General features: G+C 47.4%; 80 protein-coding genes, 1 tRNA gene, 3 rRNA genes, 1 other RNA gene, 1 pseudogene and 1 riboswitch (2 of these 87 cut by a window edge). Of the genes and pseudogenes, 21 read left to right on the top strand and 65 right to left on the bottom strand.

All coding sequences use genetic code 11. The features are described 5' to 3' along the window. The 14 genes from ACYCSE_RS10040 to rpoE form a co-directional block, all read right to left on the bottom strand. A protein-coding gene (locus ACYCSE_RS10040) for a pro-sigmaK processing inhibitor BofA family protein (protein ID WP_061831803.1) crosses the window boundary here: on the bottom strand, window positions 1–241 show its 5' portion. 35 nt of this gene lie to the left of the window's left edge; only the first 241 of its 276 coding nucleotides appear in the window; the start codon lies at window positions 239–241; the stop codon falls past the left edge of the window. Then, window positions 238–549, bottom strand: coding sequence for a DUF2508 family protein (locus ACYCSE_RS10035; protein ID WP_025676300.1), 312 nt, complete (start codon window positions 547–549; stop codon window positions 238–240). The genes ACYCSE_RS10040 and ACYCSE_RS10035 overlap by 4 nt, the downstream gene beginning before the upstream one ends. Before the next feature lie 214 nt (window positions 550–763). Further along, a complete protein-coding gene (gene recR / locus ACYCSE_RS10030; protein ID WP_103050204.1) occupies window positions 764–1,363 on the bottom strand; it encodes a recombination mediator RecR in 600 nt (199 codons plus the stop codon). Between the two features lie 27 nt (window positions 1,364–1,390). Further along, a complete protein-coding gene (locus tag ACYCSE_RS10025; protein WP_013308226.1) occupies window positions 1,391–1,702 on the bottom strand; it encodes a YbaB/EbfC family nucleoid-associated protein in 312 nt (103 codons plus the stop codon). Window positions 1,703–1,745: 43 nt separating this feature from the next. Continuing rightward, on the bottom strand, window positions 1,746–3,497 hold the full coding sequence (gene dnaX, locus ACYCSE_RS10020) for a DNA polymerase III subunit gamma/tau (RefSeq protein WP_459702159.1): 1,752 nt from the start codon (window positions 3,495–3,497) through the stop codon (window positions 1,746–1,748). Window positions 3,498–3,655: 158 nt separating this feature from the next. Further along, an RNA gene (ffs, locus tag ACYCSE_RS10015) (signal recognition particle sRNA large type) lies at window positions 3,656–3,922 on the bottom strand. A 110-nt stretch (window positions 3,923–4,032) separates the two neighbouring features. Beyond that, window positions 4,033–4,230 (bottom strand): 50S ribosomal protein L31, encoded by a 198-nt coding sequence (gene rpmE / locus ACYCSE_RS10010; RefSeq protein WP_071639069.1) that lies wholly within the window; start codon window positions 4,228–4,230, stop codon window positions 4,033–4,035. Between the two features lie 157 nt (window positions 4,231–4,387). Continuing rightward, a complete protein-coding gene (locus ACYCSE_RS10005) occupies window positions 4,388–5,659 on the bottom strand; it encodes a radical SAM protein (protein WP_459702158.1) in 1,272 nt (423 codons plus the stop codon). Window positions 5,660–5,755: 96 nt separating this feature from the next. Then, window positions 5,756–7,093 (bottom strand): transcription termination factor Rho, encoded by a 1,338-nt coding sequence (gene rho / locus ACYCSE_RS10000; protein ID WP_069290792.1) that lies wholly within the window; start codon window positions 7,091–7,093, stop codon window positions 5,756–5,758. 259 nt (window positions 7,094–7,352) lie between these two features. Continuing rightward, on the bottom strand, window positions 7,353–8,606 hold the full coding sequence (locus tag ACYCSE_RS09995) for a UDP-N-acetylglucosamine 1-carboxyvinyltransferase (protein ID WP_013308220.1): 1,254 nt from the start codon (window positions 8,604–8,606) through the stop codon (window positions 7,353–7,355). Between the two features lie 227 nt (window positions 8,607–8,833). After that, entirely contained in the window at window positions 8,834–9,688 is an 855-nt protein-coding gene (gene fba / locus ACYCSE_RS09990) for a class II fructose-1,6-bisphosphate aldolase (RefSeq protein WP_013308219.1), read from the bottom strand. A gap of 246 nt (window positions 9,689–9,934) precedes the next feature. Beyond that, window positions 9,935–10,303, bottom strand: a complete 369-nt coding sequence (locus tag ACYCSE_RS09985) for a response regulator (RefSeq protein WP_013308218.1) — start codon at window positions 10,301–10,303, stop codon at window positions 9,935–9,937. Window positions 10,304–10,516: 213 nt separating this feature from the next. Beyond that, the gene (locus ACYCSE_RS09980) at window positions 10,517–12,118 is read right to left on the bottom strand and encodes a CTP synthase (protein WP_013368772.1); all 1,602 of its coding nucleotides are present in this window, start codon (window positions 12,116–12,118) and stop codon (window positions 10,517–10,519) included. 402 nt (window positions 12,119–12,520) lie between these two features. Beyond that, complete coding sequence (gene rpoE / locus ACYCSE_RS09975) at window positions 12,521–13,072, bottom strand: DNA-directed RNA polymerase subunit delta (RefSeq protein ID WP_013308216.1); 552 nt, start codon at window positions 13,070–13,072, stop codon at window positions 12,521–12,523. 404 nt (window positions 13,073–13,476) lie between these two features. Here rpoE and ACYCSE_RS09970 point away from each other — a divergent pair, with 404 nt between their 5' ends. Beyond that, window positions 13,477–14,637, top strand: a complete 1,161-nt coding sequence (locus ACYCSE_RS09970; RefSeq protein WP_459702157.1) for a S8 family peptidase — start codon at window positions 13,477–13,479, stop codon at window positions 14,635–14,637. A 14-nt stretch (window positions 14,638–14,651) separates the two neighbouring features. Here ACYCSE_RS09970 and ACYCSE_RS09965 read toward each other — a convergent pair whose 3' ends face one another. Genes ACYCSE_RS09965 through ACYCSE_RS09950 form a run of 4 tightly spaced genes read right to left on the bottom strand, consistent with a single transcriptional unit; the run spans window position 14,652 to window position 19,798 of the window. Beyond that, window positions 14,652–16,037 carry an MBL fold metallo-hydrolase gene (locus ACYCSE_RS09965; protein ID WP_459702156.1) on the bottom strand — a complete coding sequence of 462 codons (1,386 nt, stop codon included), beginning with the start codon at window positions 16,035–16,037 and terminating at the stop codon, window positions 14,652–14,654. Beyond that, window positions 16,034–17,704 (bottom strand): ABC transporter permease, encoded by a 1,671-nt coding sequence (locus tag ACYCSE_RS09960; RefSeq protein WP_459702155.1) that lies wholly within the window; start codon window positions 17,702–17,704, stop codon window positions 16,034–16,036. The genes ACYCSE_RS09965 and ACYCSE_RS09960 overlap by 4 nt, the downstream gene beginning before the upstream one ends. A gap of 4 nt (window positions 17,705–17,708) precedes the next feature. Further along, entirely contained in the window at window positions 17,709–18,779 is a 1,071-nt protein-coding gene (locus ACYCSE_RS09955) for an ABC transporter substrate-binding protein (RefSeq protein WP_459702154.1), read from the bottom strand. Window positions 18,780–18,799: 20 nt separating this feature from the next. Next, the gene (locus ACYCSE_RS09950; protein ID WP_459702153.1) at window positions 18,800–19,798 is read right to left on the bottom strand and encodes an ABC transporter ATP-binding protein; all 999 of its coding nucleotides are present in this window, start codon (window positions 19,796–19,798) and stop codon (window positions 18,800–18,802) included. A gap of 201 nt (window positions 19,799–19,999) precedes the next feature. Here ACYCSE_RS09950 and ACYCSE_RS09945 point away from each other — a divergent pair, with 201 nt between their 5' ends. Together ACYCSE_RS09945 and ACYCSE_RS09940 are read left to right on the top strand one after the other, a co-directional pair. Beyond that, the gene (locus ACYCSE_RS09945; RefSeq protein ID WP_459702152.1) at window positions 20,000–20,893 is read left to right on the top strand and encodes a LysR family transcriptional regulator; all 894 of its coding nucleotides are present in this window, start codon (window positions 20,000–20,002) and stop codon (window positions 20,891–20,893) included. Window positions 20,894–21,019: 126 nt separating this feature from the next. Further along, window positions 21,020–21,880 (top strand): hypothetical protein, encoded by an 861-nt coding sequence (locus ACYCSE_RS09940; protein ID WP_459702151.1) that lies wholly within the window; start codon window positions 21,020–21,022, stop codon window positions 21,878–21,880. 111 nt (window positions 21,881–21,991) lie between these two features. Here the strand turns inward: ACYCSE_RS09940 and argS are convergent, their stop codons facing one another. From argS to ACYCSE_RS09925, 3 genes are all read right to left on the bottom strand, one after another. Continuing rightward, a complete protein-coding gene (argS, locus tag ACYCSE_RS09935; RefSeq protein WP_028542578.1) occupies window positions 21,992–23,671 on the bottom strand; it encodes an arginine--tRNA ligase in 1,680 nt (559 codons plus the stop codon). A 2-nt stretch (window positions 23,672–23,673) separates the two neighbouring features. Continuing rightward, the gene (locus tag ACYCSE_RS09930; protein ID WP_459702150.1) at window positions 23,674–24,108 is read right to left on the bottom strand and encodes a YwiB family protein; all 435 of its coding nucleotides are present in this window, start codon (window positions 24,106–24,108) and stop codon (window positions 23,674–23,676) included. A 92-nt stretch (window positions 24,109–24,200) separates the two neighbouring features. Beyond that, window positions 24,201–25,091 carry a LysR family transcriptional regulator gene (locus ACYCSE_RS09925; RefSeq protein ID WP_459702500.1) on the bottom strand — a complete coding sequence of 297 codons (891 nt, stop codon included), beginning with the start codon at window positions 25,089–25,091 and terminating at the stop codon, window positions 24,201–24,203. 153 nt (window positions 25,092–25,244) lie between these two features. On the opposite strand from ACYCSE_RS09925, the gene ACYCSE_RS09920 reads away from it, so the two are divergent. Both ACYCSE_RS09920 and ACYCSE_RS09915 read left to right on the top strand, forming a co-directional pair. After that, complete coding sequence (locus ACYCSE_RS09920) at window positions 25,245–26,999, top strand: ABC transporter ATP-binding protein (protein ID WP_459702149.1); 1,755 nt, start codon at window positions 25,245–25,247, stop codon at window positions 26,997–26,999. Next, a complete protein-coding gene (locus ACYCSE_RS09915; protein WP_459702148.1) occupies window positions 26,996–28,735 on the top strand; it encodes an ABC transporter ATP-binding protein in 1,740 nt (579 codons plus the stop codon). The genes ACYCSE_RS09920 and ACYCSE_RS09915 overlap by 4 nt, the downstream gene beginning before the upstream one ends. 190 nt (window positions 28,736–28,925) lie before the next feature. Here ACYCSE_RS09915 and ACYCSE_RS09910 read toward each other — a convergent pair whose 3' ends face one another. Then, window positions 28,926–30,218 (bottom strand): MFS transporter, encoded by a 1,293-nt coding sequence (locus ACYCSE_RS09910; protein WP_459702147.1) that lies wholly within the window; start codon window positions 30,216–30,218, stop codon window positions 28,926–28,928. Window positions 30,219–30,487: 269 nt separating this feature from the next. After that, window positions 30,488–31,315, bottom strand: a complete 828-nt coding sequence (gene speE / locus ACYCSE_RS09905) for a polyamine aminopropyltransferase (protein ID WP_459702499.1) — start codon at window positions 31,313–31,315, stop codon at window positions 30,488–30,490. 282 nt (window positions 31,316–31,597) lie between these two features. On the opposite strand from speE, the gene ACYCSE_RS09900 reads away from it, so the two are divergent. Further along, the gene (locus ACYCSE_RS09900; protein WP_459702498.1) at window positions 31,598–33,655 is read left to right on the top strand and encodes a transglycosylase domain-containing protein; all 2,058 of its coding nucleotides are present in this window, start codon (window positions 31,598–31,600) and stop codon (window positions 33,653–33,655) included. 146 nt (window positions 33,656–33,801) lie between these two features. On the opposite strand, the gene ACYCSE_RS09895 is transcribed toward ACYCSE_RS09900, so the two are convergent. Both ACYCSE_RS09895 and ACYCSE_RS09890 read right to left on the bottom strand, forming a co-directional pair. Further along, window positions 33,802–34,266 carry a hypothetical protein gene (locus tag ACYCSE_RS09895; protein ID WP_061831806.1) on the bottom strand — a complete coding sequence of 155 codons (465 nt, stop codon included), beginning with the start codon at window positions 34,264–34,266 and terminating at the stop codon, window positions 33,802–33,804. Between the two features lie 135 nt (window positions 34,267–34,401). Next, window positions 34,402–35,451 (bottom strand): hypothetical protein, encoded by a 1,050-nt coding sequence (locus ACYCSE_RS09890; RefSeq protein WP_459702146.1) that lies wholly within the window; start codon window positions 35,449–35,451, stop codon window positions 34,402–34,404. 119 nt (window positions 35,452–35,570) lie between these two features. On the opposite strand from ACYCSE_RS09890, the gene ACYCSE_RS09885 reads away from it, so the two are divergent. From ACYCSE_RS09885 to ACYCSE_RS09875, 3 genes are all read left to right on the top strand, one after another. Beyond that, the gene (locus tag ACYCSE_RS09885) at window positions 35,571–35,963 is read left to right on the top strand and encodes a VOC family protein (RefSeq protein ID WP_013308197.1); all 393 of its coding nucleotides are present in this window, start codon (window positions 35,571–35,573) and stop codon (window positions 35,961–35,963) included. Between the two features lie 118 nt (window positions 35,964–36,081). Further along, window positions 36,082–36,894: a pentapeptide repeat-containing protein gene (locus tag ACYCSE_RS09880; RefSeq protein WP_459702145.1), complete on the top strand. Its 813-nt coding sequence runs from the start codon at window positions 36,082–36,084 to the stop codon at window positions 36,892–36,894. A gap of 71 nt (window positions 36,895–36,965) precedes the next feature. Further along, a complete protein-coding gene (locus tag ACYCSE_RS09875) occupies window positions 36,966–37,022 on the top strand; it encodes a putative holin-like toxin (protein ID WP_219727882.1) in 57 nt (18 codons plus the stop codon). Window positions 37,023–37,291: 269 nt separating this feature from the next. Here ACYCSE_RS09875 and ACYCSE_RS09870 read toward each other — a convergent pair whose 3' ends face one another. Continuing rightward, window positions 37,292–37,648, bottom strand: a complete 357-nt coding sequence (locus ACYCSE_RS09870) for a YunG family protein (protein WP_416145809.1) — start codon at window positions 37,646–37,648, stop codon at window positions 37,292–37,294. 54 nt (window positions 37,649–37,702) lie between these two features. Next, window positions 37,703–38,248 carry a histidine phosphatase family protein gene (locus tag ACYCSE_RS09865; RefSeq protein WP_069290786.1) on the bottom strand — a complete coding sequence of 182 codons (546 nt, stop codon included), beginning with the start codon at window positions 38,246–38,248 and terminating at the stop codon, window positions 37,703–37,705. 141 nt (window positions 38,249–38,389) lie between these two features. On the opposite strand from ACYCSE_RS09865, the gene ACYCSE_RS09860 reads away from it, so the two are divergent. Then, on the top strand, window positions 38,390–39,139 hold the full coding sequence (locus tag ACYCSE_RS09860; protein ID WP_459702144.1) for an MBL fold metallo-hydrolase: 750 nt from the start codon (window positions 38,390–38,392) through the stop codon (window positions 39,137–39,139). Window positions 39,140–39,238: 99 nt separating this feature from the next. Here ACYCSE_RS09860 and ACYCSE_RS09855 read toward each other — a convergent pair whose 3' ends face one another. After that, the gene (locus ACYCSE_RS09855) at window positions 39,239–39,745 is read right to left on the bottom strand and encodes a PTS sugar transporter subunit IIA (protein ID WP_459702143.1); all 507 of its coding nucleotides are present in this window, start codon (window positions 39,743–39,745) and stop codon (window positions 39,239–39,241) included. A gap of 217 nt (window positions 39,746–39,962) precedes the next feature. Here ACYCSE_RS09855 and ACYCSE_RS09850 point away from each other — a divergent pair, with 217 nt between their 5' ends. Then, window positions 39,963–40,052 (top strand): putative holin-like toxin, encoded by a 90-nt coding sequence (locus ACYCSE_RS09850; protein ID WP_440723579.1) that lies wholly within the window; start codon window positions 39,963–39,965, stop codon window positions 40,050–40,052. Between the two features lie 409 nt (window positions 40,053–40,461). Here the strand turns inward: ACYCSE_RS09850 and ACYCSE_RS09845 are convergent, their stop codons facing one another. Beyond that, window positions 40,462–40,968 (bottom strand): YwhD family protein, encoded by a 507-nt coding sequence (locus tag ACYCSE_RS09845; RefSeq protein WP_010346553.1) that lies wholly within the window; start codon window positions 40,966–40,968, stop codon window positions 40,462–40,464. A gap of 124 nt (window positions 40,969–41,092) precedes the next feature. Here ACYCSE_RS09845 and ACYCSE_RS09840 point away from each other — a divergent pair, with 124 nt between their 5' ends. The 4 genes from ACYCSE_RS09840 to ACYCSE_RS09825 all read left to right on the top strand — a co-directional run bounded on the left by ACYCSE_RS09840 (window position 41,093) and on the right by ACYCSE_RS09825 (window position 45,677). After that, the gene (locus ACYCSE_RS09840) at window positions 41,093–43,105 is read left to right on the top strand and encodes a M1 family metallopeptidase (RefSeq protein WP_459702141.1); all 2,013 of its coding nucleotides are present in this window, start codon (window positions 41,093–41,095) and stop codon (window positions 43,103–43,105) included. Between the two features lie 11 nt (window positions 43,106–43,116). Beyond that, complete coding sequence (locus tag ACYCSE_RS09835) at window positions 43,117–43,944, top strand: hypothetical protein (RefSeq protein ID WP_235306874.1); 828 nt, start codon at window positions 43,117–43,119, stop codon at window positions 43,942–43,944. A gap of 277 nt (window positions 43,945–44,221) precedes the next feature. Further along, a riboswitch (cyclic di-AMP (ydaO/yuaA leader) is annotated at window positions 44,222–44,359 on the top strand. A 5-nt stretch (window positions 44,360–44,364) separates the two neighbouring features. Continuing rightward, window positions 44,365–44,865 carry a C40 family peptidase gene (locus tag ACYCSE_RS09830; protein ID WP_061831815.1) on the top strand — a complete coding sequence of 167 codons (501 nt, stop codon included), beginning with the start codon at window positions 44,365–44,367 and terminating at the stop codon, window positions 44,863–44,865. 305 nt (window positions 44,866–45,170) lie between these two features. Then, window positions 45,171–45,677 (top strand): GNAT family N-acetyltransferase, encoded by a 507-nt coding sequence (locus ACYCSE_RS09825; protein ID WP_459702140.1) that lies wholly within the window; start codon window positions 45,171–45,173, stop codon window positions 45,675–45,677. Between the two features lie 78 nt (window positions 45,678–45,755). Here the strand turns inward: ACYCSE_RS09825 and ACYCSE_RS09820 are convergent, their stop codons facing one another. Together ACYCSE_RS09820 and ACYCSE_RS09815 are read right to left on the bottom strand one after the other, a co-directional pair. Beyond that, window positions 45,756–46,055 (bottom strand): 4a-hydroxytetrahydrobiopterin dehydratase, encoded by a 300-nt coding sequence (locus tag ACYCSE_RS09820; protein WP_007428083.1) that lies wholly within the window; start codon window positions 46,053–46,055, stop codon window positions 45,756–45,758. Window positions 46,056–46,172: 117 nt separating this feature from the next. Continuing rightward, window positions 46,173–46,466: a hypothetical protein gene (locus ACYCSE_RS09815; RefSeq protein WP_061831817.1), complete on the bottom strand. Its 294-nt coding sequence runs from the start codon at window positions 46,464–46,466 to the stop codon at window positions 46,173–46,175. Between the two features lie 187 nt (window positions 46,467–46,653). Here ACYCSE_RS09815 and motA point away from each other — a divergent pair, with 187 nt between their 5' ends. Both motA and motB read left to right on the top strand, forming a co-directional pair. Continuing rightward, window positions 46,654–47,448 carry a flagellar motor stator protein MotA gene (motA, locus tag ACYCSE_RS09810; RefSeq protein ID WP_028542601.1) on the top strand — a complete coding sequence of 265 codons (795 nt, stop codon included), beginning with the start codon at window positions 46,654–46,656 and terminating at the stop codon, window positions 47,446–47,448. After that, complete coding sequence (motB, locus tag ACYCSE_RS09805; RefSeq protein ID WP_414126664.1) at window positions 47,441–48,268, top strand: flagellar motor protein MotB; 828 nt, start codon at window positions 47,441–47,443, stop codon at window positions 48,266–48,268. Before motA ends, motB begins: the two co-directional genes overlap by 8 nt. A gap of 135 nt (window positions 48,269–48,403) precedes the next feature. Here motB and rluF read toward each other — a convergent pair whose 3' ends face one another. Both rluF and ACYCSE_RS09795 read right to left on the bottom strand, forming a co-directional pair. Next, on the bottom strand, window positions 48,404–49,105 hold the full coding sequence (gene rluF, locus ACYCSE_RS09800) for a 23S rRNA pseudouridine(2604) synthase RluF (RefSeq protein ID WP_069290781.1): 702 nt from the start codon (window positions 49,103–49,105) through the stop codon (window positions 48,404–48,406). A 50-nt stretch (window positions 49,106–49,155) separates the two neighbouring features. Further along, window positions 49,156–51,432, bottom strand: coding sequence for a PAS domain S-box protein (locus ACYCSE_RS09795; protein ID WP_250259951.1), 2,277 nt, complete (start codon window positions 51,430–51,432; stop codon window positions 49,156–49,158). Window positions 51,433–51,760: 328 nt separating this feature from the next. On the opposite strand from ACYCSE_RS09795, the gene tadA reads away from it, so the two are divergent. Further along, window positions 51,761–52,261, top strand: coding sequence for a tRNA adenosine(34) deaminase TadA (gene tadA / locus ACYCSE_RS09790; protein ID WP_254351835.1), 501 nt, complete (start codon window positions 51,761–51,763; stop codon window positions 52,259–52,261). Window positions 52,262–52,321: 60 nt separating this feature from the next. Next, window positions 52,322–52,888, top strand: coding sequence for a GNAT family N-acetyltransferase (locus tag ACYCSE_RS09785; RefSeq protein WP_459702139.1), 567 nt, complete (start codon window positions 52,322–52,324; stop codon window positions 52,886–52,888). Between the two features lie 115 nt (window positions 52,889–53,003). Here ACYCSE_RS09785 and ACYCSE_RS09780 read toward each other — a convergent pair whose 3' ends face one another. The 6 genes and pseudogenes from ACYCSE_RS09780 to ACYCSE_RS09755 all read right to left on the bottom strand — a co-directional run. After that, window positions 53,004–54,080, bottom strand: coding sequence for a hypothetical protein (locus ACYCSE_RS09780; RefSeq protein WP_061831824.1), 1,077 nt, complete (start codon window positions 54,078–54,080; stop codon window positions 53,004–53,006). Between the two features lie 198 nt (window positions 54,081–54,278). Continuing rightward, entirely contained in the window at window positions 54,279–54,434 is a 156-nt protein-coding gene (locus ACYCSE_RS09775; RefSeq protein WP_029514956.1) for a small acid-soluble spore protein P, read from the bottom strand. Window positions 54,435–54,506: 72 nt separating this feature from the next. Then, complete coding sequence (locus ACYCSE_RS09770; protein WP_007428073.1) at window positions 54,507–54,677, bottom strand: hypothetical protein; 171 nt, start codon at window positions 54,675–54,677, stop codon at window positions 54,507–54,509. Window positions 54,678–54,705: 28 nt separating this feature from the next. Further along, window positions 54,706–55,047 (bottom strand): hypothetical protein, encoded by a 342-nt coding sequence (locus ACYCSE_RS09765; RefSeq protein ID WP_061831825.1) that lies wholly within the window; start codon window positions 55,045–55,047, stop codon window positions 54,706–54,708. Between the two features lie 377 nt (window positions 55,048–55,424). Continuing rightward, complete coding sequence (locus ACYCSE_RS09760) at window positions 55,425–56,372, bottom strand: NAD(P)-dependent oxidoreductase (protein ID WP_459702138.1); 948 nt, start codon at window positions 56,370–56,372, stop codon at window positions 55,425–55,427. A 63-nt stretch (window positions 56,373–56,435) separates the two neighbouring features. Then, window positions 56,436–56,622, bottom strand: a pseudogene (locus tag ACYCSE_RS09755) (phosphate acyltransferase); the annotation flags it as partial. A gap of 125 nt (window positions 56,623–56,747) precedes the next feature. Between ACYCSE_RS09755 and ACYCSE_RS09750 the strand changes: the two are divergent. Next, the gene (locus ACYCSE_RS09750; protein WP_459702136.1) at window positions 56,748–57,632 is read left to right on the top strand and encodes a LysR family transcriptional regulator; all 885 of its coding nucleotides are present in this window, start codon (window positions 56,748–56,750) and stop codon (window positions 57,630–57,632) included. On the opposite strand, the gene ACYCSE_RS09745 is transcribed toward ACYCSE_RS09750, so the two are convergent. From ACYCSE_RS09745 to ACYCSE_RS09700, 10 genes are all read right to left on the bottom strand, one after another. Then, window positions 57,573–57,893 (bottom strand): hypothetical protein, encoded by a 321-nt coding sequence (locus ACYCSE_RS09745; protein WP_459702135.1) that lies wholly within the window; start codon window positions 57,891–57,893, stop codon window positions 57,573–57,575. The genes ACYCSE_RS09750 and ACYCSE_RS09745 overlap by 60 nt on opposite strands. Window positions 57,894–58,029: 136 nt before the next feature. After that, window positions 58,030–58,115 (bottom strand) — tRNA-Ser (locus ACYCSE_RS09740). A gap of 89 nt (window positions 58,116–58,204) precedes the next feature. Further along, entirely contained in the window at window positions 58,205–59,488 is a 1,284-nt protein-coding gene (serS, locus tag ACYCSE_RS09735; protein WP_013308176.1) for a serine--tRNA ligase, read from the bottom strand. Window positions 59,489–59,523: 35 nt separating this feature from the next. Next, complete coding sequence (gene pdxT, locus ACYCSE_RS09730) at window positions 59,524–60,090, bottom strand: pyridoxal 5'-phosphate synthase glutaminase subunit PdxT (protein WP_459702134.1); 567 nt, start codon at window positions 60,088–60,090, stop codon at window positions 59,524–59,526. Between the two features lie 16 nt (window positions 60,091–60,106). Then, on the bottom strand, window positions 60,107–60,988 hold the full coding sequence (gene pdxS, locus ACYCSE_RS09725) for a pyridoxal 5'-phosphate synthase lyase subunit PdxS (protein ID WP_061831829.1): 882 nt from the start codon (window positions 60,986–60,988) through the stop codon (window positions 60,107–60,109). Window positions 60,989–61,119: 131 nt separating this feature from the next. After that, complete coding sequence (locus ACYCSE_RS09720) at window positions 61,120–62,508, bottom strand: D-alanyl-D-alanine carboxypeptidase family protein (RefSeq protein WP_459702133.1); 1,389 nt, start codon at window positions 62,506–62,508, stop codon at window positions 61,120–61,122. A gap of 328 nt (window positions 62,509–62,836) precedes the next feature. Then, window positions 62,837–64,294, bottom strand: coding sequence for an IMP dehydrogenase (gene guaB / locus ACYCSE_RS09715; RefSeq protein WP_013308172.1), 1,458 nt, complete (start codon window positions 64,292–64,294; stop codon window positions 62,837–62,839). 346 nt (window positions 64,295–64,640) lie between these two features. Next, window positions 64,641–64,757: ribosomal RNA gene (gene rrf, locus ACYCSE_RS09710) — 5S ribosomal RNA — on the bottom strand. Between the two features lie 77 nt (window positions 64,758–64,834). Then, window positions 64,835–67,759, bottom strand: a 23S ribosomal RNA gene (locus ACYCSE_RS09705). Window positions 67,760–68,067: 308 nt separating this feature from the next. Continuing rightward, window positions 68,068–69,623, bottom strand: a 16S ribosomal RNA gene (locus ACYCSE_RS09700). The 16S, 23S and 5S rRNA genes sit together here, the layout of an rRNA operon. 608 nt (window positions 69,624–70,231) lie before the next feature. Here ACYCSE_RS09700 and ACYCSE_RS09695 point away from each other — a divergent pair. Next, window positions 70,232–71,266 carry an alpha/beta hydrolase gene (locus ACYCSE_RS09695; protein ID WP_459702132.1) on the top strand — a complete coding sequence of 345 codons (1,035 nt, stop codon included), beginning with the start codon at window positions 70,232–70,234 and terminating at the stop codon, window positions 71,264–71,266. 110 nt (window positions 71,267–71,376) lie between these two features. Here the strand turns inward: ACYCSE_RS09695 and ACYCSE_RS09690 are convergent, their stop codons facing one another. From ACYCSE_RS09690 to folP, 16 genes are all read right to left on the bottom strand, one after another. Continuing rightward, the gene (locus ACYCSE_RS09690; protein ID WP_459702131.1) at window positions 71,377–95,103 is read right to left on the bottom strand and encodes a non-ribosomal peptide synthase/polyketide synthase; all 23,727 of its coding nucleotides are present in this window, start codon (window positions 95,101–95,103) and stop codon (window positions 71,377–71,379) included. 93 nt (window positions 95,104–95,196) lie between these two features. Further along, a complete protein-coding gene (locus tag ACYCSE_RS09685) occupies window positions 95,197–95,604 on the bottom strand; it encodes a 3-hydroxyacyl-ACP dehydratase FabZ family protein (protein ID WP_025721676.1) in 408 nt (135 codons plus the stop codon). 4 nt (window positions 95,605–95,608) lie between these two features. Further along, a complete protein-coding gene (fabF, locus tag ACYCSE_RS09680; protein WP_013308168.1) occupies window positions 95,609–96,850 on the bottom strand; it encodes a beta-ketoacyl-ACP synthase II in 1,242 nt (413 codons plus the stop codon). Between the two features lie 23 nt (window positions 96,851–96,873). Beyond that, window positions 96,874–98,574 (bottom strand): thiamine pyrophosphate-binding protein, encoded by a 1,701-nt coding sequence (locus ACYCSE_RS09675; RefSeq protein ID WP_459702129.1) that lies wholly within the window; start codon window positions 98,572–98,574, stop codon window positions 96,874–96,876. Beyond that, complete coding sequence (locus ACYCSE_RS09670; protein WP_459702127.1) at window positions 98,571–99,794, bottom strand: aldehyde dehydrogenase family protein; 1,224 nt, start codon at window positions 99,792–99,794, stop codon at window positions 98,571–98,573. The genes ACYCSE_RS09675 and ACYCSE_RS09670 overlap by 4 nt, the downstream gene beginning before the upstream one ends. A gap of 44 nt (window positions 99,795–99,838) precedes the next feature. Next, on the bottom strand, window positions 99,839–101,299 hold the full coding sequence (locus tag ACYCSE_RS09665; RefSeq protein ID WP_459702126.1) for a class I adenylate-forming enzyme family protein: 1,461 nt from the start codon (window positions 101,297–101,299) through the stop codon (window positions 99,839–99,841). 12 nt (window positions 101,300–101,311) lie between these two features. After that, window positions 101,312–102,082, bottom strand: coding sequence for an enoyl-ACP reductase FabI (gene fabI, locus ACYCSE_RS09660; protein ID WP_013308164.1), 771 nt, complete (start codon window positions 102,080–102,082; stop codon window positions 101,312–101,314). 460 nt (window positions 102,083–102,542) lie between these two features. Beyond that, on the bottom strand, window positions 102,543–103,076 hold the full coding sequence (locus ACYCSE_RS09655; RefSeq protein WP_250267120.1) for a hypothetical protein: 534 nt from the start codon (window positions 103,074–103,076) through the stop codon (window positions 102,543–102,545). A 293-nt stretch (window positions 103,077–103,369) separates the two neighbouring features. Further along, complete coding sequence (locus ACYCSE_RS09650) at window positions 103,370–104,707, bottom strand: TrkH family potassium uptake protein (protein WP_459702125.1); 1,338 nt, start codon at window positions 104,705–104,707, stop codon at window positions 103,370–103,372. Window positions 104,708–104,797: 90 nt separating this feature from the next. Further along, on the bottom strand, window positions 104,798–106,318 hold the full coding sequence (lysS, locus tag ACYCSE_RS09645) for a lysine--tRNA ligase (protein ID WP_061831234.1): 1,521 nt from the start codon (window positions 106,316–106,318) through the stop codon (window positions 104,798–104,800). Between the two features lie 110 nt (window positions 106,319–106,428). Then, window positions 106,429–106,905 (bottom strand): transcription elongation factor GreA, encoded by a 477-nt coding sequence (gene greA / locus ACYCSE_RS09640; protein WP_013308160.1) that lies wholly within the window; start codon window positions 106,903–106,905, stop codon window positions 106,429–106,431. Window positions 106,906–107,119: 214 nt separating this feature from the next. Next, window positions 107,120–108,148 carry a tRNA dihydrouridine synthase DusB gene (dusB, locus tag ACYCSE_RS09635; protein WP_250259961.1) on the bottom strand — a complete coding sequence of 343 codons (1,029 nt, stop codon included), beginning with the start codon at window positions 108,146–108,148 and terminating at the stop codon, window positions 107,120–107,122. 44 nt (window positions 108,149–108,192) lie between these two features. Beyond that, on the bottom strand, window positions 108,193–108,393 hold the full coding sequence (locus ACYCSE_RS09630; protein WP_025719314.1) for a helix-turn-helix domain-containing protein: 201 nt from the start codon (window positions 108,391–108,393) through the stop codon (window positions 108,193–108,195). After that, window positions 108,345–108,893 carry a 2-amino-4-hydroxy-6-hydroxymethyldihydropteridine diphosphokinase gene (folK, locus tag ACYCSE_RS09625; protein WP_069290765.1) on the bottom strand — a complete coding sequence of 183 codons (549 nt, stop codon included), beginning with the start codon at window positions 108,891–108,893 and terminating at the stop codon, window positions 108,345–108,347. The genes ACYCSE_RS09630 and folK overlap by 49 nt, the downstream gene beginning before the upstream one ends. A 9-nt stretch (window positions 108,894–108,902) precedes the next feature. Next, window positions 108,903–109,265 (bottom strand): dihydroneopterin aldolase, encoded by a 363-nt coding sequence (gene folB, locus ACYCSE_RS09620; protein ID WP_023986457.1) that lies wholly within the window; start codon window positions 109,263–109,265, stop codon window positions 108,903–108,905. 167 nt (window positions 109,266–109,432) lie between these two features. Continuing rightward, a protein-coding gene (folP, locus tag ACYCSE_RS09615) for a dihydropteroate synthase (RefSeq protein ID WP_459702124.1) crosses the window boundary here: on the bottom strand, window positions 109,433–109,829 show its 3' end. Its footprint extends 470 nt past the window's final position; the window shows 397 of its 867 coding nt (coding positions 471–867); the start codon falls outside the window, past its right edge; it ends in the stop codon at window positions 109,433–109,435.

Genomic DNA, 109,829 nt, shown 5'->3' with positions numbered 1-109,829 from the left:
CCAGTAAAAGGACAATCCCAGGCAAGCCTAATATCGTTACCGCCCCCATTGTCACTGGATTGATCGGGATGTACACCTGCGTAATCCACCCTGAATAATTGATAACATACAATGCGATGGCTGCCAGGCCCATATGTGCCCCGAATACTACAAGCCAGCTGATACCCAAACGTTTTTTTAAGATTAGAAATAGTAACATCCCGACACAGGCAATCAAAACAAGCCAGACCGCCCCTTTCATTCAGCTCTCCGCTTGTGAACACGATCCGTATCATTGGCATACCCCGGTTCATCTGCAGGCAGATGGAAACGATGCAGGCCTTGCTGTTTCGCACTTTTTAAATGTATCTGATATTTACGTTCTGCAGCTTCTAGAACAAATATAGCGTAGTCGATCTCATCTTTACCCGTTGCTTCATGAAATAAACGATGCGCTCTTAACCATTCCGCATGCGAAGCCCGAATCTGGGCAAACAACTCCTGCCGATACTCCGCTTCTGATTTGCCATTCTCCTGACGACGGAAATTTTGTTTCATCCGTTCCCACATCCGTTCATCCTCCTCACAAGCTGAATTATGTGCACAGTCTGCAAGATTACCTTATTCATACTTATTGAACAAAGGACAAACTTAGAACCAGGAACGATCTATACTGCCATCTATCACCGCAAATAAAAAAGGAGCCATAGCGGCTCCCCCAAGTGAGTCGAGAATACCCTAAGGACATTCCAGACTCCCTATTTATAACGTATAAATACACCTATTAATTGAGCTCTCTACGGCCTTCCAACGCTTTGGACAGGGTAACCTCGTCAGCATACTCCAAATCTCCACCCACTGGCAATCCGTGAGCAATACGAGTAACCTTGATTTCAAAAGGACGCACTAGCCGAGAAATGTACATGGCCGTGGCCTCTCCTTCAATGTTCGGGTTCGTAGCTAAAATCAGCTCCTTGACGCGTTCATCACTGAGTCTATTCAGCAATTCCTTGAGTTTGATATCCTCAGGACCAATTCCCTCCATAGGAGATATCGCCCCGTGAAGCACATGGTAAAAGCCATTAAACTCCTTGGTACGCTCCATAGCCACCAAATCCTTGGAATCCTGAACAACACAAATGACGGAAGCATCCCTCGTCTTATCCTGACAGATCCGACAAGGGTCCGTATCCGTAATGTTGCCGCAGACTGAACAGAAGTGCAGATTGCGTTTTACATTGACTAGCGCTTTGGCAAAGTCAATCACATCATCTTCCTTCATTTTCAGTACGTGAAAGGCCAACCGGGCAGCCGTCTTCGGCCCTACTCCTGGCAGGCGCGTAAAAGCATCAATTAGCTTTGCAATCGGCTCCGGATAATACAATAGCGTGTTTCTCCTTTATGCAGCAGACTAGAACAAGCCCGGAATTTTCATGCCGCCTGTAAATTTACCCATATCATCATTAGCCAGTTCATCTGCTTTGGACAAAGCATCATTGACTGCAGTCAGTACAAGATCTTGCAGCATTTCTACATCATCAGGATCTACGGCTTCCGGTTTGATCGTGATGGACAACACTTTTTTATGTCCATTTACCTCCACCGTCACAACACCGCCGCCAGAAGTACCTTCGATTACTTTTCCGCCAAGTTCCTCTTGGGCTTTCAGCATTTGTTCCTGCATTTTTTTCACTTGCTTCATCATTTGGTTCATATTGTTCATTTCAATCATCTCCTTTAATGAAGTATACATCTAGACACTTGATTTAATCTTTAATGACTACCAGATCTTCCCCGAAAAGTTGAATAGCTTCATCAATCCAGGGCTCCTTAGAATTTCCCGGCGTATCATGCTCCGGCTCCAGTTGCAATTCTTCGGCAGGCTGGTCGGAAACTCCTTCAATCGCAGCATTCCAATCCTTTTGCATCATCGTTACTAAACGATAAGGATGGCCCAACTGCTCATGCAATACTTTCTCGATGACCTGCTTATTGGCAGGCTTTTCGGTAGTTTCACGATGAATATTGTTCTTAAATGCGACCAGTACACTGTCCTCTAACACAGAAACTGGCTCACCGTCCATAAACCAGGCATGAACCGTAACTTTCGCCTCTTTTACCCCTTGTAAAATCTGACTCCACTTACGCCCCGCTGCTGCGAATGCTTCGCTCGACTTCTCAGCGATATAGCGATCCAACTGAGAAGGGAGTTTGGCCGGCGCTGAAATCCGCGGAGCAGGGGCACGACCCCCGGAAGCCTGACGGCCGCCCGACGACGCTTCCTGTCCAGCTCCAGCGCCCAATCCACCTTGCAGCGCGCGCTCCAGTTTCTTTTCCAACTCAGCAAGCTGGCGCTTCAACATTACCACATCTTCCTGCTCAGCTACAGCACCAGAGCGCTGTGCGGTCGGCTGAACAACAGCTCCTGCTCCCCCTGGAATACTGCATAGTTTCAACAGAGCTACCTCAAACAAAGTTTGAGGCTGAACGGCATATTTCATCTCGCTCTGATAACGATTAAGGGTATCAATCATCGCAAAGAGTTGCTCCTTGGTAAAAGCATCTGCCACTTCCTTAAATCGCTCTGGATCTAGCACTCGCTCCGTCATTTTGGTTGCCTGAGGCACCATCTTGATCATTAGCAGGTCTCGGAAATAGTACAGAAGATTCTCCATGCACTTATCCGCACTTTTACCTTCCTGCATAAAGTTCTCGATCATTTGGAGCACCGTGCCCACATCTTCTTTCAGCAACGCCAAGGCAAGCTTACCGAATTGCTCGGACGCAATACCCCCCGTCATATCCAGCACCTGCTGATAAGTAACCCGACCATCTGTAAACGAGGATATCTGGTCCAAAACGCTAACTGCATCTCGCATCCCGCCATCTGAAAGACGCGCAATGTACTGCAGTGCATCTGAATCAGCCTGTATGTTCTCCTGTTGACATATCAGGTCAAGCCGCTCCGTCTGTTCTTCCAGCGATACCCGCCGGAAGTCAAACCGCTGGCAACGCGAAATAATTGTCGCCGGAATCCGATGTGGCTCAGTCGTAGCCAATATGAACATCACGTGTGGCGGCGGCTCTTCTAGTGTCTTGAGCAGCGCATTGAACGCTTCCGTCGTCAGCATGTGCACTTCATCAATGATATAAACCTTGTGCCGCACTTCTGTGGGCGCATATTTGACTTTATCGCGCAAATCACGAATCTCTTCAACGCCCCGGTTGGAGGCTGCATCAATCTCCTGTACATCCATGACCGCTCCGGCCGTGATCCGTTTACAGGCTTCGCATTCGTTGCAAGGTTCCGGCGCAGGTCCATGCTCACAGTTGATAGCCTTGGCCAAAATTTTGGCCGCACTCGTCTTACCTGTTCCTCGTGGACCGCTGAACAGGTAGGCATGGGACGTGCGATTTTCGCGGATGGCATTCTGCAATGTCTGGATAATATGCTGTTGTCCTACCATGTCCTTGAAAGCCTGCGGCCGCCAAGCACGGTACAACGCTATATGTTCCAATGCGCGTTACCCTCTTTCCCATTCACTTTCATGACCATTCATGGTCACTTCATTATACTATACTCCCGTCCGAATCTAAACCAGACACCTTCCAATTTATAAAACACAAAAAAACATCTTCGCAATGATTGCCAAGATGTTCTAATCACTAATATATACCGTGCACCTGTTATTGATCGTTGTGATCCGAGCGGCAATCCTGAACAACAACTCGGGCTAGGCAACCCTCCGGCACAAGAGTGGGCTTGCTTATGGCTGCTTCCTTCCGGACCTGACCAGGTTCACAAGTACTCATTGCGGAGGACCCAGCCGTCAACATTGTGCGCAGGGACCAGCCTCACATCAACAACACCTCTAACAGGAATTCAACCTCGCTATAGCGGATTGCGAGTTACAGGGCACCGCTACCTCCCCATCTAGCACGGTGAAAATAAGTATATCTTAAGGCCGCATAAAAAGCAAATACACATTATTACAAAAAGAGCCCTCTGCAGTTGCAGAAGGCTCTAATAACTTTATAACCTGCGGTAATCCATTAGATACCGTATTTCTTTTTGAAACGATCTACGCGTCCACCAGCATCAATAAATTTCTGCTTGCCTGTGAAGAATGGATGGCAGGCTGAGCAAATCTCCACACGCAGAGATCCTTTCACAGAACCAGTTTCAAACGAATTTCCGCAAGCACAAGTGACATTAGTTACGTTAAATTTTGGTTGAATAGCTTGTTGCATTGAACTTTCACCTCTTTCCGCCCTGAACGTCCTATCAGTCCAGAGTTGTATGAACACATGTTCACATTATAGCACTTGAATATGAGCGTTTCAACAACTCTTTTCCGCATTCAAAGATGACGTAAAATAGGTGAGTTTCAAGTTGCTATTGACCGTTTTAGGCCTTGGCAAATTTGGGACGTGCCAGCCCTTGTGGCGGTACATGAGTGTAAGAACCGATGACTACATCAGGCAGTTCCTCACGATAAATCTCAAGCATTTGCTTCATGCCAAGAATCTCACCTTGAGCAGGCGGAATCAACTCCAGATAGCTTTCAGGATCGATATTCAAGTTACGCATTTGAATCAGCTTGAGCTTAGTACGTTTGGCAAATTCAATCATTGCCTCAATTTCTTCCTCTCGGTCTGCTACACCCGGAAAAATCAAATAGTTAATCGACGTATATACTCCCTGCTCAGAAGCATAGCGAAGTGATTTTTCCACATTAGCCAACGTGTAGCCGCGCGGCTTGTAATACGCATTGTAGTGATCGTCCAGTGCACTAATGGTACTAACGCGCATCAGATCAAGACCCGCATCCACGATTCCCCGGATATGATCGCTCAATCCCGCATTCGTATTGATATTGATGTATCCCATATCGGTAATGGAGCGCACCTCTTTGATCGAATCAATAATCAGTTTGGCTTGTGTGGAAGGCTCACCTTCGCAACCTTGGCCAAAACTGATGATGGACTCCGGTGTCTTCAAATGTTCCAGCATAACTTCTACAATTTCTTCGACACGGGGACGGAAGTTCATTCTTGTCTGCGGAGATACAAAGCCACTGTCATCCGGCTGTTCAGATATACAGCCAAAGCAACCCGCATTACAAGAATAAGATACCGGAACTCCCCCTTCCCAGCGATTCAGGAATGTGTTCGAGGAAGTAAGACATTCGTAGCCCAGCGCACAGTTAGACAAATGTTGGTACAGCCGATTTTCGGGATATTGCTCCGTCATTCGCTGCACACCCAGTTTAACTTGATGACGGTCACAGTTTTCCGGATTCCACTTGGATGGACTGTCACTCTGCTCTGCCGTTACATAAAATGCCCCGTCTTTCCAGACTACAGCCGAATAACCGAACAAGGGAAGTTTGTACTCCTTATCGGTCTTCACATACCCCGGTAGGCACAAACGTGTAAAACCTTGCGGCAATAAAGCCCCTACTGCTTGCATATCTCCGGGAAGAGAAACCATTTCCCCTGTTTCAGGGTTCATACCGACCGGGCGAGTGCTGGGCAGGCTTACCAATGTAGCTCCTTCCGGTAACGGAATAAGCTCATCCTCCATGATCTCAACAATCATGTCTGCACTACGGGCAAGCCCATACAAAGAAGCATGATCATATACATTGCCTTTTTCGTCGGCATACACCAAATACATTATGGAGCTCCTTTCGCTCCGTTAAGCCTACGCCATTAACAAAATGAATGGTAACGACTGTGTACTTACGGAACAGATAAAATACATGAATGGGTTTTAGTTGGTTGTGGCCGGGACTGACGCTGTGGTAGAACGCGCAGTTCTCCGTTGTTGCCCACCAGAACTGCTTTGGGAGCTACTGGAAGAAGGTGCCGTCAAATCAAACGAAGCCAAAAACTCAGCATTAGTTTTGCTATTACGCAGCTTTTTGAGGAAGCCTTCCACAAAATCATGGCTTTCCGTCATGTTTTTACGAATAGCCCAGATGGTATCCAATTCTTCCTTGTTCAACAACACTTCCTCACGGCGTGTGCCGGAACGACGAATATCAATCGCAGGAAAGATACGACGTTCTGCCAGCTTGCGGTCCAAATGCAACTCCATGTTGCCTGTACCTTTAAACTCTTCATAAATGATATCGTCCATGCGTGATCCTGTATCAATCAGCGCTGTAGCAAGAATCGTCAAGCTACCGCCTTCCTCCACATTCCGAGCCGCACCAAAAAAGCGTTTTGGACGGTGAAATGCTGCCGGATCAATACCCCCGCTCAAAGTACGACCAGAAGGAGGGATAACGAGATTGTACGCACGAGCCAAACGTGTGATGCTATCCAACAGGATGACAACATCCTTTTTATGTTCTACGAGACGCAGCGCACGCTCCAACACGAGTTCTGCCACTTTAATGTGATTTTCAGGAAGTTCGTCAAATGTAGAGGCCACAACTTCACCTTTAACAGAACGCTGCATGTCGGTCACTTCTTCGGGGCGTTCATCAATCAACAAGACAAAAAGCTCGATCTCGGGATTGTTAGTAGAAATGCTATTGGCAATTTCTTTGAGGAGAAGCGTCTTCCCAGCTTTGGGAGGTGCCACAATGAGTCCGCGCTGTCCAAGTCCGACAGGGGCCAGTACATCCATAATTCTCGTAGACAAATGGTTGGGGGAAGTTTCAAGGACTAATTTGGTTTGCGGATACAGTGGAGTCAGTGCAGGAAAATGTAGCCGCTCAGCAGCTTGCTCAGGACTTCTTCCATTGACGGCGTTAACTTGAAGCAATCCAAAATATCGTTCATTCTCTTTTGGCGTTCGGCATTTACCAGAAACAAGATCGCCTGTTCTCAAGTCAAACTTGCGGATTTGTGAAGCAGAGATGTAAATATCTTCGGTACTCGGGAGATAATTAATCGGCCTCAGAAAGCCGTAACCTTCGGGAAGGATTTCCAGAACCCCCTGCATAAACATCAATCCGCTCTTCTCAGCTTGTGCGCGCAGGATCGCGAATATTAATTCTTTCTTTTTGAGCGTTCCGTAGTACGGGATCTGGTATTGCTTGGCCAGCTTGTACAGGTCGGTCAGCTTCATTTCTTCCAGATCGGAAATTTGCAGATCCATATAATAACCACCTATTCAATTATTAAGTCCATTCATACATCTAAATGATAGACAATGATATCATAAACACCATTAACATAATTTTAACCAAAACAAATAAAGTTATGCAGCCATCTGCCTGAATTATACCGAATTATTCCGGTTTTCCGATAAAAGATTGTTAGGTATGAACCACAATCTTGTATCAAGCAGCGGCTGCATAGGTGTTGCCCGTTCTATCGCTTTCGTTCCGGGAGTTCGAAAAAATGGCATGGTCTAACTATTCAGTCTGCCGCCATACATCCGCGCCCAAAAGACGCAGGTTGGAAACAAGGTGATCATAACCACGGTCAATGTACTCGACACCCGTCACCTCAGTTACACCTTCGCTTACTGTAAGTCCAGCAATGACAAGGGCCGCTCCGGCGCGCAGATCTGCCGCTTTTACTTTAGCTGCATTCAGTTGACCACCCTCTATAATGGCAGACCGACCCTCTACGCGAATTTTAGCCCCCATACGCACCAGCTCAGGGACGTGCTTAAAACGATTGCTGTACACAAAATCGCTCAATACACTGACACCCTGCGCTTGGGTAAGCAAGCTGGTCATGGGAGATTGTAAATCTGTAGCGAATCCGGGGTATATCAAGGCTTTAACGTCGACATGTTCATAGGAAGGTGCACCCAGTACACGAATACTTTCATCATATTCCTCGATGCCGATGCCCATTTCCTGCATTTTTGCAGTGAGAGCCTCCATATGTTTGGGGATTACATTGTCAATCAATACATTTCCACGGGTTGCCGCAGCAGCAATCATATATGTGCCCGCTTGTATACGGTCAGGTATGATGGAATGACGGCAGCCATGCAGCTCCGACACACCTTCAATTCGAATCGTTTCCGTACCGGCACCTTTAATAATAGCCCCCATCGAGTTTAAAAGAGTTGCTACATCTATAATCTCAGGCTCTTTAGCCGCATTTTCGATAATTGTGGCGCCTTTGGCACGTGCAGCCGCCAGCATAATATTAATGGTAGCGCCTACGCTGCTAACATCCAAATAAATCTTAGTTCCGCGCAGTTCTTTGGCGTGCAAATGAATAGCGCCGTGCTCGTTCGTAACCGTGGCACCCAGCGCTTCGAAACCTTTGATATGCTGATCAATGGGCCGGGGTTCGAAATTGCACCCTCCTGGCAAACCGATGATCGCTTCCTTGAATCTGCCCAGCATGGCTCCCATCATATAATAAGAGGCTCGTAATTTCTTAACAGGCCCATTCGGCATAGGAATGGATTTAATGGAGGAAGGATCTATTTTCATCTGGCTACCTTCCCAGGTAACCGTTGCACCAAGTTCCTCCAGTATTTCGGAATACACCGCCACATCACTCAACAGTGGCAAATTGTCCAAAATGACTTCCGACTCTGCCAGAATGGCTGCGGGAATCAAGGCGATGGCACTGTTTTTGGCACCGCTGATGGAAACTGTACCTTGAAGCGGCCGTCCACCGGTGATCATCAATTTTTCCATAAGCTTGAGGGTCCCCCTACGTGTTTTGCAGTCGGTCAAACAATAATCTCAAATCATAAACTTTTAACTTTTTTAGTGGTGAAAATGGAAAGACACCGGCTAAGCGGTGTGCTTTCCATACCAAACTATTCAACTGTACAGATTTAAATATTTTGTGCAGCAGAACTACAGCTACAACTAAGAAATACATCTAGCCTGTGCAGACGCACGACCAGTTTGATTCATTATTACGCTTTGTTGTTGGAACCGAACTCACGAATTTTACCGATAACGGTTTGTTTAATCGCTTCACGACCTGGAGCGATGAATGTACGTGGGTCATAAGCATCCGGTTTCTCAGCAAGCACTTCACGAACCACTTTCGCAAATACGATTTGGTTCTCAGTGTTTACATTGATTTTGGAAGTTCCCAAAGAGATTGCTTTTTTAATGTCATGTGTTGGGATACCAGTACCACCGTGCAGAACGAGTGGAAGTTTGATTGCATTGCAGATCTCTTCCATTTCTTTGAATCCGAGGTTTGGCTCGCCTTTGTAAGGTCCGTGTACGGAACCCAGTGCAGGTGCCAGTGTATCGATACCTGTTTCGTTAACGATACGCAGACAGTCGTCCAGCTTAGCGTACATTACGTCGCCGACAACATCATCCTCTTGACCGCCAACCATTCCAACTTCAGCTTCAACAGAAACGCCTTTGGAATGAGCATATTCAACCACTTTTTTCGTTGTAGCAATGTTTGTGTCGATCGGGCTGTGGGAATCGTCAATCATAACGGATGTGAAACCAGCGTCGATAGCTTCTTTACATTTTTCAAAGCTGGAACCGTGGTCCAAATGGATCGCAACTGGAACGGTGATTTTCATGTCATGAATAAGACCTTCTACCATTTTAACAACAGTGTAGAATCCGCCCATGTGACGTGCTGCGCCTTCAGAAACGCCCAAGATTACTGGGGATTTTTCTTCTTCAGCAGCGCCCAAAATAGCTTGAGTCCACTCCAGGTTATTAATGTTGTATTGACCTACTGCATATTTTCCTTCGAGTGCTTTGTTCAACATGTCTTTCATAGATACCAATGGCATGGTTACAGTCCTCCTAAAGGTGTTTGGGTTTGTCTATATTTTAGCCGACATCACATACGGGCTTATTATACCACAACCCATGTTAAATACTAAACAAGCTTTTGCATATCAACACATACAAAAATCACGTTAGGACGCCGTTTTTTCATAGAATTGTATAAGGAGAGGATTTACTTTCAGTATTTCCCATAATCACAAACAAAAAACCCTGTTGTGTTAACAGAGTTCTCAACCATAGTGACTCACCTAATCACCTCTGAGTTGTTTGTTCACAGCGATCCGCATTTCGTCAATATCAAAGGGCTTGGTAAAATGCATTAGCGCACCTAGCTCCGTCGCCTCTTTAATCATGTCCAGTTCTCCATATGCTGTCATCATAATAACCTTGATATCAGGATTCATGGTTTTTAGATGCTTCAGAATTTCGAGTCCGTCCATACCTGGAATTTTCATATCGAGCAGAACCAGATCAGGTGGTTCCTTCTCAACAATTTCAAGTGCAATTTTCCCGTTCGCCGCCTGAAAGGTCTCATAACCTTCACTTCCGAACACTTCCATCAGTAAAATCCGTATTCCATTCTGGTCATCGACGATTAATACTTTCTTCTTTTCCAATGTTTTAACCTCCTAAGATCTTAAAACGAGGATCATGCAGCTATTGCCATAACAGCGTCCGATGACGTACAATATCCGTCCCATACCTAAAACTATATTCGCTCCTGCAAAAAGAAAATCCTGCTCTTATACATAATTGTGGAATATTCTTTCATAATCAGGAAGCATGGGATAAAAAAAGACCTCCCTGAGGAGGTCTTACAAGCCATAGCATTAACCTTGAAGCTGCAATGCTGCCTTTACAAATTCACGGAACAAAGGCTGTGGACGATTCGGACGGGAAGTAAATTCTGGATGGAATTGTACCGCCAGGAACCACGGATGCTCAGGGAGCTCCACAATTTCCACCAAGCGTCCATCCGGTGAAGTACCGGAAATACGAAGACCCGCTTTTTCAATAACTTCACGATATTCGTTATTGAATTCGTACCGATGACGGTGTCTTTCGTACACCAGCTCGTCGTTGTAGCAAGCCGAAGCCAGGGAACCTTCCACCAGTTTGCATGGATACAAGCCAAGACGCATCGTACCGCCCAAATCTTCGATGTCTTTTTGGTCAGGAAGCAAATCGATGACAGGATAATCAGTAGCCGGGTTAATTTCCGAGCTGTTGGCTCCTTCGAGACCAGCCAGGGAACGGGCAACCTCAATGACAGATACCTGCATACCCAGACAAATGCCGAAGAACGGAATTTTTTGCTCCCGTGCATAACGAATGGTACTAATTTTGCCTTCAATTCCGCGATCGCCGAAGCCACCCGGTACGAGAATGCCGCCAATGCCGCCCAGCATGTCAGCTACGTTCTCGTCCGTCACTTCTTCAGCGTTCACCCAACGAATTTTTACGTCTGCATTCGCATCAAATCCAGCGTGGGAAAGCGATTCAACCACACTTAAGTACGCATCATGTAACGCAACATATTTACCAACAATGGCAATCTCAACCGTTTTATCCAGCTTGCTGATTCGATCAACTAACCCTTCCCATTCGGTCATATCTGGTGCAGGTGTTGTCAGCTTGAGGTGGTTAACTACGATTTCGTCCAAGCCTTCTTCACGCAGGTTCAACGGAACCTCATAGAGGGTTGAAGCATCGCGGCATTCTACCACTGCATTCGCATCAATATCGCAGAACAATGCAATTTTAGCCTTCATATCGGAGGACAGTTCATGCTCTGTACGGCAAACAATGACATTCGGTTGGATACCGATGCTGCGCAGTTCTTTTACACTGTGCTGAGTTGGTTTGGTTTTAACCTCACCAGCAGCTTTAATATAAGGAATGAGTGTTACGTGAATGTACATCACATTCTCGCGCCCAACTTCGCTTTTGAGCTGACGAATAGCTTCCAAAAATGGCAAGCTTTCAATATCGCCCACAGTACCGCCGATTTCTGTAATAATTACGTCCGAACCTGCTTCACGGCCTGCACGATACACGCGTTCCTTGATTTCGTTCGTAATATGAGGGATAACCTGCACCGTACCGCCCAAATATTCTCCGCGACGCTCTTTGCTGATTACGCTGGAATATACCTTGCCTGTTGTGACATTGCTGTTCTTGGACAGATTAATATCAATAAAGCGCTCATAGTGTCCCAAGTCAAGGTCCGTTTCCGCACCATCATCCGTTACAAATACTTCACCGTGCTGGTAAGGACTCATCGTACCCGGATCGACATTCAGGTAAGGATCAAATTTTTGGATCGTTACCTTCAGTCCCCTGTTCTTCAAAAGCCTCCCCAGTGAAGCTGCCGTAATCCCTTTGCCCAAGGAAGACACAACCCCGCCTGTCACAAAAATATACTTTGTCACTGTTCAAAACCCTCCTAGATAAGATGCAAAATTCAGGCGACATTATGATGTTATCGTAACCCGTTTGCACGGATTATCATCCATGAAGAAGGCAGCGGAATCATTTTCCATGTCCGCCGCCCTTAGCCCTCTTTCATGAGTGAAAACACCCCTATAAAAAACAAAAAAGCACTCCCGTAGTACGGGGCACTTTTATACAAAAAGCAAACATATAAGTGAATCAATCATAAGCCCAAGCAATAGTTTACCCCGTGTCCAATCCGCTGTCAAGGAAGTTATCCGTGTTAATTTGTCCATTGAACCAGATTGGAGAGAATCCACCTGAAAGCTTTAAATCAGAAGAGGTTTTCAAGAAAACGGTCATGAAAAAGGGGAGAACGCATCTCCCCTTGCAGCCTGTTCCTAACGAAGCGAATCGTCGTCTTCCGTCGACTCATCGTCGTTTTCATCTTCTGAATCTTCCTCATCACTGAGGTCTTCATCGTCTATAACTACGTCTTCATCACTATCATCATCATCTTCTTCTCCGTCGAACAGCTCATCTTCGCCATCCTCGTCTTCGCTATCTGCATCGAAGTCGTCATCAGAGTTGTATGTTTCTTCTTCCTCATGATAGTCATCTTCGTCGTCATCGTCTTCGTCGTTAATAATACGAGGACGCTTGGCGCCTGTCAGGGCATCTTCGGATTTATCTACCGGATACCAACGTTTCAAGCCCCACAGATTCGTACCGACACAGGCAAAACGCCCGTCAATGTTGATTTCAGTATATAGCTGAGCAATAACGTCATTAATTTCTTCGTCGGAAAAGCCACGCAATTTGGCGACTTCCTTCATCAGGTCACGGTAATAATACGGAGTATTGGCTGCTTTCAATACCATAAATGCCAAATCCACCATTGGAGTCTCGTGGACTTTCTCCGGGTCAATCTTCAAGTTGAGTGGGGTACTCACCTAGGGACACTTCCTCTCACACGTAATTCACAAGAACATGTTTCAGAGCATACACGATACATGCAATACTAACATATCCATTATCAAAACTAAGTAAAACCTATTTGGAAGCAAATTGCAAGTTAAAGATGGGTATCGTCATAATTTCCAGGAATATCCCTCTAAACAAGACGGCATACATAAAAAGACGGGGTCCCCCCCGTCTTCGACTGTACCCGCTCCGGGAGAACCCCCCAAAGTTGTTGCACAAGAGCTTATGCCCTCCATGTATCGTATGTGTCCACGGCCACTTTGACACGACAAGCAGGCCTATTTCCATAAAAAAGGGGCAGGTTTCCCATGCCGCAGTTGACGCTTGCTCATACAATACCTCAGCATGGCTCATCGGAGGGGGACCGTCTCAAATGGACTATCCGGATTTTTTGCAGCGTCTGCATGAGGGTATTTCGGAGCCGTCCGGCAGTGGACGGAACAAACAGATCATCACGTTCGATAAGCCTCACCAATACCGGGAATGCCTGTCCTATCTCAGGAAGCTGAAACCCGAGCTTGCGGGATTACGGCAAGTACAACCGGCCCGACTAATCCGTGCTTTAATCGCTCCGCTTTCAGGGGGAGACAGGCTGGGCAAATATCACAACGGTGTCACCGTTGAAGAAGATACCCGCATGAAGGTCCACGCTGAAACTGCTCATATACCAAAAGCAGAAAAGAACCTTTCCATGCCATGGGGAGTCAAACAGGTACGTGCATACAAGGCTTGGCCTTCCTCGACAGGGAATCGGGTCAGAATCGGTGTGATCGACACAGGAGCGGATTTTCAACATCCTGATCTTCGTCATTCTCTCGCCAGAGGTATTAATTTGCTTAACCGAACCATGCTACCCTATGACGATAACGGCCATGGTACTCATATTGCTGGAACTATCGCGGCGTCCAACTATGACGAAGGTAGGGTCGGCGTAGCACCACGGGCTTTAATTCATCCCGTAAAAGCTTTTGATCATAATGGAGCCGCCTACGTCTCCGATATCATCCTTGGTATCGACTGGTGTGTATTAAATCGTATCGATATCATCAATATGAGCTTTGGTATGAAGTCGCGCAGCAAGGCACTACTTGATATGGTGAATAAAGCATATCATAACGGCATTGTGATTGTAGCGTCCTCGGGAAATGAGGGTAAGCGCCGAAGTATTGACTATCCAGCCCGCTATTCTCAGACGATTTCAGTGGGGGCTACCGACAAATACAGACGCATCGCGCCTTTCAGCAACCGGGGGCAATTTGTAGACGTGTACGCACCTGGCGAAAAGATCACATCCTCCTGGATCCATGGCAAGCATCACGAAATGAGCGGTACCTCTATGGCTACTTCCCATGTGACCGGAAGCATCGCACTTCTCCTTTCACTGAGGCCGGAACTGGGGCCTGGAGAAATCAAGGCGTTGCTTAAGCGTACCGCCACACCGCTCCGTCTGCGTAAAAGCGCCGGACGGAGCTCTATCTCGACCAAACTTGGAGAAGTCGATGCCTTCCGATTGATGCAGGAGGGCACAAAGTGAATGATATTGTGATGCTAAACCTCTAGTGTAGCGCCCGGCTCCAGAGAGTGAACTTTTCTGGCAGGACCTTCACATCCACTATTTCCTTCTCTTATCAACTCATCTCGTACCAGGTCGGTCTGCAGCTTTGGCGCATGAACGAGTACAACCTGTTTGCTAGGCAGCTCCTTCAGCATTTGCCGCACATCTGATAGTCCCTGATGCACCTTATAAATCAAATGCCGAGCTACACAGCTGTCATTTTCATTTGCACGTTCCAACAGATGTTTGCCAAAAGAACCCTGTGGAGCATGCCCGGTCAATATAACACTGTTGCTAATGCTTTCTCCGCTATCTTCACCCTCCCCCATGTTGCGGTTATCCGATAGAAACTGATAGTACCAGCGCGCCTGTGGGGAATCCATCATGCCGTCTCTTGTTATGATAATAGCCGTTGGGTTCTGTTCCAGCAGACTCACTCGTTCCGCAGCATCACGTGGCACGAAGACCCTGTCACTGTTTAGCACATGTTTTATTCGCGCTGGGGCTTCCGGACGTAGCCATTCTTTCCAGCGGTTTAACTGTTTCAATCCCTGCCATATGTCGTGCTCTACAATCATTGCCTGTTCAGGGAATTGCTCGCTAGCCCATACGATCATGTCCTGTCCTCTGCCAAAGGCAGGCACCGGCAACAACACATGACCACCAGACCATAATATCCGCTCCATCTCGACCCTCAGCCGCTCCAGCTTAACAGGCTGCGGGTCTATATCCATGCCATAGGCATTGTCCATAATGGATATGTCCGCTAGATTGGGCTCTGACTTCCATTCAGGTAGGTCATGCAGCCCCTCCCCAACACCCAAGTCTGGCGCATCGGCAGCAAGAAGTTCAGATTCGCGGCTGTAATCTCCAGAAAAAAACAACCGCTTCCCTTCCATTTCTACCACATACCACACTGCACCAGCCAAATGTCCACTGCGTCCCCACATGATTCTCACACCCGGACAAGCCTCAAGCCATTCTCCTGCTGGCGCTTCATCTTCTAGATAGCGATAAGCAATGGATTGGATATCCTGTTCGTCGTATGGCAAGTCGGCTCCTCTCGATTCAACATAAGTATGCCAGGAGCGAAAATAGGAGCCTAACTGCTCAGCGGTGGCCTTGGTCGTCCAGACCTCCCCCTGGTATCCATACTTGTACAGCAAGGGGAGCGCCATGGAATGATCCTCATGTGCATGAGACAGCAATACAGTGGTCAGTCTCTCCGCATTTTGCGGCGGAAAAACCGGATATTGTCCGGTTCCTTCCTTTTTCACGCCACAATCCAGCATGACGCGATGCTGCGTTCCTTCAAAAACATAGCAGGAGCGGCCATGTTCGCCCGCTCCTCCCCAAATCCTAAGCTTGGTCATGATCATTTCCACTTTCTTTGCGAGTTTAAGCTTTCGATTAAGATCAGCAGCAGTGTGGTCATTCCGACCGATATTACGGCCATCGCCATCCCAAGTGACACCTGTCCCTGCTCAAATTGTGCAAATATGTAGGTTGCAGACGTCTGAACGGATGGCGGCAAAATCAGCAACGATCCTACCAGCTCGCGTGAAGCGATCGTAAATGTCATCATCCAACCAGCGAGCATTCCCGGTACAATCAGCGGCAGTACAATCCGGCGGAATATGTAAGACGGTCGTCCGCCAAATACCTGTCCCGCCTGAAAAAGACCCGTGTCCACCTGTGTAAAGGCGCTTTTGACATACTGCACCGTATAAGGAACAAACAAGATAACATACGTCAGAATGACCATGCCGTATGTGTTATACAAAGGGATCGGCATCCACGGCGAGTTCCACCACAAAATCAGGCCGACCACCATGACAATTCCCGGAACCGTATTCGGAAGCAAGCTGAATGCATCAACTGTCCGTTGGATTCTCGTGCGTGAGCCGCCAATGACAAGCGCAAACCAAGTGCCCAGTACCACAGCAAGCGTCGAAGCGCCCAAAGAGAGAAATACGCTGTTCAGGAGCGCCTCCATGCTCTCTGATCCCCAAGACAGCAGTTCCTTGTAAGAGTCGAGCGTCAAATTATCCCAGGCAAGGCCCATTCCCCTCAGCTTCATCGTCGAGGCTGAAAGAATTGAAAAATAAGGAATGCCAATGGACGCAATGAGCAACAATAGAATAAATGCAACACTCAGTCCCGTAGTCCAGCCGGATATACGAAGACGGGACGGACGCGAACCTTTACCACCTACCAGCCTGTACGTAAACTTTCGGTTGATCACCGACTGTGCATACCACATGAGCAGGCAGGCGGTTAACAGCACCGAGGCCATTGACGTCGCTTTGCCAAAATCTATGGGCCAGCTGGAGATATATTTGTGAATTTCCGAAGTCATGACCTCATACCCGATACGTCGCCCAAAGGTAGCGGGGGTACCAAACTCGGCAATCGTTTTAACGAAAATGAGCAACGCGCCCATTCCGTAAGCTGATAGCAGTAGCGGTAAAATAATTCGACGGAATCTGTATAGAAAGCTACCGCCCATTACGGCACCCGCCTCTTCCAGGCTCCCGCCTATCCTCACCAGCGCCCCGCGCAGCAGCAGGTACAGGAATGGAAACAGATGCAGACTCATAATCATCACCATGCCACCAAGACTAAAGAAGGACGGCGTTAAGAAATGCAGGTTCGGGAACAACTGCTCCAGATATCCGTTTTTTTGCATAAACAGAATCCAGCCCATGGACCCGATATAGGGCGGGGTCATAAACGGAATCAGCAGCACGACATCCAACCAGCGCCAGTGTGCAAGACGAGTGTTGGACATGATCCAGGCTAGCGGAAGTGCGAGTACCGTCGTTCCTGCAATCACGCAGATGCCAAGCCAAATTGAACTGAATAGCACGCCTGCAAATGGTGAAGCAGCTAACGTTCGAAAAGGCGCATCCCATTGGAATTTTCCATCAACATATACACTTTGGATAAAGATTTGCAGCAACGGCATCACAATCAGGAAAAGAAGCGCGATCAGAGCCAGCGTCAGACACCACGCTCTGATGTGTTTAACGGATAAGCCTCCCATCGGCTTACTTGAACATTTGCGTGAACTTCTCCGTCACGTCTGATCCGTGCTCGCCCATCCATTCCCAATTGGTCTTCAGCAATGGGATCTCGTCCAGGTTGGCACGCTTGTCAGCTTTGATATCCGTGCGGCCCGGGAGTAAGGAGGCATCTGCTACTAGTTTCTGTGCCTCGTCCGACAACAGATAGTCAATGAATGCCTTCGCATTCTGCTCATGCTGCGTTGACTTGAGAATTGCGGCAGGACGTGGGCTGATGACTGTCCCCTCTGTCGGATAGACGATATCAATCGGCTCACCTTTGGCTTTAGCCTTGTAGGTCATGTAATCGACCGCAGCGACGACTACACCTTTAGCTCCGGTAATCACGGGGTCCAGCGCTTCCTGATTGGCACCAGCCATAGCAACACCGTTAGCCTTGTACTGCTCGAACAACGTCCAGCCTCCATCGCCCTTGGCGCTCAGATAGCCAGTCATAAAATCCAACGCTGAGCCGGACAAGGATGGATCGGGAATATTAACCTGATCCTTGTACTCAGGCTTCGCCAAATCGGCCCATGAAGTTGGTGGTGTTTTCACCAGCTTCGTATTATACGCAATGCCCAGAGCAGAAGCACTGGTACTGAAGTAGTTGCCTTCCTTATCGGACCAGTCTGGATTTAGCTTGTCTGCGTTCTTGGCATCCGGGTAAGGCAGCGTGAGTCCTTCCTTTTTCAAGCCTTGTACAGACGGAAGCGATGCCAGCACAACCACGTCCGCTACCGGATTCGCCTTCTCTGCTTCCATGCGGGCCAAAATTTTCCCTGTCGTTCCCTGGAACAACTCTACCTTAACTCCGCTCTGCGCCTCATACCCTGCTACCAACTTTTTCGCCAGTCCATCCGGGCCTGCGCTGTAGACCACCAGCTTCTGATCGGTGGATGCCGCCTCCGCTTGTCCTGCTGATCCATTAGCTGGCGCCCCATCCTTAGAGGGCGTTGCTGTTCCGCAACCCGCCACAGTGAGTCCAAAAGTCAAGGTTAATGCGAGCATCGTCCCTTTTTTCCATCCTGTACGAAAAATATGCCTATTCATCATCTTGTAAATACCCCTTTTCCCTATGCTTCAAGTTGGTGGATGTGTTGCGGTGATACCCAAATGTGCATTTGTTGACCTATGGGCAAGCGGATGGAATGATATGCAGTCCATTGCTCGCCGTTCTCGGCTAGTATACGAATTTCATAACGATCACCGACATAGCTGACATGCAGGATCTCTACTGTAAAAGCATGCTGATCTGCTTGCTCCTGTTCCCAACGGACATGTTCAGGACGAAATAGTGTCCGTTCCGGCTCCAGCCAGTTGGATTTGCCAATAAACTTCGCCACCTCTGGATGAGCTGGGCAACCGTAGATCACCTCTGGTGTTCCGGTCTGCAAAATATGTCCACTTTTCATAACAACCACTTCATCAGACATGGACATGGCCTCAATCTGATCATGGGTGACATATAGGGCGGTCAGCCCCAGATCGCGCACAAGCGATATCATCTCAATGCGCATCTCCTCCCGTAGCACCGCATCCAGCGCACTGAGTGGCTCGTCGAACAACACAAGTCGAGGCCGGATAGCAACCGCTCTTGCAAAGGCAACCCGCTGCTGCTGGCCACCGGACAGCTGATGAGGATACCGATCCTCCATCCCTGACAATCTGACCATATCGAGCGCCTCCAGCACCACTGTCCGCAGTTCCTTGTCTCGAGCGCTGGCGAACCCTTTCCCCCGCTTGCCCGCACGCAGGCCGAAGGCCACATTTTCAAACACCGTCATATGCGGCCATAACGCGAAATCCTGAAAGACCATGCCAAAGTGGCGGAGATGGGCGGGAATATCCTTTTTGCGTTCTGCCGAAAAAAGGATTTCCTCTCCCAACGTGATTGTGCCGGTATCCGGTGTCTCCAGACCAGCAATCAAGCGCAAGAGCGTTGTTTTCCCACAGCCGGACGGTCCGAGCAGTGTTGTGAATTTGCCCCGTCGTACTACCAGATTCGTCTCATGCAGCGCGGTTATTTGGCTGAAGGTTTTACTTAATCCGTGAATATATAGATCCTGATTCATCGCATTACCTGCCTGTTCTTCTGACTGACCCCAGTGTAAAACTTGAATTCGCAACCTGTGTTATTGGAAAGTTAAAACAAAATTAATTATTTCAATGAATTGTGTTAACACTCATAGATTTAATCTATATAGAGGGGATTGATGCTGCTACCCATAGTAATAAGGTGATTGTTCGATTAACCTGAAAGCGAGGCATTCTAAGTGAACTTAAGTCTTCTAAAGTTACATATTGTAGAGCTGCTGAATAAGCACCATAAAATTACCACGGTCGCCGAGCTTCTTGGCCTGAAGCAACCCACCGTTACTTTTCATATGAAAAATCTGGAGCGTGAATTCGGAGTAAAGCTGTTTGACACACGTATGGGCAAAATCATCCTGACGGATGCCGGAAATGCACTGCTGCACTATGCCAGCAAAATTAATGCACTGGCTGCTGAAGCTGAGCGAGTCGTCCACGAGTTCGATACGCTCCAGCGGGGAAGTATACGTATTGGCGCAAGCTATGTACCCGCTACCTACTTGCTTCCTGCTGTGCTGCACCGCTTTGCCCGTGAGCATCCGGGCATTCACATCGCCTTGTCTGTGAAAACAGCGCCCGTGATCAAGGACATGCTCGCTCGCCACGAAATTGACCTCGGCATCATTTCGGCAGAGCCGTTTCAATCCCCAACGCTACTCTCAGAATCCTTAGGCGAAGATGAACTGATACTCATCTGCTCACCCACTCATCCGCTCGCCAACGAAATCGATTTGACGCCCGAGCTTATCGCTTCTTCCTCCTTCGTATTACATGGCAAGGAATCCAGCACACGCCACGTGACCGACAAATGGCTGGAGCGTGGGAGTCGGCGACTTCCTTCCTATCTGGAGCTGGATTCACTAGAAGCCATTAAACAGGCGGTTATGCTGGGAGAACACATCTCCTTTGTCTCTCGCATTGCCGTTCAGTCAGAGGTTGAGCGGGGCTTACTGGTTGTAAGACCTATCCCGGGGCAGTCTGTTGAGCGGTACATCTATATGGTCAGCAACAAAGACCGTCATCGCTCGGCGCTCATTCACAGATTCACCGAATATTTGTCATGGAACCAAGATTAAATCTTACCCGTCATATAGAAATTATGTAATTTTTTAACCGGAGTCCCCTCTTGCTTTGACATACGACTGACAATATACCCGTAAAGTGTAGCGTGTAACCTATTCGGACGAACAGGAGAGGATGAAATGAAAACAGGCCTTCGTATCACCAAATTGATGTCGGTAGTAACTCTGAGTGCAGTACTGCTCGTAACAGGATGGAAAGGAGCAGAACCGGTACAAGCCGCCGCCAATGCCACACCAAGCTATGAGGTGAAGCTACTACTGGATACGGCTCAGGTCCTCAATGCGGATGGCTCATTAAAAAGTGGCATCGTGAACGAGTTTCAAATTAGCAATGATGCACAACGATTGAGCGTCGAGTATTTTGATACAAATTCATTGCAATTAAATGACGAGGGCTGGAACGTGAGATTTCGCAAAAAAGAGAACAAAAAGAATTATGAATTAACCTATAAAAAGCGCTATACGGTCACAAACGGAAATATCGACGCGGCACTCACCCAAGCGAATAAAGAAGGGTTCAGTGCATCTGATGATAATTATGAGACTGAGGTGGATTGGGGATACAGCAAGCAAACACTAAGCTTTTCCAATGATAAAAAAACAAACGCCTCCAAAGGATTGGCTCTGCCTTCCCCAGATCAAGCATTAAAGCAATTGCAGGATAATCTTCCGGGCAAGCTGCAAAACTGGAAAAACAGCAATTGGGGCAAACAAACCTTGGCAGACTCCAGAGTACGCGGTCCTGTACAGGTCAGTAAATACGAGGGTAGCTTTCAGGGATTGGATACCGACGTTGAAATATGGCCTATTCGCAGCGCAAACGGATCAGGTACAGAGCATATTATCGAAATCTCCTTCAAAACCTCGGATTACAGTGTTGCCGCCAGCAACCGCACCAAGCTGATGAACCTGCTGCAATCCAAAGGATGGCTGGTTCCCGCCGATTCCCTGAAGACGAATTTGGTACTGGAACGCTACTAAGCTAATCCAACATAAAAAGGAACCGAAGCGCCACCCTGTTGAGGGTGATACGAACGGTTCCTTTTATTATTAATTATATGACTACAAGGTCATGATGTTAAAGTTGCTTGCTTACATACGTTCTGGTGCAGACACGCCCACCAGCTTCAGTACGTTGGCAATCGTCGTGCGCACCGCACCAAACAACGCCAAGCGTGCCTGCGTTTGAGCGGCATCCTCTGTGATAACGCGCTCTGCCTTATAGTAGCTGTGGAACAATGAAGCCAGCTCGTAGACATAGCGAATCATACGGTGTGGTGCAAAGTTTGCAGCCGCTACCGATACTTCTTCCGGCAGCTCGCCGATTTTGCGGAGCAGATCGTATTCATGCTCAGCCGTCAGCTTGGACAAGTCAACTTCTGCCAACGGCAGCACAGCAATACCTTGCTCTTCGGCTTGACGATATACGCTGCATGCACGTGCGTGCGCATATTGTACGTAGAATACTGGATTCTCATTGGAAGTGGAAATCGCCAAATCCATGTCAAAATCCAGGTGCGAATCCATGCTGCGCATAGTGAAGAAGTAACGGATCGCGTCTACACCCACTTCTTCCATCAGATCTTCCATCGTCACGGCCTTGCCGGTACGTTTGGACATTTTTACTTTTTCCCCATTTTGGAACAAGCTGACCATTTGGGCAATCAGCACTTTAAGCTTATCTGGATCATTGCCCAGTGCCTCCATTGCTGCCTTCATCCGTGGAATGTAGCCGTGGTGATCCGCTCCCCAGATGTTGATGATCGTGTCATACCCACGAGCATATTTATCGCGATGGTAAGCTATATCTGGGGTTAGGTACGTATATGTACCGTCATTTTTGATCAAGACACGGTCTTTATCGTCACCGTACTTGGTCGTATTCAGCCATGTAGCTCCGTCCTTCTCGTAAATCTCCTCACGGTCACGCAGCTCATTCAGCGCTTTAAGCACTTCACCGTTTTCATACAGCGACGTTTCGCTGAACCAGGAGTCAAAAGGTACACGGAACAGTTCCAGATCGCGCTTGATCTTGTTCAGTTCCTTTTCCAGACCGTAGTCACGGAAATAAGCTGCGCGATCTCCCGGTTCCATGGACAACAGAGAATCGCCCTTTTCGGCCACCAGTTCCTTGGCAAATCCGATGATATCCTCACCATGGTAACCATCCTCCGGCATCTCCGCAGGCTGTCCCAGCTCCTGCAAATAACGCGCTTCAATAGAGCGGCTCATGTTGTAAATCTGGTTGCCCGCATCATTAATGTAGTATTCACGAGTTACTTTGTATCCGGCAAAATCAAGCACGTTGCAGAGAGCATCCCCTACGGCTGCACCACGTGCATGACCTAAGTGAAGGCTACCTGTCGGATTGGCGCTGACAAACTCGATTTGTACCTTTTTGCCTGCACCTTCCTGTATACGCCCGTAATCTGCCCCCTGCTCCTGCACTTGTCCAATGACTGCATACAGGTAGCTCTTGTTCAGGCGAAAGTTAATAAAGCCCGGTCCAGCGATTTCCGCACTTTCAATAGAAGCGGAAGCTAAATCCATATTCGCGATCAAATCTTCAGCGATTTGCCGTGGGTTCTTCTTTGCAATGCGGGTGAGCTGCATCGCAGCGTTGGTAGCCAAATCACCGTGTGACTTGTCCTTTGGCACCTCCAGCGTAATGGTCGGCAGCTCTTCGCGGCTCACGATTCCGGTAGCCAGCACCGCCGCCTCGATTGCTGAAGTCACCTTTTGATTAATAAGTTCCAGTGGATTGCTTGTCATGATTATTGCTCCTCCTGTATATGCAAACTGATGGCAAAATGCCCCGAGAAATCCTCAAATACGTACAGATCATAGGTCCAGCTCACATGTCCGGTGAAACCATCCATCCGAATATCGAACTTCTGCGTATGCGCAGACATGTTCAGGTTTAAATAAGGCGAGCGGTAAAATCCAGGCAACCTGCGTCCCAGCGCAAACGACTGCTCTGATTGTACCTCACCGTGACGAATCAGCTTTAGCTCATCCGATCCGATTTTGACTGTGTTCCGTGTCGTACCGCCCTCAGGACTTTCTTGCGGCTCATCGTACCTTATATATAGATGCTTCCCACGCACGATCGCTTCTCCGGGAAGTTCCTGTACCACATCTTCTCCGTCATGATGACTATGAAGACGGATTCGGACTTTTGCATTATGTGGCATGTATTCAAACTCCATTCTATTGCTATCCTACTGTACTACTATATCCAGTTCCCGATTGCAATTCAAATGAGTTTTTACAAAAAGATGCTTTCATCCAAAAAATTCAGCTACCTTAAGTCAGCTCCATCGGATGCTTGGCTAAAACTTTCGATGAATCGAGAGGCTAGAGAAGACATGTATTTATCCTTCAGCCAGACAGCCGCCACACGTGTATGCAATTCCTCACACATAATTTCCTTAACGATTAATTGGTTATTGCTTCCGAGTGACAACGCAGACCGCGAAATCATACCAATCCCCAGCCCTTCATTAGCCCAGTGAAGCGTGGTGCGAGCATCGTCGTTTTTGCAAAAGAAATTTGGCTCAAAGCCATACTTCATACAAGTGTCGTGGATCAATTGTTCAAAGCGGCGATATACGATGAGTGGCCTGTCCTTCAACTCAGACAATGAAATGGTCTTCTGTTCGGAGTTCCAGTCATATTCTTCTGTCATCACTGCTATCATCGGCTCAGTGGACGCATATCTACACCCTAAATCGATAGTATTAAAAGGGGTTCTGACGATACCGACCTCGACAATTCCTTTGTTCAAAAGATCGAGAATCATGAACGTATTTCCCTCATGAATTTCAAATTTTACACCCGCATAGGTTTTATGAAATTCGGAAAGCCTGTCTTTCATCAGCGTTGCCCCAGAAGAGGAGACCGTTCCAATGGTGAGCGTACCTTTCATCCCCATGGCAAAATCGTTTATCTCTCTTGTCGTGGCATCTGTCAGCTCCAAAATCTGCTTGGCCCTGTTCTGTAAAATGATGCCGGCCTCCGTCAACTGGATGCTTCGTGAGCCTCGATGCACGAGCTTTACGCCAAGCTCTTCCTCCAGCTGCATGAGCTGCTGACTTAAGGGAGGCTGTGCAATTTTCAGCTTTTTGGCTGCCGCTGTAATCTGTCCAGCCTCTGCAATCGCCAAAAAATACTTGAGATGTCTCAATTCCATCATTATGGACCTCCGGTACTGATATATGTAAAACCTATACCTCTAATATATATTAAATATTATTCATATAGTTGGGGATATGCCATAATCAAATTCAGTTATGCTATTGCGGCATGAGGCTATATACATTATTCAGGTTAGGTGATGGTTTATTTGCTGAAATTTGCTGTTTTTTTGAAACCCTATAAAAAGGAAACGATTCTTGGGCCTCTGTTTAAATTGATTGAGGCCATCTTGGAACTATTGCTGCCTACGATGGTTGCTTTAATGATCAATCATGGCGTAGGTAAAGGAGACACCCATTATGTTTGGCAGATGGGTCTTTTGATGTTACTCATGACTATACTGGGCTTTGGCAGTTCATTAGTGTGTCAGTTTTACGCAGCTCGTGCCTCTCAAGGATTCGGAACTACGCTGCGCAATACGATGTTTAAGCATATTTCTTCGTTTTCTTATGCTGATCTCGATAAATTCGGTATACCCTCGCTTATCAACCGGATTACGAATGATGTCAATCAGCTGCAAACAGCTGTAGCGATGTTGATTCGTTTGGTCATTCGTGCTCCTTTTATTTGTATCGGGGCGATTATCATGTCCATGATTCTGGACTTCCGCCTTGCTTTGGTGCTATTGGCGGCTACACCGATTCTGGCTTTGATTCTGTATGTAGTCATTACGAAGGCTTCTCCCCTGTACCGGCTATACCAGAAAAAACTCGATAAAATCGCTCTGGTACTTAGCGAAAATCTTACAGGCGTACGGGTCATACGTGCATTTGCCAAAAGAGGAGCTGAACGAGTAAAGTTCAATGCCGCCTCAGATGACCTGACCCAGACTGCTATTCGTGTCGGACGTATTTCTGCTTTGCTAAGCCCCGCCACCTTGTTGGTGGTGAACGGAGCTATTATTGCTATCCTGTGGATCGGCGGCATCCATATCCAATATGGATCTCTTACACAAGGGGAGATTATTGCCTTCATTAATTACATTACGCAAATTTTACTGGCTCTGATTGTAGTAACCAATTTAATTATTTTGTTCACCAAAGCTGCCACTTCAGCAGCGCGTATTCAGGAGGTCCTAGACACGCAAGCTTCGATTTCCGACACTGCTGCTACTTCTACATTTATAGACAGGGAGGAAGCAAGTGAGCATGGCGCTGTACCAGCCATCTCTTTTGATCATGTTTCCTTTGGATACAATAAGACAGGACAACTGGCACTGAGCGATGTAGTAGTAAACATCTATCCCGGTGAAACGGTCGGCATCATCGGAGGAACAGGTTCTGGGAAATCCACCTTTGTGAATCTTATTCCCCGCTTCTATGATGCGGTAGAGGGTCGTGTGCAGGTTGATGGCATCGACGTTCGGCAATATAAGCTCGAGCAATTGCGGCAGAAAATCGGAATTGTCCCTCAGAAGGCACTGCTGTTCACTGGTACTATAGCGGATAATATCCGTTGGGGGCATGAACACGCCACCGACGAGGAAGTCGCTCAAGCCGCAGCTATCGCACAAGCAGATGAGTTCATTTCCAACCTGCCGGAAAAATTCGATGCTCCGATCACCCGAGGGGGGCTTAATTTGTCGGGAGGACAAAAGCAGCGACTTACCATTGCCCGAGCTATTGTCGGCAATCCGCAAATCCTCATTTTGGATGACTCCTCAAGCGCCCTTGATTTTGCAACCGACGCCGCCCTCCGTAAATCGCTACGGGAAAATAGCACCAGCATGACCGTCCTGTTGGTCTCGCAACGAGTAAGCAGCGTACAGCATGCTGATAAAATAATTGTGTTTGATGAGGGACGGATTGTCGGTATCGGCACACATGAACAGTTGATGAGCAGCTCAGATGTATATCAGGAAATTAATCATTCCCAGCTCTCAACGCAGGAGGTAGACCAATGAGTGGCAAGGAAACCTGGAGAAGATTGTTAGCCTATGTGGGTCAATATAAAACAACAACATGTTGGGTCATCGTCAGTGCAATTCTCAGCGTGCTTGCCAGTCTGATCGGACCCTACATGATTGGCCAGGCTATCGACTATATGGTGGATAAGGGAGCAGTGGATTTTAAAGGTATTACGCAGATTCTAGCTGGATTAGGCATTGTATATGTTGTAGGCAGTCTATTTAGCTGGCTGCTCACGTATTTGACGAACCGTATTGCTTTTCAGACCGTAAATGATATGCGGCGGGAGTTATTTGATCATTTTAATATCCTTCCGTTAAGCTTTCATGACACTCATCCACAAGGAGACAGCATTAGTCGTTTTGTGAACGATATGGATGCTGTGTCGGATGGATTACTACAAGGCTTTTCCACATTGATTACCGGGATTATTACGATTATAGGCTCCATTGTACTCATGCTGTATATTAGTCCGATCATGACGTTGGTCGTATTGGTGTCTGCCCCGATCACATATGGCGTAGCACGGTTCATTACCACAAGATCGCAGCGTATGTTCCGCGAACAGGCCAAAATTTTAGGAAGCCTGAACGGTTATGTGGAAGAAATGATCGGCGGACAACGGGTAGTTACCGCTTTTCATTATGAAAACCGCTCGCTTGAGGAATTTTCCGCCAGAAACGAACAATTGTATCAAGCCGGGGTGAAATCGCAGTTTTACGGATCATTGTCCAACCCCTCTACCCGATTGGTGAACAACATGACTTTTTCAGTCACCGCCATGATTGGCTGTATCTCCATTATTTTGGGTGGGATCTCGGTAGGCGGATTGTCGAGCTTTCTGATTTATACCAATTTGTTCGCCAAGCCCTTTAATGAAATTACGGGTGTGCTGACCCAGTTCCAGGCAGCTACGGCTTCTGCTCAGCGCATATTTGCTATTTTGGATTCACCGCCAGAGCAGCCCGAAAAATCGAACGCCGTACAGCTGGAGCGCAGCAAAGGCACGATTCTTTTTGATCATGTCAAATTCTCCTATAACCCGGAACGTACGCTCATTACAAACTTTAGTTTGGAGGTAAAGCCAGGCACTCGTGTGGCCATTGTCGGGCAGACCGGAGCTGGCAAAACCACACTCGTCAATCTGCTCATGCGATTTTACGATGTGGACAGCGGCTCGATATCCATCGACGGGATGAATATCAACGACATGAGCCGGGACAGCCTACGGACTAACTTTGGTATGGTGCTTCAAGATACATGGCTGTTCAGCGGGACCATTCGGGACAATATCGCTTACGGGGATCCAGACGCCACGGACGAAGAAGTCATCGCGGCTGCAACAGCTGCCAATGCGCATAGCTTCATCAAGCGACTGCCTCATGGCTACGATACGGTCATTAGCGGGTCAGGCGACAGCCTGTCGCAAGGCCAAAAACAGCTGCTTACCATCGCGAGGGTGATCCTGGTCGATCCACCTATGCTGATCCTGGATGAAGCGACCAGTAGCATAGACACCCTGACAGAAGCGCGTATCCAAAAAGCATTTATGAAAATGATTGCCGGACGCACCAGCTTTGTGATCGCCCACAGACTATCAACCATCCGTGAAGCGGATTTGATTTTATACATGAAAAACGGCGATGTCGTCGAAAGTGGTACCCATGAGGGACTGCTTGCCAGCGGCGGCCATTATGCCTCGCTCTATAACAGCCAGTTCACTACAGCCTAGCACTGCGGGTTAAGGGGAAAAGTCGGTTGCTCTTATGCAATCGGCTTTTTTTGTTGTGACACAGGAAGAAACAAAGAACGCATCTCCAGCAAAAGGCCGCCGGATCTTCTCTCGGCAGCCTTTTAGATTATATGAATTTGCTTATGTAATTCATCGAATGAAACATTCCCTGCTCAGACGAAAACAAAGCTCAAATGCCTGCCCCCGTAGCGGTTGGATGGTCCATTTGCTCACTTTCCTGAAAATCCCTGCGGTACAACCAGCCGATCAAGATAGCAATGGTCGTCATAATCGCAGCCAACAAATACACCTGCACCATACCGAAACGGTCTGCATACCAGCCCATAAATAACAAGGACAGGCCGAAAGCGAGATTTGTAAGCACATCAATTCCCGCCATCACTTTGGGCAACTGGGCTGCCGGTGCACTGGTTTGCAGCAAGGTGCGGCGAATAATCCCTGCCATTTGAACAGGTAAGCCTGATACAGCAAAAAGAATAAGTGCAGCAACGGGGATTGTATTCAGCGCAAATACAATTGTAATCAGTACATACACCAGCAACGCTCCGAGCATGTACAAAAAGCTGTTCTTTTGCAAGCGCTTGACCAAACCAACGACAATCAATCCACCCAAAATTGTGCCCGAGAAAAAGGACGCATTCATAAAGCCCCACCAGCTCGCATCCCGATGCAGCACTTGGCTGACGTACGCCAAAATAAATACGCCGAGCCAGGAGACTCCCCCAATACTATCCACACTATCGACGATCATCAGAGAACGAATACGACGGTTATGCCAAATGATTTTCCAGCCTTCCCCAAGCTCTTTCCAATGGGAGCCTTTTTCCTTTCCCTTTGCAGGTTCTACTAGATTTGTTGAGGAATCCGAAGCTTCAAGACTTAATTCCTTCTGATCCAGCGGATCACGGATGAAGGACGTGACAGTTACAGCCACAAGATAACAACAGGATGCGATCACAAGCGTATTCAGGGAACCCAGCCAAGCCACAATAATTCCGCTCAACGCCCAGCCTGCACACTTGACCACCTGATCACTGACCGCTACCATGCCGTTGGCCCGCATTAGTCCTTCACCCGTAGCCAAACGGGGTACAAGCGCATTACGCGCGGGATTTGTCCAGCCATCCAGAAAAGACATACCAAACACCATCACAAAAATAAATAGAAATGACCTCTGCTCAGGTACAATCCACAAATAAAGCAGCAGCAGTGTAAAAATGACAAACTGACCAAACTGGGAAAATAGTAACACGCTTGTTAGCCGAAATCGGCCAAGGACGATTGGTGCAACGAGCCCACTAAGCACTTGGGCAGACAATCGGAACAGCGGGATTAAAATAGTCGTCATTAAGGAATTACTTGAACTGAACACCAATACCACTACACTCAACATGTAGATGATATCTGCTACATTGGAGATCGTCTGAGACCCCCACAGGTAATAAAAAGAGCGTCTGATCAAAAAAGTTTCCCCCTCTTTGGTACATCGCCGATTGATGTATTTCCATAACCAAACCGTCCCTGTTGACATTACAAATCTGTTAAATGTCTGGTTTTTTGTATATTCTACGTACACCCTTAAATTTCCTTCTTTTATCTTAAAAGGAAATCCGGTGTCCAGTATGCTTTTATAGCCTTTTTCAAATCTTATCCAACACAAAAAAGCGCCTATAGCGCTCTTTCCCACCCAAAAACAGGCAATAAAGACCACTAAGGCGCTTTTTAAAATGTTTACTTCGTTAAATCTTCTACAAACTTAGGTAGTACAAACGCCGCTTTGTGTAGACGCGGACTGTAATATCGGGTGTCCATTTCTGGAATTCGGGTCTCGTCTACTTCGAGCGGATCATACTTCTTACTCCCCAACGTGAATGTCCAAAGACCACTCGGATAGGTCGGAATGTTCGCACCATACACACGCACAATTGGGAAAATTTCCTTCACATCTTTGTTGACCTTCTGAATCAGGTCTGCCTTGAACCAAGGGTTATCCGTTTGCGCAACGAAAATGCCGTCTTCCTTCAACGCCTCAAAAATACCTTGGTAAAACCCGCGCTCGAACAGCGGGGCTGCCGGACCTACCGGCTCCGTCGAATCGACCATAATGACGTCGTATTCATTTTTGTGTTCAATAATATGCATATATCCGTCATTGACCAGCACTTCTACATTAGGCTCGTCCAGCTTCCCTGCGATTTCAGGCAAATATTTTTTGGAATATTCAATCACCTTACCATCGATCTCAACCAATACCGCCTTTTCTACCTCATGGTGCTTGATGACCTCACGAATAACGCCGCCATCGCCACCGCCCACAACCAAAACTTTTTTCGGATTCGGATGTGTATTCAAGGCCGGATGTGCTACCATTTCGTGATACACAAATTCATCCTTAACCGTTGTCATCACCATGCCATCCAGAACAAGCATATTGCCGAATTCCTCAGTCTCGATCATAGCCAGATCCTGAAAATCTGTTTTCTCAGAGACGTAGGTTTGTTTGATTTTTGCTGTAATGCCGAAAGAGGGAGTCTGCTTCTCCGTAAACCACAAGTCCATCATTCCAACCTTCTTTCTGATCAAAGTATGTGTCCGGCAATCCGGTAGCATAAACGTTGACTTTCCTTATATCAGCAACACGCAAACGCCGAGTTTGCTATATTTATTGTACCAAACGCATTGGAATTTCACACTTTTTGCATTATAAGTGATACCTGAATGGACTGCAAAAGTAATTTGGAGATTTAATCTTGTTTAAAATAGACACGTGTGTGTATCTGATGAATAGACGCTTTCGGATTGACTATACTGAGAACATCAACTATGGAAGGAGGTGGCATGATGACCAATACGACCGGGCGATCCCCCAAGCGTAAACCGCTGTGGCTTCGATGCTTTCAAGGACTGATGTCTCTCACTATTCTGACGGTCATCGCCGCCTGCATCCTGCTCGCCTATTTGTACACGACCAGCCTTCCGCTCGCGGATACGGATCGGAATTCACGTCTGCTCGATAGTCAGGGACAAGTCATCGCCACTTTCTCTGCTGGAGGCAAGGAATCCATTCCGGTCCAGCTTGATCACATTTCACCCGATTTGATTGCAGCTACCCTGGCTGTGGAAGATCGGAAGTTTTACGATCATTTTGGCTTTGATTTCAAAGGTCTGGGCCGGGCGGTAATCGTTAATCTGACCCGCTGGGATATGTCGCAAGGGGCCAGCACGCTGACTCAGCAGCTTGCACGCAATCTGTACTTATCTCATGAGAAAACGTGGACGCGCAAGGCCAAGGAGGCCATTTATACCGCACAGCTTGAAATGAAGTACACCAAGAATGAGCTGCTGCAAATGTATTTGAACGAAATTTACTATGGTCACGGCGCCTATGGCATTGAAGCAGCTTCGCAAATGTATTTCGGTAAATCCGCAAAGGAGCTGGATTTGGCCGAAAGTGCCCTGTTAGCAGGTATTCCGAAAGGACCGACCTACTATTCACCGTATAATCATATGAAAAATGCAAAGGATCGGCAGAAAATTGTACTGGACTCCATGGCGCTCACCGGCAAGATTACTCCGGCCGAAGCCACCAAGGCCTATGAGGAAATGCTGGCCCTGCGGCCCGAGAGCCAGCGCCGGACAGTGGAAACCGCTCCCTGGTTCCGCGATTACGTCCGCCAGCTGGCGACTCATCAACTTGGGATTAGCGAAGGGGCGCTCGAGCATGGCGGACTGAGTATTTATACCACGCTGGACATGCACATGCAGCAGGCAGCCGAGGCGGCTGTAAACGAAGGCATGAAGAACAGCAACGGACTGGAAACCGCGTTAATCTCCATGGACCCGCGCAACGGACATGTCAAGGCCATGGTCGGCGGAACGAACTATGTCGGAAATCAATATAATCATGCGCTGGCCACAACCCGGCAGCCGGGCTCAGCCTTCAAGCCGATTATGTATCTGAGCGCGCTGGATTCCGGCGAATTGACGAGTACGTCCAAGTTCGAAAGCCGACCGACGTTGTTCCACTACGATAACAACCGCAAGACCTATAAGCCCAAAAATTTTGGAGACAAATACTTGGGCGAAATAGATCTTCGGCGCGCAATTGCGGCGTCCGATAATATTTATGCCGTTAGCACCATTTTGAAGGTGGGAACGGACAAGGTCATGGACCTCGCCAGCAAAATGGGCATTACAAGCGAGCTTAAGCCCGTACCTTCGCTAGCGCTGGGCGTGTCGCCCGTCAGCCCGTTCGAGATGGCCTCGGCCTTCTCGGTCATCGGCAGCGGCGGGCAAAAGGTGGCTCCGGTGGCAGTGCTGCGCATCACCGATGCGGCCGGGCGGTCGCTGTACGAAGCGCCCCAAGCCGCGCCCGTGCAGGTGGTGAAGCCCGCCTCCGCCTATGTCCTTACACGCCTCATGGAAGGCGTGTTCGAAGAAGGCGGCACCGGCAACCGGGTCGCGAAGCTGATCAAGCGCCCGGTTGCCGGCAAGAGCGGCACGACCAACACCGATGCGTGGATGGTCGGCTTTACCCCCGAACTATCCACCGCTGTCTGGGTTGGCTATGACAAGGGCAAGGACATCAGCACACAGGATGCCCGACGGGCGGCTCCGATTTTTGCGCAATATACGGAGAAAGCGCTGGAGAATGTGCCGCCCAAAATCTTTCCTATCCCCGACGGCGTAGTCAGCGCTTATATTGATCCGGCCAGCGGTAAACTGGCTGCACCGGACAGCCCGGATAAGCGGCTGGAGGTATTTGTCAGCGGCACGGAGCCGAAAGAGACGCTGTCGGGGCAAGATAACCCACCGGCATCAACACCAACTGACCAAGCGGAGCGACAAGCCGAAAAGAAATCATGGTGGGGCAATTTTAAACGTTGGTGGATGGATTAATAGCAAAAAAAGACTGGGGGAACGCGATGAGCGCTCTCTCAGTCTTTTTATTTTCGCTTCACTTACCTCATGTGCCCATTTACCTCTCTTGACAGTGCCATCAGCCATCATCCCGTTAAGCCCCGCTCTTCCCTAAAGCTGCGCTATTACCAATAACAGCTAAACGACTCAATACGGTTAGTGTCTACACCATAATAAAACCAAAAACGTCCACTCCACCGAAAACCCGCTACGGATGTCCTGCCTACAAAGACAGGGTACATCCAGAAACGCTCTCCGTTCGTCAGCCATACAAACGTGTTGCGGAACAAACAACCAAAGATGGCTCCAGGGTCAACCGCATACGCCGAAACCAGCGGCTTCGGTGGCGTAAATTGCGGTGGTGGGGAAGTTGGTGCTTGAGTTTGCTGCCCACCTTGCGGACCGAATGGCCCCTGCGGCGGTGGTGAGAACGGCTGTGGCGAAAATGGTCCTGGGCCTGGTGGCGGACCTATCGGAGATGGGAAGGAATCCTGCATATCAGGAAATTGTGGAATCGAAGGACTTGACGGCGTGAAAGGACCCGGAGTACCCGGTTGCGTTCCGAAAGGAACTTGTGGCAGTAAAGACATGTGTTTCACTCCTTGTGTTCTAGGCTGATGTATCCTATGCGGGACATCAGCCCGCGGACTGGGCGAATCCCCATATCGCCGCCAAACTCCGCCATTTCGTCCTTTTACATCAAAAATTCTTATTTCCTGATACGATTAACTCCCTTTCTGAACATGCTCCAGCTCAATTTCATGCACCATTTTAATCTCGATTCGTTTCCTTAGCTCATAATACCGTTCCAGTAGTCGGTGCTCAACCCCCAACTGTTCATTCATCCAGCCTATAATAGAGTCATCGTGATGTTCATTAGACCAGCTAAACAAATCGCTATATAGCTGACCAAATGATTCCTCATTGCTGCGAGCGAACCGGATCGGTCGGGCTGTATAGCTTAGCTTTAGTTCCAACATCTCATATAGCACGTCCAAACGGTACTCCAATGTCTGTACATCTTTTTTGGATGTATCGTAGCTTTTTATATCCTGAACAAGCTCCCTAAAGGTTAGTCCTACATGCTGCATAGCAAAATAAGACCACACACAACTGCCTGTAGCCGTTCCATGAGCCTCCCAAAACGGATTCCACAGGATAGATCGAATCGTATCCTTCTGCCCTTCTCCAAACAATGCGATTCCAGCAATAATTCCTGCATTACAGTCTACGGAAGCATGTTGCTCTCCCCAATGTACCAATCGCGGAATCATATCTTCAGTCGTGCATTTGAAGCTTAACAGAGGTAAGAATTCATTAAACAAATTCTGATCCAGCGCTTTTTCCAATTCAGCCGCCAGTTTCTCACGATACATTTCGCATGGAAGATGTACCAGTCCCAAACAGGCATCCACAGACACAGCTCCATACGGTCCGTTCACCAAAGCGACGAGATCAGCAGCAGCCTCCACATAACCCAAATAACCTAGCGCATACAGCACACCGTCAGGTATATGTTCTGGGGATGCCTGATTTCGGACATAACGCTCGTACATATCTTGCGCCAAAGTAACATCCCCGCATCTCATGATCGGCTGGAGGAGCAACCCCCGGATATAATGATGGGGATCTTCTACAAAAAGCCTATATAATTCCCACGCATCCTCCACTGTCCCATATGGGGCAACCACATCCGTATAGGCAGAAATGATGCTGGCATCCAGTTTCTTAGCTGAGCCGAACATATCCATAAGTCTTGTTGTCGCGTCCATCATCCTGTCTTTCTCCTTTCACGTGTGTACGTCTTCATGAAGCAATTCTCTAATGCTGAATATTTCTATTAAAAAAGAGGAAAGATGTTATCATCTACGATACAATCTAGGGAGTTGATCTCATGCATGATTCCAGTCCAAAAATCACAACATTTTTCATGTTCTCCGGTCAAGCAGAAGAAGCCATGCAATATTATACCTCTGTATTTAAGCCGTCTGGTATCATGAGCATTTTTCATCAGGAAGATGGGACCGTGTTACATGCCGTATTCAACCTCAAAGGGCAGACTTTTATGGCTATAGACTATAACCATCAGGACAAACACCCTTTTACTCCAGCTCTATCGCTATTCGTCACTTGTGATTCGGAAGAAGAAATCCATAGCGTGTTTGACCAGCTATCTCAGGAAGGCCGAGTTCTAATGCCCCTTGAAGCCTCTCCCGTAAGCCAACAATTTGGGTGGGTTGAAGATAAATACGGAGTCTCATGGCAATTGAACCTGGCAAAAGACTAAATTTCTTCTCTAAACGATCCAGCAGACTCTAGAAGTCTACGAAAAAACAATATACTATACCCCATCTTTTTTTGGTAATATTACATTTAATAGGTGCCAGTAAAAGGATGTGTGTTTATTGTATAGTGCAAATTGTGAACAATGTTTTGGTTTATGCTGTGTAGCCTTGCCTTATGCAAAATCAGCTGATTTTGCTTTTAATAAGGATGGAGGAACCCCTTGTCAAAACCTCAATGCGGATTATCGTTGTGATATTCATAAGAATCTAAGAAACAACGGCTTGCGAGGCTGTACGGTATATGATTGCTTTGGAGCAGGTCAAAAAGTTTCCCAAGTTACATACAAGGGAAAAAGCTGGCGAGACGATCCGGCAATAGCTGAGGAAATGTTCAATATATTTCCCATCATGCAACAGCTTCATGAAATGCTTTATTACCTCAATGAAGCCCTTAACTTAAAAGAAACTCAACCCATCTTTACAGACTTACAAAAAGCTATGGCGAAAACCGAGCAGCTTACGGATCAAGATCCAAAATCCCTCATAAATCTTCATGTACCAACCCATAGGGCGTTAGTCAATGATTTACTTTTACAAACAAGTGAGTTAGTACGAGAAAAAGTTAAGAAAAACGTGGAGCACAATAAATATAGTAAAAAAATCAGGAGTAGAGACCTTATCGGGGCCAATTTGAGAGGCGCTAATCTTAGAGGTACCAACCTGAGAGGAGTTTTACTTATTGCTGCTGATCTGCGAGAGGCTGATCTGAGAATGACAGACTTGATCGGTACGGATTTTAGAGATGCTGATTTAAGTGGGGCTAATCTGGAAGGAAGTATCTTTCTTACACAGGCGCAATTAAATTCGGCTAAGGGCAATTGTAAAACCAAACTGTCCCCTTCTCTAAGCATTCCCGGTCATTGGCTGCATTAGAGTTTATTTTATAGTACTCTCCAAGAAAATACGTAATTAAGTAATTAATATCTCAAGACGCAATTTCCTTGATGATCATGTTCGGCATGTTCATTCTGGCATTGCTTACCTACATGAAAAAGAAATAGACCGCCCCGATCCAAGGTAACGGTCTATTGTTGGACCCTACTGCCGACTGCTCTTTAAGCAGTGGTTGTATACTGGAGTCGTGTTAGCGCACGACTCCTTACTATTCTCACCTCAGTATAGCCCATTTTATAACGTAAATACGGCTTTTATCTTCAAGAATTTTACTGATTACTCAGCTCTTTAATGTATATTGGGCAACAAAAAGTACCTTCCATTGGATCAGGTTCAAAAATCACGTCTTTATGACTGCATCCAGATTTAAATCCCCTTATTCTTCTTCGTTTAGAAATTCCTTTAATCTCTGACTTAAGGCTGCATACTGCCCTGCATTGGTGTCCGAAAAAGCTTCCTCCCGGTTGGAGTATACATCCTGATACTGAGGAAGGCTTGAAAATTGCGACCTCGTAAAATCTATAATGTCCTCACCAATGCGGTTGTAATAGTGCCAGCCACTATCCAGCCATGTCCTCAAAATATCGCCGCCAAGCCTGTCCTGAACGACAAGCGCTGTGACACCACATTGTCCAGCCGCAGGATTATTTGCTGTCCATTTAGAACTAGACTCCAAAGACCAAGCTTGAAACAACGCCTTTTCTAATTCTAAAAAACAGTTTGCCTTCAACATGCGCCTCCCCTTTCGATTCCATTCTGCACTTATGGTGAACGTGCTTTATTTATTTCAACCCGTATTCCACACTCTGTGAATCTTGGCTTCTGCTTCTTTCAGCTCTAGCAAATACACGTCGGGATTCGAAAGCTTTTTCCAGTCCTCAAACCCAAACTGCGGATCGTAATGTCGAATGAGAAGAGATAGTAAAGCTCCATGAGTTACAATGATAACCGTTTTTTCCGCCCGCTCTATAAGCTCCTGAACAAGCTGGATTCCTCGATCTACTGCTTCACGGGATGATTCCCCTCCCTCCAGCTTCAAGTCCTCGTCCAAATAGGTCTGTTCCAGCACGTCCAGCCAATGGTCCAAATGCTCATGGCTAAGTACCCGTTCTTGAAGACGTACATCAGTATACACCTGCAACTGTTTCCGTTCAGCCAAGGGCTGAATGGTTCGCACGGCCCGTTTCCACGGGCTGGACACAATATATTCCACACCTACGTTCTCCATAAAATCAACTAACTGCTCAGCTTGTCGGGTACCCTCATCGGTAAGTCGGGCATCTGGTTCCTGTCCTGTTGCTTGGGCATGTCTGACAAAATAAATTTTCTTCACGTCATCACTCCTAACTGTCACACAAATTTAAAATTCTACATATTTACAAATAATTATTTTTATGATATAATATGGGTTTACATATTTATATTTCATGATACGATTCCTTTGTGTTACATCAACTCTTATGGGAGGGATTCGATGCAATTAGACAAGGGAATACACATGCTCCAGGTTTCTGCTAACATTATGGGAAGTATAGAGAGTATTCACCCCACTTTAATGTGGGACGAAAATAACATGATTTTAGTTGATACGGCTTACCCCGGGCAACTCTCACTTTTGCATGAGGCTATTCTAGGCACCGGATTAACAATCCATAAACTTACCTTCATATTAATAACACACCAGGATCTTGATCATATCGGCAGTTTAGCAGATATAATCCGGGCTTCTTCATCCCCAGTTCAAGTATTAGCCAGTTCTATCGAAAAGCCTTATATACAGGGAGAACAACAGCTTATAAAGCTGACTCCAGAAGCAATAGATCAAGCTGTAAGCGCCATGCCCGAATCCGTTCCGGTAGAGTGGAGACACGCATTCCGGCGTACACTTGAAAATCCCCCAAAGGCTATTGTAAACTCCACCATCGTTGCCGGAGAGGAATTACCCTTCTGTGGGGGGATCGTAGTTATAGATACTGCTGGTCATACACCAGGACACCTAAGTTTCTATCATAAATCCAGTCAAACCCTGATTGCAGGAGATGCTCTACGCGTGGTAAGCGGCAAATTATTGGCTCCAGACCCGCAATACTGCTGTGATTTCAATATGGCCAAAGAATCTCTTAAAAACCTGCTGCCATATGATATTAAAAAAGTGATCTGCTTTCATGGAGGGCTGTACGAAGGCAATTGTAATCAGCGGATATCTGAAATATGTGAATCCTAGCTTTTGATCACATGGTCATACCCGATCCTTGACCAGTCAGTGAATCCTCTAAAGAAAAGACTAACCAGGAATTCCTGGTTAGTCTTTTCTGAATGAGAACTAGGCCTTTAAGTGAACTCTTAATACGGGTACTTCTGAAGAGGCGGATGTACCTTCCAAGATTTCCACATGACTGATCATCTCTTGCCCGTCTGGAACGATTACCGGAGTAATTACAGGCAAGCCACCCTGTTGAATCGCGTCTAGATCAAACTCCATCAGTAATTGCCCTGCTTTAATGTTATCTCCTGTTTGAACGTGAGGGTTAAACCCTTGTCCTTTGAGGGAAACTGTATTAATCCCGACATGTATCAAAATTTGTACACCGGATTCATGCTCAATGATCAGAGCATGCTTACTTTTCTCCATCACGTGAACGACTTTACCCGCGAAAGGAGCAGTCACTTTACCTTCAGTCGGATGAATAGCGATACCTTCCCCCATAGCCTTCGTAGAGAACGCAGGATCTGGAACCTCTTCAAGGGAAACCACTTTTCCTTTGATTGGTGCTACCATGTCGAATTCTTCAATACGAGGAGCCGCCTTCTTTTTCAACCATTTAAACATAACGATGCCACCTTATTTAGAGATTACATTCATAAACAGTGAATGGGACTTAGTTGCTACACATTTCGAGGAACCGGTTCCACAGAATAAATAAAAAGAAAAGTGGAAGCGATTTCTATCTGAATTATAGTGAATGCCTGTTCAGGATGTCAAGGCGCTACCGTCGTAAAAGAACCCGGCTAAAAGGGCGGTCGGCTAGTCTCCCCGAAGGGAGGTGATGCCCATAAAGGTTAAAGACGCGATTTCCTTGATGATCATGTTTGGCATGTTCATTCTGGCATTGCTTACCTACGTGAAAAAGAAATAGACCGCTCTGACTAAGGAATACGGTCTATATCCGACCTTATCTTACCCGGCCGACTGCTCTTTATGCAATTGTTGTATGCTGGAGCCGTGTTGACGCACGACTCCTTTACTATTCTTACCTCAGTATAGCTCATTTTATAACGTAAATACAGTTTTTTCTTCAAATATTTTACTGATTTCCTCTGCTATTTTACTTGTCCAGTACATATTCTATGAGGTCTTAAAGCTTACAACTAAAGGTAACACAAAGCTTAAATAAAGGTTCTAATTTGGTTGCTTCTCATAGGAAAAAGCACCTTTAGTATAACTCATTGTAAGTTCAAAACTCTTTAAACCCTTCGCAATAAAAAAAAAGCAGCCCACAGATGTGGCTGCTTTTTTACAATATTATTACTGCGTTAACGCTGGGCCTATCCTTCCAGCGCCTGCTTCAATTCCTCAGGCGAAGCGTCCCACCATTCCTCGTTATGCGAAATTAGCAGGCTTTTGAGCGCTGCTTTATCTTCACTGCCGAGATCCTCCAGCATGAAACGACGCTTGAGCGCATAATCCATACGATTGACGTGATCGGCGAGGATTTTCCAGCCGCGTTTGGCTTCGTCGTCAATCAGCATCTCGCAGGCGGTGGCACCGCCGTACATACGCCCTTCGGGCGTACGATCCACGGCTACCCATACGAGCCATACTTGGCGTCCGTTCGGTACATCCTCTTTATTCGTAGAGAACTTGATACCACGTTCTACTTTACTTTTGGCATGCATGGCACCGATATCAATTTTCGCCTCTCCTCGGTCAATGATAACCGGAGACATGCTGTTCAGGTCGATTGAGCCTGCGCCGAAACCCTTATGTTTACTCTTGCCACTGACAATGTTCAGTGCAATCTGTTTTTTGCCGTCCGGCTGATTTTCACTCATGCGTCACTAGACCTCCATTTTCCGTCTTCACACTCATTCTACACTATAAATATTTTAACTAATAATCTCCTGAAAGCAAACATATACATGCTGTAGATGCTTGTCAACGGGAGGTATCCATTGTATGACCCCAGCACGCACTAAAATCGTTTTATTGTCTACACTAGCCCTCGGTCTCCTCGCAGGGACGTTATGGTTTGCCTGGCAGCCCCAACCGCAATCCGACCCGCAGTCCATAGGCCAACCACTATACGGCTCCCTGTCTGAGTCTGCGCTTGCCCCAAATATGGGCAAGCCTCTAGGGGCAAACATCGTGCCTGACCTGCCCAAGAACCCTCCACAGCCCACTACAGAAATCCTCAGCAAGAGGGTGGTAGAGTACCACATTGATGTGTCTCTGGAAAAAGGACAGGTTTTGCGAGGCACTGAGACACTGACCTGGAAGCATCCGGGCAAGAAAACCGTGAATGATCTGTATCTTCATCTATACCCGAATGCCTTTTCTTCCATGGAAACTACCTTTATGAAGGAATCCGGTGGAAAGCTGCGCGGAGACACCATGCCCAAAGACGGCTTTGGCTCCATGACGCTGACTGAACTAAAAACAGAAGACGGTTTATCTCTCATGCACCGCATCCAATATGTGCAGCCAGATGACGGTAACGCAGGCGACCGTTCGCTCGTGAAGGTGCGTCTACCCAAGCCGGTACGAGGTGGCGAAGAAATCACATTATATATGAAGTTTGAGGTAAAACTGCCCGCCATCTTCGCTCGTATGGGCGCGACAGATGATTTTGTAATGGCAGGACAGTGGTTCCCGAAGCTCAGCGTCTACGAGACTGCAGGACAGCGTGGACGCGCCGAGGAGGGCTGGAACCTCCACCAGTATCATGGTAACTCCGAGTTTTATGCCGATTTTGGAATTTACAGCGTACGGATTCGGGTGCCTGAAACTCATATCGTAGCAGCGACCGGATTTCCCACCCGTGGTGCCGTCCGACAGAACGGCCAAAAAATATATCAATTTTATGCCGATGATGTACACGATTTTGCCTGGTCCGCTTCACCCAACTTTGTAACCGTAGAAGAACCCTTTTCTTCTGCTGAAGTCCCTGGTGTCAAAATCAAGCTCTACCTTGACCCGTCGCACAAGGAGCTCAAAGGGCGCTATATGAGCGCAGCGAAGGCCGCCCTTTCGTACTACAGCAAATGGTACGGGCCTTATCCATATTCCACCCTATCCATCGTGGTTCCACCCAAATCAGGCACTGGGGCCGGCGGTATGGAGTATCCGACACTCATCACGGCCGCTGCTGCGGGTAATCTGAATCCTGGCTATAGTCTGGAACGGACATTAGTTCATGAGATTGGACATCAATATTTCTACGGAATGGTAGCCAATAATGAATTTGAGGAGCCGTGGCTGGATGAAGGCTTCACCTCCTATGCAGAGGAGCGGCTTATGGAGCAAGAATATGGGCTTACCCCCAACCTGCCATTACAATCGGGACAGGTAGCCTCCCCACAGCCGCTAAACCGTGAGTCATGGAAGTACGGCTCAGCGGCTGAGTACGCGCAAAATGCCTACTCTCGAGGCAAGCTGGTCCTACGGGGCATTGAACGTCAGGTGGGTATGAAAAAAATGGATCGCATTATGCGGACCTACGTCCAGACGTACCGATTCAAGCATCCGTCCTCACTGGATTTTCAACGTATCGTGGAGAGAGTCACCGGACGCTCATGGAGCCACTATTTTGAACAGTATGTATATGACGGCCAGATGGCGGACTTTTCAGTGGATCACATCACAAACCACAAGCTGGAGAATGGATATGAAGCAGTCGTGACGGTCAGCAAAAAAGGGGCGGATTATCCCAAGATCCCTGTCCAATTTACCTTCAAGGATGGTACCACGATATTCAAGGCTTGGGACGGCGCGGGCAAAAGTACAAATTTTCGGATCAAAAGTACTTCTCCCGTTTCCCATGTAACCCTTGATCCCTTATATACCATTGCACTGGAGAACAAGCATATTAACAATAGCCTAAAAGCCGAATTGGACGAAAAGCAACAAACCCGTTGGAGTATAAGTGTAACCAAGCTGTTGGAGACACTGCTTGGAAGTCTGTCATGGTGAGGTGTCTATAGATGCGGACTGTTATAAAAGAGGGCTGGGCGCTGGTGCGCATACGTTTCTATATCGTTATCATTTTATTTCTGTATCGACTACTGTGGGGGGTGTTTCTCTATCGGCTGGTGCAGTCTGCCGTTATCCCGCTATTGCTCCGTTATCCTGATCAGGGTCAGAACGAGCTGGGACAGACCTTATTTTGGATGGAGAGCCAGATTGCTCTGATGGACAGCCGGGAAGTACATGTGTATTTGTGGATACTACTAGGCGCGACTGTACTACGCATACTGATCACTCCCTTCATTAGAGCCGGAATATATCAAAGTCTGCATACCGATGCGACTGAACCGCAAAGCCTGTCCTTTTTCAAGGGTATGAAACGCCATGGCATGTCGTCGCTGTTGTATTACACCATCGAGTTGGGACTGCTGCTGCTTCCCGCCTTTTGGGTAGTACCGAGACTCTACCCTATTGTAGCAGGAGCACTTCAATCTTCCTCTTATCTGCTGCATTTATTGCCCTATGTCATTGGATGGATGGCATACGGATGGTTCATTCGGCAGTGCATCCTGTATATGCAACTGGGTACTGTCGGTGGTCACGCCATACTATCGTCCCTGCTCGCCTTCTTTCGCCAACTCCTCCCAGCTGTCGGTATATCCCTTTTGCTCGGTGCTTGTGTGCTGCTGGTCTTCGGTCTATTTGGCACCGTGGCGATGATTTGGACTGGCATGCTGGCGCTCATTCTCCAGCAATCGTATCATTTTGTTACTAGTCTGGTCAGGCTGTGGCATATCAGTTCGCAGTACAGACTATGGCATACCGATATCTCTAGTAGAAGCTAAGCCCTGCCATTATGTTTTTTTACTTCATTTCCGTCTGTCGAAAAACCTTGATTCATACCCGCACAAACGACATATAACTGAATACTGTTAACAAGATCTGTTCCTGGGACATTAGGAGCAGATTTTTTTTGTAACTTTTTGCAATGAAACATTTGCCAAAGCCAGCCGTCTTTGTTACAATAATCGCAGTGAACTGATAGTAACAACTTTGTAATCTTTATTGTAACCTTTATCTCAAAAATAACGTTATTGTGAATACTGCTCTCCAAGGTGCACATCTTAAGTTAAGCCTAATTCCTGGCACCTAGGAAGCGGGGGAACCAGTTTGGGTGAATTGATCTCGCAACAGAGTGGTCATAGGGGAACCTTCTACCGAATCCTTAAGCTAACCTCGCAGGCATTGGAAGGGGTATATTTTTTTTGAAGAAGAAGCTAACGATCGCAGCTATGGGTCTTGCCATTGCCTTTACATCTTTTACATTCGGTGGCGGCAGTGCATATGCAGACTCTAAGATGGACCAGGTCATCCAAGATGCCAAAGGAACGAACTACAGAAGCGGAGGCACTACACTCGAGGGATTCGATTGCTCCGGCTTCACAATGTACGTATACAACAAACTGGGAATTAAACTTCCGCATCAATCTGGATCACAATTCAAAATGGGATCTTCTGTATCCCGCGATGAAATGAGACCTGGGGACCTGGTGTTCTTCAACACCACAGGAAGAGGCATTTCCCATGTAGGTATCTTCGTAGGTGAAGGGAAATTTGCCCACTCCTCGACTTCACGTGGTGTAGTAGTTAGCTCACTGAACGAAAATTATTACGCTAACCGCTATGTCGGTGCAAAAAGAATTATGAGCACAGACGCTTACCATTCAGTAGCTTCAGACATTCCTGATGACGATAACGTAGAATAACTAACGCACAGCAAGCTAACCCTAGCCGCAATTTGATTCTGGCCGGAATCGAATTGCGGTTTTTTATGTCCACAACATCAGCAATTATTATCTTTACTGACGAACTGAGACCTCAAAAGGTTTCAATTGTAGCGAACATCGTCGGTTTTACCGTCACCGCTGGGGGAGCATATGAGCAGTAATTCCTTCTTATTGAATGTATACCCGACTTAGGTATGAAATAAACACGCTTGCCATTCCTCTGCAACTTGTCTACAATCTGTTGTTAATGATTGAAGTACCTGTGTAAAAGGAGGATGGAACACATGCCGGCCTCAATATCCAACTATCGGATCGTACCGATGGACGAGCATCAAGCGGCTGCAATCTGTGAGTGGCACTATGATCCACCTTATAACATATATGGTTGGCTCCCCTGGGAACAAATGAAGGCGCTTGAAGTCGAATTTGGAAGTCCCATGCTTCGCCAAGAGCAATATGTTGCCGTACTGGATGAAGAGAACAAGCTAACAGGATTTGCTCAATATTTTCCTATGATCGGTGTGACCCGGCTAGGTCTTGGAATGCATCCTGACAGGTGCGGACATGGCAAAGGCTCTGATTTTGTCCGTGCCATTGCAGAGGAAGCTCAACGACGCAACCCGAAGAATGAAATTGATCTAGAGGTGCTTACTTGGAATGAGCGCGCTATCCGGGCCTACAAGGCGGCTGGATTTGAGCTTACAGATACCTATGAACGCCAGACTCCTGATGGCAAAAAACCATTTTATTGTATGGTATATCGTCCCGAGCACCCAACCCAGATTCTATGATAAAAGCGCCTTCGGCATACAACCACGATGTTGTATAGCGAAGGCGCTTCTATCATCATACGACAGATCATTACAAGCTCAATGACTGCTGCGCATTTTTTCAAAAGCTTCATTATATTGTTGGGCTTCCTTAATATCCACGGCCATAATACCGCCGTCGTCCCAAGAGGTCAAACGCAGAGTCACGGTCTTATAATCAATCGTAATAAATGGATGATGATTGAATGCTTCAGATATAGCGGCAACTTCATCCACGAATGCAATCCCTTTCATAAAACTGGAAAAATTATATTTTCGAACGATCCAACGTCCTTCCTCCAGTTCCCAGCCCTCCAGTTTCTCCAGATGTGCTTCAATCTCTTCTTGTGTAAAAGGCATGTTACGAACTCCTCCCCGTTTATACGGAAGCCTTTCGACCGCTTAAATACGGCCAAAACTACGATATATTGGTGTACATATTACCACGGCCCCGTTGATAAATCCATAAGACGGACCTCAAATCAAAGGGACTGACGTCAGCTCCTCGTCCCCAATAAGTACATAGATGCGATGCTGCTCCGGCTCATAGATCACAACGCTACTCCCTACAGTGATTGTGGGCTCTGTACCCAGTGCATAAAATAAGTCTTCTGCCAAAGCTTCATTGACTTCCTGACGTCCCGCCGGGTCCAGCCTGTCCCAATCTTCTGCTTCCATCTCAAAAAATTCATAGCTATCTGGGATGCGCCCCACAGCCTCTGTCAAATCGTTCAAAATTTGTTCATACTCACGCCCATGCTTTACTCCCATGCCATTTCCTCCAATGGTTCCGCCATTCAATACATAATCACCTTATTATACCGGAAATTCGCACTTAACAAAAAAGAGAGTTTTGTCGATAAATACTATAATCCGTCTTGTAATGACGCGCTTGGGGCAAGGACGACCCCGGCGGCATGAAAGGATTCAAAATCTATTCTCATGGATGAGGTGTATCATGCAAATTTCAACCATTATCGGACTTGTGCTCGGGATTATGTCACTGGTCGTCGGGATGATCTTAAAAGGCGCTCCGGTCGTCAATTTGGTCAATAATCCCGCTGCTTACATGATTATTTTCGTCGGAACGGCAGCGAGTATATTTATGGCCTTCCCGATGGCAGAAATCAAACGGATTCCGAAGCTGTTCAAGGTTATTTTCACCGAACAAAAACTGTTAGACCGCAAAGAGCTCATCGGTACGTTTACCGAGTGGGCATCCATTACCCGTCGTGAAGGTCTGCTCGCCTTGGAATCTAAGGTAGAAGAAATCGATGATCCCTTTATGCGTGGCGGCATGCGAATGATTATTGACGGCAATGATCAAGAATTCGTACGGGACGTTCTGATGGAGGATATCAATGCTACCGAGGATCGACATCGCTCTGGCGCACTGATCTTCTCCCAAGCCGGTATGTACGCTCCAACGCTCGGGGTACTCGGTGCGGTTGTAGGTCTGATCGCCGCTCTGGCTGACCTTAGTGACATGGAAAAGCTCTCTCATGCCATTGCAGCAGCTTTCATTGCGACGTTGCTCGGTATTTTTACAGGTTATGTCCTGTGGCATCCGATGTCCAACAAGCTGAAACGGTTATCCAAAAAAGAAGTAGAGCTTAAATTAATGATGGTCGAAGGTCTGCTTTCCATTCAATCGGGGATATCGACAATTGCCATCAGTCAGAAACTGACGATCTTCCTGACTCCGACCGAACGGGCTACATTGACCCAGAAGGATGGCGATTCCAGTGAGTAAAAAGAGACATGAACCGCATGAAGAGCATGCTGACGAAAGCTGGCTGTTGCCATATTCCGACTTAATGACCCTTCTGTTGGCTCTTTTCATTGTCTTATTCGGTATGAGCTCGCTCGACGCCAAAAAATTTGAAACTATGGCTCAATCCCTGAGTTCAGCTTTTAGTGGCGGCACTGGCGTGCTGGATCACTCGGCCGCGAATCCGTCGTCACAATCCATGGATATGGGCAAAAATAAAGAACAAGTATCACAACCCTTAAAATCGAAAGCTAGTTCTACCTCTGAACTGCAAAAACAGCTTGCCCAGCGGGAAGAAGAAGATTTAAAAAAGCTTAAAAAACAGATGGATCAATATATTCAAAATAACGGCCTGTCACCTCTGCTGAATACCAAGCTGAACCAATCCCAGCTGATGATCACCATTAGTGATAATGCCCTGTTTTCATCCGGGCAAGCCGAAGTAAAACCGGGAGCGAGAAAGCTGGCCAAGTCTATTTCTAGTATGCTCCAGCAGTTCCCTGGCTATGATGTTATCGTATCGGGTCATACGGATAATGTACCGATCTCCAACAGCCAGTTCCCGTCCAACTTTGATTTGAGCGCCCAGCGCTCTCTGAATTTCTTGCGTATCTTGTTGCTCAATCCAGATCTCGATCCAACCAAGTTTGTATCCATCGGTTATGGCGAGTATCGTCCATTGGCAAGCAATCAAGATGGCCAAGGACGCTCCAAAAACCGTCGTGTTGAAATATCTGTTCTCCGCAAATATCAGAACGGGACACAAGTCATCAGTCCTACCTCAAGCTCGAATGAAGGTTGATTATGCATATGTTATATGAACAAAGGCACCGCCGCATTTTTATGCAGCTGGTGCCTCTTTGTTTAGTGCTTCCTATAATCTGGACTTTCATATACGAGGATCATACGCTGTAGGCTATACAATGCCCCTCTGGCCTTAGCTAAGCGTATAATCGAGCATCTGGCCAAGCTCCTGCTTCTCAGCCTCTGTCAGGTCACGCCAGGCACCTTTCTGAAGGGACCCCAACCGAATATTCATGATTCGCAGCCGTTGCAGTTTTTTAACTTCATAACCGAAGGCAGCACACATACGCCGGATCTGGCGATTTTTGCCTTCAGTCAGGATAATACGGAATACATACTCAGATACACGCGTCACCTCACAAGGTAGCGTCCGCTGGCCGAGTATTTTCACCCCGCTGGACATGCCCTGCACAAAAGACGGTATGACAGGGCGATCCACCGTTACGATATATTCTTTCTCATGCTTGCCTTCTGCCCGTAAAATCTTATTTACAATGTCCCCATCATTGGTAAGTAAGATGAGACCTTCCGAATCCTTATCCAGGCGTCCAATCGGGAATATCCGCTGTGGGTGCCCCACAAAATCAACAACATTGCCTCTAATATGGCTCTCGGTTGTACTTGTAATACCCACCGGCTTGTTCAATGCAATGTAGACGTGATCGGACTTCTCGCGCAGTGGCTTGCCATTCACGCGAACATCATCGCCTTCTTCCGCTTGACTACCCAGCACAGCCACTTCGCCGTTAATCGTCACGCGGCCGCTCTCTACCAGCTTGTCCGCCTCGCGGCGCGAGCAAAAACCGGTTTCGCTGATAAACTTGTTAATGCGCAACCTGTGTACCCTCCATTTCTACTAACACACTTCCTCCTGCGCCCAGCCCGTTACTCCGGCTTGGCAATCGGAAGCTGCACCAGGGCTGTCGTTCCCTCTCCCTCTGTGCTTTCAATATCCAGTGTGCCTTTATGACTCTGTATAATACGCTGACTGACCATAAGTCCTAGTCCTGTCCCTGTTTCTTTGTTTGTGAAAAAAGGTTCTCCTAGCTTGGACAGCATTTCTGCGGGAATACCCGCTCCCTGATCCCGTATAGAGATTTTAACGCTTTCTCCCTCCAAGAACAAATGAATCGTGATGATACCACCTTTACTCATAGCCTCCATGCTATTTTTAAGTAAATTAATGAATACCTGTTTTAACTGATTTTCTTCAGCGTATACTAGGGCAGGCTCGTCCGTGACCTGAAGATTGAATACAATGCCCAGCAGGTGCGCCTGACTATCTAGTAAAGAAATCACGTCGCTCACAATATAGCGAACATCCTTTTTCTGAAAATGCACTGCCTGTGGCTTCGCCAGTATTAAAAACTCGCTAACGATCAAATTAATGCGATCCAGCTCAGACATCATAATATCGTTGTGTTTCATATTCAACACTTGATTTTGCTGCTGTAGTTGGAGAAAGCCTCGTAGCGTAGTTAGCGGATTACGAATCTCATGCGCTACGCCTGCCGCCAATTGTCCGACGGTTGTCAGTTTCTCTGATCTGCGCAACAACTCCTCCATCCGGTTGCGACCCGTAATATCACGCGACACGCAGATAAACCCCAAAATTCGGCCTTCTTCATCCAGAATAGGCGACGTGCTCATACTGATCTCTACTGTACTTCCATCCTTACGCATTCTAAGGGTCTCACTTGATACGATGCTCTCTCCCTGAAGCAGGCTCTTCTTCTGAAATTCATACTCCTCCTGTTGCTGCGGAGGTACAAACTCCAGCTTACGACCAACCAATTCCTTCTTGGTCCAGCCGTACAAAGCTTCGAAGGCATGATTGACCCGAACGACGCGATCCTCCTCGTCGGTTACATGAATCGCATCCGCTGTCTGATTAATAACCGATTCCAGATGCTCCTTTACAGAACGGTTCTCCTCATACATCTGTTCCAGTCTTCTCGTGTACATCCCTAGGTTGTAGGCCATCGCATTGATGCGTTCACCCAACTGTGCAAGCTCATGACCACCTTTTATTTCTAGCCGTGTATCAAAATGACCATCAGCCATCTCGTTCACTTTCCCCAGAATCGACTGAATTGGGCGGACAAACAGACTTGCCAGCACATAGCTTCCAATGATTACAACCTCCAAAAGGACAATGGAAATAGCAATTAAGCTTATCAATTGCTTGGAAATAACAGAAGTAATCGTATCATAATTCATAACAATACGGATAACATAGGCTTCGCGGTTAGCCGGGTAAAAAGGTATGTAACTGACGAGAACCCGTTCGCCTTTGATATAGCAGTCTTGTACAATACTCTCCCCGGAGAGGATAGCCCTGGACACGGCCAAACGATCTTCCTTCACTCTCGTTAGTTGATACGTGCCAAATTGGATCGGTTTATTGTACATGTAATAGTATTTCGAATCGTTCCCGTTCTTGTCCATCGAAGCGCCACCAAAGGTTGCAGGGTTAATTCCTGTAATCTCCATGATGCGATAATCCACTTGTTGGGTTTGCTTTACAATCTCATCGGGGCTCAGGATGGTTATGAAATCTTGCACTGAAGTATCCTGAAAGGAAATTCGAATTAAGTAGTTACGTTTTTGGTCATAATAAAATCCCCATTTATTAATCTGTGAGGAGCCTGAACCGGTGTAGTCAAATGATCCGGTCCAAAAATGATCCAGTTTCTGACCTTGCGCCATTGCAGCCTGTCCATGCTCATATAATTGGTCAACTGCATTTTTCCAATACCCTGTCAATGGATCAGATGGCGTTACTTCTTTTGGATCCGAGGATTTAACAACCTTATACCCCTGCCCGTCTCGAATCATCAAAGAAATATTAGTATCTCTGTGGAGTGAGGCCACCTTTTGAAGCTGTTCCTGCTGAATATTTCGGATGTCAGGACCTAGCTGATTAGCAGCCAACGTGGCAGAAAGCCACAGATTATATCCGAGCTGCTTGTCAACGGCCTCCCAGCTATGCTGGGTTTGTTCGATAGCTCCTCCGATAATTTTAGCCGTCAGAACCATTTTAGTTTCACTGTCACTTCTTAGATTTTCGTGGGTCGTGTAATAATTGAGGGCGATGTTTAATAAAAGGATAAACAGGACGGACCCCGACAAAATGATCGTTATTCTGATTTTTATCGACACACTGATTTCTCACCTCTTGCCGTATGCTGGCGATTACTGGCAATTGCTAACTCAATGATACCGTAATAGCGCCTGTGATACCAGCATTTACATTTACCGGATATACATAAATACACACCTTGTGTACAGTATTGTCAATAGACAAGGGTTTGCCTACAATATAAGAAGATAATCATCCACAAGTAGTCCACAAATACACAGATTTTATTATAAACTGTGGATAAACCTGTGGACAAGTGCCGTGTTATCCACAATTTTATTCACATCATGTTAACAACGGAATATTTGTTCGTTGGATAATTCCGCGTTTTGAAAGGAGCATTTTCCAGTGACCACCATGGATCACGCCTATTGGATGAAAGAAGCCATTCAGGAAGCGTATAAGGCAGAAATATTAGGTGAAGTCCCCATCGGGGCTGTCATCGTAAAAGATAATGAAATCATCGGTCGCGGCTACAATTTGCGCGAGACGGATGCTGACCCAACCGCACATGCAGAGATGGTTGCCATTCGTCAGGCCAGTGAGTACTTAGGCGCATGGCGCCTGCTGGATTGTAGGCTGTATGTCACTTTGGAGCCGTGTCCAATGTGCGCCGGAGCCATTGTTCAATCACGGGTTCCCCATTTGATATACGGAACTACAGATCCCAAGGCAGGCTGCGCAGGCACGCTGATGAATTTATTACAGGAGCCTCGGTTCAATCATTGTACAGAAGTAACTAGTGGTGTACTGCAGGAGGAATGCGCTTCGCTGCTAACGAACTTTTTTCGGCATCTCCGGCAAAAAAGAGCGGCAGCCAGATTGTCTCCTCCCCCATCCTTATCCTGAGGGGGAAAAGTCCAAAACACTTCATCTTATTGCTAATTCCCCATGGAAGGAGATCAACCCATGCCTATGAGCTTGTATAATACGCCTCAAGGTATCTTTTTACGGCCATTTAGCTTGGCGGATAGCGAAGCCCTTCTCGCCCTTAGGCACCGTAATAGGGATTCCCATGCGCCTTATGAGCCGCTTTACGAGGATTCATTTTTCACATTAGAGAAACAGCAGGATTATATCCGTCAGAAATTGCGTCAGGCCGAAGAGGATCGAGGTTACGTGTATGGTATCTTTCTCTTAAAGGAAGAACGGCTCATCGGTTATATCTCTATTTCCAATCTAGTACGTGGAGTTGGACAATTCGCTGATATCGGCTACATGATGGATCATCATGAACAGGGTAAAGGGCATATGACCGTAGCCCTAAAGTTGATCATACAATATGCCTTTCGTGCCTTATCTCTACATCGTCTCCAAGCGGGTACCCTTTTGCATAATGATCGCTCACAACGTGTATTAAAAAAGTGCGGCTTCCAGCCAGAAGGCATTGCTCGCAAGCTTGTACAAATTCAGGGCGCATGGCAGGATCACCAGATGTTTGGACTTTTAGCTGAGGATGACGTGTGGCAGAGCTAAATGACTGCACAGGGACAACATTAACAGTAAATAAAAAACCGCCCGGCTTATGCCGAGCGGTTTTCTTACATCATATTCGAAAAAAATGATGTTATACAATCATGTCATCCCATACTTAAGGAGCAACAGTTTGCATTTTTTGTTGCAGCTGTTCCATAGTCAGGACTTGATCACCTGTTGGAATACCCACTTTAAATGCTGCTTTAGCATTGATTTTACTGTATTGCGTGTAGCCTGTTACGGACAATTTTACATTGTCTTTTGTAGCCGGATCATTCATCTCTACATTCGCATTCAGGTCTTGATACACAGGAATGTTATCCTTGTTCAAAGCTGTGTTAATGTCAAACTGTTTCACTGTCAAGTAATTTTTCAACTCATCCAGCTTTTTGCTAACTTCGCTGGTGTTGGATTGCAGTTCTTTCTTCGCTTCAGCCAGCTCTTCTTTCTTCACTTGAAGCATGCTAGCATATTCATCTTTAGACATCACATCAAGGACTTTAGGAAGCGCCTTAGTGATAAATGTATTGGTAGCTTGCTTCACATTGTCGTTCGTAATTTTGAATTGAACGACTTGTTTAGCTTCAACGCCTTGTGGCAATTTAGCGTCTTTAGGATCAATATCAAAGAAGTACGTAGCTTGATCATACTCGTTCATAATAGCAGCAATCACTTCATTCGCAAATTTCTGCGATTTTTCCTGATCCATGGCTGCAGGATTAAATTCTTGTCCTGATTGTTTAGCCAGTTCTTGTGGATCAATGACCAGGAATTTACCTACAACATCCTGTGGAAGTGGGTAAAATGGAATATTAGGAATTTTAACGTACAGTTTATCTTTAGTCATTACCATTGGAATCGTGAAGCTGGTGGAAAGATCACCTTTCAAATGAATGCCGAGCGTCATTTCAGATTGGAAAGGTTCTTTTTGGTATACACCATCCAGCGTAATATCAGCATTTTTCAGCATGCTAGTTACCATTGCACTTTGCTCACTTGGAACAGAAGCGGATGTAATGGTCAGTTCCTTAATCGTGAATTGACTTTTGGATTCATAAGAGTTCAACTTCATTGCATTTGCAGTACCAGTCGTAACAGCTTCCTTCGGTTCTAACTTCTTGCTACAACCTACCAGGGCTACCGTCAAAAGCAACACCATAGTGAGTACCAAGACGGATAACTTTTTACTCATTGTGTAGATTCTCTCCTCTCGTAATTAACCCCTTTTTTATGCTAACAAAAAAAATACACACCTCCTATTTTAACTCATATTCTCAAACGGCGAAACACTTATTGGAAAATTTTCTTACAATAAGCACAAAGACACCCTGGCTCTCTTACCAGGGTGTCTTACACTATGCAATATATTTTAGGAGAAAGGTCTGCCTGCTTATGAGCCTTCTCTATTATGATGATCCACGTGATTCCGCTGTTTCACCTTCTTGGAACCGGATAACGGCTCTTGCTGATGACTACGCTCCCGCTTTTCGTTACTTCCACCAGAATCCTGTGCTTCGGGGACAGGAATGGCTTTAGGCTTGCCCATTTATGCATCCTCCATTCTCAGTCTATATTTGTGGTACATCAACGAATCCGTTTATTACCATTTAAAATAGGACTATAGATGGTGTAGATCTTCCGTTTTATCGTGATTTAGTGAATCCTGATGACGGCGATCATTACGATCCTGCTGCACTTGCTGTGCCTGATGACTATTAACTGGGCGTTGCTCCAAATCATCAACAATGTTAGACAGGTTTTTATCCAGACCGTTTTTGGCTTTTGTCATGTAGTCTTCCTCCTCATTCCTTCATGACCTACGAGTGCGTCAATGACTGTAATGTTTGGGCACATTGGTGAATATGCCGAGTATAATCGGACACTAACTGCTGAATGATATCTGTTCGTTCATCCACAGACTGTCCGTCCCGTTCTACATCGACTAAAGTAACCTGTACTTCCCGGGAGTCTACATAAGTACATGCAAAATCAAAGGAGTACATTTGTCGGCCTTCTACCTCGATATGGATCCGTATAGCCCGGTTGTCAGCTTCATCTGCCTGTACCTGTGATTTGTCCCCTGAATTCAAAAGAATCGGCAGTTGTTCCTGCCAGGCCTCTACCAGCTTTTGCTGATCTACTGTCATTTCTCGATTCATGCCAGCACCTCCACATCTGATAACGTGTGAAAAAAACGAGCTTTTTATACAACAAAAAAGCCACTCTCCACGATTCCTAATCATTAGCTTATAAAGGCCAATGTATCAGCTATCGTATTTGAATGGCTTGGTTTATTTAGAGTATGGCGGAGAGGATGGGATTCGAACCCATGTGAGCTTGCACTCTAACGGTTTTCAAGACCGTTACTACCTATGAAAAGCCGCCGAGCCTTGGTATGACTGGGTTTGTGAAGTCTAATGCAAGAACCGCTACAACTGCTGGCCTGTCTGCAACGCTGCCGTGTCCCCCTTGCCATTATCTGGAGGAAACCAGGTGCACGGAGCTGCCCCGATAGCTCATTTTTATTGCACCAAAACTATAATAACTGATTGAGCTTGCTTTCAGGCTCTTCACCATTTTCTACACGTTTTATATTGTTTATAAAGAAATCATATCTTTTTTTATGAAATTTTCGACCATCAGGCATTCCTGCTGTATGGGGAGTAAGTATCACATTACCCAGATTCCGGAGCTCACTGTCAATAGGAAGCGGTTCAGATTCAAACACATCCAAGCATGCGCCTGAAATATCCCCGTTTTTTAATGCATCAATCAAGTCTCTTTCGTTGACAATCCCGCCGCGGGCTGTATTGATAAAAAGAGCGGTATTCTTCATTTTCTTGAATGCCGCTTTGTTGATCAGTTGTTTGGTTTGTTGATTCAAGGGTACATGTACACTGACTATATCCGATGTGCTTACAAGAGTATCGAAATCCGTCATTTTCACAAAACCGTCAGATTGTACAAGAGCATTTCTCGCATAAGCCAGCACATTCATATCAAAAACCCTGCAAAATGCAGCTACTTTTTTTCCGATAGCGCCCAAACCGATAATTCCAATCGTTTTGCCTTTTAATTCACTCCCTGTATAGTCCAATTGATTTTCATCCATCCTGTTTTTCATGAAAGTATCAAGAAACGGTATGTTTTTATAATAAGACAATATCAGTGCCATTACGTGCTCGGCCACTGCCTGTGCATTCACTCCTGCAGCATTGGCCACCCAAATGCCGAGCTGTGTACAGGCAGGGACATCTACATTATCAAATCCTGCACCCGTCTGTACCAATTTTAATTTTTTTGCGATAGAAAGCAGGCTGTGATCCACTTTAATATGTTCAGGGATGATTACCTGGCAATCTTCAATATGATGCAGCATTTCTTTTCCGGGCGGGACAATTACAACATTCCATTCTTGAGGAAAATACCTTACAATATTTGATTTCGAGGTCTCGCTAAAATAGCCAACTATGAGAATCTTCATTGCTAAACCACCTTTCATTACCTATACCATTCTTCGAAGAAAACCCGTTTGATGATCTTCATTTTATCCTTTTGAAGAAGAAGTGGTTATTTCCATATTATAGACTTTGTCGGCAGTACAACCTCTTGAAAGGTCATTGATCGGTGCATTTAGGACGCTGCAGGATCGGACCATATGTCTCAAAGTTTCCAAGACGCTGCGCTACCTTACAACCAATATTACCGGCATGAATACCTGGGAATATGAAAACGTACTATAATAAAATTTGACCCCTCGTCTTTATTAACGATAATTTTAAACATAAAGAATAATGTTGTAAAACTCAAATATTTTGTGAACTATATTAATCATTTCTATATATTGAGGAGGTATTCTATGTATTTTCCTGGGATTGAAGCGTTTTTAGCTATCGTACGGACCGAGAGTATAAGCAAAGCGGCCGAATTGCTGCACCTGTCACAAGCTACGGTGAGCTATCGGTTAAAGACATTGGAACAGGAAATGGGTGGCCTTTTGGTTGAGCGAAGAAAAGGGGCACCCAAAACCAGTCTGACCCCAAAAGGGGAAAACTTTTTTAGCATCGCGGAAAGATGGGATGCTCTCTGGAGGGAAACACAAATCTTGCAGGCTAGCGGTTCGCAGTTAAGTCTGGCAATAAGCGCTGCCGAAAGTATAAGTCAATTTGTTTTGCCTCCTGTATATAGAATGCTTAATCAGCATATCCCGTCCATACGACTGCAAATTCGTACGCAGCATACTCAGGAAGCTTTTGATAGTATTGAGCGGCGCGAGATGGATGTGGCGTTTGTGGTGCGAGAAATCGTGTCGCCTAGTGTCACTGTTAAACCGTTTTTTACTGAAGAAATGATGCTGTTGCGCCTGGCTGTGTCGGGGCGGCAGGCCGGAGATACTGTTGAAATGGAAGAATTGGCGGCGCAAGACGAAGTCTTCATAAATTGGAATAGAGAGTTTCAATTCAGACATGACCAGTGGTGGGACCCTCTTTGCCCGTCCCGTGTTCATCTGGACTCAGCGGGACTCATCACTACTTTTTTGAAGGACGCCAGACAATGGTCGATAGTTCCCGCTTCGATTGGCGCACATATGATGCGGATGGGAGATTTTGTTCTTCAGAAACTATCGATATCGGTGCCTCCAAGAATATGCTATAAGGTAACTCATAAGTTTCCAAACCAAGCTTTACACGAGCCCCTTCGTATTCTTGATAACTATCTGCAAGATATATTTGGAATACAATGATCTGACCTGTCGAGATATTAGTTGCAATTGATTATAGGCCTGCAAACTGATGTATGAAAAAATAGAGTATGCGGTGTAATAGCGTTTGAACAGCCCCTCCAGTGTCAGAATCTCAGGCGATACGCTCGCTCTCTCATCCTGCGCCACCCGAGACGTTTCCAAAACCGATGGACTCAGACGGTCGAGAAACCGCTGGGGAATGTCCAAACTATTCTTCCGCTGCCCGCGTTTACGCGGTTTGCCCCCCGTGTTTGCATTCATAATCCTATACCTCCGTCAGATGTTTATCCAACGGTCACGAACACAAAAAAACGCACCACACCGCTATCCAACGGTAAAGTGCGTTTCAATCATACTTGCTACAAATCCTTATGCAGCAAGGAAATTATTAAACTGACGGAGAGGATGGGATTCGAACCCATGTGAGCTTGCACTCTAACGGTTTTCAAGACCGCCCCGTTATGACCGCTTCGGTACCTCTCCAGGTGGTAAATGGATAAAGCTGCTTCCCTTTTAAACATACTCAGGCGCAACAAAATTATTTTACCACAGAACTTCTAAGAATGCAACACTTACTGTTTAGGAGCAATAACCTCAATGCCTCGCATGTATGAACGCAACACTTCTGGGATCACGATGCTTCCGTCCTCTTGCTGATAGTTCTCCAAAATAGCAGCCACAGTCCGCCCTACAGCCAATCCTGAACCGTTCAGCGTATGTACAAATTCAGGCTTTGCCTTCGAATCTGGACGAAACCGGATGTTCGCACGACGCGCTTGGAAGTCTTCCGTATTTGAACAGGAAGAAATCTCACGGTACATGCCACTCTCAGGCAACCATACTTCCAGATCGTACGTTTTGGCAGACGTAAAACCCATATCTCCAGTGCAAAGTGCCAGCACGCGATATGGAAGTCCGAGCAGCTGTAAAACACGCTCAGCGTTATTCGTCATTTTCTCCAATTCCTCATAAGAGGTATCCGGGTGAACCAGCTTAAGCATCTCTACCTTATTAAACTGATGCTGACGGATCAGGCCACGTGTATCACGTCCTGCTGATCCTGCCTCCGAGCGAAAGCAAGAGCTGTATGCCACATAATATTTCGGAAGCTGCTCCGCATTCATAATCTCTTCACGGTGGTAGTTCGTTACCGGAACTTCAGCCGTAGGAATGAGATAATACTCAGTATCACGCAGCTTGAACAAATCTTCTTCAAACTTCGGAAGTTGACCCGTTCCGTACAAGCTGTCCCGATTTACAATGTATGGAGGAAGCATTTCTTCATAACCATGCTCACTGCTGTGCAGATCCATCATAAAGTTAATCAGCGCACGCTCTAATCTTGCTCCCAGTCCTTTGTAGAACGTAAAACGAGAACCCGTTACCTTGGCTGCTGCCTCAAAATCAAGGATATCTAGATCCTGAGCCAATTCCCAATGCGCTTTGGGTGTAAAAGAAAACTCGCGCGGTTCCGACCAGCGACGGATTTCTACATTATCCTCTTCCGATGCACCTACAGGTACTGTATCATTAGGGATATTCGGAATAGACATCACCAATTCATCGATCTGAACTTCCAGTTCGCGTACTTGCTCATCTAATTCTTTGATACGATCGGAGACTTGACGCATTTCTGCAATAAGATCATCCGCATTTTCCTTGTTCTTCTTCAACTTGGCTACTTCACCGGATACCACGTTCCGACGATTTTTGAGCCCTTCACTTTCTTGAAGTAACTCACGACGGCTTACATCCAGATCTGTAAAACCATTAATCAGATCCAGAGATTTCCCCCTGTTCTGCAAAGCTTTCTCAACCCGACCAAGCTCATTACGTAAAATCTTTATATCTAACACAGGTAATCCCTCCTACACTACAAACCTGACTTTCACTATTCGCGGACCATATCCACAAAATATTGATGTAACCGGTAATCGTCTGTTAACTCCGGATGGAAGGATGAAGCCAGCAAATGACCCTGACGGGCTGCCACGATCTCGCCGTTATACTCAGACAGCACATCTACTCCCGTTCCAACAGACTGTATTAATGGCGCTCGTATAAATACAGCACGAACCGGTTCGTCAATCCCTTTAATGTTCAAGTCTGTTTCAAAGCTCTCTCTTTGGCGACCAAATGCATTACGCGATACTGTAATATCCATGAGTCCCAAATGTGCTTCTTCCTGTCCTTGAATCGTTTTAGCCAGTACAATCAATCCCGCGCAAGTGCCAAATACAGGCTTGCCTTGATTGGAAAACTGACGTATAGCCTCTATGAAATCATACTTGCGCATTAGCTTACCAATAGTGGTGCTTTCACCACCGGGAATGATAAGACCGGACAGCTCATTGAGCTGTTCGATCTTCTTCACCGCTATACATTCCGCACCCGCACGCTCAACGCTACTTATATGTTCAGCTACAGCGCCTTGCAGCGACAATACACCTATTTTCATGCCGGTCCCTTCTTTCTTACCAACCACGATCCTGCATGCGCTCATGCGGTGCCAGTTTGGAAATTTCAATGCCTTTCATAGGAGTTCCCAAATTCTTGGAGACTTCTGCAATCAGCTTGTAATCCGTATAATGAGTGGTCGCTTCCACGATTGCACGTGCAAACTTCTCAGGGCTATCCGACTTGAAAATACCAGAACCTACAAAGACGCCATCAGCGCCTAAATGCATCATTAACGCGGCATCGGCAGGTGTTGCTACACCACCCGCTGCAAAATTGACCACTGGCAGTTTGCCAAGCTCATGCACTTCCAACAGCAGTTCATATGCAACTCCGAGGTTTTTCGCTTCTGCATACAGCTCGTCCTTCGACAAGTTTTGCACCTTGCGAATTTGACCATTGATAAAACGCATATGCCGAACGGCCTCAACAATATTCCCAGTCCCCGGTTCGCCCTTCGTACGGATCATAGATGCACCCTCACCAATACGTCGCAGCGCTTCTCCCAGATCCTTGGCTCCACAAACAAATGGAACGGTGAACTCACGCTTATCAATATGGAAAACTTCATCCGCAGGTGTCAGCACTTCGCTTTCATCGAGATAGTCAACACCGAGAGATTCCAGTACTTTTGCCTCTACATAGTGACCGATACGAGCCTTAGCCATAACAGGAATAGAAACAACCTTCATAACTTCTTCCACAATCGTTGGGTCAGCCATACGAGCAACCCCACCAGCTGCACGGATATCCGAAGGCACCCGTTCAAGAGCCATTACAGCTGTAGCTCCTGCTGCCTCTGCAATTTTAGCCTGCTCAGCGTTCATGACATCCATGATTACGCCACCTTTTTGCATCTCTGCCATACCTCTTTTTACACGCGAAGTTCCCGTTTCCATGTCGTTGCCTCCTATAAGGGTTACGTTTAGATTCTAACTTAATATTTTACCGCACGAATGCCAAATACACAATCATTTCAAGCTGCAAAATAAGTAATGAAAAACAAGGTAGATCGCTTAGCTTCGCTTTTTTAGAAGAGGTTCTTAATTCCCTGGAACAGATCTCCGAAGAAATCACCGATTGCCCGGAAAAGCATTCGGAACCAGCCGCCCTCTTCTACTGCCGTCGTAGTAACCAGATCCACGGTTTTCGTCTGCCCTTTATCCACACCGTCTGTCTTGTACGTGTACGTAATTGCTCCGACTTTGGCCCCTTGCTTCAAAGGTGCCACCAGAGAGCTTGCTGGTGTAATGTTCGTTGTAAAGGTTACCTTAGGATTGCTCGCACCCTTAGGTACGATAAAGCTTACTGCATCCTTGGTGACGATCGGTACTTCTGTTTCCGTACCTTTGGTCACTGGCACATTCTCAACACCCTTAACCACCGTCTTTGGAGCAATAACCTGCTTCACTTCAAAATTATCAAAACCATAGTTCAGCACTTTAGCTGTCTCTGTAAAACGGTGTGCATCTGAATCAGCTCCCATAACTACACTGATGAGACGCATTCCGTTGCGTTCAGCGGTTCCTGTAAAACAGTTTCCAGCATTAGCCGTGTGGCCTGTTTTCATCCCGTCTAAACCTGGGTAAGCAAACTTTCTAAAGTTAGTAATATTTTTGTTTGCTTCTAGCATCCAGTTATAGTTAATAATTGGCGCCTTGTCAGTAGGACGGAATTTGTAAGATTGAATTGTCGTAAATCGTGTGTAATCTGGATGATCTTTAATGATGTAACCAGCCAGAGTAGCTGCATCTCTCGCTGTCATCACAGTTTCCCGGTCTGTATCCGGCTGGAAGCCTTTCGGCATATCACCACGGTCCAAACCAGTCGAGTTGATAAAATACGTATTTTTCATGCCCATTTTCTGAGCTGTTTCATTCATTAGTTTTACAAAGTCCTGCTCAGTTCCAGATACGCGTTCAGCAAGGGCTACTGTTGCATCATTAGCAGAACCTACCGCCATTGCAATATAAAGCTCTTCTACCGTATGTTGATCCCCTTGAGCCAAAAAAATACGTGATCCAATACTCTTAGAAGCATTCTCGTTAACCGTAACCTTATCCGTCCACTTGAGTTTACCTTGCTTAACCTGCTCAGCCACGATGTATTCTGTCATCATTTTAGTCATACTAGCTGGTGGAAGTGGCTCATCTGGATTCATAGACAGCAATACTTGTCCAGTGGAAGGCTCGATCAAAATGGCGGAACGTAGTGCCAGACTAGGGGGGTTAATAGAACCTGTCCCCGTAATATTGGTTGCCTGTGTTGCCGCTCCAGCTGCAAAAGTAGCCACGCTCGGATCAAAATTGCCTACCACAGGCAATGCCGACATATACATCATATTAAGCACCATGACTGCAGTCACACTCTTTTTAATCATGCTGCGTTTTTTATTTTGCTTTAAATTGTTCGCTTTCAAATGAATACAAACTCCTCTCATACCTCAACCCGATCCGCTATGTATAACGAGACGGTGGTTATAGCCTCAACTTGGCCAATGTAATTAATGTTTAAGTGTTATAAAATCCAGTTTCACTTCGTTTGCTTAGTTGTATCCTGTCATGAGCATTTTCTGCTCGAATCTTCTTCACTGGTAGGAATCGTCCAAAAGACCTACGTGTCCTAATTCGTCAATAATTTCGTCAAAAAGGCGGACACTTGTCTATTCTATCACAGGGGTATCTCTAAAAAAAGACAGGCAGAGCGAAATACGCTCTGCCTGTCGTCAAGTCTACTACAGCCGAACTTTATAGAGAGTAGTTTGGTGCTTCTTTCGTAATTTGCACATCGTGCGGATGGCTCTCACGCAGACCAGCGCCTGTAATACGGATAAAGCTTGTATCGTTACGAAGCTCCTCAATATTAGCTGTACCGCAATAACCCATACCGGAACGAAGACCGCCCAACAGCTGATGAACAGTGTCGGAAAGTGGTCCTTTATAAGCAACGCGTCCTTCGATGCCTTCCGGTACCAATTTCTTGTCGTCATCTTGGAAATAACGATCTTTACTACCTTGCTTCATCGCAGCCATAGAACCCATACCACGATATACTTTAAAGCGGCGTCCTTGATAAATTTCAGATTCGCCTGGGCTTTCTTCCGTACCTGCAAAAAGACTTCCCAGCATTACCGCAGAAGCGCCTGCCGCAATGGCCTTTGTAATTTCACCGGAGTATTTAATACCACCGTCTGCAATGATCGGAATATTATATTCACGTGCTACTGTTGCACAATCATAAATTGCTGTTACTTGTGGAACACCAATCCCTGCGATTACACGTGTTGTACAGATGGAACCTGGACCAATACCGACTTTTACGACAGATGCTCCTGCTTCAATCAATTCGCGCGTTCCGTCACCAGTAGCTACATTACCTGCTACAATCGTCAGATCAGGATAAGCTTCACGCAACTTGCGGACCGCTTCAATAATGTTAATATGATGGCCGTGAGCAGAGTCCACAACAATCATATCCACACCAGCTTTTACAAGTGCTTCAGTCCGATCAAATGTATCCTTGGAAATGCCGACAGCCGCACCGACCAGAAGACGCCCTTGTGCATCTTTCGCTGCGTTCGGAAATTGAATAGCTTTCTCAATATCTTTAATGGTGATAAGTCCTTTGAGATAATTTTCATCATCAACCAAAGGAAGCTTTTCAATTTTATGCTTTTGCAAAATGACTTCCGCTTCCTGTAAAGTCGTACCCACAGGTGCAGTTACCAGTTCTTCCTTCGTCATGACTTCACTGATTTTAAGGTTAAAATCGTGAATAAAGCGAAGATCGCGGTTAGTAATAATACCCACCAGTTTGTTTTCTTCATTTACAACAGGTACGCCAGAAATACGGTATTTACCCATAACTGCTTCAGCATCGGACACCAAATGATCTGGAGTCAATGAGAATGGATTGGTGATAACACCGCTCTCCGAACGTTTAACTCGATCCACCTCTACCGCTTGCTGTTCAATGGACATATTTTTATGAATAATACCGATACCGCCCTCGCGAGCCATCGCAATTGCCAACACTGCCTCAGTAACAGTATCCATACCAGCACTCATCAAAGGAATATTCAGCTTTACGTTATCACTCAAACGAGTCGCCACGCTTACTTCTTTGGGCAGAACCACCGACTTGCGAGGTACCAGCAAAACATCGTCAAAGGTAAGGCCTTCCTTACCGAATTTATCTTCCCACACCAAGATGATCCTCCTTCAAATTGTTTAGTCTGTATTGGTCTTGTTGTCTGTCCGACATGGACAAATCAAGGCTCTCTGAAAATATATTATTGCAATCTTAGCAAAGCGGTATAGGGGTGTCAAGCCTTCATCAATAGCCCTAACCTTTAGTATTTCCCTGTACAAACAACTGTACTCCTACGAAGGACAACCTTTAAAAATAAGCGTTTCCAAAGGTAATAGCTATTCACAAAAGCATATCTCCTCTTTGAATGCACAGCATAGAAGCAATTATATAAGTGGTTTGTACCGTAATATACCAAAGAGGACCATGATCTCATTGAGATCATGGTCCTCTTTACTTGTTGCTTGGCGACGTCCTACTCTCCCAGGACCCTGCGGTCCAAGTACCATCGGCGCTGGAGGGCTTAACGGTCGTGTTCGGGATGGGTACGTGTGGAACCCCTCCGCTATCGCCACCAAACATGAATTTGCTGTGCAAATTCTACATTCAAGGTTACACCCTGAAAACTGGATCCGAAACTCATTTGCGTTTTATCTTAGGATAAGCCCTCGACCGATTAGTATTGGTCAGCTCCATGCATTACTGCACTTCCACCCCCAACCTATCTACCTCGTCGTCTTCAAGGGGTCTTACATACTGGGAAATCTCATCTTGAGGGGGGCTTCACGCTTAGATGCTTTCAGCGCTTATCCCTTCCGTACATAGCTACCCAGCGGTGCTCCTGGCGGAACAACTGGTACACCAGCGGTACGTCCATCCCGGTCCTCTCGTACTAAGGACAGCTCCTCTCAAATTTCCTACGCCCACGACAGATAGGGACCGAACTGTCTCACGACGTTCTGAACCCAGCTCGCGTACCGCTTTAATGGGCGAACAGCCCAACCCTTGGGACCTACTTCAGCCCCAGGATGCGATGAGCCGACATCGAGGTGCCAAACCTCCCCGTCGATGTGGACTCTTGGGGGAGATAAGCCTGTTATCCCCAGGGTAGCTTTTATCCGTTGAGCGATGGCCCTTCCATGCGGTACCACCGGATCACTAAGCCCGACTTTCGTCCCTGCTCGACTTGTAGGTCTCGCAGTCAAGCTCCCTTCTGCCTTTGCACTCTTCGAATGATTTCCAACCATTCTGAGGGAACCTTGGGGCGCCTCCGTTACTCTTTAGGAGGCGACCGCCCCAGTCAAACTGCCCACCTGACACTGTCCTCGTACCGGATCACGGTACCAAGTTAGAACCTAGATACGATCAGGGTGGTATCCCAAGGATGCCTCTCTTCAAGCTGGCGCTCAAAGTTCTACGGCTCCCACCTATCCTGTACAGATCGTACCCAAATTCAATATCAAGCTGCAGTAAAGCTCCATGGGGTCTTTCCGTCTTGTCGCGGGTAACCTGCATCTTCACAGGTATTAAAATTTCACCGGATCTCTCGTTGAGACAGCGCCCAAGTCGTTACGCCATTCGTGCGGGTCAGAATTTACCTGACAAGGAATTTCGCTACCTTAGGACCGTTATAGTTACGGCCGCCGTTTACTGGGGCTTCGGTTCATAGCTTCGCCCGAAGGCTTACCACTCCCCTTAACCTTCCAGCACCGGGCAGGCGTCAGCCCGTATACTTCGCCTTGCGGCTTCGCACAGACCTGTGTTTTTGCTAAACAGTCGCTTGGGCCTTTTCACTGCGGCCCCCTCGGGCTATTCACCCTACCGAGGCACCCCTTCTCCCGAAGTTACGGGGTCATTTTGCCGAGTTCCTTAACGAGAGTTCTTCCGCGCGCCTTAGAATTCTCTTCTCGCCTACCTGTGTCGGTTTGCGGTACGGGCACCTTCTCCTGGCTAGAGGCTTTTCTTGGCAGTCTGAGATCATGACCTTCGCTACTACAATTTTCGCTCCCCATCACAGCCCAGCCTTACGATGTGCGGATTTGCCTACACATCAGCCTCACTGCTTAGACGGACATCCATCAGTCCGCGTCACTACCCTACTGCGTCACCCCATCGCTCATAACGGATTACGGTGGTACAGGAATTTCGACCTGTTGTCCTTCGACTACGCCTATCGGCCTCGCCTTAGGTCCCGACTTACCCTGAGCGGACGAACCTTCCTCAGGAACCCTTAGGCTTTCGGCGGATCTGATTCTCACAGATCTTTTCGTTACTCATACCGGCATTCTCACTTGAATGCAGTCCAGCGCTCCTTACGGTACACCTTCAACCCGCATTCAACGCTCCCCTACCCCTGATGCATTGCATCAAGCCATAGCTTCGGTGGTGTGTTTAGCCCCGTTACATTTTCGGCGCAGAGTCACTCGACCAGTGAGCTATTACGCACTCTTTCAATGGTGGCTGCTTCTAAGCCAACATCCTGGTTGTCTGTGCAACTCCACATCCTTTCCCACTTAACACACACTTGGGGACCTTAGCTGATGGTCTGGGCTGTTTCCCTTTCGACAATGGATCTTAGCACTCACTGTCTGACTCCCGGAACTAAATCTATGGCATTCGGAGTTTGACTGAGCTTGGTAACCCTTGCGGGCCCCGCACCCAATCAGTGCTCTACCTCCACGATTCTGTTTCCGAGGCTAGCCCTAAAGCTATTTCGGGGAGAACCAGCTATCTCCGGGTTCGATTGGAATTTCTCCGCTACCCCCACCTCATCCCCGCATTTTTCAACATGCGTGGGTTCGGGCCTCCAGTGCGTGTTACCGCACCTTCACCCTGGACAGGGGTAGATCACCCGGTTTCGGGTCTACGTCCACGTACTCATTCGCCCTATTCAGACTCGCTTTCGCTGCGGCTTCAGCTCTTCACCTTAACCTTGCACGGGAACGTAACTCGCCGGTTCATTCTACAAAAGGCACGCCATCACCCATAGATCGGGCTCTGACTTCTTGTAAGCACACGGTTTCAGGATCTATTTCACTCCCCTTCCGGGGTGCTTTTCACCTTTCCCTCACGGTACTGCTTCACTATCGGTCGCCAGGGAGTATTTAGCCTTGGCAGATGGTCCTGCCGGATTCATACGGGGTTTCACGTGCCCCGCACTACTCGGGATCCGTCTCGGAGAGAACAAGTTTTGAATTACAGGGCTTTTACCTTCTCTGGCGGGCCTTTCCAGACCTCTTCATCTAACCGGTTCCTTTGTAACTCCATGTGAGACGTCCCACAACCCCAAGAAGCAAGCTCCTTGGTTTGGGCTAATCCGCGTTCGCTCGCCGCTACTGACGGAATCACTATTGTTTTCTCTTCCTCAGGGTACTTAGATGTTTCAGTTCCCCTGGTCTGCCTCTATTCTGCCTATGTATTCAGCAGAAAGTGACTGTCGATGAAGACAGCCGGGTTTCCCCATTCGGACATCCCCGGATCAAAGCTTGCTTACAGCTCCCCGAGGCTTTATCGTTGTTCGCCACGTCCTTCGTCGGCTCCTGGCGCCTAGGCATCCTCCGTGTGCTCTTTGTAGCTTAACCTAGACTTTTCTTTCAAAGAAAGAAAATGTCGATGTTCGATAAAGAATGATTCTTGCCAAAGGCAAAAGATCTTTCCTTACCTGCTACCTTTATTTCACTTGTTTACACAAGATCAGCTTAAAGGAATATTCTAAAACGCAATTTCGTTTCGGTATCCAGTTTTCAAGGTGCAAAGCTGTAAACAACCAGCCTTTTTGAGAGTTTGAGCTCTCAAAACTGAGCAACGAGTGAGTAACAGGCCTAAACCCGATTTTGAAGCATACGCTTCATTTATGAATGTTTCCATTGCAGGAAACGATTCTCCATAGAAAGGAGGTGATCCAGCCGCACCTTCCGATACGGCTACCTTGTTACGACTTCACCCCAATCATCTACCCCACCTTCGGCGGCTGGCTCCCTTACGGGTTACCCCACCGACTTCGGGTGTTGTAAACTCTCGTGGTGTGACGGGCGGTGTGTACAAGACCCGGGAACGTATTCACCGCGGCATGCTGATCCGCGATTACTAGCAATTCCGACTTCATGTAGGCGAGTTGCAGCCTACAATCCGAACTGAGACCGGCTTTTCTAGGATTGGCTCCACCTCGCGATTTCGCTTCCCGTTGTACCGGCCATTGTAGTACGTGTGTAGCCCAGGTCATAAGGGGCATGATGATTTGACGTCATCCCCACCTTCCTCCGGTTTGTCACCGGCAGTCTGCTTAGAGTGCCCAGCTTGACCTGCTGGCAACTAAGCATAAGGGTTGCGCTCGTTGCGGGACTTAACCCAACATCTCACGACACGAGCTGACGACAACCATGCACCACCTGTCTCCTCTGTCCCGAAGGAAAGGTCTATCTCTAGACCGATCAGAGGGATGTCAAGACCTGGTAAGGTTCTTCGCGTTGCTTCGAATTAAACCACATACTCCACTGCTTGTGCGGGTCCCCGTCAATTCCTTTGAGTTTCAGTCTTGCGACCGTACTCCCCAGGCGGAATGCTTAATGTGTTAACTTCGGCACCAAGGGTATCGAAACCCCTAACACCTAGCATTCATCGTTTACGGCGTGGACTACCAGGGTATCTAATCCTGTTTGCTCCCCACGCTTTCGCGCCTCAGCGTCAGTTACAGCCCAGAGAGTCGCCTTCGCCACTGGTGTTCCTCCACATCTCTACGCATTTCACCGCTACACGTGGAATTCCACTCTCCTCTTCTGCACTCAAGCTCCCCAGTTTCCAGTGCGACCCGAAGTTGAGCCTCGGGATTAAACACCAGACTTAAAGAGCCGCCTGCGCGCGCTTTACGCCCAATAATTCCGGACAACGCTTGCCCCCTACGTATTACCGCGGCTGCTGGCACGTAGTTAGCCGGGGCTTTCTTCTCAGGTACCGTCACTCTTGTAGCAGTTACTCTACAAGACGTTCTTCCCTGGCAACAGAGCTTTACGATCCGAAAACCTTCATCACTCACGCGGCGTTGCTCCGTCAGGCTTTCGCCCATTGCGGAAGATTCCCTACTGCTGCCTCCCGTAGGAGTCTGGGCCGTGTCTCAGTCCCAGTGTGGCCGATCACCCTCTCAGGTCGGCTACGCATCGTCGCCTTGGTAGGCCTTTACCCTACCAACTAGCTAATGCGCCGCAGGCCCATCCACAAGTGACAGATTGCTCCGTCTTTCCTCCTTCTCCCATGCAGGAAAAGGATGTATCGGGTATTAGCTACCGTTTCCGGTAGTTATCCCTGTCTTGTGGGCAGGTTGCCTACGTGTTACTCACCCGTCCGCCGCTAGATTGTTTAGAAGCAAGCTTCTAAACAATCCCGCTCGACTTGCATGTATTAGGCACGCCGCCAGCGTTCGTCCTGAGCCAGGATCAAACTCTCCATTAAAGACCAACCGAAGTTGATTTATAGAAAGAGCGATAAGCTCATTTTGAAACTGACGAGATAAAATATCTCTTGTTTGATTTTGCGAACAAAATCGTTTTACTCACTCGTTGTTCAGTTTTCAAAGATCAAACATTCTTTTCTCGTTGATTCAGTTTTTCGCTTCATCAACTCTTATATCATATCATGTCCGAACCAACTTTGCAAGCATTTTTTAGAATCTTTTTTTGAAACACTCGCTCGCAATATTGTATTTCTTGGCCGGAATTAGAGTATACCATTCTGCATATTTAAATGCAACCCTTTTTAATGAATAGTTTTTACTATCTATATTGTTGTAATTTTACCCTGTGTACACTGTACTTTTGCCAAATGGACTTAGTTATCCGCATCCAAGAACGACGTGATATCCATTCAATGATCAAGAATACGCGGGTTGCTCATTACAACTCAAGTGCATATTCTGTTTTTTTCTTTAATATTGATGATTTGACAAAGAAAGGATGGGTAAAAAGATAAGGAGCTAGCCACAAACCATACGGTAGCAGCTATTGTTTCACGCAACTTTAGGTAATGATTAATTATAGCTGTATAGAGGAGTAGATTTTCTAATGAAGCAACGAAGGCGAACATGGACGAGAATTGTGTTTCTTATCATCTCTTGCTTATTGCTTTTCGTGATCTCCGGATTTGTGTATGAGTGGATTGCATCCAAGAAGGATAAATCACAATACCCACCTCCGGGGGAATTGGTCGATGCCGGGGGCTATCGACTTCATATTCGTAAACTCGGTAACGGTTCTCCAACAATATTGCTTGAATCAGGGAGCGGGGAAAGTAGCGTCTCCTGGAGAGATATTCCCGAAAAGCTGTCATCATTCGCCACCGTTGTATCCTATGATCGGGCAGGCTATGCATGGAGCGAGGAGGCAAATACACCACGCACCGGGGAAAACATCGTTCGGGAGCTTCATACTGCTCTAAAGAATGCGGACATCCGACCTCCTTATATCCTTGTAGGTCATTCCCTCGGGGGGATGTACTCAAGACTGTACGCGCAGACGTACAGAGACGAAGTGGCAGGATTGGTTCTGGTGGATGCCAGGCCTGAGAATGACGCCCGACGGACAAATAAGATCTATGCCAAGGAACGGCCTAAGGCCAATCCCTCCCCGTTAATATCCATTCTCCTAGAAAAATCAGGGGCTTTTCGCCTGTTCCCCAATTTTATGCTGACGGGTCGGGTCGAATATCAAGATAGAAAATCTTTTGTGAATATTGTCGCTTCTTCTAAATACTTTCGGTCTGTTGCAGAGGAGGGTGACCTAGCGAGCACTACCGAAGATGCCATACGGGGACAGCATCTGGGTAATCTCCCTGTACGTGTAATTGCTCGGGGCATTCAACAAGATTTGACTCAGTTCGGTATTAGTAAACGCGGAAATGATCAGATTGAACAAAGCTGGCAAATGGGACAGCGCGAGATGCTTAACATCTCTACAAACAGCAAATTAATTGTTGCCAAGAAGAGCGAGCATATGATCATCCATGATCAACCGAAGCTTGTCATCCAAGTCATCCGTGAACTCATCACCGACACCAGTCACTTTCAGTCAACCACGTCTAAAGCATTCACAGATGATTAGGGACTTTATATGTTAAGGACAGCTTAAAAAAACAAAAGACGCCCGAGTTCCTTCTATATAAAGGAATCCGGGCGTCTTTGCTGCCTAATACTTATTATGCTTGATTGAGCTTAGGACAAAATGGGCTTGTTTTTAGATGAAGCCTCTGTGACCTTGCCAAGTATCTGTCTCAGTACTTTAGCATTTTCCCCGATAAAACCTGAATCAAGCAGCACATCATGCGTTCCGATGACTTCGTATTCTTTGTATTGACCAAGTGTCGCCTGTTGCCATAACAATTTATCTAATGATGTATCCGGACCAATACTATCATCCTCTGCAATCAGAGCATGGATATTCGCATGAACTTCACCTGCGTTAATAAGCTCATCGCGATAGGTGGAGTACACCAACATTTTGTCCATGACTCGCTCCCTGTCCACTGGATCGGCGAGAAATGCTTTGTACTGGTCCCTGATGCTGTCCAGTACCGTCTCGACAATCTCTTCGAGCTCCTCTGGAGTCGATTCATCTTTGGACATCTTTCTCATAGCATCTACCATAATAATGTCGCTAACATGGTGACCTCGGCTTTCCATGGCTTTAGCTACCTCGAAGGCGAGATTTCCTCCAAGTGAGTATCCTAGGAATACATATGGGCCCTCTGCTTGAATATCCACAATGGCATCAATGTATCGATCCAGCATATCTTGACCCTGGTACCGATCGCCGATAAATTCCATTCCGTACACCTCGCAAAACCCTTCCAGCTCCTTGGCCATCTCATAGTACCCCAGAGAGTGGCCTACCCGTGGAGGGAAGCAAAACACTTTAATCGTTCCTTTTCCTGGGAAGCGGATAATTTCCATTTCTTGTTCGTCGGCAGCATTCGTTGCCTGCAGCTTGAAAATTTCATGCGCCATTTCTTCCACAGTCGGCAGATTAAACACGGCCTGGAGTGGGAGATGGACGCCCATACTGGACGAGATCCTTTGGATCAAGCCCAATACTTTCAGGGAATGGCCCCCAAGTTCGAAGAAATGATCCCTGATCCCGATTTCCTGTACGCCGAGCACCTCGGACCAAATCTGAGCGAGCTCTACTTCTGTCTGCGTACGCGGCGCGATATACTCCGCTGTGCTCCGCAGAAGGGTTTCCGGTGCCGGTAGCGCTTTGCGATCCAATTTGCCATTCGGATTCAGCGGCATTTGTGCGAGCTGTACGAAGGCAGACGGAATCATGTAGCTTGGCAGCTCGCTGGCCAGTGCCTCGCGTAGTACGCCCGCTGCGAGCCCTTCCTCGGCCACAAAGTATGCGCAAAGCTGAGTACTTCCGCTGGAGTCAGCCAGTGCTAGAACAACCGCTTCTTGTACCGACGGCACCTTCAGAATTTGTGCTTCCACTTCTCCCAACTCAATGCGGTAACCGCGGATTTTTACCTGGTGATCGATCCGTCCCAAATACTCAATATTCCCGTCTGGCAACCACCGGGCCAAATCGCCTGTTCGGTAAATCCGTTCTCCCGGTTTGTACGGATGAGGAATGAACTTCTCTGCTGTCAGTTCAGGCTGATTGAAGTACCCCCTTGCTACCCCTTCGCCTGCAATACACAGTTCTCCTGGTACACCTACTGGTGATACCTGAGAGGCGCCGTCTATCATCCATACTTGGACGTTAGCGTACGGTTTGCCGATCGGCACATGCGTTAGAGCCGCAGTCTCAAGGCTCGTTGTATACCGAGTCGCATATACGGCTGCTTCCGTAGGACCGTAGATGTTTTCCAGTACTGCGTAAGGAGATACTTTATAATACTCTTCCACAAGTTTAGCAGGCAGCGTCTCGCCGCAGGCAAACAGGTATTTCAGAGTAAGGAATCCTTGGGTGCCGCTTTCTTTCAAGTATTGAACGAGCACACTGAGCATCGACGGCACCAAATTGAGATGCGTGATACGGTTCGTATCCACGGCCTCTAGCAGTGCCATCGGGTCTTTGTCCACGCCTTGTGGCAGGATCACGAGAGTCCCTTGTCCAAAGAACCAGCAGAATAGCTCCGGCACGGAGAAGTCAAAGGTGAATGTCGTTTTGAGCAGGAAACGGTCGCCTGCCAACATCGGATATTCAGCTTCCAACTGACTCAGCGTATGGACGGCAGCGCGATGCTCAATCATTACCCCTTTCGGCTTGCCGGTTGAACCTGACGTGTAAATGATATACGCCAGATGCTCCGGCCCCGCAATCGGCTCCAGTTTCGAGCTATCCGCATGATACGCCTGCGGATCATCAAGTGCCAGGATCGTGCCAGTGAACGGAAAACGATCTTGGAGATGGTTCTTCGTCAGCAGAAGCTTCGCTCCCGAATCCTCCAGCATGTGGCGAATACGATCTTCCGGGAACTCCGGATCAATCGGTACATAGGCCCCGCCAGCTTTTAGAATGGCATGAATACCAATGATCATCTCAAGCGAGCGCTCGACCATGATGCCGACTGGTTGGTCCGGTCTGACCCCTTGGGCACGCAGCGTACGTGCGAGACGGTTCGCCTGCTGATCGAGTTCTCCATAGGTAAGCTCCGTTTCACCGTAAATAAGTGCTGTACGATCCGGTGTGAGCGCTGCTTTTTCCTCAAATATACCGTGAAGGGTCTGCTCACGCGGATAAGGAGCTGCTGTATCGCCCCACACCTCTATAATCTGCGATTTCTCTTCTGGCGTGATCAACTCCAGCTCATCAATACGGATGGTAGGTTGAACAGCAACGCTTGTCAGAATTCTCGTCAAGTGTCCTTGAATGCGTTCCACGCTCTTCCGATCATAGACGCGGGCATTGTAACGGTACAAGAACTCCAGATTACGGCCCGGCAGCACAATGAGGTTAAAATCATAATTCGTCTGTTCAAACATCTGAACATCCGTAATTCTGTATTCAGCCTCTTCACTGGAAATTTTCTCTTCCAGATGCTCTTCTACCGGGTAATTTTCGAACACCATAATATGAGAAATCAAATCTTGCTTTTGTTCGCTCTGTGCTTGAATCTCATAGAGCGGATAGGAATCATAAGCATGTCCTGCCAAATATAATTCCTGCTGTCTTTTCATCACATGGGAGAACGAATCACTTCCCTCGGCCTGAACCCGAACCGGAACTGTATTGATGAAGAGACCGATCATACTTTCGATACCCGGAATCTCGGCAGGTCTCCCCGATACTACACTTCCGAAGACGATATCCTGGCTTCTATTGTAGCGCTGCAACACGATTCCCCAGGCTGCTTGCATCAATGTATTCATCGTCACCTGATGCTGTTTGGCCACCTGTTCCAGGCGATCGGTCAATTCCGCATCCAACGTGAATACCAGCTTCTCCGACACATAGGCTTCTGCTTTTGCTGATGGCTGTGTGATGGCTTGTGGCAGCTTCGTCTGCTGCTCGTAGCCTTCCAGGTACCCTCTCCAGTAAGAGGATGCCTCTTCCTCGCCTTGCTTCTCCAACCATTGAATATACTGGCTGTACGATACAGCTGCAGGAAGTTCAGGCTCCCTTTGCTCACGCAGAACCCCATACGTCTCAAACACTTCCTGGAGCACAAGCGGCATACACCAGCCATCCAAAATGATGTGATGAGAGCTCCACAGCAGATGGTAAGCCTCTTCTGCTGTACGTAGAATAGCAACACGCAGCAATGCTTCTTCAGCAAGATTAAAGCCTCTTGCTTTGTCCTGAGCAGTATAAGCTGCAAGACGCGCTTGAATTTCATCGGCTTCCAGCTCGTGCAGATCCTCGTATACGAAGTCACACGCTCTTTCTTTGAACACAATCTGAATAGGGAAATCGCCCCACCCGGCGTGGAAATTGGTTCTCAATATGGCATGCCGTTTCATCAGATATTTTAAGCTGCGTTTGAAATCCTCAGGATAGAATGCTCCCTGAATTTCAAATTTGGCCTGCTCAAAGTAGACTTCCGAATGAGGCTCCAGCAAGCTGTGGAACAACATTCCTTTTTGCATCGGCGTCAGTTTATACATATTTTCAATACTGCCGATATGCCGTGTCTGCTCTTCTATCTCCTCGATTTTTTCCAAGCTGATATCTTTGAGGAGTACATCGCTTGGTGTAAGTTCTGTTCTTTCCTTACTTACGCAATGTCCAATGACTTCGCTGAGACGGTTCTTCAGAATGCCAACAAACTTAGCCACGGACTCCCCGTCGAGCTGATGACGGTTATAGCTGACCGAAAGTTGAAGCTGTCCTTCGGCAATCAGTCCATTAATGTTCAATGCCTGATGCTGCACCATCTGCTCACTGACCTCAGGTCCTACTGAGTAAGGCGATACTTCCATCGTCCCTCCTGCAAGGTCCTGGTCGAACTGTCCCAAGTAGTTGAAGGTAATCTCAGGTTCAGCCGAGAAGGAGGAGACGTCGGAACCGTCGCTTAAATATTTCAAAATACCATATCCGACACCTTTGTTCGGGATACGACGCAAGCCTTCCTTGACGTGCTTGATTCTGGCGCCGATCTCCAATTCTCCTCCCATCTCAAGGGCGACAGGGTATTGACTTGTAAACCAGCCTATTGTGCGAGTAATATCCAGTTCCGGCACAACGGGCTCCCGTCCATGTCCCTCCAGAAGGATGCCTACACGTTCGATTCCCGTCCACTCGTGAACAGCCATACCCAGAGCCGTCAGGAGCAGATCGTTGACCTCCGTATTGTAAGTGCGGTTCGCTTCTTTCAGGAACTGCTCTGTCTCTTCTGGTGACCATCTCACCGTGACAGCCTCACTGTCTTTGATGAGAAGAGCACCGTCTACCTTGTCTTTGGGAAGAGGGACAAATCCATCTCCCTCTACCTCTGCCCAATAGCTGCGTTCTTGTTCAGCCGCCAGACTATTCGCAAATTGTGTGATTCCCTCAACCCATGCACGGTACGAATCGGTCTTCTGTGGAAGCTTGACCGCTTCTCCACGTGCTGCCTGCTCGTAGCCATCCTGCAGGTCCTCAAAGAGAATACGCCAGGATACGCCATCCACAGCCAGATGATGAATAACGATCAACAGATGTTCGCCTTCCGCACAGCGGAACAGACCCAGTCTAAAGAGAGGTCCATCCTCCAGAGAGATGCTGCGCTGAATGGCTTCCGCACCTGCTTCTATTGCTGAAGCCGGGTCTGTCTCATCCCGCAAATCGTCGATCTGGAGGCTATAGAGCTCACCCTCACCCATGCTCCGGTTCCAGGCCTCCAATCCCTGCTCTCCTTGGCGGAACACCAGTCGTAAAGCATCATGATGCTCTGCAATTTTCCGAACAACCTCGGCGAGCGCATCGGTATTGAAGCCATCACGTCGGTACAACATGACCGACTGATTAAAGTGATGCAGATCCATTGACTGTTCATCGAAGAATCTGTGCTGAGCAGGTCCCAGTCTTACCGCTCCGTGTACCTCGCTTTGGTCCGCAATTCGGCTGACCACACTAACGCGCTGTGCCAGCTCTGCAATTGTCGGATAACCGAACAAATCCTTCATTTCAAGCTTATAGCCTGCTTGGAGAAGCCTTGAAGATACTTGGATGGATTTGATCGAGTCACCTCCAAGCTCAAAGAAATTATCATGAATGCCGACAAGCGGCACGCCGAGTACACCCTGCCAGATTGAAGCCAAAATGTTCTCCACATCCGTGCGCGGAGCGGTAAAGTCTGCTCCCGCCTTTATACCCGAGTTCGGTTCAGGCAGTGCCTTGCGATCCAGCTTACCATTCGGTGTCAGAGGCATCACGTCCAGTTGGACGAAGTAAGACGGAATCATATATGCAGGCAGTCCGGCAGACAGTTCGTCTCTCAGCTCGCTGACAGACATTTCGCGATTAGCTACGAAGTAAGCACACAGCGATTTCTGCCCATGAGCATCTGCCCACGCAACAACGAGAGCTTCCTCGACAAGTGGAATGTCCAGCAGCTTGGCCTCAATCTCACCAAGCTCAATACGATAGCCCCGTATTTTAACTTGGTGATCAATGCGTCCAATGTACTCAATGTCTCCATTAGGAAGGCGACGAGCCAAATCCCCAGTGCGATACATATTTCCTTCCAAAGCGAACGGATTTCTAATGAATTTATCTGCGGTAAGCTCAGGACGGTTCAGATATCCACGGGCTACCCCGTCCCCGGCGATGTACATTTCGCCCTCCACACCTAACGGTACGAGACGCAGCTGTTCATCCAGAATATGGATGTATATATTGTCTGCTGGCAATCCAATCGGTACAGATTCACGCGTATCCTTCGCAGGATTGTACAGGTGAATCATGCAGCCGACGACCGTTTCGGTTGGTCCATATTCATTGTAGATTTTGATGTTGCTGCCAAAGAGATCTGTGATGGTTTTCGACAAATGTGTGGTCAGATTCTCTCCACCCACAATAAGCTGCTGAATGCGACTTTCTGCCGGGATGGTCATATCTTTAATCAGACTGAGATGAGTCGGCGTCAGCTTGAGAATGTCCACCGCATTTTCGCGCAAAATATGCTGTACAACCTCCGCTTTATCTATACCATCATAAATCCGCACTACTCCTCCGTTAATTAATGGAGTAAAGATCGATGTCATCGTCAAGTCAAAGGAAATGGATGAATACAACGGGAAATCCGTTGGTTTTCCAGCACAATAGACCTTATTGGCCCACCAGATGTAGTTCACGATCCCTTTGTGGTTAATCATGGTTCCCTTCGGATTTCCGGTTGTACCCGAGGTATAGATTAAGTACACCAGATCGTTTCCTCCAACAGGAATATTGGGATTATCCACCTCGGTTCCGTAAATGTGCGGGGAATCCAATTCCATAACCGTCCCCTCAAAAGAGGCTAACTCCGTCAGGTGGCTCTGTGTGAGCAGAATTTCAGCGCCAGAATCCTTCAGAATATACTGAATCCGCTCCTGCGGATATTCAGGATCAATAGGTACATAGGCTCCACCCGCTTTGAGCACACCCATGATGGCGACAAGCAGCTCTACAGACCGATCTGCCAACAGACCTACCACTTGTTCACTCCGTAGTCCTTGGTTTATCAAGGTGGAGGCTAGTCTGTTCGCCTGCTCGTTCAGCTCCCGATACGTGATCTGAGTGTCCCCACTTACAGCCGCAATCTTATCCGGCGTACGGACAACCTGTTCTTCAAACAAGGTATGCAGACCCTGATCACTTGGATAGGTATGTGCCTTGCCGCCCCAGTCAAGCAGGTTCATCCGTTCCTCGGATGTTACAATCTCCAGTTCCTGTATCGTCGCCTGCGGACGAGCAGCCACCTGATCGAGCATCTGCAACAAGTGTCCTCCGATACGTGCAATGCTTTCTTGCTCGTAAACCGAAGCATTATAGCGAATGCAGACCTTGATATCTTCGCCTGGAATCACAACCAGGTTAAAGTCATAGTTGGTTTGTTCAAACATGGTGAAGTTGGCAACTTCGAGATTGTCCTCCGTTTGGTTACCCGATTGCTCCACCTGCTCGTCGAGCGGGTAATTTTCAAAGATCATAATATGAGAAATCAGGTCCTGCTTTTGGGTTGTTTTCCCCTGAATCTCATACAGTGGATAGGTGTCGTAGGCACGACCAGCCAATGACTTTGCCTGTGTACGTTTCATCACTTCGACAAAGGCTTCGTCTTTGGATGACTGTACACGGATAGGTACTGTATTGATGAACAGACCCACCATATTTTCGATCCCTGCAATCTCAGCGGGTCTACCCGACACAACGCCGCCGAAAACGACATCCGAGCTGGCATTATAACGTTGAAGAATCAGTCCCCAAGCTGTCTGCATGAGTGTATTTGCGGTTACGTGATTGCGCTTCGCGACCACATCCATTTTACCTGTCAAAGATGCACCCAGATGGAGAACATGCTCTTTTAGAACATAGCCCGCTTCTTTTGCTTGAGATTTCGTTTTACCTTCCGGCAATACGGTGTTCCCGTCATAATCTTCAAGATATTGGCTCCAATATGTTGAAGCTTCTTGATCATCCTGTGCATCAAGCCACTCGATATAACGGCTATAGGGCTGAGCTGGCGGTAGGACAGGCTGTACTTGCTGTTTCTTGGCAGAATAATAATCGAACAGCTCCTGTGTAATGATCGGGATACACCAGCCATCCATGACAATATGGTGGAAGCTCCACAATACAAGACAGCTTTGATCCTTCTGCAAGACGGTCACCCGCATCAGCGGATCTTCTGACAAGCTGAACCCCTTAACCATATCTTCAGCAATATAAGCCTTGATTCGGTCTTCTTGTTCCTGCGTAGATGCGTCGCGCAAATCTACGTAGTGCAGAGGGATTAACCGTTGCTTAAAGACAACTTGCAGCGGTACATCAGCAATGTTGTTGTAAAAGCCGGTACGTAGTATGGCATGTCGTTGCACCAAAGCCTGGAAGCTCTCGAAGAAGATATCTACATCGAAGCTACCACGCAGCTCAAACGTTGCCTGTTCGAAGTATGAAGAGGAGTCCGGCTCCAGCAGGCTGTGAAACAGCATTCCCTTCTGCATTGGCGTCAGCTTGTACACATCCTCAATCTCTCCGATGTGAGCCGTCTGCGCCGTGAGTCGATCAAGCTGCTCCAATGTTAATCCTTGGAACAGGACATCACTTGGTGTAAGCTGTGAACGCTCCTGATCCACACAATGACGGATGACCTCACTAAGGCTTGACTGTAATAATTCAGCAAAATGTCTCACCGTCTCGTTACGATACTGCCTGCTGCTGTACGTAATCGTCAGTGATAGCTGGCCTTCAGCAATCATGCCATTCACATCCAGAGCATATTGCTGTGGTGTGAGGTCGCTGAGCGCCTTACCAACTGAATGTGTGGATAGGCTAAGGGCATTACCCTCCAGATCCTGATCAAACTGCCCAAGATAATTGAAGGAAATTTCCGGCTCCACGCCAAATCCGACACTTTTCTCCGGTGCCATATACTTCAAAAGACCGTAGCCGATTCCTTTGTGCGGAACCTCTCGCAAATCCTCCTTGATGCGCTTGATGCGCGCAGATACTTCCTGTCCGCCTTGCAGGTTCAGCAGAACCGGATACTGGGTTGTGAACCAACCGACGGTACGGGTAATATCCAGGTCTGGTACGATCATTTCCCGTCCATGCCCTTCAAGATTGACCAAAATCTGCTCCATGCCTGTCCAGCGCTGAATGGCTGCCCCCAGAGCAGTCAAGAGCAAGTCGTTCGTCTCCGTATGATACGCCCGATTCGCTTGCCGCAACAGCAGGTCTGTTTCCTGCGCAGACCACGTTACCGTAACCGATTCAGTATCCCGAATGGTGCCCGGCTTCTGATCCTCATCCTTCGGCAGTGGGGCCAAAATCGCCTCCTCGATCAGCTGCCAGTATGCACGCTCCTTGTCCAGAGCAGGCCCTGCTGCATACTTCGTCGCTTGCTCAGACCATACAAGATACGAATCGGTCTTTTGTGGAAGGACGATTGCTTGTCCATTCAATGCCTGCTCGTACCCCGCTGCAATGTCCTCAAACAGGATGCGCCAGGATACGCCGTCAACCAAGAGGTGATGAATGACAATCAACAAATGATCGCCATCGTCACAATGGAACAGACCTAGCTTGAACAGTGGGCCACCTTCCAAGTCAAAGCTTGCCTGAATGGCATCGGCTTGGGCCTGAACCGCAGCTGTCTGGTCTTCTGCCTGCCGCACATCGGCAATGTCCAATGTGTAGAGCTCGCCTTCGTCCGTTCCCCGATTCCAAGCTGCATACCCAGCTTCTGTAGACCGGAAAACCATACGCAGCGCATCATGATGGATCGCAATTTGGTCCATTGTCAACCGGAGTGCAGCCTCATCAAAGCCGTCTTTCCGATAGAGCATGACGGCATGATTATAATGGTGCGGCTCCGCTGTATGGCGTTCAAAGAACCAACGCTGAATTGGCATTAACTCTGCTGCACCTTTAATTTCGCCCTGTTCCGCTGTACGTCCGGCTGCCTGAAGATACGGGCTTAGCTCGGCAATTGTCGGATATTTGAAGAGATCCTTCATCTCTAATTTATATCCGGCTTGGAACAATCTCGAGGACACTTGGATCGCCTTGATGGAATCACCACCCAGATCAAAGAAATGATCATGGATGCCGACCTGCTGCGCTCCCAGCACACCTTGCCATACGGAAGCCAAGGCTTCCTCAGCCTTCGTCCTTGGCGGTTCATAAACCGCTCCAGTCTGCACATTGGCCTCTGGAGCCGGAAGCGCTTTGCGATCCAGCTTGCCATTTGGCGTCAAAGGCATCTGTTCCAATTGCATAAAGTAAGATGGAATCATATAAGTCGGCAGTTCGGCAGCCAAGGCTTTTCTCAACTCGCCTACCGTCAGCATCTGATCGGCAGTGAAATAGCCGACAAGCACTTTTTGTCCACTTCCATCCTCTCGGGCGAGCACAACGGCCTCCCTTACAGACGGAGCATGGAGCAGCTTCGCTTCCACTTCGCCCAGCTCGATACGGTAACCACGGATTTTTACCTGATGGTCAATCCGTCCCAAATACTCCATGCTGCCATCCGGCAACCAGCGTGCCAAGTCACCCGAGCGGTACATGCGCTCGCCCGCTTCAAACGGATGAGCGACAAACTTCTCTTCCGTCAATTCCGGTCGGTTCAGATAACCTCGCGCCAGACCTACGCCCGCCACATAGAGTTCACCTGGAATGCCAATCGGCTGTGGACGGCGTTGTTCATCCAAAATGTACGCTCTCAGCGTCGGAATCGTGGTGCCGATATTGCTGCGGCCCTGTTCAATTTCCAACTCTGTAATTTCCTTATAGGTTACATGCACGGTCGTTTCGGTAATGCCGTACATGTTAATGAGCTGCACTTGCGGATACTTCGTTCTCCAGTCCTTGAGCAGGGCCGGGGCTAATGCCTCTCCACCGAAGATAATCATACGGAGGCTCAGTTCTGCCGCTTGATGACCGAGCTCTTCCTGTAGCAACTGGTAGAAGTACGTCGGTGTCTGGTTCAAAACGGTGACCTTCTGATCCTTAAGCAATTGCAAGAAACGATCTGGACTCTTCGCGGTAAGCGATGGAACGATGACCAACCGTCCTCCGTTCAGCAATGCTCCGTACATTTCCCATACAGAGAAGTCAAAACAGAATGAATGGAACAGTGTCCACGTATCCTGAGGACCAAAGTCAAACATATTTTTATCATTAAAGAGCAAGCGAACTACATTTTTATGCTCAATCAGTGTTCCCTTTGGCTTGCCTGTCGTACCCGATGTGTAGATGACGTAGGCAAGATGCTCCGGTCCGGCTGCAGGCTGCAGGTTTGAGACATCCTCCTTGTAGGAAGCCGTTTTGTCCAGACTTACGATATCCCCGGCGAAGGAGACCCGTTGCTCCAGATGCGCTTGTGTCAGCAGTAGCTTGGCTCCCGAATCCTCAAGCATAAAGCGAATGCGGTCCTCTGGATATTCAGGGTCTACAGGGACATAGGCCCCGCCTGCCTTCAAGATGGCTAAAATTCCGACCACCATTTCAAGGGAACGATCCGCCATAATTCCAGCCAAACCGTCTGGTTGCAAACCACGTTCCCTAAGCGTTCGGGCAAGTCCATTGGCCCGCTCGTTCAGCTCGCTGTAGGACAGGGTTGCATCTTCACATACGACTGCCACTGCATTCGGAGTACGTGCGGCCTGCTCCTCGAACAGCGCATGGATCGTCTTGTCACGAGGATAATCTGCCTTGGCTTCGTCCGGCGCTTTCATCAGCCTTGATTTTTCCTGAGGTGTCACGATATCAAGGGATGACAACGGCAGTGCCGGATTGGCGATGGCTTCCCGAATAAGCTGTACAAAGTGGCCTGCCATCCGCTCAGCAGTCTCTTGCTTGTAGATCGCAGTCGCATACTCAAGCGTGCAGTTCAATGCCCCGTCTGCTTCACTCACGGTCAGCGTAAGATCGAACTTGGCAGCCGGATGTACATTATCGTAAGGAGTGAAGCGCAATCCTTCTATTTCTTGTTCTCCCTGCTCGATATTTTGCAGGACAAACATGGTATCAAATAGTGGGTTACGGCTCAAATCACGCTGAAGCTCCAGCTTTTCTACCAGCTCCTCGAACGGGTAATCCTGGTTTTCATAGGCCCGCAGCGCTGTTTCCTTCACTTCCTGCAGATAAGCCTCGAAAGGCTTCTCTCCTTCTGGATAAGTACGAAGTGCCACTGTGCCGACGAACATACCGATGAGGCCTTCGAGTGTCGCATGGGATCTTCCTGCCACAGGTGAACCGACGATGACATCTTCCTGACCTGTGTACTTGTGCAAGAGCACTGTATAGGCTGCCAGCAGTACCATGAACAGAGTGGAACCCGTTCGGGTAGCCAGCTCCTGAAGTGAAGCACTCAGAGAAGAATCAATTTGGAAGTCGATTCGATCGCCCGCAAAGCTTCGCACCGCAGGACGAACTTCATCTCCTGGCAAATCCAGCACTGGCAAGCTTCCACGGAAAGCATCCAGCCAGTAAGCTTCCTGGGCCTTAAGACGCTCGCTTCCGAGCTGCTCTTGCTGCCATACAGCATAGTCTGTGTACTGGATCTGTAGCTCAGGAAATACGTCCTCCTCTTGGTAGAAGCGGAGAAACTCTTCTATGAGAATATTCATAGAAACTCCATCTGAGACAATATGATGCATGTCAAACAATAGCAAATGGCGCTCATGTGCAATTCGAATAAGGCCGACCCGCAGCAATGGAGCTACACCTAAATCAAAAGGACGAACGAACTGCTGAAGGGTAGCTCCTGCCTCTTCCTCGCTTAACTCCGCATATTCCACAGTAAACGGAACATCCGTCAGGAGCTGCTGTACAGGTTCACCGTTCACAGTCACAAAACGAGTTCGCAGCGAACCATGACGATGAATTAGACGACGGAATGCCTGCTCTAGCCGTTCCCGGTCCAAAGCTCCCTCAACGGTAAGGATACCCGGCATATTGTAGCTCAGCTCTCCACCTTCCAGCTGACTTAGAATAAACAGTCGTTTTTGGGCCGAGGACAATGGATAATGCTCTCTCGCTCCCGCTGTAGGAATTTCTTCGAAATTCAGCGGTGTATAGCCCTCAATGGCACGAGCCAATTCTTCAATAGTAGGAGACTCGAACACTGCTCTCAGACTAATCTCGCGACTCATTTCCTTGCGAATTCGTGAGACTAGCAGGGCTGCACGCAGTGAATGACCTCCAAAATGGAAGAAATTATCCTTCACTCCCGCGCTCTCTACACCCAGCACCTCTTGCCAGATTTCGGCTAATTGAATTTCCACAGGTGTCCTTGGAGCCTCAGATGAAGCCGCTGCCCATCCATGCTCGCCCTGCAGCGCTTTTCGGTCGATTTTTCCGTTCGACGTCAGAGGCATGTCCTCCAGTTGTATGAAGCGGGAAGGAATCATATATCCAGGTAACATCTCCGACAGAACAGCCCGAAGTTCGGATACCTCAAGTTTCTGAGCGGCTACGAAATAAGCGACTAGATCTTTGTAGCCGTCATCGCCCTCTACAGCCATGGCTACGACTTCCTGAACGGACGGCACTCTGAGCATTTGTGCTTCTACCTCGCCTAGCTCGATACGGTAGCCGCGGATTTTGACTTGGTGATCTATTCGACCTAAGTACTCGATGATTCCATTCGGTAACCAGCGAACCAGGTCACCCGTCCGATACATGCGCTCTCCTGGAGCAAACGGATTGTCCACGAACTTCTCATCCATTAACTCAGGCCGATTATGATACCCCCGTGCTAACCCGATACTCGAAATGCATAGCTCTCCAGCTACACCGACAGGTTGCAATCTAAAATGGTCATCCAAGATGTACACACTGTGGTTAGCAATAGGTCGTCCAATAGATACAATATCCGTTGCTTCCTCACTGTCCGGGACAGACCAGATTGTGGTGCATACGGAGTCCTCTGTTGGGCCATAGCCATTAGAGTAACGTACATGCTTCCTCCACTCTTCGATCAACTCGACCGATGCGGCCGATCCAGCGGTTAGCAGGCACCGCAGTGTTGGCAAACGCTCTGGATCAAGGTGGATAGCGTAAGCGGGTGGCAAAGTCGCTACCGTAATCCCCTTATCGTTCATGAACTGCTCGAACAGGGCATGATCTAAAATATCTTGTGTAGAAGGGATGCACAGAACAGCCCCGTGGCTCAGCGCCGTTAAAATTTCCGAAATCGATGCATCAAACGACAGACTTGCAAACTGAACGATCCGATCCTGCGGTGTAACTTCGAAGTGTGTCCCGTATACGTCCGAAAGATTTGGTAGTCCCCGATGCTCGACTAATACGCCCTTAGGCTGACCCGTCGTACCTGAAGTGTAGATCACGTAAGCCAGATCATCCGGGCCAGCAGTAGCCTCCAAATTCGAGGTGTCGGCATCATAGGTCGATGATTCATCCAGCAGCAAAACATTTTCCGTCCATCCGAGATGCTCCAAGAGATGGGCCTGTGTAAGGATCAGCTTCGCCCCAGAATCTTCAAGCATGTAACTGATTCGTTCTTTCGGATACTCTGGATCGATTGGAACATAGGCACCCCCGGCTTTCATAATGCCGTAGATCCCAACGATCATTTCGAGCGACCGTTCAGCAATCAGTCCCACCAGATCTCCCGTCTTGATTCCCTGAGTACGGAGCCTTCTCGCCAGTCCGTTGGCTTTTGCATTGAGCTCGGCATAGGTCAGACTCTCGTCCTCGAACCAAAGGGCAGTCGCATCCGGCGTTCGTCCCGCCTGTTCCTCCAACAGCCCGTGGAACGTGTTACAGTGCTCGTAAATGCCTTTTGTATTTCCCCATACGTTCAGAATCTGTTCTCTCTCCTGCGGCGTGACTAATTCTAGTGCATCCACGGAAATGGCAGGGTTCTCTACAATTTGTTCCATGAGGTAAACCAGATGGCCCTTGATTTGTTCAATTGTCACTGGGTCATAAACAAGTGCATTGTACTGGAACAGCAATCTCATTTCTTCGCCAGGGAGGACAATTAAATTAAAATCATAATTCGTTTGCTCAAGAAGCTCCGCTTCCTCAATCTCAAAGGCAGCCTCGCCACCACCTAGACGCTCTACCTCCTCCTCCACAGGATAGTTCTCAAACACCATAATATGGGAGATTAGATCCTGCTTCTGATCCGTCTGAGCCTGAATCTCAAACAGCGGGTAGGTGTCATACATATGAGAAGCCATATATTGTTCCTGCTGCTGCTTCATCAGAACTGTGAAGGGGAGATTCTCCTCTGTCTTCACACGAACGGGAATCGTATTGATGAACAAACCGATCATCCGATCAATGCCCGGAATTTCTGCTGGTCTGCCTGATACTACACTTCCGTACACGACATCTCGGCTACCGTTATAGCGTTGAAGCGCAATGCCCCAGAGGGACTGCAGCAATATATTCATCGTGACATGAGCATCCCTGGCCACCTTTTCAAGGCACCCAGTCAATTCCCTGCTGAGAGGATAATTCAGCTTTTCTGCTATATAGCCTTCTCCCTTACTTGCTCCACCGACTTGAGGTAAAAGTGTCTGCTGCTCGTAACCGGCCAGATATCGGCTCCAATAGTTGGACGCAGCTGCTTCATCCTGCTGTTCGAGCCATTCGATATATCGACTGTATGGATGAACCTCTGCCAACTGCGGCTCTCTTCCTTCCAGGAGGGCAAAATAGTGTTCAAATACCTCCTGCGTAATTAACGGAACACACCACCCATCCATGACGATGTGGTGAAAGCTCCATAAGAGACGGAAGCTCTCTTCATCTGTTTGTAAAATGGATACACGGAGAAGCTCGTCTTCAGCTAGGTTGAAGCCCAGTGCTTTGTCCTTAGCACCAAATGTCTTCAGGTAAGCTTCGCGCTGCGATGCATTCATCTCCCGCAGGTCTTCGTACACCAATTTAGCGCCTCTGTGCCGAAATACAACCTGCAAAGGCTCGCTACCCCATCCGCTGTAAAAGTTCGTGCGCAGGATAGCATGACGCTCCACTACTGCATCCAGACTGTGCCCGAAGGCGGTCGGATCAAAGCTACCCTTAAAGTCAAAGGCGGCCTGCTCAAAATAAGCACCTGTATGCGGCTCAAACATATCATGGAACAGCATGCCCTTCTGCATCGGCGTCAGACTATATACATTCTCAATATCGCCAATGTGACTCGTCTGCTTAGAAAGCTCCTCCAGATCGGCAATGCTCAGACCCTTCGCAAGCACGTCGCTTGGTGTCAATACGGTTTTTTCTTGGGTTACGCAATGCTGGAGAAGTTCCCGCAGGCTTTCCTCAATATATCCAGCGAGCTGTTCCATCGTAGATGACTTATACTGTTTTCCGTTATAAGTAATCGTCAGAGTCAGGGCTCCGTCCGTCACCATGCCATTGATATCTAGCGTATAGGCCGGTTCCTCCAACAAGCTTTGCGCGCTTCCGGTCGGATAAGGAGAAATCTGCAACGAGCTTCCTTGCAAATCCTGATCAAATTGCCCCAGATAGTTAAAAGAAATCTCAGGCTGCAAGCTGAAGCTGCCTTCATCCAACTGACTTGCCATCGTTTTGAGCAACCCGTAGCCAATACCTTTGTTCGGAATTCGGCGTAGCCCTTCTTTCACAGACTTGATCAAGGAGGCCACTTCCGGGTTATTCCCCAAGTCTAAAATCACCGGATATTGACTTGTAAACCAGCCTACGGTACGGGTGATGTCGATATTCGGTATAATCGGCTCACGACCGTGTCCTTCCAGATTCACAGCAACCTTTCCGATGCCAGACCATTTGGATACCGCCATGCCCAGAGCAGTCAATAGCAGATCATTCGTCTCTGTTTGATAAGCACGATGGGCTTTTCTCAACAATTGGTCGGTTTCTTCTAGAGTCCATTGTGCTGTTACTACTTTGCTATCCTGTACAAGAAGGCTTTCCACAGCCTCATCCTTCGGCAACTGTTCGAGTGGCTGATCCTCCAGCTCTCTCCAATACGCCCGATGAGTCTCCATTTCAGGACCTTCCGAATAACGAGCAAGGGCGTCTCCCCAGTCACGGAAGGAATCCGTCTTCTGCGGGAATGTCAGCGCTTGTCCTTGAATCACCTGCTCATAACCTGCTGCAATATCCTCGAACAAAATCCGCCAGGATACTCCGTCTACCACCAAATGGTGGATCACGATCAGAAGGTGGTCTCCATCCTGACAATGGAAAAGTCCTAACTTCAGCAGCGGACCTTCTGCCAGATTGATACTGCGCTGAATGTCATCCGACAGCGATGTAATGGCTGCAGTCGGATCGGGTTCATTCCGTAAATCAGCGGTGAACAGGCTATACAGCTCTCCTTCTTCAAGATCACGATTCCAAGCTTCGTAGCCATGCTCTGTCTGACGGAAAACCATGCGAAGGGCGTCATGATGCTCAGCGAGTTTTCTTAGCACCTGATGCAAGGCCTTTTCCTCAAATCCCTGTTCACGATACAGCATAACCGCTTGATTGAAGTGATGAGGCTCTGCCTGCTTCCGTCCAAAGAACCACTGTTGGACTGGAGTCAAGCGAGTCGTTCCACGCACAACTCCCTGTTCAGCCATATGCACAGCCGTTTGTATTTCCGCGCCTAGCTCGGCAATGGTTGGCGATTTGAACAGCTGCTTCATCTCTAACCGATAGCCGGCCTGCAGTAACCGTGACGACACCTGAATAGCTTTTATGGAGTCTCCGCCCAATTCAAAGAAATTGTCATGGATACCCACCTGTTCGGCACCCAGTACCCCTTGCCAGACAGATGCCAAAGCTTCCTCAGCCGGTGTACGAGGAGCTGTATACTTCCGTCCTGTATGCGCGCCTACTTGAGGAGCCGGCAGAGACCTGCGGTCCACTTTTCCGTTTGACGTTAATGGCATACGATCCATCTGGATAAAGTAGGATGGAATCATATAGCCTGGAAGTACCTGCGATAGGGAAAGACGTACTTCACCTGCCGTGAGCGTACGATCCGCCACATAATAAGCGCAAAGCTGCTTCTCGCCAAGCTCATCCGCGCGAACGACCACTACGGCGTCGATTACTGACTCCACCTTGGCCAGTTGGGCCTCGATTTCAGGGAGTTCGATGCGGTAACCACGTATTTTGACCTGCTCATCAATTCTTCCTTTAAACTCCAAATTCCCATCTGGAAGCCAGCGTACCAGATCCCCAGTTCTGTAGCAGGCTTCTCCATCCTTCACAGGACTAGGAACAAATTTCTCTGCTGTGAGGTCAGGACGATTGAGATATCCGCGCGCTACACCTTCACCGCCGACAATGAGTTCACCCCAAGCACCAATAGGCTGTAATTGCAGCGATCCATTGACCACATAAGCGGTCGAATTACTAATTGGGCGGCCAATCGGCACGACCCCTTCGGCACGACCCAGAATCTTGTAGGTGGTGGAGAAGGTCGTATTCTCTGTCGGACCATAGCCATTGATAGGGACAAGATCAGGATTAGCCTCGATTACACGGTTCATATGAGATATGGACAGTACGTCTCCGCCGACCAGCAATGTTTTTAGCCCTTTGAACAGGTATTCATCCTGCAGGGAAAGCTGATTGAAAAGCGGTGAAGTAAGCCACATTGTTGTAATCCCGTACTTGGTAATGGCCGCTTTGAGCCTATCGGCAATCAGGATATCGTCGTTCTCCACGAAATAGAGCTGCCCACCGTTGAGCAACGCTCCCCATATTTCGAATGTAGAAGCATCAAAGGCCACGGCTCCTGTTTGCAAAATTCGTGTGGATTCATTCAGCTCCACATAGTTGGTCTCTTTGACCAGACGGACCACGTTCCGGTGTTCAACCATAACGCCCTTCGGTCTACCCGTCGTACCCGATGTATAGATGACATAAGCAAGCCCCTGCGATCCCTGAGCAGTCTCCGGCTGAGCAGGTTCAGCTGCATAGGCCTCTTTACTGCTAAGATCGACAATCGGTATACCGTAGTCTACACTTATAAGCTCGCCCTTTTGCACCAATAATAGCTTGGCGTCGGAATCATCAAGCATATAACGAACCCGATCTTCCGGGTAATCTGGATCAATCGGTACATAGGCTCCACCTGCCTGAAGCACCGCGAGCATACCAATGACCATCTCGATGCTTCGTCCGCCCATTACGGCCACAGGCTGCTCCCTCAACGTTCCCAAACGACGCAGTGTTTGGGCCAGTCGGCTCGCCTTGTCTTGCAATTCAAGGTACGTTAGCTGGACATCGCCGAATACAAGCGCCGTCTGCTCTGGTGTACGCTTGACTTGTTCTACGAACAGCTCATGAATGGTCTTGTCCCTTGGATAAGGAGCCGATGTCGCGTTAAATACTTCAACGATCTGTACTTTCTCCTCCGGTGTGATCATTTCTATCTCGGCCAGTTGCAACTGAGGATTAGCCGAGACTGCATGCAGAACCCGGAGCAAGTGCGTTGCAAGTCGCTCTACGGTTTCACGCCGATATAAAGCCGTACTATACTCGAGACCAAAGGCTAATTTTGACCCCTTCTCCTCTACATTGAGGGACAGATCAAATTTGGCTGTGACGGTGTCCATCAAGTAAGGAGTAAAGTGCACTCCGTCCATATCTTGCTCTTCCTGCTCGGTATTTTGTAATACCAATAGGGTGTCAAAGAGCGGATTGCGGCTGACATCACGTCCTACGCCCAGCTTTTCGACCAATTTTTCAAAAGGGTAATCCTGGTGCTCAAACGCCTTGAGCGCCGTTTCCTTGATTTCCAGAAGATAATCCTGAAAGGTTTTATCTCCTGCCGGGTAGCTGCGCAAGGCCAGTGTGTTGACAAACATCCCGATGATGCCCTCAAGCTCAGCCTGCGGTCTTCCGGCTACTGGAGAACCTACGACGATGTCCTCCTGTCCTGTATATTTGTGCAGTAGTACCGAATAAGCGGCCAGCAATACCATATACAGTGTAGTACCTGTACGGGATGCAAGCTCTTGTATCGCCTTATTGCCAGACTCATCCAATGTAAAATCAATTCGGCTACCCTCGAAGCTCCGAACTGAAGGTCGTTGGAAGTCTGTAGGCAAATCCAATACCGGCAACTCTCCTTCAAAGGATTGCAGCCAATATTTCTCAAGATCTTGCCATTGGTTCTCTGACTGTTCCCGTTGCCATACGGCATAATCCTTGTACTGGATGTGCAGCTCTGGTAGCTGTTCTCCTTGATACAAATGAGTAAGTTCCTCTATCAATATTTGAATAGAAACCCCATCTGAAATGATGTGATGCATATCAAACAGCAACAGATGATGCTCCTCCTGGAGCTTCACCAAGCTAACACGCAGTAATGGAGCCTGGCTCAGATCAAAGGCACGAATAAAGTTGTGAATGAGCGTATCCGTCTTCTCCACCGAGGCCTCTGTGTAGTTCAACGTGAACGGCACATTCCTATGCACACGCTGAACAAGTTCTCCATCCTGCATATAAAAGCCGGTTCTCAGGGATTCATGACGCTGGATCAGTGCCTGGAACGCAGACTCCAGCCGCGTGCGATCCAACGGTCCATCCACTGTGAAGACCCCTGGCATATTGTAGCTGAGCTCTCCCCCGTCCATCTGTCTCAGCACGTATAACCGCTTTTGCGCTGAGGACACTGGGTAAGCTTCGCTTTCCGTTGCCTGTGGGATGGATTCGTACATGGTCGGAATGTTTTTTTTCACAAGTTGCGCCAAGGATTCGACCGTAGGTGACTGAAACACCTCACGCAGCGAAATGCTACATCCCAACTCTTTGTGAATCCGTGAAACGAGCACTGTTGCCCGCAAAGAGTGACCACCAATTTCAAAGAAATTATCTCTGACACCGACACGAGCAACGCCCAAGATATCTTGCCAGATGAGTACCATCTGAGCTTCCACAGCAGTTCTCGGAGCCAAATAAGCCTCACCGGATTGTACGCTGCTTTCAGGAGCCGGCAACGCACGGCGATCCAGTTTGCCATTTGGTGTAAGCGGCATTTGCTCCAGCCGGACAAAATAAGAAGGAATCATGTAAGCGGGGAGTTCCGCCGCCAGCTGAGCCCGCAATTCCCCCGGCGAAAGATCACTGGAGGCTACATAGTAGGCGCACAGCAATTTTTGGCCCTGTTCGTCTTCCCGTGCGAGAACAATCGTTTCTCGTACGCTTGGAGCCTTGAGAATTTGGGCTTCTACCTCGCCAAGCTCAATTCGGTAGCCGCGAATTTTGACCTGATGGTCGATCCGCCCCAAATATTCAATATTGCCATCAGGCAACCAACGAGCAAGATCCCCAGTTCGGTACAGCCGCTCTCCCACCCGATACGGATGCTCAACGAATTTCTCAGACGTCAAATCCGGCCGATTCAAATACCCACGGGCAAGACCGTCTCCCGCAATGTATAGCTCTCCTGGAACCCCAACAGGCTGCAGGCGTCTTTGCTCATCGAGAATGTAAGCGCTAAGTGTGGGGATCGTTCTGCCAATATTGCTTTTCCCCGCTTCAATCTCATGTTCCGTGATTTCCTTATAGGTGACATGAACTGTTGTTTCCGTAATTCCGTACATATTAATCAGCTGCACATCAGGATACTTGACCCGCCAGTTCCTCAGAAGAGATGGACTTAAAGCCTCTCCACCAAAAATGATTTTTCTAAGGCCAAGCTCTGTCGAAGAGTGCGTTAACTCTTCCTGTAGCACCTGATAAAAATACGTCGGCGTCTGATTCAAAATGGTGACTTGGTTGTCTTTCAACAACTCCAGGAAAGCTGCTGGGCTCTTGGCTGTGAGAGATGGAACAATCACCAATTTCCCTCCGTAAAGAAGCGCTCCGTACATCTCCCAAACGGAGAAATCGAAGCAGAACGAATGGAACAGCGTCCACGTATCCTGAGAGTTGAAGTCAAATAAATTTTTATCGTTAAAGAGCAGTCGAACTACATTTTTGTGTTCAATCAGCGTGCCCTTCGGCTTGCCGGTCGTACCCGACGTGTAGATAACATAGGCCAGATGGCTTGGTCCCGAAATACTCTCCAGATTGGAAGCATCTCCTGTATACGCTGCAGCTTCGTCCAGACTCACAAGCTTTCCGTCAAAAGTGGTGCTCTCCCATAGATGACTTTGGGTGAGCAACAGACGGACACCTGAATCCTCCAGCATATAATGGATACGTTCTTCGGGATAATCGGGGTCAATCGGTACATAGGCACCACCTGCTTTCAAAATGGCCAACATCCCGATGACCATCTCCAAGGAACGGTCAGCCATAATCCCTACGAGCGTATCTGCTCCTACTCCCTCGGAGCGCAAATATCTCGCAAGCTGGTTAGCCTGCTCGTTTAGAGCTTGGTATGTAATGCTCTGCTCGTCCATCTGAACGGCTACGTGATCTGGCGTGCGCTCGGCTTGTTCCTCGAATAAGCCATGAATGGTCTTCTCTCGTGGATAATCGACTGCCGCGCCTTCCGAAAGAGCCAAAATGGACTGCTCTTCTGGTTCACCCAATAAGTTTACCTCTGCGATAGAAAGCTGAGGTGAATGAATGATCTGCTCGGCGATCGTAAGCAACTGGGAAACCATGTCCTTAACTTCACTGCGTTCAAACAGCTCTGTCCGATAATCGACATCCAGTACCAGTTCGCCTTCATCCAGGATCTCTACGATATGAAGCACGAAATCGTTCACTTCGTCCCCGCAGAAATCATAATCTGTCAAAATACGCACATCATCCAAATCAACCCAATTGATAAGACGATATTCCATTGAAACGCCAAAAAGCCGCTGAATATCCTTGTTCCCATGCATTTCTCTAAGATCCTGAATTAACTGATTGTATGGATATTTCTGATGCCGCAGGACTGACATCTGATCTCTGGCTACATCCTGCAGGAAGCTCAATACATCTATATCCTTTTTGACGTATGTTCTGGCAGCAGCGGTGCTGACGAACATACCTATCTTTTGCTTCTCTTTTTTGTTCCCCCGGTTAGCGAACGAAGTTCCAATCACCACATCCGGCTGATTCGTCATTTTGTGTATGTAGATATACATCGCACCCATGAAGAACTGGAACAAAGAAATTCTGTTCTGTTGGCAAAATGCTTGCAGCTCGTGATATAGCACTTCTGGTACGGTAAAATGCTCCCGAACAGCGTGGGTGCTTAAAGATAACGGATTATATGACTTCCAACCCGTAAGCTCAGGCAAATCAGAAAATTTATCCAGCCAGTAAGCCTTATCCTTTTGGTATCTGTCAGAAAGTTCGTATGCATTCTCATCTGCAATATATTGAATATACGAGCAATCGTCGCCCAGCTCCGGTTCATTTCCTTGAATTAACTCCATATAAAATGCTGTCAGCTGATTGCCATAGACCACCATTGATATTCCGTCAGAAATAATATGGTGCATCTTGATATTAATCCAATACTCTTCCTCGCTAATCTTCACAATTAAAAACTGGAAGAGCTCAGAATCCAGCAGGGGCAAGGGGTTTCTTTTGTGTTGCTCAAGTAAGGCTTCCACCTCAGATACACTTTCATAGTGACTAAGATCCAGGCACTCCAACTGTCTCTCTTCATAAGGAACAACGTACTGCTGAGGCACTCCATCCACTGAGGTAATACGGATGCGGAACGCATCATACTGTTTGATAATCAAATTAATGGACTGCATAAAGGCAGCAATATTGATATGCCCCTTCATCTTAGCTGTACCGGAAAGCTGTGACACTGACGTATCTGGGTAGAGTAATTCGGTATACCATATACGCTTCTGCGCATTTGTTAAATCATATAACTGCATGTCATTCATCTCATTCACTCCTATTCCATGATGTGAATATCCTCCCGCTGCACCTGGCAGTCAGGAGGACAAAAGGACAGTTTAACGTGCGCTTCCACCCCGTCATTGATCCAGTGAAACAATTTCTTCCGCCTCAACCACCAATCGATCCCCTACGGAAGCCCGACCGCTTCCGAGAATATAGCCCCGCCGACGCTTGATCACTTCAAAATAGAGATCAATTCGGTCTCCAGGCTTGGCCAAGCTGTGGAATCGAATTCCATTGAGGTTAGTCAGGTATGAAATGCCTTTTTTATCAATCGCAGCGAATGCCGCTAATTGTGCAAGCGACTCCACAATCAACATAGGAGGCATGTATGGGTTAGTGTCAGTAATGAACCACTCACTCCAGGTGACAAGCTTGTATCCCTTCGCCCATTGCGACGTTTCGTACCCGGTCACGCCATCCAACAGAAGAAATGGGTACCGGTGCGGAAGCACATCCGGGATATGGATTAGCTCTTCGCTCACAGGCTTATTCCCCTTCCCACTTGCGAACAGCAAGGCAGACGTTGTGCCCTCCGAAACCAAATGAATTGCTAATCGCCGCGCGGACCTCGCGTTCCTGATATACATGCGGCACAAAATTCAATTCAGGAGCCTCAGGATTGTCGCAATTGAGTGTCGGTGGTACTTTGCTGTGAATCATACTCTGCACAGTCGCAATTAATTCGACTGCCCCTGCACCGCCCATTAAATGACCAGTCATGGATTTAATAGACGATATCGCCAAACGGGGGGCATGCTCCCCGAATACTTTTTGAATAGCATTAATCTCCATACGATCATTAAATGGCGTACTCGTACCGTGGGCATTGACGTAGTCGATTTCCTGCGGTGTTAAGCCGCCATCCTGCAGTGCGATATTGATCGCTTCTGCCGGGCCGGAGCCAGAGGGATCTGGAGCCGTGATATGATACGCATCAGTTGTGCATCCGTAACCCACAACTTCGGCCAGAATGGTGGCTCCGCGGTTCAAAGCATACTCCAATTCCTCCAGCACCAAGACTCCTGCTCCTCCGCCGATGACGAATCCATCGCGATCCACATCAAACGGACGACTAGCCTTCTGCGGCTCTTCATTACGTCTGGAGAGAGCATGGATATTCGCAAAAGATGCCAGATCAAGCTGACTAAAATTGGCTTCCGCTCCACCGGCAACCACGACATCAGCCGTGCCGTACTGGATCGTACGTAATGCCTCACCAATGGCGTTACTTCCTGTGGCACAAGCCGTAACCACAGCAAAAGAAGGCCCCTTGGCTCCGATAGCAATGGAGATTTCACCAGGTGCTGAATTAATCATCATCGAGGAAACAAAATAAGGAGAAACTCTTTTGGGACCAAGCTTTGTTAATTTCCCATAGTTCTCCTCTATAACATCGAGGCCGCCTGCTCCAGAGCCGACAATAACTCCCACGCGACTTGCATTCCGCTCATCAATCACTAATTTTGATTGCTCCACTGCCTGCCGGGCAGCCGCCAAAGCAAACTGAGTGAACTGTGCGACTTTATTAGCTTCCTTCTTGCTCATATATTGCAATGGGTCAAAGCCCGTAACCTGTGCACCGATCTTTGTCGGAATGTCCGCTGTATCGAAAGCAGTGACAGGTCCGATTCCACTTTTTCCTTCCAACAGTGAATTCCAGAAATCCGTAAGATTAAGCCCGACCGGCGTTACGACTCCCTGTCCAGTCACTACAACACGTCTTCTCACTGTATCCACGTCCTTCGTTGAAATTAATTCTTAGAAGCCTGTTGCTCGTAGAGAGGAAAGTCGCCATACACATGACTGATTTTTTCATGTACATCCGAAAGATCAGCATATACCTCGACGACCACAAGCTTGTTCTCCTGATACTTTTGCCAAGCAAGCTGAAGCTGTTCCCGTGCCTCTCCCTTACTCCGAATTGCAAGACTTTCCACAAACTCGTACTGAGGAATTTGAATTCCTGTCTTGGCCGCCTCAGAAACAAACGGGAGGGACTGCCCTGTGAGATGCTTATAATTCATTTGATTCTGTAACCAACCATACCCACCATTATTGAGTACGAGATAGATTAACGGTATTTGATACTCCACCGCCGTCATAAAATCCGAACAGAAGAGATTGAACGCACCGTCACCTACAAGTGCCACTACTGGACGTTGTGTTGCCACGCTTGCTCCCAGAGCAGCAGCCGCACCGAATCCAAGACTCGTTTGATCACTAGGAACAATCGAAAGAGAGCCTTGGGCAAAGCGAAAATATGGATAAAAATAGGACCACATATCCTGCAATCCATTCTCTTGAAGAAGCACCAGATTTTCAGGGAACTCCGTCTGAATCATGTCCAACAGCTCAGGAACGTGGATTCCAGGGGTCTTTTTCAGCTCTTCCAAATAAATAGCCCTGTGAGAAAAAGCCTCCTGTTTACAGCTCCTAATCGTTTCAAGCCACACTCCATCAGGCTCCTGGTCGCGCCGTTCAAGCCACTGCTCCACCGCTGCATATCCATCACCAAGCACCTTGATACCCCTGTACTCGTGTGCAAAATCCTCCAGATTTACATTGACTTGAATCAAAGGTGTATCCTGTAGCAAAATATCCCACTCAAAAGTAGCCGTTTCTTCCAATCGACTGCCCAGTGTGATTACCACATCAGATTCCTTCCAGATTTGTCTTAGACTAAGATCTGTATAGAGTCCCGCAACACCACAGAAGAGTTCGTGGTCTTCATCAACTACACCCCGTCCCGAGGCGGTTGCGAACAAGGCCGCTCCATGTTGGTTAGCAAACCGTTCAATCACATCGCCTGTACCTGACTTCATTCCGCCTCCGACTAGAATGAGTGGCCTGCGGGCGTTCTCAATAATTCCCCACGATGCATCCAACTCCCGATGAGACGGAGAGCACGACACCTTTTCTGGTGGGGTAAACTGAAGCCCTGTTGGCACAGGCTGGTCCATCAGGTTTTCAGGGAGTTCGATATAGACAGGACCTGGTGCTCCATTGATAGCCAAAAAGGCAGCCCGCTCCATCGCCCATACAAGCCGATCCACATGCTCGACACGATAAGCCCATTTTACGAGCGGCTTCACGAGTGAGATTTGATCCGCTTCCTGAAAGGATCGGGTACCCAGCTTGTCTCCGCCAGTACCAAGCGCCAGAAGCAGGAGCGGAGCGCCCAGGTTTTTGGCTTCCAGCAGCCCTGTGAGTGTATTACTGAGCGCAGGGCCTTTCCCCACAACACACACGGACATCTGGTTGGTGGTGAGCGCATAACCTGCTGCCATGAACACAGCATTACGTTGATCTTTGCACAGGATAAAATCCATACCGGATGAGGGGAGTGACGATACGATTTTGAGATCATCACTTGGTAATCCAAAGAGATGCTGAACCCCAGCCGATTTTAAGTAGCCAATGATGGCATCCCAGGGAAAGAAGCTCGCAGTCATACCAAACTCCTCTTTTCCGACAAATATTCTGCGACAATTTCTGAAATCAAGATCGGCTTCGAAATGAGCTTGAAATCGTAAAAAATATAGTTCGACATCGTGCCGTAGCCACCAAAAGGCTTATTACCTTGATCCACATCCTCAAGCGTCTGATTAATGGTCAGCGTGTGCTTCTTTCGCAGAACGTCAGTCAGGTGCTCCGATCCGTATAAGCTGCAACCCATTGCACGTTCACTGAAATAACTGGAGGAAATACGCTTGATCAATTGCTCGTCGTCTTGGTAGCTAACTACATTGAAGACTGGCGAAAAATACTCAATAATCTCCAGATTCTGCTCCAATTCACTATATACAACCGTTGGCTCCATCTTTTTTGTACGGAAATCAATGCCGCCGCCGTAAATAATAAACTTATCGTTCGTGTTGAAATATTCGGAAACCGAATATAGCGTGTCTTTATAGAATATAGGGGTATAGTTTGCGTTCGGATCATCGTTGGCACCAAATACGAGTTGGTCAAGCTGTTGAATCAGCAGATCTTTGAAATGCTCACTCACATCTTGATGTACCAGAATGATGTCGGGGCCTAGGCAGTCTTGTCCAGAGTTGAACAATCTCATTCGGATCACATCGGTAACCGCCAGCTCCAGATCTGCATCAGGTCCGATGATGAAAGGATTTAGTCCTTGTCCGTAAAAAATGTAGAGCTGATCTTTTCGAATCTGTTTTTTGATCTTCTCTGCATTGGTATAGCTTCCGGTGAACACCACAATATCAGCTGGCATCACGGAATTCTCCATGAACACCTTCTGGCTAACTTTACGAATATAGATGGGTAATCCATGCACAGCCTGAAGCTTTTCATGCAGCATGTTGACGTACTCGTTTACGTGAGAAGAAGGGCGAAAGTCTATATTTTCAACGTACAGGGACGGAATCAAGAGGTATAATGCATAGGAGTACAAAATGACGTTGGAAGGCATAAATACAGCCATAGATCGTTGCCAGCTTGGCTGATAGGTCTGCACTTCTTGCAGAGCACCTTGAAGTGTGAGGATCGTGGAGTCAATTTCTGCATTGGCAGCCCGATAGGATGAAAATTGTGTGAGAATATCCATCACTTCCTGCCGATTTTCAATCAAATAATTGAGGCATTTCAGAATAGATTCATGCCTTTTCAGAAACAGTGTGTTTTCTGCCAGTTCTGGATTTATACTCATGGCACATTCTCCCTTTCCTGTATGCAGTTTTGGTATATATCTTGTTATGCTTTGCGAGAAGCAGCTTTCTCTAGAGCAACACGCTCCATCTCCAGACGATCTACTTTTCCATTGCGATTCAAAGGAAAATGATCGAGCGGAAGCAAAAGATCGGGAAACATGTATGAAGGGAGTACCTGACTCATCTCTTTGCGGAGCACAGGCACGACCTGTGAGGAATCACTTTCGATGAATGCGACAAGCAATGTCCCTTTAGCCTCATCCTCCAAGGTAATCACGCAGGATCGGTAGCCTAGCGAACCAATTCGGTCCTCAATATAGACCGGAGATACCATGTAGCCCATCCGGTTGACCGTCTTACCGCTGCGACCAATGACATACAGCATTCCGTCATCCAGATAGCCCAGGTCCCCCGTCTTGAACCAGCCGTCCTGTAGAACGGATTGCGTCAGGTCTGGACGATTTAGATAACCTTCCATGCATCCAGCACTGCGTATCCACACTTCGCCTACGATACCGTCCGCCTGCTGGTTGCCTGTAGAATCTAGTATTTTCAGATCCACACCAGGTAATGGTAGGCCACAACCCTTCGGACACTCTAGCGTCCCCAGCGTAACGTTGCCCAGTTCAGAAAGGCCATAACCATTCAGCAGGGGCTGTCCAAATATGTTGTTAAATTTCTCTTCAAGGTCCTGGGTAAGTGGGGAACCGCCTACGCACCACATGCGCACCGGAGCTTCCTTGACCATTTCCAGTTGTTCGGGTTTTCGGTTTAGCATACGCAACAAGGTGTAAAAAGCAGAGGGGTTAGCGTCTACGACCGTCGCCCGGTCTTTCGTAATACTTGCAATGACGCTCCAGAGGTTTTTTGGATTGCAGATGATGAGAGAACATGAAGTTAACCACCAGGAGAAGATAAGTGAGATTCCATAAAAATGAGAAAAAGGCACAACGGGGAGCATATGGTCAGACGGTAGGTAGTTCATGGCGTGTATGGAATGCCTGATATTCTCCATAAAAGCTGAACCAGCTTTCACGATTCCCTTGGGTTTTCCCGTCGTACCTGAAGAATACAGAATGAGCGCATCTGACCTCTCGCACCACTTGTTAAAGTCGAGGGCTTCAAGCTTTGGCTCTCCCACCCAATCCGGGTGTACTGCTTCTTCTTGAATCAGATCTTGAATCAGAATAACGAGAGCATGAGGAAGTTCTAAATCGGAATCCGTAAGGATGCAACAGGCACCCGCTTCATCATAGATTTGGGCCACCTCATCGAGCACAGTCTGCTCGTCCACCACAGTCACCGAAACAGCAATATTGCACAGGGAGAACAGAGACACAACAAACCAATAGGAATTGGCCGCTTTCAGAATCACTCTACCGTCTTCGGGAATTCCTCTGAGCGTCAACATCCGGGAGAAGATCGTAACGTCTCGCTCCAGACGCTCCCTAGTCATAACTCCTTCAGGTGAGATAATACGGCAATCCGTATGCGTAATAAGCACAACGTTCCCTCCTTACATCCCCGTAATATGGTATCCAGCATCTACATGGATAACTTCACCCGTAATGCCTCTCGATAAATGGGAAAATAGGAATAACGCCGTATCTCCGACTTCCGACGTATCAACCGTCTTGCGTAGGGGCGTAGTTTCTTCAATATGTTTGAGCATTGTGTTAAAATCTTTAATGCCATAGGCAGCCAAGGTCCGTATCGGACCAGCGGAAATCGCATTTACACGAATGCCATATGTGCCCAGATCATTCGACAGATAGCGCATGCTGGCTTCCAGTGAAGCCTTCGCCACACCCATAACGTTGTAATTTTTGATCGCACGTTCTGCGCCAATATACGTCATGGTGACGATACTTCCACCCTCTGTCATCAGTGGGTATACCCGACGGGATACAGCAGCCAGAGAATAGGCACTGATTTCTTGTGCAACAGCGAATCCCTCGCGAGAAGTGTCAACGAACAAGCCATCCAAATCCTCAGCCTTAGCATAAGCGACACTGTGAAAATAACCATGCAATACGCCTACTTTTTCTTTTAGAAAATCCGCCAATGCATCAAGCTCTTCATTGCTTTGTACATTACAAGGACAGACCAGTGCTCCCGGAATGGTTTCAACGAGCTTTAGTACCCGCTCTGCAACCCTCTCATTTTCGTAAGTAAAAATGAGCTGTGCTCCTTCAGCAGCTAAAGATTGAGCTGTCCCCCAGGCAATACTCCTGTTATTAGCCACGCCCATAATCAAAATGTTTTTACCGCTCAGTAGTACTGCCACAGAAACCACCTTTCTTTTTTACATTTTTAAACAAAATAACAACTTAATTGCGTATGTCTACATTTATAGACATATGTAATCTTTCCTGGAATATTATCGCGTTAATTGCCAAACTTGGATAGGCGACGTTTTAGGCAAATCACAAAATTTATTTTAAAATTTGTGTAACACATCGTGTATGCTGTCTGTCATCTCACAAGAAATAGTTGTGTTGCTTCTGTTGGTCTGTGTTCAAATCGAAAGGAATACATGTATGTGAAAAAAGGTAGCGAGGCAAAAACAAGGTGACTGTCAAAGCGAGTTAAACATAAAATCCGCATATTTTTGTAAATATTTACATTCCGATGACAGAATCACCCACCTACCGGAAGTAACCACTTCATTTTCACCAACAATGACTCTTCCGATTTGAACATCCTGAGTGACCAGCCAGATATCATCTAAGTGTAAGCCTTAACCTTTATAGACTACGCTTTTGTTTTTTGGGAGCTACAGTATAGCTAAAGGAGACAACAAAGTCGATTGCCAGAACGATTGCCCATGTTTGCATAATGCCCTCCAAAGACATCGTACGCTGAGGATCATCAACATACACAATGATGGCGAGCAACAAAGCATTACCTATAGCCCAACCCAAAAGGTGAAGCAACCATCCTATCCGTTCCTCTTTTGCATGAGCAGCACCATACTTGCGTTCAGGCTTGGGTCCCTTACCAAACCAATGGGAGAACCGTACATCCGCCCACTTAATTAACCTATGACCAAATGCTACTGTAATACCAAAATAACAGGCCGCCAAGCCAGTAGCAGTCGTAATCTCCATGCCACTTTTCACCGTGATGAACACCGCAATCAGTAACAGGATATCAATAATGGGGGTAAATAGTAAAAGAAGACCGCCTAACTTCTTCAAGCCAAACATATACCTTGCGATCAAGCCTGCAACAACAAAAACCCAAAATAAAACTTCAGCACTAATAATAAATAAATACATAATAGATGATTCCTTTCAAATTAGAAATTGGTATTTACCTCAACGATCCCCCTTTCATGCCCACTATCATACAATATTATACATAATATTCCTAGTATTTTGTCTATAATTACATAAAAGGAAACAAATAGCCGTTTTTTTCTGCGAAAAACAGTATCTGTTCAGATCATTTCGTTTTGTTCTCAAAATGGGCATTTTACATGATATGCTACCCATAAAGAATTATGATGATCTGAAATAAAAAAAGATGTACCTATGCTAATCAGCACGGGTACATCTTTTTTACAGATACACTATCCAATTACAATATGCCCTTCGGGACGACGGTACAATGTCTTGGTCGAGCGTGGACGAATGGCATAGGCAATCGTAAGAGGACCAATCCGACCAATAAACATGGTCACACAAATAATCAGCTTGCCTGCATCAGACAATCCTGGCGTTACTCCTACGGACAAGCCTACCGTTCCGATTGCGGAAGCAGCCTCAAATGCAAGGGAGAGAAATGGGGCATCCTCTGTCATTAAGAGCAGTACAACCACAATCGAGAATATAAATAGGGCCAGTACAATAATGGTCAGCGCCCGCATCATGATATCGTTAGGGACCCTGTGGCGGAAAAACACAATTTCCTTCTGTCCTCGCATGACGGCGATTAGCGCACCTACCATAAGCAGAAACGTAGTCGTTTTAATTCCTCCTCCCGTGGAGCCCGGAGAAGCACCGATAATCATCAGCAACATAATAAAAAACTGACTTGCCTGTCTTAACCCGCTGATATCGACTGTGCTCGTACCTGATGATCTCGTGGAGACCGATTGAAAGACAGCTCCATATACTTTGCCTTCCCAGTTCAACGCGCCCAAGGTTCGTGCATTGGTAAACTCAAAAATAAATATAACCAGCGCACCAATCACAATGAGCACTCCCGACACGCTAAGCACCATTTTGGAGTGTAGAGACAGTCTTCGGGTACGGCGAAAATCGAACAAATCACTAAGTACAAGGAAACCTAAGCCTCCAGATATAACGAGCACAGATGCAATTATATTGAAAACAAAATCTCCAGCGTACTGTTGGAAGCTAGTCCCAAACAGATCGAATCCCCCGTTATTAAAGAGGGATACGGAATGGAATATTCCATAATAGATCGCTTGTCCGACAGGCATCTCTCGCATCCACCGCAAAGCCAAGACGACAGCAGCTATCGTCTCAATGGTAAAAGAAAAGATCAGCACCTTGCGAATAATACGCACGATCCCTTCCATGCTATCGGCATTAATAGCCTCCTTAAGCAGCAACCGATCCTTTAACGATAATCGTCGCCCCAACAACAGCGCAAACAAGGTCGCTAAGGTCATAAACCCCAGACCGCCTAGCTGCATCAGCACCAAAATGACGGTTTCGCCAAACATCGTATACGTTGAATCGACGTCAACAACAACCAGTCCTGTGACACAAGCGGCTGAGACGGACGTAAAAAGCGAATCAATCCAATGCGGAACATGACCACTATGATTGGCAACAGGAAGCATCAGTAGCAAAGTACCCAATGCAATAATCAATAAATATCCGATGACCAATATAAAAGGAGGCGATGCGAACCGACTAAGCTTGACGCTGCGTTTCATTAGAGTATTCTCTCCATCCGTTCTTATGAAAAAGAGGAACAAGACACGGGAAGCCCGGCTGATCCTCTATATTCATAATGTTATGTTATTCTACTGTTGGTTACGCATATGCGGGAAAAGCAGCACATCGCGAATGGAAGGCGCATCTGTCAGCAACATAACCAAACGATCGATGCCGATGCCCAGTCCACCTGTTGGTGGCATCCCGTATTCCAAGGCGCGGATAAAGTCATCATCCATTTCATGTGCCTCATCGTTACCGTGCTCACGTTCCAGCAATTGTGCTTCAAAACGTTGGCGCTGGTCGATTGGATCATTCAGCTCAGTGAACGCATTCGCATGCTCACGAGCAACCACGAACAGCTCGAAGCGATCCGTAAACCGCGGATCTTGTTCGTTTTTCTTGGCCAATGGCGAAATTTCAACCGGATGTCCAGTAATAAAGGTCGGTTGAATAAGCGTTTCCTCTACGAACTGTTCAAAGAATGCATTCAGGATATGGCCAAATGTCATATGCGGTTCAACCGAAACTTTATGCTCTTTCGCAAGGCGATGAGCTTCTTCATTACTCATCTGCACGCTAAAGTCTACGCCTGTTACTTCTTTAACAGCATCAACCATGGAGACTCTGCGCCATTGCGGCGTCAGATCCACTTCCTGGCCTTGATATTGAATGTGTTGTGTGCCTAGTACTTCCTGCGCAATATGTGCAACCATGTTTTCCGTCAATTGCATGATATCTTTATAATCAGCATACGCTTCATACAGTTCAATCATCGTAAACTCAGGGTTATGGCGGGTCGAAATACCTTCATTACGGTACACACGACCGATCTCATATACTTTCTCCATTCCACCGACAATTAGTCGTTTCAAATGGAGTTCAATAGCAATACGCATATAAAGCTGCATGTCCAATGCATTATGGTGCGTAACAAATGGCTTCGCTGCCGCCCCGCCAGCAATAGAATGCAATGTTGGAGTTTCAACTTCCAAATAGCCGAGCGAATCGAGATAACGACGCATGGATTGAATAATACGGGACCGTGTAATGAACGTTTTTTGTACTTCAGGGTTCATAACCAAATCGACATACCGCTGACGGTAACGCAACTCAACATCCTTCAGGCCATGATATTTCTCTGGTAATGGATACAAGGATTTGGACAAGACCTCAATATCCAGCACTTTGATTGTCGTTTCGCCTGTTTTGGTCTTGAAGAGCACACCCTTAACACCAACAATATCACCCAGATCCAAAATACCAAATGCTTTATATTTGGATTCAGGTACCGTATCTTGACGAACATAAATTTGAATACGTCCGCTAAGATCCTGTATATGAGCAAAGCTGGCTTTCCCCATCACACGTTTAGCCATAATACGGCCTGCTATGCTAACTTCAATATTCTTTTCTTCCAGTTCTTCCTTAGTCAAACTGTCATACTTGCTCAGTAGTACGCCCGCTTCAGCCGTGCGTATGTATTTGCGTCCAAAAGGATCAATGCCCAATGAGCGAAGCTCGTCCAATTTGGCACGGCGAATTTGCAATAGTTCACTTAATTCCTCGCGATTTTCTTGTGATTCCTGGTTAGTAGTTTCATCCGACATGGTGCTAAATCAGCTCCTTCAATATGAATAGACGGGCCGGGGTCCGTCCGGGTGTAGAGAAAAAAAGCTTCCACAAGGAAGCTTTTACATTAAATTCCAAAGTCCGTGTCTTATTTCTTGATATCCACGATTTTATATTGAATAACGCCTGCTGGAACGGTGACATCCACAACAGTTCCCTTTTTCTTACCGAGAATTGCCTTGCCAACCGGACTTTCATTCGAAATCTTGTTTTGTAGCGGGTCAGATTCGGCTGAACCTACGATAGCATACTCTGTAATATCTCCGAATTCCAAATCTTCAACAGTCACAGTTGCACCTACTCCCACAACATCGGTGTCAATTTCATCACTATTGATAATGCGGGCATTGCGTAGCATCTTTTCCAACGTAATTACACGGCCTTCAATAAAGGCCTGCTCATTCTTCGCATCCTCATATTCGGAGTTTTCACTAATATCTCCGTATCCGATGGCTACCTTAATCCGTTCAGCCACTTCGCGGCGTTTGACAGACTTTAAGTTCTCAAGCTCATCTTCGAGCTTTCTAAGACCTTCCTGTGTCAGAATGACTTCTTTATCGCTCATCTTAACCGATTCTCCTGTCATGGGAAAAGTTTAAAAGTGCATCGGAATGCACGCTTTCAAAACATAATATGCCACTCTGAGGGAATGAGAACATTTCCTGCTGTTGTCTTGAGAGCTGCACACAATTTGTAGCATACATCAAGATTTTATACTGAACGATTATAGGGCAAGCAATTGGAAAAGTCAATCGCGTGCACAGGCCGGAACAGCTTCCTTATTGCGCAACAGCAGCAGGAGAAGCAGCGCTTGTAGAAGGCTCATCGTTATCTACCATGTGCAATTGAGATACAAATTGATCCAAAATGCGTACCATATCGTCGCGCTTTGTTTCTTCCATAATGACATCCTTAATACGTGCAGAACCTTTAAACCCTTTGAGGTACCAAGCCAGGTGTTTACGCATTTCACGGACAGCCACTGCTTCACCCTTCAATGCAACCAGACGATCCATATGCAGAATGGCAATACGAATTTTTTCTTCCGGTGAAGGATCGGGCAACAGCTCGCCCGTTTGCAGGTACTCAATCGTACGGTAGAGCATCCACGGATTCCCCAGAGCACCACGTCCGATCATAACGCCATCACAATTGGTCAAATCCAGCATACGGCGAGCATCTTCCGGTGATGCCACATCACCATTTCCAATTACAGGAATGGAAACTGCTTCTTTAACTTCTTTTATAATATCCCAATTCGCATGTCCCGTATACAGTTGCTCCCGTGTACGGCCATGTACGCTAACGGCCTGACCTCCGGCACGTTCAACAGCGCGAGCGTTCTCTACGGCATAAATATGCTCGCTATCCCAACCAATACGCATTTTCACGGTAACCGGCTTGCTTACCGATTCCACTACCGCCGATACCATCTCATAAATCTTGTTTGGATCAAGCAGCCAACGAGCGCCTGCATCACATTTGGTCACTTTGGGAACCGGGCAGCCCATATTGATGTCAATAATATCTGCATTCGTCTCCTGGTCTACGACTTTCGCCGCTTCCACCAAAGATTTGCGGTCGCCTCCAAAAATTTGCAAGCTAAGCGGCTTCTCGCGCTCATCTACAAACAGCATCTCACGTGTACGCTTGTTGCCGTGAATGATGGCCTTATCACTAACCATCTCTGCACATACCAAGCCTGTACCGAATTCCTTGGCGATCAAGCGAAAAGCAGGATTGCACACGCCTGCCATCGGAGCCAGAACGACTTGGTTTTTCATTTCAATATCGCCGATTTTCAACATATTTGTTCACCCCTTTATTCTTTCTTTTGTATCGTCACTTATCGTCATTCCGTCAGTTCCCGGACTTCAATTTCTAGCGTTTGGGCGATGATGTTCAGCATGTCTGGGTCTACTGTACGATTGCCTCGCTCCACAGCACCTAATACAGTCAAAGATATACCAGTACGTTCTGCCAACTCCTGCTGTGTGAACCCTTTTAGCTTCCGAAAGGCGCGGAGTCGTTGCGCCAGCTGCATGTTTTCCAAAGCTGTATGCCGTCCTTTCCATCCACAGAATTCAATGCAGTATGCACGATACTGTACAGACCGGACGGATCTTGGTTCGGAACGATGTCAGCCAAAGGAACCAGCACAAAAGCACGCTCCAACATACGAGGGTGAGGAAGCTCCAAATCCGGTGTAGCCAGTTGCGCCGCTCCCATCCATAACAAGTCCAGATCAATGGTTCGTGGACCATTAGGAATATGTCTCACTCTCCCCAGACGACTCTCCACCTCCAGCATATATACCAGAAGCTCCTCTGGAGCAAGTGTTGTAGATACGGCTACCGTCATGTTCAAAAAAGAAGGTTGATCCAGATACCCAACAGGTTCTGTTTCGTACAGGCTGGAGCACCGCAGCACCCGTATACCCGGATGTTCGTCCAGCGCCGTAATGGCTTCATACAGGGTATGCTCGCGCTCCCCCAAATTAGCCCCTAAAGCAATATAAGCCTCTGATCCCTCAGAGGTCGAATGTGCATTCATGTATCGTTCCTACTTTCTTGCGCGATAAAGCTCAACCGTCACGCCTTGAAAATGAATATCAAACGGCGGATGCGGCTTCGTGACTTTGACAGTCAGTGCATTGACACTAGTATAAGTGTCCAGTAGGGAAGATGCAATACGTTCGCCCAAAGCTTCAATCAATTGGTAAGATTCCTTTTCTACAATATCTTTAACGGTGTAATGCACCTCGGCGTAATTAACCGTTTTGTCCAAAGCATCCTGCTCACCCGCTTCACGCAGATCAAGCTCCAGTTCCAAATCAATATAGAAACGCTGTCCCAGCTTGCGCTCCTCTGGAAAAACGCCATGATATCCGTAATACTCCATACGATGCAAAACCATTTTATCCATCGTGGGTAGACCCCCTGTTTTTATTAGATTTTTCTAATCAAGTGACTTTACTGGTGGTAGCGAAGCGCTCGCCTTTGCAACGGGATTCTTACAGTTACACGTTTTACCAATTCAAAGAATCCCGTTGCAACAGCGATCGTAGGATCAAATCATTCGTGGAGCGGGCTTTACCCGTCATAACTCAGTGCATTTTTAGATCCGTACACCATCGCATCACACATACGTACGGTGCGCTTGATTTGTGCCACATCATGTACACGCACAATCTGGCACCCTTGAGCAATGCCAAAAGCAACAGTAGCCGCCGTACCCTCCACCACATCATTCACAGGCAAATCGAGTGCTGTACGAATAAATCTTTTGCGTGACGTAGCCAATAACAGTGGGAAGCCTAGCTGACTCAATGTATCGAGAGAAGTCATGGCATGGATATTTTCATCATAATCCTTGGCAAAACCGATGCCTGGGTCTAAAATGATCTGTTCCTCACGTACCCCCGCATCCAGCGCTAATCGGATACTCTCTTTCAAATCAGACAGCATATCAGTAACCAAATCACTATAA

The sequence above is a fragment of the Paenibacillus sp. SEL1 genome (assembly GCF_054602535.1).
The sequence above is the reverse complement of the archived record's forward strand: the minus strand, read 5'-3'. Positions and strand labels throughout refer to the sequence as shown.

What these genes read in the sequence shown, in the direction of transcription:
- ACYCSE_RS10035 (WP_025676300.1), bottom strand. Translation starts at nt 549, where the DNA reads ATGTGGGAACGGATGAAACAAAATTTCCGTCGTCAGGAGAATGGCAAA.
- ACYCSE_RS10025 (WP_013308226.1), bottom strand. Translation starts at nt 1,702, where the DNA reads ATGAACAATATGAACCAAATGATGAAGCAAGTGAAAAAAATGCAGGAA.
- rpmE (WP_071639069.1), bottom strand. Translation starts at nt 4,230, where the DNA reads ATGCAACAAGCTATTCAACCAAAATTTAACGTAACTAATGTCACTTGT.
- ACYCSE_RS10005 (WP_459702158.1), bottom strand. Translation starts at nt 5,659, where the DNA reads ATGTATTTGGTGTATGCCGACGAAAAAGGCAATGTATATGATCATGCT.
- rho (WP_069290792.1), bottom strand. Translation starts at nt 7,093, where the DNA reads ATGGATCTGCAAATTTCCGATCTGGAAGAAATGAAGCTGACCGACCTG.
- ACYCSE_RS09995 (WP_013308220.1), bottom strand. Translation starts at nt 8,606, where the DNA reads ATGGAAAAATTGATGATCACCGGTGGACGGCCGCTTCAAGGTACAGTT.
- fba (WP_013308219.1), bottom strand. Translation starts at nt 9,688, where the DNA reads ATGCCATTGGTATCTATGAAAGACATGTTGAACAAAGCACTCGAAGGA.
- ACYCSE_RS09970 (WP_459702157.1), top strand. Translation starts at nt 13,477, where the DNA reads ATGGACTATCCGGATTTTTTGCAGCGTCTGCATGAGGGTATTTCGGAG.
- ACYCSE_RS09965 (WP_459702156.1), bottom strand. Translation starts at nt 16,037, where the DNA reads ATGATCATGACCAAGCTTAGGATTTGGGGAGGAGCGGGCGAACATGGC.
- ACYCSE_RS09960 (WP_459702155.1), bottom strand. Translation starts at nt 17,704, where the DNA reads ATGGGAGGCTTATCCGTTAAACACATCAGAGCGTGGTGTCTGACGCTG.
- ACYCSE_RS09955 (WP_459702154.1), bottom strand. Translation starts at nt 18,779, where the DNA reads ATGATGAATAGGCATATTTTTCGTACAGGATGGAAAAAAGGGACGATG.
- ACYCSE_RS09950 (WP_459702153.1), bottom strand. Translation starts at nt 19,798, where the DNA reads ATGAATCAGGATCTATATATTCACGGATTAAGTAAAACCTTCAGCCAA.
- ACYCSE_RS09940 (WP_459702151.1), top strand. Translation starts at nt 21,020, where the DNA reads ATGAAAACAGGCCTTCGTATCACCAAATTGATGTCGGTAGTAACTCTG.
- argS (WP_028542578.1), bottom strand. Translation starts at nt 23,671, where the DNA reads ATGACAAGCAATCCACTGGAACTTATTAATCAAAAGGTGACTTCAGCA.
- ACYCSE_RS09930 (WP_459702150.1), bottom strand. Translation starts at nt 24,108, where the DNA reads ATGGAGTTTGAATACATGCCACATAATGCAAAAGTCCGAATCCGTCTT.
- ACYCSE_RS09925 (WP_459702500.1), bottom strand. Translation starts at nt 25,091, where the DNA reads ATGGAATTGAGACATCTCAAGTATTTTTTGGCGATTGCAGAGGCTGGA.
- ACYCSE_RS09915 (WP_459702148.1), top strand. Translation starts at nt 26,996, where the DNA reads ATGAGTGGCAAGGAAACCTGGAGAAGATTGTTAGCCTATGTGGGTCAA.
- speE (WP_459702499.1), bottom strand. Translation starts at nt 31,315, where the DNA reads ATGGACTTGTGGTTTACGGAGAAGCAGACTCCCTCTTTCGGCATTACA.
- ACYCSE_RS09900 (WP_459702498.1), top strand. Translation starts at nt 31,598, where the DNA reads ATGACCAATACGACCGGGCGATCCCCCAAGCGTAAACCGCTGTGGCTT.
- ACYCSE_RS09895 (WP_061831806.1), bottom strand. Translation starts at nt 34,266, where the DNA reads ATGTCTTTACTGCCACAAGTTCCTTTCGGAACGCAACCGGGTACTCCG.
- ACYCSE_RS09890 (WP_459702146.1), bottom strand. Translation starts at nt 35,451, where the DNA reads ATGATGGACGCGACAACAAGACTTATGGATATGTTCGGCTCAGCTAAG.
- ACYCSE_RS09885 (WP_013308197.1), top strand. Translation starts at nt 35,571, where the DNA reads ATGCATGATTCCAGTCCAAAAATCACAACATTTTTCATGTTCTCCGGT.
- ACYCSE_RS09870 (WP_416145809.1), bottom strand. Translation starts at nt 37,648, where the DNA reads ATGTTGAAGGCAAACTGTTTTTTAGAATTAGAAAAGGCGTTGTTTCAA.
- ACYCSE_RS09860 (WP_459702144.1), top strand. Translation starts at nt 38,390, where the DNA reads ATGCAATTAGACAAGGGAATACACATGCTCCAGGTTTCTGCTAACATT.
- ACYCSE_RS09855 (WP_459702143.1), bottom strand. Translation starts at nt 39,745, where the DNA reads ATGTTTAAATGGTTGAAAAAGAAGGCGGCTCCTCGTATTGAAGAATTC.
- ACYCSE_RS09850 (WP_440723579.1), top strand. Translation starts at nt 39,963, where the DNA reads ATGCCCATAAAGGTTAAAGACGCGATTTCCTTGATGATCATGTTTGGC.
- ACYCSE_RS09845 (WP_010346553.1), bottom strand. Translation starts at nt 40,968, where the DNA reads ATGAGTGAAAATCAGCCGGACGGCAAAAAACAGATTGCACTGAACATT.
- ACYCSE_RS09840 (WP_459702141.1), top strand. Translation starts at nt 41,093, where the DNA reads ATGACCCCAGCACGCACTAAAATCGTTTTATTGTCTACACTAGCCCTC.
- ACYCSE_RS09835 (WP_235306874.1), top strand. Translation starts at nt 43,117, where the DNA reads ATGCGGACTGTTATAAAAGAGGGCTGGGCGCTGGTGCGCATACGTTTC.
- ACYCSE_RS09825 (WP_459702140.1), top strand. Translation starts at nt 45,171, where the DNA reads ATGCCGGCCTCAATATCCAACTATCGGATCGTACCGATGGACGAGCAT.
- ACYCSE_RS09820 (WP_007428083.1), bottom strand. Translation starts at nt 46,055, where the DNA reads ATGCCTTTTACACAAGAAGAGATTGAAGCACATCTGGAGAAACTGGAG.
- ACYCSE_RS09815 (WP_061831817.1), bottom strand. Translation starts at nt 46,466, where the DNA reads ATGGGAGTAAAGCATGGGCGTGAGTATGAACAAATTTTGAACGATTTG.
- motA (WP_028542601.1), top strand. Translation starts at nt 46,654, where the DNA reads ATGCAAATTTCAACCATTATCGGACTTGTGCTCGGGATTATGTCACTG.
- ACYCSE_RS09785 (WP_459702139.1), top strand. Translation starts at nt 52,322, where the DNA reads ATGCCTATGAGCTTGTATAATACGCCTCAAGGTATCTTTTTACGGCCA.
- ACYCSE_RS09780 (WP_061831824.1), bottom strand. Translation starts at nt 54,080, where the DNA reads ATGAGTAAAAAGTTATCCGTCTTGGTACTCACTATGGTGTTGCTTTTG.
- ACYCSE_RS09775 (WP_029514956.1), bottom strand. Translation starts at nt 54,434, where the DNA reads ATGGGCAAGCCTAAAGCCATTCCTGTCCCCGAAGCACAGGATTCTGGT.
- ACYCSE_RS09770 (WP_007428073.1), bottom strand. Translation starts at nt 54,677, where the DNA reads ATGACAAAAGCCAAAAACGGTCTGGATAAAAACCTGTCTAACATTGTT.
- ACYCSE_RS09765 (WP_061831825.1), bottom strand. Translation starts at nt 55,047, where the DNA reads ATGAATCGAGAAATGACAGTAGATCAGCAAAAGCTGGTAGAGGCCTGG.
- ACYCSE_RS09760 (WP_459702138.1), bottom strand. Translation starts at nt 56,372, where the DNA reads ATGAAGATTCTCATAGTTGGCTATTTTAGCGAGACCTCGAAATCAAAT.
- ACYCSE_RS09750 (WP_459702136.1), top strand. Translation starts at nt 56,748, where the DNA reads ATGTATTTTCCTGGGATTGAAGCGTTTTTAGCTATCGTACGGACCGAG.
- ACYCSE_RS09745 (WP_459702135.1), bottom strand. Translation starts at nt 57,893, where the DNA reads ATGAATGCAAACACGGGGGGCAAACCGCGTAAACGCGGGCAGCGGAAG.
- pdxT (WP_459702134.1), bottom strand. Translation starts at nt 60,090, where the DNA reads ATGAAAATAGGTGTATTGTCGCTGCAAGGCGCTGTAGCTGAACATATA.
- pdxS (WP_061831829.1), bottom strand. Translation starts at nt 60,988, where the DNA reads ATGGAAACGGGAACTTCGCGTGTAAAAAGAGGTATGGCAGAGATGCAA.
- ACYCSE_RS09695 (WP_459702132.1), top strand. Translation starts at nt 70,232, where the DNA reads ATGAAGCAACGAAGGCGAACATGGACGAGAATTGTGTTTCTTATCATC.
- ACYCSE_RS09690 (WP_459702131.1), bottom strand. Translation starts at nt 95,103, where the DNA reads ATGAATGACATGCAGTTATATGATTTAACAAATGCGCAGAAGCGTATA.
- ACYCSE_RS09675 (WP_459702129.1), bottom strand. Translation starts at nt 98,574, where the DNA reads ATGACTGCGAGCTTCTTTCCCTGGGATGCCATCATTGGCTACTTAAAA.
- ACYCSE_RS09670 (WP_459702127.1), bottom strand. Translation starts at nt 99,794, where the DNA reads ATGAGTATAAATCCAGAACTGGCAGAAAACACACTGTTTCTGAAAAGG.
- ACYCSE_RS09655 (WP_250267120.1), bottom strand. Translation starts at nt 103,076, where the DNA reads ATGTATTTATTTATTATTAGTGCTGAAGTTTTATTTTGGGTTTTTGTT.
- ACYCSE_RS09650 (WP_459702125.1), bottom strand. Translation starts at nt 104,707, where the DNA reads ATGAAACGCAGCGTCAAGCTTAGTCGGTTCGCATCGCCTCCTTTTATA.
- lysS (WP_061831234.1), bottom strand. Translation starts at nt 106,318, where the DNA reads ATGTCGGATGAAACTACTAACCAGGAATCACAAGAAAATCGCGAGGAA.
- greA (WP_013308160.1), bottom strand. Translation starts at nt 106,905, where the DNA reads ATGAGCGATAAAGAAGTCATTCTGACACAGGAAGGTCTTAGAAAGCTC.
- dusB (WP_250259961.1), bottom strand. Translation starts at nt 108,148, where the DNA reads ATGTTGAAAATCGGCGATATTGAAATGAAAAACCAAGTCGTTCTGGCT.
- folK (WP_069290765.1), bottom strand. Translation starts at nt 108,893, where the DNA reads ATGAATGCACATTCGACCTCTGAGGGATCAGAGGCTTATATTGCTTTA.
- folB (WP_023986457.1), bottom strand. Translation starts at nt 109,265, where the DNA reads ATGGATAAAATGGTTTTGCATCGTATGGAGTATTACGGATATCATGGC.